This is a genomic window from Kitasatospora sp. NBC_01300, assembly GCF_041435235.1.
Classification (GTDB): domain Bacteria; phylum Actinomycetota; class Actinomycetes; order Streptomycetales; family Streptomycetaceae; genus Kitasatospora.
The window spans coordinates 335,909-451,251 of the sequence record NZ_CP108408.1 but is presented as its reverse complement, the minus strand read 5'-3'; the positions used below and the strand labels follow the sequence as shown (position 1 = coordinate 451,251).

The 115,343-nt window shown below is 73.2% G+C and carries 86 protein-coding genes (2 of these 86 running past the window's edge); 43 read left to right on the top strand and 43 right to left on the bottom strand.

Annotated features, from left to right (window positions below; genetic code table 11):
• Positions 1–1,019: the start of an AMP-binding protein gene (locus OG556_RS02080; RefSeq protein ID WP_371515556.1), read on the bottom strand. The gene continues 2,068 nt to the left of window position 1, outside the view; 1,019 of the gene's 3,087 nt are visible here — the first part of the coding sequence; it begins with the start codon at positions 1,017–1,019; its stop codon lies off the left edge, out of view.
• Positions 1,020–1,175: 156 nt separating this feature from the next.
• Here OG556_RS02080 and OG556_RS02075 point away from each other — a divergent pair, with 156 nt between their 5' ends.
• Positions 1,176–1,898, top strand: a complete 723-nt coding sequence (locus OG556_RS02075; protein WP_371515555.1) for a leucine-rich repeat domain-containing protein — start codon at positions 1,176–1,178, stop codon at positions 1,896–1,898.
• Positions 1,899–2,098: 200 nt separating this feature from the next.
• Positions 2,099–3,379: a threonine--tRNA ligase gene (gene thrS, locus OG556_RS02070; RefSeq protein WP_371515554.1), complete on the top strand. Its 1,281-nt coding sequence runs from the start codon at positions 2,099–2,101 to the stop codon at positions 3,377–3,379.
• Here thrS and OG556_RS02065 read toward each other — a convergent pair.
• A complete protein-coding gene (locus OG556_RS02065) occupies positions 3,373–3,783 on the bottom strand; it encodes a VOC family protein (protein WP_371515553.1) in 411 nt (136 codons plus the stop codon). The two genes, thrS and OG556_RS02065, sit on opposite strands and share 7 nt — an antisense overlap.
• A 95-nt stretch (positions 3,784–3,878) precedes the next feature.
• Here OG556_RS02065 and OG556_RS02060 point away from each other — a divergent pair, with 95 nt between their 5' ends.
• Positions 3,879–4,409 carry a MarR family winged helix-turn-helix transcriptional regulator gene (locus tag OG556_RS02060; protein ID WP_371515552.1) on the top strand — a complete coding sequence of 177 codons (531 nt, stop codon included), beginning with the start codon at positions 3,879–3,881 and terminating at the stop codon, positions 4,407–4,409.
• A gap of 7 nt (positions 4,410–4,416) precedes the next feature.
• On the opposite strand, the gene OG556_RS02055 is transcribed toward OG556_RS02060, so the two are convergent.
• Positions 4,417–5,055, bottom strand: coding sequence for a C40 family peptidase (locus OG556_RS02055; protein WP_371515551.1), 639 nt, complete (start codon positions 5,053–5,055; stop codon positions 4,417–4,419).
• 215 nt (positions 5,056–5,270) lie between these two features.
• On the opposite strand from OG556_RS02055, the gene OG556_RS02050 reads away from it, so the two are divergent.
• The 4 genes from OG556_RS02050 (at position 5,271) to OG556_RS02035 (ending at position 8,732) form a co-directional block, all read left to right on the top strand.
• Positions 5,271–5,675, top strand: a complete 405-nt coding sequence (locus OG556_RS02050) for a RidA family protein (protein WP_371515550.1) — start codon at positions 5,271–5,273, stop codon at positions 5,673–5,675.
• A 287-nt stretch (positions 5,676–5,962) separates the two neighbouring features.
• Complete coding sequence (locus OG556_RS02045) at positions 5,963–6,700, top strand: ScbR family autoregulator-binding transcription factor (protein ID WP_371515549.1); 738 nt, start codon at positions 5,963–5,965, stop codon at positions 6,698–6,700.
• A gap of 412 nt (positions 6,701–7,112) precedes the next feature.
• Positions 7,113–7,970 (top strand): BTAD domain-containing putative transcriptional regulator, encoded by an 858-nt coding sequence (locus tag OG556_RS02040; RefSeq protein WP_371515548.1) that lies wholly within the window; start codon positions 7,113–7,115, stop codon positions 7,968–7,970.
• Between the two features lie 84 nt (positions 7,971–8,054).
• The gene (locus OG556_RS02035; protein ID WP_371515547.1) at positions 8,055–8,732 is read left to right on the top strand and encodes a ScbR family autoregulator-binding transcription factor; all 678 of its coding nucleotides are present in this window, start codon (positions 8,055–8,057) and stop codon (positions 8,730–8,732) included.
• Between the two features lie 61 nt (positions 8,733–8,793).
• Here OG556_RS02035 and OG556_RS02030 read toward each other — a convergent pair whose 3' ends face one another.
• On the bottom strand, positions 8,794–9,576 hold the full coding sequence (locus OG556_RS02030) for an MBL fold metallo-hydrolase (protein ID WP_371515546.1): 783 nt from the start codon (positions 9,574–9,576) through the stop codon (positions 8,794–8,796).
• A gap of 81 nt (positions 9,577–9,657) precedes the next feature.
• Here OG556_RS02030 and OG556_RS02025 point away from each other — a divergent pair, with 81 nt between their 5' ends.
• The 3 genes from OG556_RS02025 to OG556_RS02015 all read left to right on the top strand — a co-directional run bounded on the left by OG556_RS02025 (position 9,658) and on the right by OG556_RS02015 (position 13,631).
• Entirely contained in the window at positions 9,658–10,275 is a 618-nt protein-coding gene (locus tag OG556_RS02025; RefSeq protein ID WP_371515545.1) for an ABATE domain-containing protein, read from the top strand.
• 168 nt (positions 10,276–10,443) lie between these two features.
• A complete protein-coding gene (ligA, locus tag OG556_RS02020; RefSeq protein ID WP_371515544.1) occupies positions 10,444–12,510 on the top strand; it encodes an NAD-dependent DNA ligase LigA in 2,067 nt (688 codons plus the stop codon).
• A 329-nt stretch (positions 12,511–12,839) separates the two neighbouring features.
• Positions 12,840–13,631, top strand: a complete 792-nt coding sequence (locus OG556_RS02015; protein ID WP_371515543.1) for a putative protein N(5)-glutamine methyltransferase — start codon at positions 12,840–12,842, stop codon at positions 13,629–13,631.
• Positions 13,632–13,704: 73 nt separating this feature from the next.
• Here the strand turns inward: OG556_RS02015 and OG556_RS02010 are convergent, their stop codons facing one another.
• The 6 genes from OG556_RS02010 to OG556_RS01985 form a co-directional block, all read right to left on the bottom strand.
• Positions 13,705–14,922, bottom strand: coding sequence for an MFS transporter (locus tag OG556_RS02010; RefSeq protein ID WP_371515542.1), 1,218 nt, complete (start codon positions 14,920–14,922; stop codon positions 13,705–13,707).
• 121 nt (positions 14,923–15,043) lie between these two features.
• Positions 15,044–16,243, bottom strand: a complete 1,200-nt coding sequence (locus OG556_RS02005; protein ID WP_371515541.1) for a cytochrome P450 — start codon at positions 16,241–16,243, stop codon at positions 15,044–15,046.
• Positions 16,244–16,273: 30 nt separating this feature from the next.
• Entirely contained in the window at positions 16,274–16,993 is a 720-nt protein-coding gene (locus OG556_RS02000; RefSeq protein WP_371515540.1) for a DUF5825 family protein, read from the bottom strand.
• Complete coding sequence (locus OG556_RS01995; RefSeq protein WP_371515539.1) at positions 16,974–18,938, bottom strand: RiPP maturation radical SAM C-methyltransferase; 1,965 nt, start codon at positions 18,936–18,938, stop codon at positions 16,974–16,976. The genes OG556_RS02000 and OG556_RS01995 overlap by 20 nt, the downstream gene beginning before the upstream one ends.
• Before the next feature lie 79 nt (positions 18,939–19,017).
• Positions 19,018–19,179, bottom strand: a complete 162-nt coding sequence (locus OG556_RS01990; protein ID WP_371515538.1) for a hypothetical protein — start codon at positions 19,177–19,179, stop codon at positions 19,018–19,020.
• Positions 19,176–21,086: an alpha/beta hydrolase family protein gene (locus OG556_RS01985; RefSeq protein ID WP_371515537.1), complete on the bottom strand. Its 1,911-nt coding sequence runs from the start codon at positions 21,084–21,086 to the stop codon at positions 19,176–19,178. Before OG556_RS01985 ends, OG556_RS01990 begins: the two co-directional genes overlap by 4 nt.
• Positions 21,087–21,676: 590 nt before the next feature.
• Between OG556_RS01985 and OG556_RS01980 the strand changes: the two genes are divergently transcribed.
• The gene (locus OG556_RS01980) at positions 21,677–23,302 is read left to right on the top strand and encodes a carbohydrate binding domain-containing protein (RefSeq protein ID WP_371515536.1); all 1,626 of its coding nucleotides are present in this window, start codon (positions 21,677–21,679) and stop codon (positions 23,300–23,302) included.
• Positions 23,303–23,439: 137 nt separating this feature from the next.
• Here the strand turns inward: OG556_RS01980 and OG556_RS01975 are convergent, their stop codons facing one another.
• From OG556_RS01975 to OG556_RS01925, 11 genes are all read right to left on the bottom strand, one after another.
• A complete protein-coding gene (locus tag OG556_RS01975; protein ID WP_371515535.1) occupies positions 23,440–24,078 on the bottom strand; it encodes a hypothetical protein in 639 nt (212 codons plus the stop codon).
• A gap of 306 nt (positions 24,079–24,384) precedes the next feature.
• On the bottom strand, positions 24,385–25,605 hold the full coding sequence (locus tag OG556_RS01970; RefSeq protein WP_371515534.1) for a hypothetical protein: 1,221 nt from the start codon (positions 25,603–25,605) through the stop codon (positions 24,385–24,387).
• A gap of 123 nt (positions 25,606–25,728) precedes the next feature.
• Positions 25,729–27,093 (bottom strand): sugar porter family MFS transporter, encoded by a 1,365-nt coding sequence (locus OG556_RS01965; RefSeq protein WP_371515533.1) that lies wholly within the window; start codon positions 27,091–27,093, stop codon positions 25,729–25,731.
• Between the two features lie 174 nt (positions 27,094–27,267).
• The gene (locus tag OG556_RS01960) at positions 27,268–28,620 is read right to left on the bottom strand and encodes a phosphomannomutase/phosphoglucomutase (RefSeq protein WP_371515532.1); all 1,353 of its coding nucleotides are present in this window, start codon (positions 28,618–28,620) and stop codon (positions 27,268–27,270) included.
• 10 nt (positions 28,621–28,630) lie between these two features.
• Positions 28,631–29,821 carry a glycosyltransferase family 4 protein gene (locus OG556_RS01955; RefSeq protein WP_371515531.1) on the bottom strand — a complete coding sequence of 397 codons (1,191 nt, stop codon included), beginning with the start codon at positions 29,819–29,821 and terminating at the stop codon, positions 28,631–28,633.
• An 8-nt stretch (positions 29,822–29,829) separates the two neighbouring features.
• Positions 29,830–30,561 carry an NDP-sugar synthase gene (locus OG556_RS01950; protein ID WP_371515530.1) on the bottom strand — a complete coding sequence of 244 codons (732 nt, stop codon included), beginning with the start codon at positions 30,559–30,561 and terminating at the stop codon, positions 29,830–29,832.
• Positions 30,562–30,572: 11 nt separating this feature from the next.
• Positions 30,573–31,556: an NAD-dependent epimerase/dehydratase family protein gene (locus OG556_RS01945; protein ID WP_371515529.1), complete on the bottom strand. Its 984-nt coding sequence runs from the start codon at positions 31,554–31,556 to the stop codon at positions 30,573–30,575.
• Between the two features lie 80 nt (positions 31,557–31,636).
• On the bottom strand, positions 31,637–31,792 hold the full coding sequence (locus OG556_RS01940; RefSeq protein WP_371515528.1) for a hypothetical protein: 156 nt from the start codon (positions 31,790–31,792) through the stop codon (positions 31,637–31,639).
• 60 nt (positions 31,793–31,852) lie between these two features.
• Positions 31,853–32,908 (bottom strand): hypothetical protein, encoded by a 1,056-nt coding sequence (locus OG556_RS01935; protein ID WP_371515527.1) that lies wholly within the window; start codon positions 32,906–32,908, stop codon positions 31,853–31,855.
• Positions 32,909–33,413: 505 nt separating this feature from the next.
• On the bottom strand, positions 33,414–34,799 hold the full coding sequence (locus tag OG556_RS01930; protein WP_371515526.1) for a hypothetical protein: 1,386 nt from the start codon (positions 34,797–34,799) through the stop codon (positions 33,414–33,416).
• 247 nt (positions 34,800–35,046) lie between these two features.
• A complete protein-coding gene (locus OG556_RS01925) occupies positions 35,047–37,302 on the bottom strand; it encodes an RICIN domain-containing protein (protein ID WP_371515525.1) in 2,256 nt (751 codons plus the stop codon).
• A 242-nt stretch (positions 37,303–37,544) separates the two neighbouring features.
• Here OG556_RS01925 and OG556_RS01920 point away from each other — a divergent pair, with 242 nt between their 5' ends.
• The 8 genes from OG556_RS01920 to OG556_RS01885 all read left to right on the top strand — a co-directional run bounded on the left by OG556_RS01920 (position 37,545) and on the right by OG556_RS01885 (position 46,857).
• The gene (locus OG556_RS01920) at positions 37,545–38,432 is read left to right on the top strand and encodes an SIS domain-containing protein (RefSeq protein WP_063345963.1); all 888 of its coding nucleotides are present in this window, start codon (positions 37,545–37,547) and stop codon (positions 38,430–38,432) included.
• Complete coding sequence (locus OG556_RS01915) at positions 38,429–39,439, top strand: ROK family protein (protein WP_371515524.1); 1,011 nt, start codon at positions 38,429–38,431, stop codon at positions 39,437–39,439. The genes OG556_RS01920 and OG556_RS01915 overlap by 4 nt, the downstream gene beginning before the upstream one ends.
• Complete coding sequence (locus tag OG556_RS01910; RefSeq protein WP_371515523.1) at positions 39,436–40,386, top strand: 1-phosphofructokinase family hexose kinase; 951 nt, start codon at positions 39,436–39,438, stop codon at positions 40,384–40,386. The genes OG556_RS01915 and OG556_RS01910 overlap by 4 nt, the downstream gene beginning before the upstream one ends.
• A gap of 25 nt (positions 40,387–40,411) precedes the next feature.
• Positions 40,412–41,272: a ketose-bisphosphate aldolase gene (locus OG556_RS01905; RefSeq protein ID WP_371515522.1), complete on the top strand. Its 861-nt coding sequence runs from the start codon at positions 40,412–40,414 to the stop codon at positions 41,270–41,272.
• Positions 41,273–41,322: 50 nt separating this feature from the next.
• Positions 41,323–43,104 carry a beta-galactosidase family protein gene (locus tag OG556_RS01900; RefSeq protein ID WP_371515521.1) on the top strand — a complete coding sequence of 594 codons (1,782 nt, stop codon included), beginning with the start codon at positions 41,323–41,325 and terminating at the stop codon, positions 43,102–43,104.
• A 422-nt stretch (positions 43,105–43,526) separates the two neighbouring features.
• Positions 43,527–44,840 carry an extracellular solute-binding protein gene (locus tag OG556_RS01895; protein WP_371515520.1) on the top strand — a complete coding sequence of 438 codons (1,314 nt, stop codon included), beginning with the start codon at positions 43,527–43,529 and terminating at the stop codon, positions 44,838–44,840.
• Between the two features lie 128 nt (positions 44,841–44,968).
• Complete coding sequence (locus OG556_RS01890) at positions 44,969–45,925, top strand: sugar ABC transporter permease (protein WP_363378430.1); 957 nt, start codon at positions 44,969–44,971, stop codon at positions 45,923–45,925.
• On the top strand, positions 45,922–46,857 hold the full coding sequence (locus OG556_RS01885) for an ABC transporter permease subunit (protein ID WP_371515519.1): 936 nt from the start codon (positions 45,922–45,924) through the stop codon (positions 46,855–46,857). Before OG556_RS01890 ends, OG556_RS01885 begins: the two co-directional genes overlap by 4 nt.
• A gap of 76 nt (positions 46,858–46,933) precedes the next feature.
• Here the strand turns inward: OG556_RS01885 and OG556_RS01880 are convergent, their stop codons facing one another.
• A complete protein-coding gene (locus OG556_RS01880) occupies positions 46,934–47,692 on the bottom strand; it encodes a DeoR/GlpR family DNA-binding transcription regulator (protein ID WP_363378426.1) in 759 nt (252 codons plus the stop codon).
• Between the two features lie 187 nt (positions 47,693–47,879).
• Here OG556_RS01880 and nagA point away from each other — a divergent pair, with 187 nt between their 5' ends.
• Positions 47,880–49,034: an N-acetylglucosamine-6-phosphate deacetylase gene (gene nagA / locus OG556_RS01875; RefSeq protein ID WP_371522524.1), complete on the top strand. Its 1,155-nt coding sequence runs from the start codon at positions 47,880–47,882 to the stop codon at positions 49,032–49,034.
• On the opposite strand, the gene OG556_RS01870 is transcribed toward nagA, so the two are convergent.
• The 5 genes from OG556_RS01870 to OG556_RS01850 are packed head-to-tail and all read right to left on the bottom strand — an operon-like array spanning position 48,976 to position 53,456.
• A complete protein-coding gene (locus OG556_RS01870; protein WP_371515518.1) occupies positions 48,976–50,793 on the bottom strand; it encodes an ABC transporter ATP-binding protein in 1,818 nt (605 codons plus the stop codon). The genes nagA and OG556_RS01870 overlap by 59 nt on opposite strands.
• Positions 50,794–50,831: 38 nt before the next feature.
• A complete protein-coding gene (locus OG556_RS01865) occupies positions 50,832–51,092 on the bottom strand; it encodes a lasso peptide biosynthesis PqqD family chaperone (RefSeq protein ID WP_371515517.1) in 261 nt (86 codons plus the stop codon).
• 38 nt (positions 51,093–51,130) lie between these two features.
• Positions 51,131–51,565, bottom strand: coding sequence for a lasso peptide biosynthesis B2 protein (locus OG556_RS01860; RefSeq protein WP_371515516.1), 435 nt, complete (start codon positions 51,563–51,565; stop codon positions 51,131–51,133).
• Positions 51,562–52,137: an asparagine synthase-related protein gene (locus OG556_RS01855; RefSeq protein WP_371515515.1), complete on the bottom strand. Its 576-nt coding sequence runs from the start codon at positions 52,135–52,137 to the stop codon at positions 51,562–51,564. Before OG556_RS01855 ends, OG556_RS01860 begins: the two co-directional genes overlap by 4 nt.
• Positions 52,083–53,456 carry an asparagine synthase-related protein gene (locus tag OG556_RS01850; RefSeq protein WP_371515514.1) on the bottom strand — a complete coding sequence of 458 codons (1,374 nt, stop codon included), beginning with the start codon at positions 53,454–53,456 and terminating at the stop codon, positions 52,083–52,085. Before OG556_RS01850 ends, OG556_RS01855 begins: the two co-directional genes overlap by 55 nt.
• A gap of 392 nt (positions 53,457–53,848) precedes the next feature.
• On the opposite strand from OG556_RS01850, the gene OG556_RS01845 reads away from it, so the two are divergent.
• On the top strand, positions 53,849–54,022 hold the full coding sequence (locus OG556_RS01845) for a hypothetical protein (RefSeq protein WP_371515513.1): 174 nt from the start codon (positions 53,849–53,851) through the stop codon (positions 54,020–54,022).
• A gap of 172 nt (positions 54,023–54,194) precedes the next feature.
• Here OG556_RS01845 and OG556_RS01840 read toward each other — a convergent pair whose 3' ends face one another.
• Positions 54,195–54,836 (bottom strand): MarR family winged helix-turn-helix transcriptional regulator, encoded by a 642-nt coding sequence (locus OG556_RS01840; protein WP_371515512.1) that lies wholly within the window; start codon positions 54,834–54,836, stop codon positions 54,195–54,197.
• A 698-nt stretch (positions 54,837–55,534) separates the two neighbouring features.
• On the opposite strand from OG556_RS01840, the gene OG556_RS01835 reads away from it, so the two are divergent.
• Genes OG556_RS01835 through OG556_RS01815 form a run of 5 tightly spaced genes read left to right on the top strand, consistent with a single transcriptional unit; the run spans position 55,535 to position 79,031 of the window.
• Complete coding sequence (locus tag OG556_RS01835; RefSeq protein ID WP_371515511.1) at positions 55,535–56,497, top strand: LysR family transcriptional regulator; 963 nt, start codon at positions 55,535–55,537, stop codon at positions 56,495–56,497.
• Between the two features lie 9 nt (positions 56,498–56,506).
• Positions 56,507–57,352 (top strand): ACP S-malonyltransferase, encoded by an 846-nt coding sequence (gene fabD, locus OG556_RS01830; protein WP_371515510.1) that lies wholly within the window; start codon positions 56,507–56,509, stop codon positions 57,350–57,352.
• 3 nt (positions 57,353–57,355) lie between these two features.
• On the top strand, positions 57,356–57,607 hold the full coding sequence (locus OG556_RS01825) for a phosphopantetheine-binding protein (RefSeq protein ID WP_350884062.1): 252 nt from the start codon (positions 57,356–57,358) through the stop codon (positions 57,605–57,607).
• Positions 57,608–57,618: 11 nt separating this feature from the next.
• Positions 57,619–59,613: an asparagine synthase (glutamine-hydrolyzing) gene (asnB, locus tag OG556_RS01820; protein ID WP_371515509.1), complete on the top strand. Its 1,995-nt coding sequence runs from the start codon at positions 57,619–57,621 to the stop codon at positions 59,611–59,613.
• Positions 59,610–79,031, top strand: coding sequence for an SDR family NAD(P)-dependent oxidoreductase (locus tag OG556_RS01815; protein WP_371515508.1), 19,422 nt, complete (start codon positions 59,610–59,612; stop codon positions 79,029–79,031). Before asnB ends, OG556_RS01815 begins: the two co-directional genes overlap by 4 nt.
• 99 nt (positions 79,032–79,130) lie before the next feature.
• On the opposite strand, the gene OG556_RS01810 is transcribed toward OG556_RS01815, so the two are convergent.
• On the bottom strand, positions 79,131–80,219 hold the full coding sequence (locus OG556_RS01810; protein ID WP_371515507.1) for an NADH:flavin oxidoreductase: 1,089 nt from the start codon (positions 80,217–80,219) through the stop codon (positions 79,131–79,133).
• A 339-nt stretch (positions 80,220–80,558) separates the two neighbouring features.
• Here OG556_RS01810 and OG556_RS01805 point away from each other — a divergent pair, with 339 nt between their 5' ends.
• The 4 genes from OG556_RS01805 (at position 80,559) to OG556_RS01790 (ending at position 86,608) form a co-directional block, all read left to right on the top strand.
• On the top strand, positions 80,559–81,350 hold the full coding sequence (locus OG556_RS01805; protein WP_371515506.1) for an SDR family oxidoreductase: 792 nt from the start codon (positions 80,559–80,561) through the stop codon (positions 81,348–81,350).
• A 30-nt stretch (positions 81,351–81,380) separates the two neighbouring features.
• Positions 81,381–82,577 carry a cytochrome P450 gene (locus OG556_RS01800; RefSeq protein ID WP_371515505.1) on the top strand — a complete coding sequence of 399 codons (1,197 nt, stop codon included), beginning with the start codon at positions 81,381–81,383 and terminating at the stop codon, positions 82,575–82,577.
• A gap of 147 nt (positions 82,578–82,724) precedes the next feature.
• A complete protein-coding gene (car, locus tag OG556_RS01795; protein ID WP_371515504.1) occupies positions 82,725–86,174 on the top strand; it encodes a carboxylic acid reductase in 3,450 nt (1,149 codons plus the stop codon).
• A 62-nt stretch (positions 86,175–86,236) separates the two neighbouring features.
• Positions 86,237–86,608 carry a nuclear transport factor 2 family protein gene (locus OG556_RS01790; RefSeq protein ID WP_371515503.1) on the top strand — a complete coding sequence of 124 codons (372 nt, stop codon included), beginning with the start codon at positions 86,237–86,239 and terminating at the stop codon, positions 86,606–86,608.
• Between the two features lie 60 nt (positions 86,609–86,668).
• On the opposite strand, the gene OG556_RS01785 is transcribed toward OG556_RS01790, so the two are convergent.
• From OG556_RS01785 to OG556_RS01755, 7 genes are all read right to left on the bottom strand, one after another.
• The gene (locus tag OG556_RS01785) at positions 86,669–87,913 is read right to left on the bottom strand and encodes a cytochrome P450 (protein ID WP_371515502.1); all 1,245 of its coding nucleotides are present in this window, start codon (positions 87,911–87,913) and stop codon (positions 86,669–86,671) included.
• Positions 87,914–88,054: 141 nt separating this feature from the next.
• Positions 88,055–88,759, bottom strand: coding sequence for a hypothetical protein (locus tag OG556_RS01780; protein ID WP_371515501.1), 705 nt, complete (start codon positions 88,757–88,759; stop codon positions 88,055–88,057).
• Positions 88,760–88,932: 173 nt separating this feature from the next.
• A complete protein-coding gene (locus tag OG556_RS01775) occupies positions 88,933–89,100 on the bottom strand; it encodes a hypothetical protein (RefSeq protein ID WP_371515500.1) in 168 nt (55 codons plus the stop codon).
• 176 nt (positions 89,101–89,276) lie between these two features.
• On the bottom strand, positions 89,277–89,873 hold the full coding sequence (locus OG556_RS01770; RefSeq protein WP_371515499.1) for an RICIN domain-containing protein: 597 nt from the start codon (positions 89,871–89,873) through the stop codon (positions 89,277–89,279).
• Positions 89,874–89,926: 53 nt separating this feature from the next.
• Positions 89,927–90,559 carry a hypothetical protein gene (locus OG556_RS01765; protein WP_371515498.1) on the bottom strand — a complete coding sequence of 211 codons (633 nt, stop codon included), beginning with the start codon at positions 90,557–90,559 and terminating at the stop codon, positions 89,927–89,929.
• A gap of 206 nt (positions 90,560–90,765) precedes the next feature.
• Positions 90,766–91,845 carry a helix-turn-helix transcriptional regulator gene (locus OG556_RS01760; RefSeq protein ID WP_371515497.1) on the bottom strand — a complete coding sequence of 360 codons (1,080 nt, stop codon included), beginning with the start codon at positions 91,843–91,845 and terminating at the stop codon, positions 90,766–90,768.
• A gap of 140 nt (positions 91,846–91,985) precedes the next feature.
• A complete protein-coding gene (locus tag OG556_RS01755; RefSeq protein ID WP_371515496.1) occupies positions 91,986–93,311 on the bottom strand; it encodes a radical SAM protein in 1,326 nt (441 codons plus the stop codon).
• Between the two features lie 268 nt (positions 93,312–93,579).
• Here OG556_RS01755 and OG556_RS01750 point away from each other — a divergent pair, with 268 nt between their 5' ends.
• Both OG556_RS01750 and OG556_RS01745 read left to right on the top strand, forming a co-directional pair.
• Entirely contained in the window at positions 93,580–94,803 is a 1,224-nt protein-coding gene (locus OG556_RS01750) for a family 2 encapsulin nanocompartment cargo protein terpene cyclase (protein WP_371522522.1), read from the top strand.
• Between the two features lie 54 nt (positions 94,804–94,857).
• Entirely contained in the window at positions 94,858–95,742 is an 885-nt protein-coding gene (locus OG556_RS01745; protein WP_371515495.1) for a geranyl diphosphate 2-C-methyltransferase, read from the top strand.
• Positions 95,743–95,839: 97 nt separating this feature from the next.
• Here OG556_RS01745 and OG556_RS01740 read toward each other — a convergent pair whose 3' ends face one another.
• Positions 95,840–96,493, bottom strand: a complete 654-nt coding sequence (locus OG556_RS01740; protein ID WP_371515494.1) for a dihydrofolate reductase family protein — start codon at positions 96,491–96,493, stop codon at positions 95,840–95,842.
• A gap of 203 nt (positions 96,494–96,696) precedes the next feature.
• On the opposite strand from OG556_RS01740, the gene OG556_RS01735 reads away from it, so the two are divergent.
• From OG556_RS01735 to OG556_RS01715, 5 genes are all read left to right on the top strand, one after another.
• Positions 96,697–97,776 carry a phosphatidylinositol-specific phospholipase C domain-containing protein gene (locus OG556_RS01735; RefSeq protein ID WP_371515493.1) on the top strand — a complete coding sequence of 360 codons (1,080 nt, stop codon included), beginning with the start codon at positions 96,697–96,699 and terminating at the stop codon, positions 97,774–97,776.
• Between the two features lie 275 nt (positions 97,777–98,051).
• On the top strand, positions 98,052–98,384 hold the full coding sequence (locus OG556_RS01730) for a ribonuclease domain-containing protein (protein WP_371522520.1): 333 nt from the start codon (positions 98,052–98,054) through the stop codon (positions 98,382–98,384).
• Positions 98,385–98,519: 135 nt separating this feature from the next.
• Complete coding sequence (locus tag OG556_RS01725) at positions 98,520–98,870, top strand: 5-carboxymethyl-2-hydroxymuconate Delta-isomerase (protein ID WP_371515492.1); 351 nt, start codon at positions 98,520–98,522, stop codon at positions 98,868–98,870.
• A gap of 73 nt (positions 98,871–98,943) precedes the next feature.
• Positions 98,944–100,302: an MFS transporter gene (locus OG556_RS01720; protein ID WP_371515491.1), complete on the top strand. Its 1,359-nt coding sequence runs from the start codon at positions 98,944–98,946 to the stop codon at positions 100,300–100,302.
• Between the two features lie 58 nt (positions 100,303–100,360).
• The gene (locus OG556_RS01715) at positions 100,361–101,209 is read left to right on the top strand and encodes an SAM-dependent methyltransferase (RefSeq protein WP_371515490.1); all 849 of its coding nucleotides are present in this window, start codon (positions 100,361–100,363) and stop codon (positions 101,207–101,209) included.
• Positions 101,210–101,222: 13 nt separating this feature from the next.
• Here the strand turns inward: OG556_RS01715 and OG556_RS01710 are convergent, their stop codons facing one another.
• The gene (locus tag OG556_RS01710; protein WP_371515489.1) at positions 101,223–102,392 is read right to left on the bottom strand and encodes a CapA family protein; all 1,170 of its coding nucleotides are present in this window, start codon (positions 102,390–102,392) and stop codon (positions 101,223–101,225) included.
• A 271-nt stretch (positions 102,393–102,663) separates the two neighbouring features.
• Here OG556_RS01710 and OG556_RS01705 point away from each other — a divergent pair, with 271 nt between their 5' ends.
• The gene (locus OG556_RS01705; RefSeq protein WP_371515488.1) at positions 102,664–103,302 is read left to right on the top strand and encodes a DUF4360 domain-containing protein; all 639 of its coding nucleotides are present in this window, start codon (positions 102,664–102,666) and stop codon (positions 103,300–103,302) included.
• A gap of 333 nt (positions 103,303–103,635) precedes the next feature.
• Complete coding sequence (locus OG556_RS01700) at positions 103,636–105,288, top strand: purple acid phosphatase family protein (RefSeq protein WP_371515487.1); 1,653 nt, start codon at positions 103,636–103,638, stop codon at positions 105,286–105,288.
• A gap of 10 nt (positions 105,289–105,298) precedes the next feature.
• Here OG556_RS01700 and OG556_RS01695 read toward each other — a convergent pair whose 3' ends face one another.
• From OG556_RS01695 to OG556_RS01675, 5 genes are all read right to left on the bottom strand, one after another.
• Positions 105,299–106,762: a cytochrome P450 gene (locus OG556_RS01695; protein ID WP_371515486.1), complete on the bottom strand. Its 1,464-nt coding sequence runs from the start codon at positions 106,760–106,762 to the stop codon at positions 105,299–105,301.
• Between the two features lie 100 nt (positions 106,763–106,862).
• On the bottom strand, positions 106,863–107,480 hold the full coding sequence (locus OG556_RS01690) for an ATP/GTP-binding protein (protein ID WP_371515485.1): 618 nt from the start codon (positions 107,478–107,480) through the stop codon (positions 106,863–106,865).
• Positions 107,461–107,823 (bottom strand): DUF742 domain-containing protein, encoded by a 363-nt coding sequence (locus OG556_RS01685; protein WP_371515484.1) that lies wholly within the window; start codon positions 107,821–107,823, stop codon positions 107,461–107,463. Before OG556_RS01685 ends, OG556_RS01690 begins: the two co-directional genes overlap by 20 nt.
• Positions 107,824–107,979: 156 nt before the next feature.
• On the bottom strand, positions 107,980–108,366 hold the full coding sequence (locus tag OG556_RS01680; RefSeq protein WP_208869028.1) for a roadblock/LC7 domain-containing protein: 387 nt from the start codon (positions 108,364–108,366) through the stop codon (positions 107,980–107,982).
• Between the two features lie 17 nt (positions 108,367–108,383).
• A complete protein-coding gene (locus OG556_RS01675) occupies positions 108,384–110,015 on the bottom strand; it encodes a sensor histidine kinase (protein WP_371515483.1) in 1,632 nt (543 codons plus the stop codon).
• 411 nt (positions 110,016–110,426) lie between these two features.
• Between OG556_RS01675 and OG556_RS01670 the strand changes: the two genes are divergently transcribed.
• From OG556_RS01670 to OG556_RS01655, 4 genes are all read left to right on the top strand, one after another.
• Positions 110,427–111,134 carry a Crp/Fnr family transcriptional regulator gene (locus tag OG556_RS01670; RefSeq protein WP_371515482.1) on the top strand — a complete coding sequence of 236 codons (708 nt, stop codon included), beginning with the start codon at positions 110,427–110,429 and terminating at the stop codon, positions 111,132–111,134.
• A gap of 159 nt (positions 111,135–111,293) precedes the next feature.
• Entirely contained in the window at positions 111,294–112,307 is a 1,014-nt protein-coding gene (locus tag OG556_RS01665) for a hypothetical protein (RefSeq protein WP_371515481.1), read from the top strand.
• Entirely contained in the window at positions 112,304–114,511 is a 2,208-nt protein-coding gene (locus OG556_RS01660) for a hypothetical protein (RefSeq protein ID WP_371515480.1), read from the top strand. The genes OG556_RS01665 and OG556_RS01660 overlap by 4 nt, the downstream gene beginning before the upstream one ends.
• On the top strand, positions 114,508–115,343 hold the 5' portion of the coding sequence (locus tag OG556_RS01655) for a hypothetical protein (protein ID WP_371515479.1). The gene runs 124 nt beyond the window's last position; only the first 836 of its 960 coding nucleotides appear in the window; its start codon is at positions 114,508–114,510; its stop codon lies beyond the right edge, outside the window. The genes OG556_RS01660 and OG556_RS01655 overlap by 4 nt, the downstream gene beginning before the upstream one ends.

The window sequence follows — 115,343 nt, the reverse complement described above, 5'->3', positions numbered from 1 at the left end:
TCGTCCAGGATCCGCAGGTCGGCCGGGTCGGTGGGGCGGCCGACCGAGCCGGGGCGGGCGGCGTCCACGATCGCGGAGATCTGGGCGGGGGAGGCCTCGGCGGAGGTGTAGGTGTTGACGACGGTCGCCTTGGGCAGGGCGGCGCAGAGCCCGGCTGCGACGGCGGGCGGGAGCGCGGCGGCGGAGGAGCTGACCAGGAGGACACTGCTCAGGTCCCGGCGCTCGGAGATCCCGGAGTTCAGCAGTTCCACCGCCATCGACGGCACCAGGAAGACGGTGCCCGCGCCGTACTCCTCGACCACCCGGCCGAACTCCTCCGCGTCGAAGCGCGGCAGGCAGATCGTGGCCGGCTGCGCGGTCAGCGCGTTCACCAGGACGACCTGGGCGGCGTTGGTCCCGATCGGGAAGGCGTGCACCGCGTAGCGCGAGTGCGCGTACGGGCGGGGGCGGGGGTTGAGGACGAGCCCGGCGGTCAGGCTGGCGTGTGCGGCCCGGACGCCCTTCGGGGTGCCGGTGGTGCCGGAGGTGCCGATGATCTGGGCGAGGTCCCCGGGAGCCGCCCGATACGGCGGTTCGGCGGCGCTGTTCTCGCTGCCACCATTGCCCTCGCCGTCACCGCTGCCCTCGCCGTCACCGCTGTTCTCCAGGTCGTCGAGGGTGAAGGCGGGCAGCGCGGTGCGCGGCCCGTTCCCGGCTATCGCCCAGCGCGCCCCGGCGGCTTCGACGAGCCGTTCGACGTCCGCCCCGGAGAGGTCCGCGCGGATCACCAGCCCCGCCGCGCCCGCGTAGTGCGCGGCCAGGAACGCCACGGCGTACGCGTCCCACTCCCGGTTGTCGAGCAGCAGCGCCACCCGGTCCCCGGGCCGTACCCCGGCCCGGGTCAGCCCGTGTGCGGCCCGCACCGCCCGTTCGCGCCACCGGCCGTAGGTGAGGCTGCCGCCGCCCGGCACCAGCAGCGCCTCCCGGTCGGGGTGCAGCGCCGCCCGGTGGTCCAGCAGGGCGGGGAGGGTGAGGGGCACGGGGACGGGCTGAGCGTTGATGACGACTCCCGGAGGGGCTGCTGACCGCTGAGTGATCCAGAACGTATCGGAGCAGTGAAGGAAGGCGCCAGATCCGTTCACATGTCGTCACGACCGCCCGTCGGCAGCGGGCGCGGGGACGGGACAATGACGGGCGTGACAGACGTGACGCTGAACCTCTGGCGCCGGCCCCTCGGCGCGGTGCCGGCCGAGGTGTGGGACCGGACCGACCTGACCGTGCTCATCCTCGCCGAGACCGGCCTGAGCGAACTGCCGCCCGAGATCGGCAGGTTGCGACGGCTTCGCACCCTCGACCTCGGACACAACCGGCTCACCGCTGTGCCCGCCGAACTGGGCGAGCTGACCGGGCTCGCCGACTTCCTCTACCTGCACGACAACGCGCTGACCGAGCTGCCGCCCGCGCTCGGCCGCCTCACCGCGCTGCGCTACCTCAACGTCGGCGACAACCGGATCGCCGAACTCCCCTCCACCGTCGGCGAGATGACCGCCCTGGTCGAGCTGCGCGCCCAGCGCAACCGGCTCACGGCGCTGCCCGACCGCCTCGGCGAACTGGCCGCCCTGCGTGAACTCTGGTTGTGCGGGAACGGCTTGACCACCCTGCCGGACACCTTCGGCGGCCTCACCGCGCTGCGCGAACTCGAACTGCGGGACAACGCGCTCGCCGAGGTCCCGCCGGTGCTCGCCGGGCTGCCGCTGCTGCGCCGGCTCGACCTGCGCGGCAACCGGATCACCGAACTGCCGCACTGGCTGGCCGAACTGCCCGCACTGGAGAAGCTGGACCTGCGGTGGAACGAGGCACGCCCCTCGCCGCGGCTGCTCGCCGCGCTCGACGCGCGCGGCTGCGCCGTCCTGTTCTGAGCGGCCACGGATAAAGATCACCACGGCGGTCGGCGCCCTGTTATCGTGGATCGCATGAAGCGCGCTGCACTCGCCACGACGACGCCGGAGAGAGTCCCGGTGCGCTGACTGCTGACCTAGTCCGAAGCCCCGGGGCGAGTGCCCCGGGGCTTCGCCGTTCTCCGGACCACTCGCCCGCCGACCCGAGTGGAGACCACCCCATGCACGACCGCCCCGCGCACGACCGCCCCGTCCACGACCACCGCAAGCTCGGCCGCGAACTCGACCTGTTCGACACCGACCCGCTGATGGGCTCCGGCCTGCCCTACTGGCTGCCCGACGGCGCCGCGATCCGGCACACCCTGGAGGAGTTCATCCGCGAGCGCGAGCGGCGGGCCGGCTACCGCCACGTGTACTCGCCGGTGCTCGGCAAGCGCGAGCTGTACGAGATCTCCGGCCACTGGGCGCACTACCGCGACGACATGTTCCCACCCATGGAACTGGGCTCGGAGGAGATGGTGCTCCGGCCGAGCCTCTGCCCGCACCACGCCCTGATCTACCGCTCCCGACCCCACAGCTACCGGGAACTCCCGCTGCGGATGGCCGAGTTGGGCGGCATGTACCGCTCCGAACTGTCCGGCGTACTGGGCGGGCTGACCAGGGTCCGGGCGATCCAGCTGAACGACGCGCACGTGTTCTGCACCCCGGAACAGGCCGCCGACGAAGCCGTCGCTGCACTGGAGCTGATCCGCGCGGCACACCGCGCGCTCGGCATCGAACCGGTCCGCTACCGGCTCTCGCTGCCCGGCGCGGGCGGCAAGTACGTGGCGGATCCGGCCCTGTGGGAACGGGCCACCGCGCTGCTCACCGACGTGCTGGAACGCTCCGGCGTGCCGTTCGAGGCGGCGGAGGGCGAGGCCGCCTTCTACGGGCCGAAGATCGACGTGCAGATCGCCGACGGCGCCGGGCGCGAGTTCACCCTCTCCACCGTGCAGATCGACTTCCACCAGCCCGAGCGCTTCGGCCTGCACTACATCGGCCCGGACGGCGCGAAACACCGGCCGGTGATGGTCCACCGCAGCGTGATCGGCAGCGTGGAACGGGTGGTCGCCCACCTCATCGAGCTGTACGGCGGCGCGTTCCCGGCCTGGCTGGCCCCGGCGCAGGTGGTGCTGCTGCCCGTCTCCGAGGGCGAACTGCCGCAGGCCGAGCGGTTCCGGCAGCGCTGCCTCGACCTCGGGTTGCGCGCCGAGGTCGCCGGGCCCGAGCACGGCAGCCTGGGCGCCCGGATCCGGGCGGCGCGCCTGGTGCCGTACCAGGCCGTGATCGGGGCCAAGGAGGTCGTGGACGACCGGGTCGCGCTGCGGCTGCGGGACGGCCGGCGGCTCGAACCGCTGCCCGCGGAGGAGGCGTGGGCCAGGATCGGCGCGCTGGTGGCGGCGTGCAGCGCCGACCTCTGGGCGGACGACCCCGCGCGCCGGGCGGGCGGGGCGGCTCAGTAGGACTGGAGCTCGATCAGGTGGCCGTCCGGGTCCCGCAGATGGGCGCTGCGCAGGTTCGGGCCCCACTGGGGCCGGTCCGTCGGGCCGACGACCGGGGTGCCGCCGTGGCGCAGGCAGAGGGCGAACGCGTCGTCCACGGAGGCCACCCGGAGGACCAGCATCGTGGCGTCCTGGGCGGGGGCGGCCGGGCGTTCGGGCAGGCCGGTGGTGCCCAGGGCGGCGGCCATCGCGGCGCGGTCGAAGAGCACCAGGACGGCCTGCCCATCGACGTCCCAGTTGGCGTAGGGGCCGTCGGGGCCGCCCTTGACCAGGGCGGCGCCGGTGAGGGGCGGCAGGACCGCCCGGTAGAACCCGAAGCACTCGGCGAAACGGGTCACGAGCAGGCGGGGGTACAGGGCGTCCACGGTCGAAGCTCCCGGGCTCGAGGATTCAGCGGGTCGGATCGGTCGGATATTAGTGGGTCGGCACCCACTATAGGGACGGACCCTAGACTGACGCCATGGCCCCCGAACCCCCGCTCCCCGAGCCCCTGCTGTCGGCCCCTTCCCTGTCCGCTCCCTCCCTGCCGCCGACGCTGCTCGACCTCAGCACCTACCTGCTCTCCCGGATCGGCCGGACGGCACGGGGCCGCCTCGCCGAGCAGCTCGCCGAACGCGGCCTCCGGCTCTGGGACATGGCCGTGCTGGCCGCGCTCGCCGACTTCGGGCCGCACGCCCAGCGGGACCTGGTCCAGCGGCTGGGCATCGACCCGAGCGACCTCGCCAAGGTCGCCGACCAGCTGGCCGCCGCCGGGTACGTCGAGCGCGTCCGCGACCCGGCGGACCGGCGGCGGGTCTCGGTGTCGGTCACCGATGCCGGGCGGGCGCTGCTCGCGGAGCTGGACGCCCGGGCGCGAGCGGTACAGGACGAGGTGCTGGCGCCGCTGGACGCGCGGGAGCGGCAGCTGCTGCACGCCCTGCTGCTGCGCGTCCACCAGGGGCAGCAGGCACAGCAGGCACAGCAGGGGCCGGGGGAGCGGCGCGGCCGCTGAGGCCCGCTCAGCCGGCCGGCCCGGGGCGGCGGGCCCCGGCGAACTCGCCGGCCCAGCGCGGGACGTCGAGGACGTGCTCGACCCGGGCGACCAGCGTCCCGGTGCGCTCGGCGTGGATCATCGCGCCGTCGCCGACGTGGATCCCGACGTGGTGCAGCGGCGCGTCCGGGCGGGAGAAGAACAGCAGGTCGCCCGGGGCGAGGGCGTCACGCTCCACCGGGGCGCTGCGGTGGAACTGGGCGACGGTGTAGTGCCCGAGCTCGACCGTGCCGTGGCTGGCCCGGTACCAGCAGTAGAGGGACAGGCCGCTGCAGTCGAAGCCGACCGTGCTCTCACCCATGCAGACGCCGTCCAGGTAGCCGTTCTCGTCGTCGCAGAAGCCGAGGCTCGCCCCCAGCCGGTCGCCGCCGCCCCAGGCGTACGGCACGCCGAGCTGGGCGGTGGCCACCTCGGCGACCCGGCGGCCCAGGGCGCCGGACGCGACCACCGGGGTATCCGACCGGGTTGTCGATGTCGCGGTCGGGGTCGGGGTCGCGGCCGCGACCGGAGCGAGGGCCGGGACGAGCCCCGCCCCGAGTGCCAGGCCCAGCATCCGGCGCCGGCGGACCCCGGAGGCCTCGTCGCGGTACGGCGGTCGGGATTCCATGGGGGACCTCCTGGTGTCGGCGCGGCGTCGGCGCGCGCGGGTGACGGCCACCAGGATTCCGGCCGGGCGGGTCGGCCCGCCATCACCCGCAACGGTGAATCGTGGACGCGACGGGCCCGTGACGGACGGGAAAGCGCTGGTAAATGGTTTGACGGTCGTTCAGGAGAGGCCAACGATGGGCGCGAACGTTCGGCCGCGACCCTTCGGAGTGCCCCTTGAACAGCGCAGTCAAGTTGATCCGCAGCTCCCGCCTCACCCCGGCCGTCGACTACGCCTACGCGGCCCTGGTCGACGCCCCGGCCCGTTCGCTCTGGCTCGCCGGCGCCTGCCCGCTCGACGCCGAGGGGCGGACGGTCGCCGTCGGCGACTACGCGGGCCAGGCGCACCAGGTGATGCGGAACCTGATAACCGCGTTGGAGGACGCCGGTGCCGGGCTGACCGACGTCGCCCGGACGACGGTGTACGTGGCCTCCGCCGACCAGGCCGACCTGGTCGCGGTGTGGAACGTGTACCGCGCCTACATGGGGGAGCACGACGCCCCCAGCACGCTGCTGGGGGTGTCGGTGCTCGGCTACCACGACCAGCTGGTGGAGGTGGAGGCGGTGGCCGTCCTGCCCTGACGCCTTCCGACCTCCCGTTCCGGCCTCTCGTTCCGACCTCCCGGCGTCCGAATTAGGAAACCGATCGTTCGGTTTTTCCCCGAATGCGTGATGTGTGGCAGCGGTGCCGCTTTCGGTCGCCCGGGGAGGGGACGGCGGCCCGCAGGCAAAATGCGGAGGATGCGGGCGGGAGGGGAGGAGCGTTTGAGGCGATTCCCCGACATCGTCTTGTCGTCCGTAGGCCACCGGTAGCTAAGATACGGGGTGTTTGGTTTTGTTTTCCGGGAGCTCTGGGTGGGGTGGTTGCGGTGGTTCGGCAGGAGCGGGCGGTCCGGACGCGTCGGCTGATCCTGGAGGCGGCGGCGTCGGTCTTCGACGAGTTCGGCTACGAGGGCGCCACCATCGGCGAGGTGGTCGCGCGGGCCGGTGTGACGCGTGGTGCGGTGTATTTCCATTTCGCCTCCAAGCGGGATCTGGCCCAGGGCGTCGTCGAGGAGCAGTTCGTCCAGGACGGTGTGCCCGAACGGGTCTGCAAACTCCAGGAGTTCGTGGACACCGGGATGGTGGTGGCGTATCTGATGCCACGTGATCCGCTGCTGAGCGCGGGGGCCCGGCTCTCGCTGGGCCAGGACGTCTTCGACGACCTCGGCGGCGGCGCGATCCCCGGCTGGATCAGCCGGCTGGAGGCGCTGCTGGTCGCGGCCGGCGAGCGGGGCGAACTGCTGCCGCACGTCGTCCCGGCCGACACCGCGTGGCTGGTCACGGCGGCGTGGACGGGTGTGCAGATCCAGTCACAGAAGCTCTCCGGGCGCGCGGACTTGGAGCGGCGGGCCGCCGGGTTGTTCCAGCACCTGATGCCGAGCATCGCGGTGCCGGGTGTGCTCGGCTCGCTGCAGATGGGCCCGGACCGCGGCGCCCAGGTGGTCGCCGAGGTGGCGGCCGCCCGTGCGGCGGCGGAGGGCGCCGGGTCGCAGGGCGGGGCACAGGGCGGGGCGCGGTCGGCGGCCCGGACGGTCGCGGTCGCGGACGAGGTCGGTGTGGGCTGACGGTCCGGCGCCGGCCGGAAGTCGCTTCGGCTGGTGTGGAGTTGACCAGGGCTCGGTGGCCCCCTGCTCGCGGGGGCGTCCGGGTGGTGGTCGGCCCGGCGGCCGGCCGACCGGCGGTGGGCGCGGAGTGCGGGCGAATTGGTGGCGGCGCGGGATCCACGGGGGTCCGACGCCGCCTTCGGTTTGCCCGCGCTCCGCTGCACGTGGTGGCCGGTTCGTGGCGGAGGGTGGCCGCCACGCCCGTCTGTCCGAGGAGGGTCGCTCATCCCAAGAAACAAACAGCACGTTCGGTTTTGTATTGACAAACCGCGCGTCCTGTTTTTGACTGGTGACAGTCGCCCTAGGGGTGTCGACCCGGGTGCCGGCCGCGGCGGATCGGCCTGCGGCGTTCCGTGTGATTGGGGTGGTCATCGTGGAAATTCGGGTGCTCGGGGCGTTGGACGTCCGGGTGTGCGGGGTGTCGGTGGTGCCATCGGCACCGAAACCGCGGCAGGTGCTGGGGCTGCTGGCGCTGCGGGCCGACCAGGTCGTGTCGGCCGGGGTGCTGGCCGAGGAGCTGTGGTCGGGCCGCCCGCCGCGCAGTGCGCGCACGACGGTGCAGACATACGTGCTGCAACTGCGCGACATGATCGACCGGGCGCTCGGGCAGGTCGCCCCGGCGGCAGGGGTCTCCTGCGCCAAGGACGTGCTGGTGACCTCGCCGGGCGGCTACATGCTGAACAGCGGCGGCGGGTTGACGGACGTCCGGGAGTTCGAGCGCCTGGCCGGCATGGGCTACCGGGCGATGGACGGCGACGACCACCCGCTGGCCGCCCGGATGCTCGGCGAGGCGCTCGGCCTGTGGCGTGGTCTGGCCTTCGCCGACGTCCCGGCGGGCGGCCAACTCGCCGTCGAGGCCAAGCGGTTGGAGGAGACCCGGCTCTGCGCGCTGGACCAGCGGATCGAGGCCGACCTGCGGCTGGGCCGCCACCGCGTCCTGCTCGCCGAACTCACCGTCCTGGTCGACCGCTACCGCACCCACGAGAGCCTGCACGGCCAGTACATGATCGCCCTGCACCGCTCCGGCCGCCGGGGCGAGGCCCTGGAGGCCTACCAGCGCCTGCGCAACACCCTGGTACGGGAGTTGGGCATGGAGCCGTCCACCGGACTGCGCCGGCTCCAGCGCTCCATCCTGCTGGCGGGCCCGGAGCGGCCCGAGCGTTCGGAGCGCGAGGCGGCCGGGACCGCTTCGCCGGAGGGGTCCGTGGCCCGGTTCACCCGGGTCGGCTGAGGACGCGCGGCAGGCCCCGCCGCTGCCGGGGCGCTGCTCGTGCGTGGTCGGAACGTGCTCGTCGTTGTGAGGGGTGTGGGTCGGGTGGTGCAGGAGAGGTCGGAACGGACGCGCGGACGGCTGGTCGAGGCGGGGGCGGTGCTGTTCGACCGCTGCGGCTACGCGGGGGCCACGCTCGGCGAGATCGCCGGCGCCGCGGGAGTGACGAAGGGTGCGCTCTACTTCCACTTCGCGTCCAAGGAGGAGCTGGCGCAGGCGGTGTTCCAGCGGGCCGAGCGCTCGCTGCGGGGTGCCTGTGGCGGTCTGCGGGCCACCTCCTCCCCCCTGCAGACGCTGATCGACGTGGGCTACTGGCTGGTCGACGCCCTGGGGTCGGACGCGGTGGTCCGGGCGGCGTTCCGCCTCGGCCGGGAGGGCGGCTGGCAGTCGAGGACCGCCGCGTTCGCGCCCGCCACGTCCGCCCCCGGCGCGTCGGTCGCGGGCGTGCGGGGCTTCCACGGCGTCTGGGCCGGTGTCGTCCGGGAGTTGCTGACCGGTGCCCGGCGCGCCGGCGAGCTGCGCGACCGCTCGGGCGATCCCGGCCCGGAGACCCTGGTGGTGGCGGCCGCCTGCGGGCTGGAGGTCGTCTTCGGCGACGGCTGCCCGGGGGAGGAGCGCGCCCGCCGGGTCGGTGCCCTGTGGGAGTGGCTGCTGCCCTGCCTCGTCCCCCCGGGCTCCTCCGGCGCCTACCGGACCAGGCCGCTGACGTCGCTGCCGGGCTGAGCAGGCGGTTCGGCGGCGGACGGGCGGGGCGCCTCGTGCGGCGCGCCCCGCCCCTGGCCGGTCACGCCGTGTGGAGGCGCTCCGCCAGGCCGGCGGCCGCGAAGGCGGCCACCAGGTCGTCGCGATCCTCGGTGAAGTGGGCCCAGCTGTCGTGGTGGACGGGGACGACCCGGCGGGCGTCGAGGATCGCGGCGGCCTCGGCGGCCTGGGCGCTGTCCAGGACGATGGGCGCTCCGTCGAAGAGGGCGGCGAAGCGGGGAGCCCCGGCGAAGAGGATCGCGGTGTCCACGGGGGCGAAGCGTTCGGCGATCTCCCCGACGACGGGGAGGGAGGCGTTGTCCCCGCTGACGTAGACGGTGGGCAGTCCGTCCCCGGTCAGGACGAAGCCGACGACCTGGCCCGTGGCGGCCTCCACCTCCTCGCGGGCCCCGGGCCCGTGGAGGGCGGGCACGCCGGTCACGGTGACGGTGCCGCCGCCGGGGCGGTCCAGTGTGACCGACTCCCAGTCGGCCAGTCCCCGGGCCGTGCCGCCGAGGCGCAGGCCGCCGCCGGGGGTGGTGAGGGTGAGCGGGACGTCGGCCAGCAGGGCCCGGCCGGAGTGGTCGAGGTTGTCGGGGTGCTCGTCGTGGGAGAGCAGGACGACGTCGACGCGGCCGGCGTCGGCGGGGCTCCCGGAGGAGGGCGCGGTCTTGGTGAGGAGCGGGCCGCCCGGCCGCTGGTAGTCGCCCGGGCCGTCGAAGGTCGGGTCGGTGAGGAAGCGCAGGCCTCCGTACTCGAAGAGGGCGGTCGGGCCGCCGAAGAGACGGACGGGGAACTGCTCGACGGTCGTGTCGGAAGAAGCCATGGTGAAGCACACCTCACGGTTGAGAGCGGTTTATCCGTGAGAAAAGCTAGCCGGTTCTCACGGATGAGCGCAAGCGCTACCATGAGACTCATGACGGACGCCGCGGACACCGCCACCGACGAGACCGCCGTGCCACCCGCGCCGGGCGAGCAGCAGTACCCCTCGCTCGCCCTGGTCAACAGCGCCGTCGCGCTGCCCGGCGGACACGTCCTCGACCGCCTCGGCACGCCGGCCGCCGCCGGCCGGTGGCTCCTGGAGCGCGGCCTCGCCCCGGCCGACGTGGGCCTTCAGGAGATGTGCACGGCGCAGGTGCGCTCGATGCGCGAACAGGTCAGGACGCTGTTCGCCGCCCGCGTCGCGGAGCTGCCCGCGCCCTCCTCCGCGCTGGCCGCCGTCAACGACGCCCTGACCCGCCTGCCCACGGCCCGGCTGCTGCGATGGGACGACGGCAGCGGCCCCTACCGCGCGGCCCCCCACCCCACCACCGAGATCGTCGACCACGCCCTGGCCACCCTCGCCGCCGACGCCGCCGACCTGCTCACCGGGCCCGAAGCCGCCCGCCTCACCGCCTGCGGCTCCACCCCGTGCACCCGGTACCTGCTCCGGCACGGCCGGCGCCACTGGTGCTCCACCCGCTGCGGCGACCGCGCCCGCGCAGCCCGCGCCTACGCCCGGCGCACCCGGCCCCAGCCCGACTGACCGGGCCGGCGGTCCCGACCGGCACCCTCACCGACGACCCTGGCCGGCGCCCTCGCCGACGGCCCTGGTCGACGCCCCTGGCCGGTGCGGGCCGCACCCCCCGGGCGCGGCCCGTGCGAGCCGCGTTCGAACGGGCCGAATGTCAGTGCGGCTCGCCATGATGGCGGTATGAAGGACGCAGCCACCCTGGCCCCTCCCGCCGCCCTGGCCTCCCCGCAGGCCTACGCCGACGCCGTCGCCGCCGCCGTACGGGCCGCCGCCGCGTACTACGCCGACGGCTCCGCCCCGCTCGGCGACGACGAGTACGACGCCCTGGTGCGGGCGATCGAGGCCTACGAGCACGAGCACCCGGACGAGGCGCTGCCCGAGTCGCCCACCGGCAAGGTGGCCGGCGGCGCGGCGGTCGGCGACGTCCCGCACAGCGCCCCGATGCTCTCCCTCGACAACGTCTTCTCGGCCGAGGAACTGGAGTCCTGGGCGGCCGGCCTGGAGCGCCGGCTCGGCCGGCCGGTCGCCGCCTGGTGCGTCGAACCGAAACTGGACGGCCTCGCCGTGGCCGCCCGCTACCGGGCCGGCCGGCTCACCCAGGTGCTGACCAGGGGCGACGGCCTGGCGGGGGAGGACATCACCGCCGCCGCCGACGCCGTGCTCGGCCTGCCCGCCCGGCTCGCCGAACCGGTCGACGTCGAGCTGCGCGGTGAGGTGCTGCTCACCCACGAGCAGTTCGAGCAGGCCAACGCCGTCCGCACCGCGCACGGCGCCACCCCGTTCGCGCACCCGCGCAGCGGCGCGGCCGGCACCCTGCGCGCCAAGGACCGCGCCTACCGCGTCGAGCTCACCTTCTTCGCCTACGACGCCCTCGGCCTGCCCGGCCTCGACCACGCCGACCTGCTCGCCCGGCTGGCCGTCCTCGGCGCCAACACCGCCGCCAGCACCGACGCCGCGCCGCACCGCTGCGCGACCCTCGCCGAGGCACAGCAGCGGATCGACGAGATCGCCGGCCTGCGCGCGGCGCTGCCCTTCGGGATCGACGGCGTGGTGGTGAAGGCGGACGCGGTGGCCGACCAGGAGGCGGCCGGCTCGGGCTCCCGCGCGCCGCGCTGGGCGGTGGCCCGCAAGCTGGCGGCGCAGCACAAGGTCACCCGGCTGCTCGGCGTCGAGTGGAACGTCGGCCGCACCGGGATCATCGCGCCCCGGGCCGTCCTCGAACCGGTGGTGATCGACGGCGTCACCGTCACCTACGCGACCCTGCACAACCCGGCCGACATCGGGCGCCGCGGGCTGATGATCGGCGACCAGGTGTTCGTCTACCGGGCCGGCGACGTGATCCCGCGGGTCGAGGCGCCTTTGGTCGACCAGCGCACCGGCGCCGAGCAGCCGATCGCCTTCCCCGAGGTCTGCCCGCGCTGCGGCGACGCCATCGACACCTCCGAGCAGCGCTGGCGCTGCGTGCGCGGCCGGGCCTGCCAGGCGGTCGCCTCGGTGATCTACGCGGCCGGGCGCGACCAGCTCGACATCGAGGGCCTCGGCGGCACCCGCGCCGTCCAGCTGGTCGAGGCCGGGCTGGTCGGTGACCTCGCCGACCTGTTCACCCTCACCCGGGAGCAGCTGCTCACCCTGGAGCGGATGGGCGACACCAGCGCCGACAACCTGCTCGCCGCCATCGGGACCGCCCGCAGCCGCCCGCTGAACCGGGTGTTCTGCGCCCTCGGCATCCGCGGCACCGGCCGGACGATGTCCCGCCGACTCGCCGCGCACTTCGGCAGCATGGCCGCGATCCGCGCCGCCGACGCCGAGGCGCTGGCCGGTGTGGACGGCATCGGGGTCGAGAAGGCCGCCGTGATCGTCGCCGAACTCGCCGATGTGGCACCGCTGTTGGACCGGCTCCTGGCGCAGGGCGTCGGCATGGCGGTGACCGCGCCGACGGCTCCCGCCGCCCGGGCCGCGGACGGCGGCGCGGCGGCCGTGGACGACACCGAGGCGGGCCCGCTGGCCGGTCAGAGCGTGGTCGTCACCGGCAGCATGACCGGGGCCCTCGCCGAGCTCTCCCGCAACGCGATGAACGAGCTGATCGAACGCGCCGGCGGCAAGGCCTCCTCCTCGGTGTCCAAGCGCACCACCCTCCTCGTCGCGGGCGAGAAGGCCGGCTCGAAGCGTGCCAAGGCGGAGGAGCTCGGAGTGCCCGTCATGACCCCGGAGGAGTTCGCCGCCCTGGTCGCCGAGCAGCTCGGCTAGGCCGGCCCAGGTCGGCCAACAGGTCGGCCAACAGGTCGGCCAACAGGTCGGCCAACAGGTCGGCCAACAGGTCGGACAGCGGGACAGGACCTGGGCCCGGAGGACCAGTTGATCGCCCGCGCCGAGGGTGCGGTAGGGTGGCCGACGCCGTGTACGACCGCGACTCAAGGAGGTGAGCCCCATTACCGGTATGTCCGAGCGGGTGCTCCCGGAGCGCGGCCGTGCGGGCGCGTCGCGCGCGTAGCGCGGACGCGTCGGTGCGGTGCCGGCCCTTGCGGGAGCCCTGACGGAGTCGTTCGTCCTCCTCCCGATTCCCCCAAGGGGTCATCTTGTCGGTTTTTGCCTCCGCAGCTCTCCGTTCCTCGGTCGTCGCCCGGCTGCGTGCCGCCGGTTGCGTGTTCGCCGAGGACGAGGCGCGGGTCCTGCTCTCCGCCGCCGCCACCCCGGCCGACCTGGCCGTGATGGTCCGGGCCCGGGCCGAGGGCCGGCCGCTGGAGCACGTCGTCGGCTGGGCCGAGTTCGCCGGGCTGCGGATCGCCGTCGACCCGGGCGTGTTCGTGCCGCGCCGCCGCAGCGAGTTCCTGGCCGCCACGGCCACCGAGCTCACCGGCCCGGGCGCCGTGGTCGTCGACCTCTGCTGCGGCAGCGGCGCCCTCGGCGCCGCCGTGGCGGCCGCCGCCGCGCACCCGGTCGAGCTCTACGCGGCCGACGTCGACCCGGTCGCCGTCCGCTGCGCCCGCCGCAACCTCACCGGGCCCGGGGCCCCGGTCTTCGAGGGCGACCTGTTCGTCGCGCTGCCCGCCGCCCTGCGCGGCCGGATCGACGTCCTGCTCGCCAACGTCCCGTACGTCCCCAGCGCCGACATCGCGCTGCTGCCGACGGAGGCCCGGCTGCACGAGGCCCGGCCGGCGCTGGACGGCGGCGCCGACGGCCTGGACGTGCTGCGCCGGGTGGTCGCCGAGGCGCCGCACTGGCTGGCCCCGGGCGGGTCGCTGCTGTTCGAGACCAGCGAACGGCAGACCCCGACGGCCCTGGCCGTCGCCCGCGCGGCCGGCCTCGACGCCGCCGACGCCTGGTGCGAGGACCTGGACGCGACGGTCGTCACCGCGACCCTGCGCTGACGACGGGCCTGCCGCCCGGGCCCGCCTCCCGCCTTCCAGCGGCGGGGGGTGGGCCCGGCGGTCGGCCGGGCGCTCACAGCTCGCGGATCTCACGCCTGGTCAGCGCGTACCCGAACGCGCCCGTCAGGCAGAGCCCGGTCGTCGCGAACACCCCCCGGCTCCCGAAGGCGTCCACCGCCGCGCCGGCCGCGATCACCGAGATCGGGAAGACCCCCAGCGCGCAGAAGGTGACGGCCGCCATGACCCGGGCCAGCAGGGCGGGCGGGGTGCTCTTCTGCACGCCGGTGACGATCAGGACGTTGGTCACCGTGCTGGCGCCACCGGCCAGGCAGAGCAGCAGCACGGCGCCGACCAGGCCGGTGAACGGCACCAGGCCGATCGCCGCACCCATCACCAGACCGGAGAGCATCGCCGTGCGGCCCCGCGAGCGCACCTCGGTGAGGCCGGCCGCGAACAGGCCGCCGACCAGCGCGCCGCCGGTGAACGCGGCCAGCAGCAGGCCCAGCCCGACGGCACCGGCGCCGAAGCCGTGGGTGGCCAGGGTCGGCAGGGCGACGCGGGTGGCGCCGCCCACCGTCAGGTTCGCGATCACCGTCACCGTCAGCACCGCGCGCAGCAACGGCGACTCCCGCAGCAGGCCTCGGAAGTTCTTCGGCACGGAGGCACGTTCGGAGATCGGGCCGGCGGGTGCGACGGGGCTGCCGCGACCGATCAGCAGCAGCGTGGCCGCCGACACGGCGAAGGTGGCCGCGTCCAGGCCCAGTGCGGCGGCCGGACTGAGCCAGACGACCAGCGGGCCGGCCAGCGCCGGACCGAGCAGACCGGCGCCGAAGGTGACCGTACTGTTCAGTGCGTTGCCCGCGTGCAGGTCCTCGGCGGGCAGCAGGGTCGGGGTGATCGCCCAGGCGGCCGGCAGGAACACCCCCGCTCCGATGCCGACCAGCAGTGCGAGCCCGCCGATCAGCCAGAAGTTCGCCGCCCCTCCGGCGGCGATCGCGCACAGTCCGGCGGTGGCGAGCAGCCGGCCGAGGTCGGCGGCCAGCATCACCCGGCGGGCGCCGAACCGGTCGGCGAGCATCCCGCCGAGCGGGGTGGCGGCCAGCCGTCCCGCGCCGTAGGCGGCGACCACCAGGCTCAGCTGGCGGGCGCCTCCGGCGAGGGAGTAGACCAGCAGCGGCAGGGCGACCACCTGGAACGCGTTGCCGAACTCCGAGGTGCCCTGCCCGATCACCAGCAGCCGGAAGCCCCGCGCGCGCAGGGGTGCGACGCTGATCCGGGGGCGGAACCGCAACAGCCCCGCCGCGCCGCCTGCTCGCGCGCCGCCCGTCCCCGCGCTGTCTGTTTCCGTGCCGCCCGTCCCCGCCCTGCCCGTCCCCGCGCCGCCCGTCCCCGTGTCGTTCGCTCCCGCGCCGCTAGCCATCGAGCGAGACCGGCAGCGACTCCAGGCCGCGCAGCATGATCGTGTTGCGCCAGGGCAGGGTCTCCTCCGCGGCGGCCAGCTCGATCCGCGCGAAGCGCTCCAGCAGGCCGGTCAGCGCGACCTCGCTCTCCAGCTTGCCGAGGAAGGAGCCGAGGCACCGGTGCAGGCCCTGCCCGAAGGCCAGGTGGCCCGGATCGCCCCGGTCCAGGATCAGCCGGTCGGGATCGGTGAAGCGGGCCGGGTCCCGGTTGGCCGCGCCGAGCGAGAGCAGCACCAGCTCGTCCGCCGGGATCTCCACGTCGTCGACCATCACGTCGGCGTTGGTGAACCGCAGGGTTGCCATGCTCACCGGAGACTCGTAGCGGAGGAACTCGTCGATCGCGACCGGCATCGCCGCCGGGTTGGCGCGCAGCCAGGCGAGCTGGTCGGGGTGGTGGAGCAGCGCCAGGGTGGCGGTGCCGAGCAGGTTGACGGTGGTCTCGTGGCCGCCGATCAACAGCAGGAAGACCATCGAGAACACCTCCCGCTCGGTGAGTTCACCGGCGTCACAGGCCTGCACCAGGTCGGTCAGGATGTCCGCGCTCGGCGACGCCCGCCGGGCCGTCATCAACTCGCGCAGGTAGTCGTTCAGTTCGGCGGTGGCCTGGTCGAAGGTCATGTCGCCGCCCTGGGTGAGGATCGCCGTCGACCAGGTGCGGAAGGCCTGCATGTCCTCCGGGGGGAAGCCCAGCAGCTCACAGATGATCATGATCGGCAGCGGGAAGGCGAAGTCCGTGACCAGGTCGGCGGTCTCCCGCCCGCGCAGCCCGTCCAACAGGCCGCCCGCGATGCGCTCGACCAGCGGTCGCATCAGGTCGACCCGCCGACGGGTGAAGACGCCCTGGATCAGCCGGCGCAGCCGGGTGTGGTCCGGCGGGTCGCTGTTGAGCATGTGGACCACCTCCGAACCGAGCGTCAGGCCGGAGCCACGCCCGCTCGCGATGGCCTGGCTGCGGCGGACGTCCTGCCCGAAGCACGGGTCCATCAGCGCGGCCCGGACGTCCTGGTAGCGCGTCACCAGGTAGACCGGCAGGCCCTCGCCGAACTCCACGACGGAGACCGCGCCGGCCTCCCGGATCCGGGCGAGCGTGGGGTAGGGGTCGCGGATGAAGGCGGACATCCGCGCGGCGGCGTCGTCGACCGCGGTGGTCATGGATCACTCCTCGGGCTCGAACTCCGGCAACTACACGGTCAGCGACGGGAAGGGCCAGCGGCGCACCCGCATGGGCAGGAACCAGGCGCGGCCGGCCTGTTCGGCGATCAGGCCGGCCGCGGCGAAGTCCCGGTGGACGGCATCCGGCAGCCGGCCGACCTCGACGCCCTCGGCCAGCGCCTCGACCTGCGTCAGGTGGTCCGGCTCGTCGATGGTGAACAGCTCCAGCGTCCCGAACCGGCGGTCGCGCACCTCGACGAAGCCGGGGCCGCGTCGGAAGACGCACTTGCTCGGGTAGTACGTGGCGCGCCAGTCGGCGACGACGTCCTGGGGACCGCCGGTCAACTGCTCGGGCGGGTACAGGTGGTGGAAGCGGCGCTGCGCCGCGCAGCCGTCCGTGCAGTCGGCCTGCCAGAGCACGGCCAGCCCCTGCCCGGTCGCCTCGCGCAGCAGCATCAGTGCCCGCGCGGAGGCCGCCGGCGCGTCCGCGCAGAGCCGCACCGGCTCGGTCAGCCGCAGGCAGCGCACCCCGGCGCGGTGCAGTTCGGTGACCTCCGCCTCCGCCGGGCCGGACAGGGTGCGGTGGCCGAGCGCGAAGCCCGGCAACTCCCGGGCGGCGGGGTCGTAGTCGAGCCAGAGCTCGACCTCCGGGCCGGCCGCGCGCCAGGAGGCGGCATCGGTCCTTCCCGCATCGGTCCTCCCCGCAACGGCCCTTCCGGCATCGGTCCGTTCAGCCGATCGTGACGGCATCGAGCACCTCCTCGGCGCGGGGGCTGGCGGCGGCGGGGCCGTGCCGGTGCTGCATCCGCATCAGCACCTGGTTGTCGGACTCGACGGCGACCTGGAGGAAACCGTCCCCGTCGTGGAACAGCAGACCCAGCGCGGTGAAGCGCTCCAGCACCGGCTCGACCGCCGCCGCGCCGCCGGGCACCTTGGCGGCCAGCGCGGCGGTCGAGCGGGGCTGGTTCAGCAGCCGGAAGGCGGCGAGCTCCACCGGATCGGTCAGCTCGACCACCCGCCAGTCGTACCCGGGGCGGGTGTTGACGAGCACGATCCGCCCGCCCGCGTCCCGGTAGCTGAGCCGGCTGTCGGGGAACCGCGCGATCCAGGTGTCCACCGCCGTGCTCAGCCGCTCCGCGAGGTCGCCGCCGATCCCGCGCGGCGGCGCGCTGAACACGTAGGCCAGTTCGGCCAGTTCGCTCTGCGGAAGGCGGTAGGTCGCGCCGTACTGGAAGGCCGGCCGGGTGATCGCGAAGCCCAGCTCGGGGCGGTCGAAGTACGGGCTGAACCGCTCGATCGCGATCCGGCCCGCTCCGGTCGGCGGGTCCAGGTGGTGCAGCACGGGCAGTTGGCGGATCACCGACTCGTAGTCGGCCGGCTGCTCGCCCGGGAAGCCGTAGAGGTAGTTCCAGCTCACCGACACTCCGGCGCTCTGCGCGTCCCGCAGCGCACGGACGTTCTGGCAGCCCGTCACCCCCTTGTCCATGATCCGCAGGACCCGGGTGCTCAGGCTCTCGATGCCGGGCTGCACCTGGGCCGCGCCCGAGTCGCCGAGCAGCTGGAACTGGTGGCGGCGCAGGTTGGCCTTGATCTCGAAGTGCAGCCGCAGATCCACCGGGAGCTCGGCGAGCGACTTGAGGACGGTGTCGAAGTAGCCCATGTCCAGGATGTTGTCGACGACGTAGACGTCCAACAGCTGGTGGCGCTCGGCGAGCGTGAGCACCTCGGCGAGGAAGTCGGTCGGCGGCTTGGAGCGGAACTCCATCGAGGAGCCGTTGAGCCCGCAGAAGGTGCAGTGGTGCTTCTCGCCCCACCAGCAGCCCCGGGAGCCTTCGACGACCAGCTTGGGATCGACCCAGCCGGCCGCGACGGAGGCGTCGAGCCGCTCGTAGAAGCCGTCGTAGCGGGGCGCCAGGATCGCCGCGGGCGGCAGCGGGCGCCTCGTCATCTCGTTGGCCGTCGACTTCCCGGAGTCGTCCCGCCAGCACAGCCCGGGGACGGCGGAGAGGTCGCCGCCTTCCAGGAGTGCCGGGAAGGCGGCCTCGCCCTCGCCGCGCACCACGTAGTCCAGGAAGGGGAAGTTGCGGTGCAGCGCGGCGCCCTGCGGGCCGTCGCAGTTCGCGCCGCCGAACACCGTGCGCACCTGCGGGCACCGCTGCTTGAGCAGCTTCGCGGCGGCGAGGCTCGCCGTGTTCTGCTGGAAGGTGGTGGTGAAGCCGACCAGGTCCGGTGGGTCGGCGGCGAGTTCGTCGACCAGTCGGGCGATGAACGCGGGGGCGATCGCGCGGGTGGCCCGGGTCAGTGCGATCTCCTGCTCGCTCGCACCGCTGGTGGCCAGGTACTCGAAGTAGGCCGCGAACTCGCCGTCGCAGTCGTCGATGTCGCTGCTGTCGCTGTCGTCGCCGTCGCCCTCGACGCCGGCGTCGATGCGGGCGGGGGCCGGGCCGTCGTCACCGTACAGCGCGCCGGCGAACGCCCAGTCGCCCGCGCCCTGGAAGTAGGACTTCTCGGAGAAGTACTGGTAGTCGTCCACGCCGAAACCCGCGGTCTCGGCGGCCCAGTCCACGAAGTCCAGGTTGGCGTACCGCACTTCGACCTGGTGGTCGGCGCGTGCGGCGGCGGTGTGCATGATCCCGAGCGCCAGCGACGGCACGTCGATCGCGCCCCAGGGCATGTGCAGCAGGACGATACGCATGGTGGCCACTTCTGTTGTTCGCCGACGGTCGATGAGGTGTCGCTCCGGGGCACCGCAGGCGCCCCGGAGCGACGGTGAATCACTTGCCCTTGGTCTCCGCCTTCGGCTTCGGCTGCCCCTTGAGGGCAGGCGCGACCACCGCGGCCTTGGTGAGGTCGAGCGCGAAGGCCTGGACCACCACGGCGCCCCGGTCACGCTCCGGGGTGCTGATCGGGTCGTTCTGAATGCTGCGTCGCTTCATGGCTGTTCACCTCCTTCCACCAGTTCGGCGGGTACCCCGGGGCGGTCGCCCCGGGGTGGCAGGGGGAGCGGTGCCGGCCAGGCGTGCTCGGCGAACCGGACCATCGAGGCCAGCACCGATCGGTGGTCGGCGGTCCGGCGGCTGTAGTGGCCGCCGTCCACCCAGAGCAGTTCGTGCGGCACCGCCAGCCGGCGCAGGTCCGCCGCGTACCGGGCGACCTGGTCGGGCGGGCACCGCTCGTCGGTCCGCGAGGCGACCAGCAGGACGGGCGAGCGGACCTGGTGCACGTACGACCGCGGGTCGGCCGCGCGGTAGCGCTCGGGGACCTCGTCCGGGGTCCCGCCGAAGAGCTGGCGATCGAGCTCGCGCAGTGCGGGGGTGGTGGTGCGGTAGGCGGCGGGGTAGTCCGCGATCGGCTGGGCGGCCATGCCGAGTGACCACAACTCCGGCTGCGCGCCCATCGCCAGCAGGGTCAGGTAGCCGCCCCACGAGAATCCGCACAGGCCGGTGCGCTCCGCGAGCGCCGTGCCGTCGGCGACCAGCTCCGCGCGGACGGCGGCCAGGTCCTCGATCTGCGCCAGCCCGACCCGGTGGCCGTACTCGTGCTGCCAGCGGGCGCCGTAGCCGGTGGAGCCGCGGTAGTTGGTGCGCACCACCGCGTAGCCACGGCCGACCAGGGCGTTCACCCGCGGGTCGTAGGAGTCGCGGTCGTGGGTGGCGGGGCCGCCGTGGACCAGGAAGAGGGTCGGCCACGGGCCCTCGCCGACCGGGGTGCTGACGAAGCTGTGGATCCGCCCGTACGGCCGGGGCGTCCAGCGCCGGCTGCGGGAGGTGTCGCCCCGGTCCGGATCGAGGACCTGTCCGGGGTGGTCCGCGGCCTCCGTGCCGGGGCGCAGCACCAGCGGGCGGGGCGGTGTCGACTCCCGGCTCCAGACGCAGTGCAAGGTGCCGTCCGGAGCGCAGGACAGGTCGTGGATCGTGCCGCCGGGCGTGCTGATCTCCCGGACGGGCGGGGCCTGTTCGGCCGGTCCTTGCCGTGCGGCCCCCAGCGGCGTCACCCGTTGCCGAGTCGCCCCCTGCCCCTCCGGCGGGTCGAGGTCGGCGAGGAGCAACCGGCTCCGCCCGGCCCGCTCGTGCTGGATCAGCACCTCGCGCGGCCCCTGGTACCAGCCGGCCGATATCTGCGAGTCGAACGACAGCCCCGGGTACCTGCGCAGTCCGGTGCCGGCCCGCCAGGTCGCGACGGTGTACCGCTCGTCCTCCTCGACCACCAGCAGCAGCTCCGGTTCGAGCACCGCGAGCGGGTTGAACTCGATCGGCCAGAGCCGCAGTCGGTGGTTCCCGGCGATCCGCAGTGGACCGTCCGCTGGATCGTCCGCCTGCGCGCCCGCCCGGGCACCCGTCGGCCACAGGACCACCGAGTCGTCCCCGTCGGGCCGCCCGCCGAGGGCGAGGAGCCGGCCGTCCGGCGAGAGGTCGGCCAGGCTCAGGTACCCCGGCGCCGAACCGATCAGCCGGGCCGCGCCCGCGGGCGGTCCGACGTAGCAGTGCGAGGCGTCGTCGACACCGACGACCACCGCGGCGAGCGCGCCCGTCCGGTCGAAGGCGACGCCATACGCCCGCCCGCGCGGCACGTCGCGCAGCGCCTCGCCGCCCGTGCCGCCGGTGAACGGCTCGCGCCACCACCGGCCCTCCCCGGCGTTGTCGGCGTCGAACCACCAGATGGCGTCGCCGTCCGGCTCGATCTCGCTCAGGTGGACGCCCCCCGGCCGGTCGGTGACCACCCGGCGCCGGCCCGTCCCCAGGTCCCAGGCCACCGCCTGCCAGCGCTCGTCGACAAGCCGCGTCTCGACCGCGCGGTCGGCCGCCAGCGCTGCGAAGCCGGGGGACTGGAACGCCTGCGTCACGGACCCGGCCCTCTCGGCTCGATGGTGGGAACAGACTGCGCTGAACGTCCCGAGGCCGGTGCACTGGTGTGAAGATCCAGTGAACTGGCGTGAAGAAAGGGCCACTTGTGGAGGATCGCCGCCACTCTAGGTGGGCGCCGTGGTTGCGAACAGACCTTTCGCACAGTTGGCCGAAATGCAGCTGAGGTGAATGCGGGCCGGCGCTGACGCCGGCCCGGCCCGGTGGCCGCCCCGTAGTGAGTCGACGGACCGTCCGGGCCGCACCCTGCAATTGGTCTGGGCCGCACCCCGCAATTGGTCCAGACCTATTGACGGGCTGCGCCGCCCCTTTTACGATCCGGTCCGGCACAGCCCCACATGTCCCCACCTCACCCACGGCCGGACGTCGCGCCCCCACGCGTCGGTCATGTCCATGACGCCCGGCGGGAAGGGAACGCAGCATGTTCCGTCGAAGGTCGCGTAATCCACGTCTGTCGGGCGAGGTCCGTCCCTGTCCGGATCCCGGCCGCCTCGAAGGCGACCGGGCCGGGAGCGAGCCGCTCCGGGCCGCCGGCCCGCAGCCGCGGGTCGGTGTGGAACGCGCAGCGCAGGTGAACCGGACCAGTCGTGCCCAGCACGGGCCTAGCGTCCTGCGGCGCTCCCTCGCCGGGGTGAGCGCCGTCGCCGTCATCGGTGCCGGCGTCGCCGTGGCCGGCTCCGTCACGGCCGGGGCCGCCACCCCCAACCTGGTGGCCAACCCCGGCTTCGAGAGCGGACTCTCCGGCTGGACCTGCTCCGGCGGCTCCGGCGAGGTCGTCAGCAGTCCGGTCCACTCCGGCGCCGCCGCGCTCAAGGCCACGCCGACCGGCCCGGACAGCGCCCAGTGCAGCCAGACCGTCAGCGTGCAGCCCAACTCCCCGTACACGCTGAGCGCCTACGTCCAGGGCAGCTACGTCTACCTGGGCGCCACCGGCACCGGCGCCGGCAGCGACCCGTCCACCTGGACGCCGAGCAGCGCGTCGTACAGCCAGCTCAGCGTCGGCTTCACCACGGGGCCGAACACCACCTCGGTGACCGTCTACCTGCACGGCTGGTACGGGCAGCCCGCGTACTACGCGGACGACGTGTCGCTCACCGGCCCCGGCGGCACCACGCCGACCACCCCGCCGCCCACGACTCCGCCGCCGACCACGCCACCTCCGACCACTCCGCCTCCGACCACGCCTCCGCCCACGACTCCTCCGCCCACCACCCCGCCGCCGACCACCCCGGCGCCGGGTGACACGTGCCCCACGAAGCCCAAGCCGTCGGGCAAGGTCCTCCAGGGGTACTGGGAGAACTGGGACGGCGCCTCGAACGGCGTCCACCCCGGCATGGGCTGGGTCCCCATCACGGACAGCCGGATCGCCGCACACGGCTACAACGTCATCAACGCCGCCTTCCCGGTGATCCTCTCGGACGGCACCGTCCAGTGGCAGGACGGCATGGACACCAACGTCAAGGTCTCGACCCCCGCCGAGATGTGCCAGGCCAAGGCGGCCGGGGCGACGATCCTGATGTCGATCGGCGGTGCCGCCGCCGGCATCGACCTGAGCTCCAGCACCGTCGCCGACCGGTTCGTGGCGACCGTCGTCCCGATCCTCAAGAAGTACAACTTCGACGGGATCGACATCGACATCGAGACCGGCCTGTCCGGAAGCGGCAGCATCGGCACGCTGTCCGCCTCCCAGGCCAACCTGATGCGCATCATCGACGGCGTGCTGGCGCAGATGCCCGCGGGCTTCGGCCTGACGATGGCCCCCGAAACCGCGTACGTGACCGGCGGGAGCGTCACCTACGGCTCGATCTGGGGCGCCTACCTGCCGATCATCAAGAAGTACGCCGACAACGGGCAACTGTGGTGGCTGAACATGCAGTACTACAACGGCAGCATGTACGGCTGCTCCGGTGACTCGTACCAGGCCGGCACCGTGCAGGGCTTCACCGCGCAGACCACCTGCCTGAACAACGGCCTGACCATCCAGGGCACCACCGTCAAGGTCCCCTACGACAAGCAGGTGCCCGGTCTGCCGGCCCAGCCCGGTGCGGGCGGCGGCTACATGGACCCGGGCCTGGTCGGCCAGTCGTGGAACGCGTTCGGCGGTGCGCTGAAGGGGCTCATGACCTGGTCGCTCAACTGGGACGGCTCGAAGGGTTGGAGCTTCGGCGACAACGTGAAGTCCCTCCAGCGGCGTTGATCACCCGCTGACGTCCTGCCGACGTCCTGCTGACGTCCCGCCGGCCTCCCGTGCTCCGTTGCACGCGAGGCCGGCGGGACGTCGGGCGTTGCCCGGTCGGGGTGCGCCCGGTAGCGCCGGGCTCAGTACCGCTGGGCTCAGTAGCGCTGGGCCTTCACCACGACCGGGACCAGGGCCAGGTCGGCCGGCTGGCGGCTGAAGGCGATCGGACTGGCCTTCCCACCCGGGGCCAGGTTCTCGGCGCCGACGATCGCCGAGTCGACGGCGCGGCCCGACTCGTCGGTGAAGTCCACCTGGACCGCGTAGGACGCGGCCTCGCGGGTGCTGTTGACGATGGTCACGACGGCGGCGTGGAGGCCGCCGGTGGTGGATCGCGGCACGCCGGTCAGGGTGATGTCGGAGGTGGCGTTGCCGGGGCCCTCCACGGTCTTGAGCACCTCGGTCGCCTTCGCCCGGTTCTGCGCGGCCTGCGCGTCCGCCGATGCCTCGAACGCCGAGGCGGCGGCCGCCGCCGAGGCCGAGCGCGCGGCTACCGAGGCCGAGGCCGACTCCAGCGCGGAGGCGAAGGCGGAGGGCGGCTCCCCGGAGAAGCTCGACGGGTTGGGTGCCTCCGACAGCGTCGCCCCCGCCGCGTTCGTCGGCGTCGCGGGCCCGGACGAGCTCCCGGATGAGCACGACGCCACGAGGAGGACGGCCATTCCTGCCGCCGCGGCCAGGGCGGCCACTCTTCGCGGCAGCCGGGGGCCGCCGCCCTGGCTGGTGTACAGCGTACGCATCACGCACAACCCTCCGGTCATCCCGTCATCCGCTCGGCCGTCGGTGGGCACGTGCAAGCCCGCGGCCGCCCGGTTCGTGCTCTCCATGCTTTGTTCTGCACGCCCGGACCACGACCGGTGCTGGGCCGTCCGGACGGCACGGAGCACTTTCGGCGGGCGGTGGCGTCCGGGCGACCCGCCGGGCCGGCGCCCGCCGACACCGGCAGCAGCCGTCCGGGGAGGCCGGCGCGAGGGCTGGGGGGCGGCGGAGTCGGCCGTACGGCTCGGGCGGTCGCCCGCCGTCCCCGTCGGAGCGGGGAGGTGCGGTCAGAGGAGCCGGTCGCGGTGGCGGGCGGCGGTTTCGCGGACGAGGCGGGCGAAGTTCTCGCGGCTTTGGTGCCGGTGCTGTTCGGCCCGTTCGTCGTTCAGGTGCGCGTCGTCCAGGTCAGCGCCATCCGGGTCCGCGTCGTCCGGGCCGGCGTCGGCCGAGTCTGCGTCGTCGGCGCCGAGGTGCTCCTCGTCGAGGTCGTCGTACTCGGTGTGGAGGACCCAGCAGCCGTGGATGCCGGCGAGGAGGTCCTCGAGGAGGTCGCGGGCGGGGCGCCTGGGGTCGAGGGGGGTGAGGCGCAGGCCGGTGTCCTCCGGGTCGGTCTCCTCGTCGTCGGCGTAGTCGTCGCTGTAGTCGTCGAGGGCCCCGTCGAGGTCTTCGAGTTGTTCGCGCAGGCCGGCGGGGTCGGGGAGGAGGCCGTCGGCGATGTGGAGGGCGTGGCGGACGAGGCCGGTGACGGCGTCGTGGGGGGTGTGGCCGGCGTCGAGGAGTTCGAGGACGAGGGTGGGGGTCTGGTGCGGGAGGTCCTCGATGCTGTCGGCTTCGAGCAGGACGGCGGTGGCGTCGTGGCCGGAGGCGTCGGCGGCGACCTCGGCCGCGGCGGCGAGCCAGTGCGCGGCCGCGACGGCGGCGGCGGTCGGGTCGACGTCGGAGAAGAGGGCGAGGGAGCCGAAGGGGTTCTGCTCCAGCAGGTGGTCGGCGGCGGCGACCTGGACGGGGGAGGCGTCCTCGCGGCTGAGCAGGACGGCCTGCTGGGCGCGGCCGGTGAGGTCGCCGAGTTCGGCGCTCTCGACGGCGGTGAGTTCGGTGACGGTCTCGGCGAGCACGGCCTTCGTCAACTCGGGTTCGTCGAGGGCGTGCAGGGCGCGGCCGGCCTGGTGGGCGGATTCCAGCAGGGGGCTGTAGGAGACGGTGAGCAGGCCGCCGTGGGGCAGGTTCGGCGCGGCCACGGCCTCGGCGACCTCGCTGAAGGTGTCGCGTTCCTGTTCGCGGCGCCAGCCTTCGGTGTCGGGTTCGAGGGAGCCGGCGGCGCTGGCGGGGTGGGTGTAGGTGCGCCAGGCCGCCTCCGACAGGCGGGTCAGCGCGCCGGCCAGGCGCAGGAGCGTGGCGCCGGCCGCGTCGGCCGGGAGGGCGGTGATCCGGGTGGCGAGGTCGCCTTCGCCGGTTCCCCAGGTGGCGATGAGCTCGTGCCGGTTCGGGTCGACGCTGTAGCGGGTCATGATGCCTACCTTCGGGGACGCGCGGCTGATTGCTCGGCTGACGGCAATTCTGGCGCATCGTCAGGTGGCGGCGGGCGAAGCCCAGCCCGGGCGCGAGCACAGGAGCCTCGCGCCCGGTCCCGTTCACAGCAGCAGACGACCACGGGTCTCGGGCATCCAGCGGGCCAGGGCCAGGGCGGACGCCGCGCTGATCGCCGCGTACACACCGAACGCCCCGCCGAGCGACAGCTCCTGCACGAGGGGGAGGAACGTGGTCGCCACGACGAAGTCGGTTCCCCAGTGGGCCGCGGTGGCCAGACTCATCAGGACTCCGCGGGCACCCGCCGGGTAGATCTCGGCGATGTAGACCCAGAAGACGGCGGCGGGGCCCACCGCTCCCGCCATGATGAAGACGCACAGCAGCGCCGCGGTCGGCGCCCCCGTGTGCCCGAGCGGCTGCGCCACCGCGATGCCGACGGCCGCGACCGCCATGACCAGCAGTCCTCCGATCATCGTCTTCCGGCGGCCGACCCGGTCGAGCAGGGCGATGGTGACGACGGTGGCGGCCACGTTGCACAGCCCGACCAGGACGGCTCCCCGGATGCCTCCGGCAGCGGTCATGCCGCTTCCGCCCAGGATGGTCGGCACGTAGTAGATCGCGGTGTTCAGGCCGGTCAGGTGGACCAGGACGGCGATCGCCAGTCCCAGCGCGACCCAGCGGGGACCGGCCAGCGCGCAGGCCTGCCGGAGGGTCGCGGCGGGGGCGGCGGTGGGCCGTGCGACGGTCGCGGTCGCGGGGCCGGCGGTGGGCCGGGCGGCGGTCGCCGTCGCGGGGCGGCCACCGGGTCGGACGGCTGCGCCGCCCGGGTCCGGCGGGGACAGGCGCCGCGCGGCGCTCGCCGCCCGGGCGGTGTCTCCCCTGGAGTGCAGCCAGTCCGGCGATTCGGGCACCAGGCACATGCCGGCCAGCAGCACGCACGCGGGCAGGAGCCCGAGGGCGAGCATCCAGCGCCAGGCCCCCGCGGGTTCCAGGAGATAGGCCACCACGTAGGACAGCAGGAGCCCGATCGTGATCATGAGTTGGTTCAGTGTGACGAGCGCGCCGCGTCGGGCGGGCGGAGAGATCTCGGAGATGTACAGCGGGACCGCGAACGAGACGGCCCCCAGGGCGAGTCCGACGAGGAACCGCCCGGCGAGGAGCGTGGTGGAGCCCGAGGCCGCCGCCGAGACCGCCGTTCCGAGGGCGTACACGGCGGCGGCGGCGCCGATGACCGGCCGGCGCCCGAACCTGTCCGCCAGCCGCCCGCTGGTGAGGGCGGTGAGCGCCGCGCCGAGGAGGGCGGCCGACACGACCGCCCCCTGCTGCCACGACGACAGGGCGAAGGTGGTGGCGACCAGCCGCAGGACTCCGGCGATCACCCCGATTCCGTAGCCGAACAGCAGTCCTCCGACGGAGGCGACGCCCACGGTCAACAGCCGCGCGGCGCCCGGGGGGACGGGCGCCGTCACGGCGAGACCCCTGCGCCGCCGTCGACATGGTCACAGGACGGGGCCAAGCCCATGGGATGCCCTTCTTCGAAGTGCCGTAGGCAGGGGTGGCAGACTACCGGCGTCACCGGCCGACCGGCCGCAACCCGAGCGCGCCCCGACGCACCGTCAGAAATGTCTTGACGTCTTGACGTCCTACGGTCGGATCAACGCGAGGACCTCGTCCCGGAGGTGCTCCATGGTCTCCTGGTCGTGCGCCTCCACGTTGATCCGGAGGACCGGTTCGGTGTTCGAGGGGCGCAGGTTGAACCGGGTTCCGCCCGGCAGGCCGACCGTCAGACCGTCGAGCCGGTCCGTGGTCACCCCGGCCCGGTGCCGGTAGCGCTCCTCCACCTCCCGGATCGTGGCCGCGACGTCGGCGACGGCGCAGTTGAGTTCACCGGACAGCGCGAAGCGGCTGTGCGCGGCGATCACGGCGGACAGCGGCCGGTCCTGTCCGCCGAGGGCGGCCAACACGTGGAGCGCGGCGAGCATGCCGCTGTCGGCACGCCAGAAGTCCCGGAAGAAGTAGTGCCCGGAGTGCTCTCCGCCGAACACCGCGTTGTGCTCCGCCATGAGCGCCTTGACGTGGGAGTGCCCCACGCGGGACCGGAAGGGGCGTCCGCCGTGGCGGCGGATGCTCCGCACCGTGGCCTCCGCGGTGATCAGGTTGTACACGATGGCCGAGCCGGGGTGCCGTGCCAGCTCCCGGCCCGCGATCAGGCTGATGACGGCGGACGGTGAGACCGGCTGACCGCCTTCGTCGACGAAGAAGCAGCGGTCGGCGTCACCGTCGAAGGCGAGTCCGATGTCGGCCCCCTGCCTGCGGACCTCGGCCTGGAGGTCGACGAGGTTCCTGGGGTCGATGGGGTTGGCCTCGTGGTGGGGGAACGTGCCGTCGAGTTCGAAGTAGAGCGGGACGAGGTCGACGGGCAGGCCCGCGAAGACCTCCGGGGCGGTCAGGCCGGCCATGCCGTTGCCCGCGTCGGCGACGACCTTGAGGGGCCGGATCCCGGTGAGGTCGACGAGTTGCCGCAGGTGGGCCGCGTACTCCTTGAGGAGTGGCCTTTCCGTGCGGGTGCCGGGGTCCGCGGCGGGTGCGGCGCGTTCCCCCGCCACGAGCCAGTCGCGGATCCGGCCGAGGCCCGTGTTCTCCCCCAGGGGCGCCGCGCCGCTCAGGCACAGCTTGATGCCGTTGTCCTTCGCGGGGTTGTGGCTGGCGGTGATCATGGCGCCGGGAAGTCCGAGCGATCCACTGGCGTAGTAGAGGTAGTCGGTGGAGCCGAGCCCGGCGTCGATGACGTCGGCACCGGCCCGGCGGGCGCCGTCGCCGAACGCCCGCACCAGCATGGCCGAGGAAGGGCGCATGTCCCTGGCCACCACCACCTGCGGGGCGTCGGTGAACCGGATGAACAGGCCGCCGATGCGTTCCGCGACCTCGCCGTCGAGTTCGGTGGGGACTTCCCCGCGGATGTCGTAGGCCTTGACCAGTCGCGCGTAGTCGGACACGGTCACCCCTTCACGAGGTCGGGGCCGCGGACGCCGACTGCCGGCGACGCGCCATGGCCGCCCGGTAGCCGTCCAGGGTGTCCGCGACCATCCTGCGGCTGCTGAACTTCCGTTCCGCCGTGGTGTACGCGTTGGCCGCCAGCTCGGCGGCCGACGCCTCGTCGGTGAGCACCCGCAGGATCCCCTCGGCCAGGGCGGGCGGGTCGGCCGCCGGTACGAGCAGGCCGTCGACGCCGTCGGTGATGACGTCGCTGATGCCGATGACGCGGGTGCCGACGACGGGCTTGCCGGCGCGCATCGCCTCGACCACGCTGAACGGAAGTCCCTCGGCCAGGGAGGGTTGGACCACCAGGTCCGCCGCAGCGTAGACGGCGGGCATCGTCTCGGCCCCGAAGTCCTGGCGGAGCGTGACCAGTTCCGCCACACCGCCGCGTTCGAGCCGGTCCCACACGCTCTTCTCGTACGCGTAGTCCGAGACCCTCCCCGACAGGAGCACCCGCACCTCGGGCAGCTCCGCCGCGACCAGGGGCAGCGCCGCGGCCAGGTCGAGCTGCGCCTTGCGGGCGGACATCCGGCCCGGGAGGACGACCAGCCGCTGGTCGGGGTCGACGGCGAGTTCGGCGCGCAGCGCGGCGCGCAGGTTCCGGGCCACGTCGTCCGGCGGCGCGTCGGGAACGCCGTTGTGGACGAGCCTGATGCGGTCGGCGGGGGCGCCGAACCGGGCGGCGCGCTCGGCGAAGAAGCGGCTGGGGACGAAGTGCATGTCGACGGGGAGGGTCTGGTACGACAGGCGGCACCGGCCACGGCCGAACCGCTCCAGGTCGGGGCTCTGCTCGTGCAGCGAGCACACCAGTGCGGCGTCCGTTTCGAGCGCCACGATGCTCGCGAGGATCAGCGCCTCATGGCTGTTGGCGTGGACGACGTCGAAGCTCTCGCCCTGGAGCACGGCCCCCAGTTCGTCGAGGACGGAGTACTGCATCTGCCGCCATCGCACCTTGTCCCGCGCGTCCACGTGGTCCGCGAAGTCGCGCAGCCGCACGACCCGCCCCGCGTCCTCCTCGCGCTCCCCGGGCAGGTGGTCCAGCCACGACCCGTCGGTCGCGATGACGACCTCGTGGCCCTCGGCCACCAGCCCTTCGCACAGCAGCCGCGCATAGGTCTCGGCCCCGCCGTGCAGGGGTTCGTAACTGGAGGTCAGCATCAGGACTTTCATCGCTCCACCCTTTCGGTGAGCCAGGGGATCAGCCCACGGCCGGCGTCCTCGCCGGCCTCGCGCAGCGAGTCGGGGGTGCCCACGTCCCGCCAGTAGCCGGTGAGCCGGTGCGCCCCCACGCGTTCGCCGGCGGCCATCAGCGCGGGGGCGAGTTCGCTGGCGTAGTCGTAGACGACGCCTTCGGGGATGTGCGCGATGACGCGGGGGTCCAGGCAGTAGACCCCGGCGCTGATCCAGTGCGTCTCGTCGTCGGGGACGTCGGGCTTCTCCCTGGAGCCGAGGATCCGGCCATCGGGGTCGATGTCCAGCACGCCGTAGCGGCGGGCCTGCCGGATCCTCGTACAGGCGAACGTCAGGGCGTACCCGCCGCGCGTGTGCGCGTCGACGAGCCGTTGGAGCGGCTCGCCCATGAGGACGTCGCAGGACGTGACGAGCACGGCGTCGAAGGCGGCCAGTTCCTCGTGGAACAGCCGCAGCGCCCCGGCGGGCCCGGTGAGGCGGGGCTCGGTCCGGGCGTGGACGGGCACCTTCACCGTGGTGCCGTCGAGGAAGTGAAGGACCTGCTCGGCCTGGTAGTGCAGATTGAGGTAGACGTCGGTGACGTCGGTCTCGGCACACCGGTCCAGCAGGTGTCCCAGCAGCGGCTTGCCCGCCAGGGGCAGGAGCGGCTTGGGCGTCCGGGCGGTGAGTGCTCCCATCCGGCTGCCGCGCCCGGCTGCCAGGATCATCCCCGCCAGCCTCATCCCGTCTGCCCCGCCCCGTCGGAGTCCTTCGCCTGGAGGGGGCGTGCGGTCAGCCAGGACACGACGGAGTCGACCCCGTCCTCCAGCGTCGTCCCGGGGGTCCAGCCCAGCTGGGCCTGGGCGCGGGAGGGGTCCAGACACCCCCGGCGCACCTCTCCCGCCAGCGCCGGCCCGAAGCGGGGCGGCAGCGAACGGCCGGTCCGCTTCTCGACCGCCTGATGGATGTCCAGGACCGAAGTCTCCTGTCCCTTACCGATGTTGATCAGACCGTGCCCCTGGTCCATGGCCCGCACGAACGCATCGGCCACGTCGCTCACGTGCACGTAGTCGCGGGTCTGCAGGCCGTCCCCGTTGATGACGCAGGTCTGCCCGGAGAGCATGCGCTGCGCGAAGATGGAGACGACTCCCGCCTCACCGAACGGGGTTTGGCGGGGGCCGAAGACATTGCCGAGGGCGAGCGCGACGTAGTCCAGGCCGAAGGTCTCGTGGTAGAGGCGCAGATAGTCGACGGCGACGGACTTGGTCAGCCCGTAGAACGAGCTGGGCACCCGGCCCGTGGACTCCTTGATGGGCACCCCGTCCTCACCGGCGGGCCCGTAGATCGTCCCGCCGCTGGAGGCGAACACGACCTTGCGGCTCCGGCTGCGCCGTGCCGCTTCGAGCATCCGGACCAGGCCGATGACGTTGACCTGGGCGTCCAGCAGGGGATCGCGCATCGACACCTTCACGCTGAACTGTGCGGCCAGGAGCAGCAGCACCTCGGGCGCGAAGTCCTCCACCGCGGCCGCGGTGGACTCGTCGACCACGTCGGCCGTGAGAACGCTCAACTCGGGCCAACGGGCCTCGCTCTCGGCGAGATTGGCCCGATCGCCGGTGGAGAAGTCGTCCACCACCAGGACGCGGTGTCCCTGTGCGCACAACCGGTCGACGATGTGCGAGCCGATGAACCCGCCGCCGCCCGTGACGACAACCTTGCTCATGCCTTGGTCCCCTCTCGTGGTTCGCCAATGTGGTTCGCCGATGTGGTTCACATCCGGATCCGCCGGATCACGCCGCCGGATCACGCCGGCGGATCCGCGTGGCCGCGCCGCAGCCGGACGTCGTCCTGGAGGATGCGCGGGCCGGCGGCTGCCGGGGACACGACCGCGAGCGCCGCGGTGGCGGCGGCCGTGTCCCCGGCCCGCACGACACGGTCGAGGAAGTGGCCGGGGCGCAACGCCCGGGTGGCCGTGAGTTCCTCTCCCGATGTCTTCGTGATTTTCGGCCCTGCAGGCCCTTACGCGGCGCCCTTCTTGATGCGGTATCCGATCGCCGTCACGGGGTTGTCGACGAACATGCGGTGAACCGCCGCGTCGTCGAATCCGATGGAGAGAATGTTCTGTCGCTGCTGCTCATAACCGCTCGACCCCGCCGCCACGGCGCCGTCGTCACGCAGCCACAGCGGATTGTGGTCACTCCGGGAAAGCGGCTCCTGAGCCATCGTGGCGACCTCGGTGTGGTCGGTCAGCGCGATGAGGCGGTCCACGCCCAGGTATTCGACGGTGCGCCGACAGATTTCGAGGTCGACGTGGTACCCGTCGAAGTTGATGCACGGGTACAGGAGGGACTCGCGTGCGGAGCGCAGCATTTCTGCCGGAACGGGGCCGAGCAGTTCCCGGAGGTCGGTCTCGTTCCAGTCGGGATCGAGCACCCGCCGGAGTTCGACGTCGCGGTGGACCCGCTCCTGCGGCGTGCGCCAGGAATGTGTGAAGTTCCGCGGGGTGTCGTTGTACAGATGGTCGGTCAGGACCAGGTACGGGGAGGATTCGTAGCGGCTGTGCAGGAATTCGAGCACTTCCCGCAGCCGCACGGCACTGCGTTCGGGCGCCTCCCGGTGGAAGTGCCCCACGGCGATCCTGAGCCCCTGCTCGTAGAAGCTGGTGAGCAGGTCGGCGAAGGTGGGGCCGGCGTCGATGCGCTCGTCCAGGGCCATGGCGTCGGGCGCCATCACGATGTAGCGCAGGCCGAGCGGGCCGAGGGACGCGATGACGTCCCACTCCTTCGCCGACGGGAACCACCGTCCGGCCCGGGGTATTCCGCCCTGCGGTCCCAGCAGCGGGCCCTCGATCGCGAAACCGGCGATGTTGGGAACCGCGTCCGCCTGTTCGAGCCGGTGGTACTCCTGGAGGACCTCCACCAGGCGGGGGAGGTTCTCCCGCCGCAGGTAGACGGTCGGCAGAATTCCGTACTCACGGGATTCCGCGGCCTTCTGGACCTCGGGGAGGTCCTCGGGCGAAATGGTCGAGAAATCGAAGTCATCGATTCCGTGGAAGTGGTAGAGAAGGGCCTTCACTTTTACCCTCGTTCCGTCTCGGACTATTCCTTGGACGGTTGATTCGGGTGCCGTCTCCACAGCTACGGCTGTTGAATTCCTGAGGCTTTTCTCATTGTCACGATCGACCTCACGAGTCGTCGCCGGGAGCAGCACGTCCTGCTGCACGCTCCGTGGACTGGCCTGCGGACAACACGGCAGTGCCAAAAGAACGGAGACTGTACGTACAAGCATCCGTCGCCCGAGGGGTGATGAAAACAGTATCCCCGACAGTGTCCTGAAGTCACTGCGGCCTGGCGCACCTTGGTGCCTTGACAGTGGCCTTACAATTCGGGGTAAGAATGTGGTGATTATGTGCTGGCGGCGCCGGGCGGCACGCTTTTCGCCCGGGTGCTGTTACGGGTGTTGCCGTTGTTTCCTCCCCGCCGGATCGCGCTTCTCGTGGCCGGGACGACCGGTGATCCCGCCCTTCACCGGCAGATGACGGAAACCGCCTGGTCAGCACCCGCAACAGCCCCGTCCGCCGTCAGTGCGCGAGGAGCCGGCGGAGGAAGACGTCCGGGACGTGGTTGGTGTCACCGGGGACGAGGGTGCCGTCCTCGGAGGTGAACAGCACGGCGCTGCCGGAGGCGTCGGTGTACGGGTTGTCCGAGGTGCCGGTGCTCGCCGTGCCGTCCTCGGCCGCTCCGGCGAGCTCGACGGCTCCGGTGGCGAGGTCGCGGCGGAACACGTTCTGCTGCCCGCCGTCGACGCCGGGGACGAGGTTGCCGGCGTCGGAGACGAAGTAGACCCAGCGGTCGTCGTAGGACATGGTGCCGCGGCCGGCGGAGCCGACCGTCGTGGTGCCGGGCAGCGGGGTGGTCACCCTGGTCACGGTGCCGGTGCGCAGGTCACGGGCGTAGAGCTCCTGGTGGCGGTTGAGGATCGGCCCGCCGGGCGCGTCGAGGGTGTAGACGGCGTACCGCCCGTCGGGGCTGAGGGTGGCGTCCAGGCCGGTGTTGGCGAGTTGCCCGGCGGGGTCGGTGCTCGCGCCGCTGATCACCCCGGTGTGCTGGTCGAACACGTAGAGGGGGTAGGAGGCGTGCCCGAGGATCGCGGGGGAGTCGCCGTGGTCTTCGGGAGCCGCGGGAGTCTGCGCGGGAGCTGGGAGAAGGTTGTACGCGCGGGACTTGAAACCGATGACGCGGCCGTCGGCGCTGATCGAGGGCAGGTAGGAGTCGCCGTTGCCCGGTTTGCCGTCCACCCCGAGGGTGACCAGGCGGGTGGTGCCCTCCCGGCGGTCGGTGACGTAGATGTTCTCCTTGCTGAACTTGCCGACCGGCGCGAGGTCGGTCCGGGAGGAGGAGAAGGCCACGAACCGGCCGTCCCAACTGACCACCCCGTCACGGGATTTGCGGCCGTCCTGGTCGGTGGCGGCCGGATCGCCGGCGGTGATCAGCTCGGTGACGCCGTCCCGGAGGTCGCGGAGGTAGACCTCCCCGCCGCTGTTGGCCTTGTGGCTGGGCAGCACGTTGGTGGCCTTGGTGGTGAACGTGACGAAGCGGCCGTCGCCGCTGATCGATGCCTGGGTGGTGGGGGCGTCGAGCTGGGCGCCGTCCGCGCCGACGCTGACGCGTTGGGTGCGGCCGGTGTACAGGTCCCGGACGAAGACGTCCGTCGCCCCGTTGGTGTCGCCGGGCACCAGGTTGGTCGCGTCCGAGGAGAACAGCGCGTAGCGGCCGTCGGCGCTCAGCCCGAGGGCGGCGGACGCGCCGTCCGGCTGGGCGCCGTCGAGGCCGACGCTCACCCGGATGATCCCGCCCGTGCGCGGGTGCGCTTCGGCGGCGGCCGGTGCGGCGAGGCCGGCCAGTACGGCGGCGAGCAGGGCGCAGCCGCCGCGCAGCAGCCCGCGCCGGGTTCGTGTGGTGGTCATGAGGTGGGGTCCTCCCCTTGGTGACGACGGCGCGGGCGGTGCCACCCTGGTGGGTGGCACCGCCCGCGCAACTGGTTGGGGAGAGCCAAACGCCCAGCGGCCCGGAGGTCAACGGGCGCGCCTCCGCACTGGCCGATTCTCGCCAACTGACGGAGGGGGAAGGGATGTTGGGTGCTTCCGGGCGGTATCGGAAGGTGCGGGGCCGCTTGCCCGGCCCCGGCTCCCGGCCGGGCTTACGGGCGGGTGGTCAGTTGACGGTCCAGACCTGGAGGGGCGATCCGGTGTCGGGCTGCTGGGTGGTCCGGGCGCCGTCGGCGGTGGACGCGGTGGTGAGCAGCAGACCGCTCTTCTGGGAGGTGATCCGGTAGCCGCCGGCGGCCGGGGTGAGCTGCCAGCGCTGGTTGCCGCCGCCGGTGCAGGCCCACTGGATCACCTTGGCGCCGACGGAGGTCGATCCGCCGTCGACGTCCATGCACAGGTGCGACTCGCCGTTGGCGATCTGGTAGCTGCCGTCCGCCTGCCGGGTGAGCACCCAGGTCTGGTTCGGGCCGCCGTTGGGGGCCCAGGTGACCAACTGGGTGCCCTGGGCGGTGGAGTGGCCGGGGTTGTCGAGGGCCTTGCCGGCGGCGGTCAGGGTGTGGGTGCCGTCCAGCGGGGGGTTGGGCGCGGTGCCGGTGGCGGTCAGGGTGAGGGTCTGCTCGCCGGGGCCGCGGGTGCCGCCGACGGGGTTGCCGGTGGTGTCGGCCCAACTGCGGGTGGGCGTGGTCTCGGTGGACCGACTGCTGGTGGAGGAGAGGCCGAGGACGAGTCCGCTGTAGCGGTTGACGAGCTTGAACGTGCCGGTGGCGGTTCCGTCGGCGGACTTCCCGGGGATGACGAACCACTGCTGGCCGACGGTGGGCCCGCCCGGGCCGGCGGCGGTGGCGGTGGGGCGGGCGCCCCAGGCACGGCCGGCGGTGGCGGTGGAGTCGACGCCGAGCAGGCGGCCGGTGGCGGCGTTGGTGATCCGGTAGGAGCCGTCGCCGTTGCCGGCGAAGCTCCAGGCCTCCAGGTCGGAGCCGGTGCCGGCGGCCAGCGAGGTGGTGGCCGGGCCGCCGGCGACCTGGGCGAGGACCCGGCCGTCGGCGTTGCCGATCCGGTAGGTCTTGCCGGGGTCGACGGGGGGAGCGGCGGGCGCGGAGCCGTTGATCGTCACGTCCACGTACTCGCCGGACGCGCCGTTGGAGCAGCCGAAGGCGCAGTACGAGCGGAAGGTCTTGCCGACGACGGTGCTGTTGGTGCGGTTGGCGCTGTCGAGGAACCAGCGGTACCAGGACGCGGTGTGGTAGCCGCCGGTGTCGCCGATCGGCACCCACTTCTGGCTGGCGAGGTCGGCGGTGGCGTAGTACTGCTGGGGCGCCGATCCGCTCTGGTCGACGGCCTGCGGCTCGGCGATGTACAGGCCGAGGTAGGCGTTGTAGGTGATGTCCATGACGAACAGCGGTGAGGTGGGCGGCATCGTGCCGGCCGCGACCTGCTGGGCCACGGTGCCGGTGTTCGCCGGGTCGTACTCGTCGGCGACCGGGGTGTAGCCGGTGGGGTGCGCGGAGTCGGCGGGCACCAGGTTGCTCTCCTGGCCGCCCGTGCCGGGCTGCGACCACGCGCCGTCGTACCACTTCTGCCACGAGCCGGGTGCCATCTTGGCGGCGATCGGGGCCCGGGCCACGTGTTCGTGGAAGGCCTTCCAGCTGCCGCCCTTGTCGACGATCCGCGAGCCGTAGAAGACGTAGAAGTAGCCCGAGGCGGTGTCGACGAAGAGGCGCTGGTCGCCGTCCCCGTAGTCGAAGGTCTGGTTCGGGAAGGCCGCGGTGTCGCCCCGCCGGGTGCTGTAGGGCGAGGTGATGGCGTGGTCCTTGATGGTCCACGTCCGGCCCTGGTCGCTGGAGACGGCGTAGTCGATGGCGTCGAAGTGGAGGCCGTCGCCGAAGGGTTGCGGGGTGAACTCGTTGTGCACCAGCCCGTACCAGTCGCCGGTGTCCGGGTCGACCCAGATGCCGGAGAGGTCGCAGTAGTTCTTCTGGGCGTAGCCCGACCCGGCGGGCGCGGAGGTCGAGGTCAGGCCGGTGGGGCTGTTGTTGCAGCGCCAGGTGGTGTCGTTGTTGCGGTCCTGGGGGTTGGCGGGGTTGACGGCGTTGCTGAGCGCGCTCGACCGGGTGGCGGAGTCGAAGTCCGTGCCGGTGAAGAAGTCCCAGTACCGGGGGTCGTTCGCGCCGTAGAGCGCGGCGGACTGCTGGAAGTAGAAGGTGCCGTCCTTGTCGGTGTACGGGACGGCGGGGGTGTCGGTGGGGTGGCCGTAGCCGACCGGCTTGCCGACGCTCACGGTGTACGGGGCGGTCGACGGGGCGCCGGCCGGGGCGGCTGACGGTTCGGGGGCGGCCGACGCGGCCGGGGCGAGGCCCGCGCTCAGCGCCAGGAGCGCGGGGGCGAGGACGGCGGCGAGTGCTCTGCGGGGTGGGGCGGACACGAGGTCTCCTTCGGTGCTGCACCGTCGGGTCGGGGGTGGGCGGTGCTTCGCGGGCCTGTCGGTCGTCGTTGGGGGCGCGACCGCCGAGGTCGGCGATGGCATGCAGTATCCGGCCCTGTTGCGCGCAACTGTCAACACCTCTGAGCAACAAATTGCGCAGACGGGTTCCATGGAGTGCTTGAAGATGCTTGAATCTGGCCAGAAAGAAGCAGGTATCAGCAACTATCAAATGGAGGTGGCCGATGGCGACCCATGTCGAGGCCGAGATCGCCAGCCAGCCGGACTGCTGGCGCCGTGCCGCGGAAGTCGCCGCGGCGGAGTGCACGGCGCTGCCGGAGGCCGGTGAACGGGTCGCGGTGATCGGCTGCGGGACCTCGCTGTTCATGGGCCAGGCGTACGCCGCCATGCGGGAGTCGAGCGGACAGGGCGTCACGGACGCCTTCGCCGCCTCCGAGTTCCCGGGCGTCCGCTCGTACGACCGCGTGATCGCGCTGACCCGCTCCGGCACCACGACCGAGGTCCTGGCCCTGCTGGAGCGGGTGCGCGGAAAGGTCCGCACCGCGGCCGTCACCGCCGACCCTCGGACGCCGGTGATGACCGCGGCCGACGACATCGCCGTGCTGGACTTCGCCGACGAGCGGTCCGTGGTGCAGACCAGGTTCGCCACCACGGCGCTCACCCTGCTGCGGGCCCACCTGGGCCTGCACACCGAGGCGGTGGAGGCCGACGGCCGGGCGGCCCTGGCGGAGCCGCTGCCCGAAGGCCTGGTGGACTGCACCCAGTTCACCTTCCTCGGCACCGGCTGGACGGTCGGGCTGGCGAACGAGGCCGGCCTCAAACTGCGCGAGGCCGCGCTCGCCTGGAGCGAGGCGTACCCGGCGATGGAGTACCGGCACGGCCCGATCAGCATCGCCGCGCCGTCCACCGCCACCTGGATGCTGGGCGCCGCACCGGTGGGCCTGGCCGAGCAGGTCCGGGGCACCGGCGCCCGCTGGATCGAGGGCCGGCTCGACCCGCTCGCGGAACTGGTGCGCGTCCACCGGCTGGCCGCCGCGCTGGCCGCCGCGAAGGGCCTGGACCCGGACCAGCCGCGCAACCTGACCCGGTCCGTGGTGCTCGCCGACTCATGACCGACCAGCCTCGGCCCACGACCGGCCGGCGTCAGCCCGTGCCCGACCGGCGTCAGCCCATCACCGGGCAGCACCTGGTCGTCGCCGTGGACGTCGGCGGCACCGGCATCAAGGCCGCCCTGCTGGACCGGGAGGCCGCCGTCCGCCACCAGGTGCGGCGCGCCACCGGGCGCGAACGGGGACCGGAGGCCGTCGTGGCCACCGTCGTCGACCTGGTCGCGGACGTACGGCGGGAGGCCGCGCGGCAGGGCGCGCAGGTCGACGCCGTCGGCCTGGCCGTCCCCGGCATCGTCGACGAGGCCACGGGGACGGGCGTCTACTCCGCCACGATCGGCTGGCGGGACGTCCCGTTCCGGGAGCTCGTCGCCGAGCGCACCGGCCTGCCCGTGGCCGTCACCCACGACGTGCGCGCCGGCGGCGTGGCCGAGGCCCGGCTCGGAGCCGGGCGCGGCGAGGAGCGCTTCCTGTTCGTCCCGGTCGGCACGAGCATCGCCGCCGCCGTCATGACCGGCGGCCGCGCCCTGCCCGGCGCGCACCACCGGGCCGGGGAGATCGGCCACCTCGTGGTGCGCCCGGGCGGGGAAGCGTGCGCCTGCGGGGCCCGGGGCTGCGCCGAGACCTACGCCTCGGCCGCCGCCGTGGCGCGGCGCTACACCGAGGCCACCGGCCGGCCCGCCCTCGCACCGGAGGTGGCGCGGCTGGCCGCCGAGGGGGACGGGGCGGCCGGCGCCGTCTGGCAGGAGGCGGTCGACGCCCTGGCCGACGCCCTGCTGACGGCCGTCCTGGTGCTGGACCCGCCGCTGGTCGTCCTGGGCGGGGGCCTCGCCGAGTCCGGCGACCTGCTGCTCGCCCCGCTGGCCGCCGCGCTGGCCGCCCGCGCCCGGATCCAGGTCGCGCCGCGCCTGGTACCCGCCGCGCTCGGCGACCGGGCCGGCTGCCTGGGCGCCGGACTGCGCGCCCTGGACGCGGCGGCCGGCCGCACGGCGGAAGGGAGCCCGGCGCCGTGATCGTCACCGTGACCCCGAACCCCGCCCTGGACATCACCTACGGCGTGTCGGCACTGCACCCGCACACCAGCCACCGGGTGGCCTCCGTCCACGAACAGGCCGGCGGCAAGGGCGTGAACGTGGCCCGGGTGCTGCACGGCCTCGGCCGGCGCACCACCGCCGTCCTGCCGCTCGGCGGGCCCACCGGCGCGGTGCTGCGGGCCGACCTCGACCGGGCCGGCATCGCCTGCCTGGGCGTCCCGCTCGCCGCCGGCACGTCGACCCGGCGCACCGTCACCGTGGTCGACGCCGTCGACGCCACCGTGCTGAACGAGCCCGGACCAGAACTCTCCGCCGAGGACTGGACGGCCCTGCGCACCGCCGTCCGCGGCCTGCTCCCCACCGCCCGGGCCCTGGTGCTGTCCGGGAGCCTGCCGCCGGGCCTGCCGGACGACGCCTACGCGGACCTGGTCCGCCTCGCCCACGCGCAGGGCGTGCCGGTCGTCCTGGACGCCGACGGCGCCGCGCTCACCGGGGCACTGGCGGCCGGGCCCACGGCCGTCAAGCCGAACGCGGTCGAACTGCGCCGCGCCACCGGCATCGCCGACCCGCTCCGCGCGGCACACGCCCTCGTCGACGCCGGCGCCCGGGCGGTGGTCGCCTCGCTCGGGCCCGACGGACTCCTCGCCGTCACCCCGGACGGCAGCTGGCGGGCCCGCCTGCCCCCGGACGCCGACGTGCGGGGGAACCCGACCGGCGCGGGGGACGCGGCGGTCGCGGCGCTGGCCGCGGCCCTCGCCGACCGCACGCCGTGGCCGGCGGCGCTGGCCCACGCGGTGGCCCTGTCGGCCGCCGCCGTCCAGGCCCCCTACGCCGGCCGGTTCGACCCGCAGGCCTACCGCGACCACCTCCCCGTGGTCCGGGTCACCCCGGCCGCGCCCTGCGCAGGCTCAGCTCCTTCCGACTGAACCGCCCCACCCGACAGGAGAGTTCATGCCCCTGGCAGCCACCGGCGGCCTCGTCGCCCGGGCCGCGGCCCGGCACGGCGCCGTCGCCGCCTTCAACGTCATCACCCTGGAGCACGTCGAGGCCGTCGTCTCCGCCGCCGAGACCGCCGGCACCGCGGTGATCCTCCAGGTGAGCGAGAACGCGGTGCGGTTCCACGGCGGGCGGCTGGCCCCGCTCGCCGCGGCCGCCGTGCGCTGCGCCGAGCCGAGCACCGTCCCGGTCGCGCTGCACCTGGACCACGTGAAGACCGGCGTCCTGCTCCGCCAGGCCGCCGAATGCGGGTTCAGCTCGGTGATGTACGACGCCGCGCACCTGCCCTACGCGGAGAACGTCGCCGCCACCCGCGAGGCCGCCGTCTGGGCGCACGGCGCCGGGCTCTGGCTGGAGGCCGAACTCGGCGAGGTCGGCGGCAAGGACGGCCGGGGGCCGCTGGACGCCCACGCACCGGGAGCCCGCACCGACCCCGGAGAGGCGCGGCGCTTCGTCGAGGAGACCGGCGTCGACGCCCTCGCCGTCGCCGTCGGCAGCTCCCACGCGATGACCTCCCGCGACGCCAGGCTCGACCACGACCTGCTCGCCGCCCTGTACGCGGCCCTCGACGTCCCGCTCGTCCTGCACGGCTCCTCCGGGGTCCCCGACGACGAACTGCGCCGCGCCGTCCACGGCGGCATAGCCAAGGTCAACATCGGCACCGCCCTGAGCATCGCCATGACGACCGCCGTCCGGTCCCACCTGGCGGCGGACGAGCGGGGCGTCGACCCCCGCGCGTACCTGGCCGCGGGCCGCGGGGCGATCACCGAGGCCGTCGGCCGGCTCCTGCCCGTCGTCGCCGGGACCGCCGGATGACCGCGCCCCGGCCCACACCGTCCCCCGAACCACCCCCACGAGGACCACTCATGCTCCAGACCGACCGGACCGGGTTCACGCTCGACGGGCGCCCCCTGCGCCTGCTCTCCGGCGCCCTGCACTACTTCCGCAGCCTGCCCGGGCAGTGGCCGAGCCACCTGCGGATGCTGCGGGCGATGGGGCTCAACACCGTGGAGACGTACGTCCCCTGGAACCTGCACGAGCCCCGCCCCGGCGCGTACGACTTCACCGGCATCGCCGACCTGGAGGCCTTCCTGCGGGCCGCCGCGGACGCCGGACTGCACGCGATCGTCCGCCCGAGCCCCTACATCTGCGCCGAATGGGAGAACGGCGGCCTGCCCTGGTGGCTCCTGGCCGAACCGGGCACGGCGGGCCGCGGCCTGCCGCTGCGCACCAGCGACCCGCGCTTCCTGGCCCACGTCGACCGCTGGTACGACACGCTGATCCCGATCCTGGCGGCGCACCAGACCACCCGCGGCGGCAACGTCCTGATGGTCCAGATCGAGAACGAGTACGGCTCCTACGGCACCGACCGGGCCTACCTCGCCCACCTCGCCGACGGCCTGCGCGCCCGCGGCATCGACGTCCCGCTCTGCACCTCCGACGGGCCGGAGGACTTCTTCCTCACCGGCGGCGCCCTCCCCGGCCACCTCGCCACCGTCAACTTCGGCAGCCGCGCCACCGAGGCCTTCGCCGAACTGCGCCGCCACCGCCCCCAGGACCCGCCGATGTGCATGGAGTTCTGGAACGGCTGGTTCGACCACTGGGGCGAGCCGCACACCACCCGCCCGGCCGAGGACGCCGCCGAGGCCCTGCGCGAGATCCTGGCGGCCGGGGCCTCCGTCAACCTCTACATGGCCCACGGCGGCACCAACTTCGGCACCTGGGCCGGCGCCAACACCGCCGACCCGCGCACCGGCCGGGGCTACCAGCCGACCGTCACCTCCTACGACTACGACGCCCCGCTGGACGAACGGGGCGCCCCCACGGCCAAGTTCCGGGCCTTCCGCGAGGTCCTGGCGGCGTACGCGGACGGCCCGGTGCCGGAGCCCGAGGAGCTCCCGGCCACGCTGCCGGCGGGCCGGGTGGAGCTCGACAGGGCCCTGCCGCTCGCGGACGTGGTGGACCACCTGTCCACCGGCGAGGTCCGCTCCGCCGTCCCGCTCTCCTTCGAGGAACTCGGCCTCCCGCACGGCCTCGTCCGCTACCGGACGACCATCCCCGGCCCGCGCACGGCGTACCCGCTGACCGTCGAGGGGCTCGCCGACCGGGCCCACGTCAGCGTCGACGGCACCCACCTCGCCACCCTGGAACGCGACGTCGAGCACGAGCCCCTGCTCGTCCCGGTGCCCGGCGCGGGTGCCCGGCTGGAGCTGCTGGTCGAGTCGATGGGCCGGGTCAACTACGGCGCCGGGATCGGCGACCGCAAGGGGATCGCCGGGGCCCTGCACACCCAGCAGTACCTGCACGGGTGGACGGCCGACCCGATGCCGCTGGCCGACGGGACACCGGACCGGCTCCCCTGGGACGCGGCCGTCGCTCCGGCGGCCGGCCCCGGAGCGGCCTTCCACCGCGGCGCCTTCGAGGTCGGGGAGCCCGCCGACGGCTACCTGGCGCTGCCGGGCTGGGGCAAGGGCTACGTCTGGGTCAACGGCTTCCTGCTGGGCCGCTACTGGGACCGCGGGCCGCAGTGCACGCTCTACCTGCCCTGGCCGGTTCTGCGCAGCGGGACGAACGAGATCACCGTCCTCGAACTCGACCGCTCCGGCGAACCCGCCGTGCACCTGGTGGCCCGGCCCGACCTGGGCTGACACCCCGTGCACCCGGCCCGTCGCCCGGCTCGCCACCCGGCTCTCCGCGCGACGGGCCGTGTCGAAACCGAGACCGCTTCGTGCTCCGAAGCTCTAGGAACCTGCTCGATATTGAGCAATACTCATCCGAACTGCGCACCATAGAGCAGGAGGTGGTCCGATGGGCACGCGACCACCGACGCCCGGACCGGGTCCGGACCAGGAACCGGACCCGGCCCGGTGAGGAGGCCGCCGACGCGCGGCGGCACCCCCGGCCGGCCCCGGAACCCCCGGAACCCGGGCACCCCTGCCGACCCCCACCGCACCCCCACCCCCACCCCCACCGCACCCTCACCGCACCGCACCCGCTCGCGCCAGCCGCCGTCCACCCGACGCCGTGCCGCGATGGCCGAGGGCCAGTACACGTAAAGGACGAGATCCTCATGGCGAAGACACGAATCCGCACCCGCCTGCTGGCCGCCGCCGCCACGCTGCCGCTGCTCGCCGGCATCGCGGCCTGCGGATCGGGCGGTGACGGCGCCTCGGGCGGCGCAGGCTCCGCCGAGGTCACGTTCTGGGGCTGGGCGCCGGGCTACGAGGAGGCGGTGGCCCAGTACAACGCGGCCCACCCGGACGCCAAGGTCAAGTTCGAGAAGATCGTGTCGGGCAGCAAGGGCGGCTACGCCAAGATCTTCGCGGCCGTCAAGGCCGGCAACGCCCCCTGCCTGGCCCAGGTCGGCTACGAGTCGCTGCCCAGCTTCGTCGTGGAGGGTGCCGTCCAGGACGTCAGCGCCGAGGCCGGGCAGTACCAGTCGCAGTACGGGGACGGCGCCTGGAACGCGGTGAAGGTCGGCGGCCAGGTGTACGGCATCCCGGTCGACGTGGGCCCGATGGCGCTCTACTACCGCACCGACCTGTACGCCCAGTACGGCCTGAAGCCGCAGGCCACCTGGGAGGAGTTCGCCGCCGACGCCGCCAAGGTGCACGCCGCCAACCCCAACGGGTACCTGAGCGTGTTCAACCCGGACGACCCGTGGTGGTTCGCCGGCATGTCCGCCCAGGCCGGCGGCAGTTGGTTCGGCACCGACAGCAAGGGCTGGAAGGTCTCGCTCGCGGGCGACCCGGCCACCGCCAAGGTCGCGAAGTACTGGCAGGGCCTGATCGACCAGGGCCAGGTCAAGTCCGAGCAGGGCTTCAGCCCCGACCTCTACAAGGACCTCCAGGACGGCACGCTCGCCGCCTACCCCGGCCCGGTCTGGTTCTCCTCCATCCTCGAACAGAACGCGGCGCAGGCGTCCGGCAAGTGGGCGGTCGCCCCGATGCCGCAGTGGCAGGACGGCGCCAAGTCGGTCGGCAACGACGGCGGTTCGTCCACCGCGGTGGTCAAGGGCTGCAAGAACACCGCCGCCGCGCTGAGCTTCGCCAACTGGATGAGCACGGACGCCGCCGCCGTCGGCACCCTCGTGGACAAGGCCGGCATCTACCCCGCCTCCACCAGCGGCACGTCGGTGCCGGCGCTGGCGAAGCCGAGCGCCTACTTCGGCAACCAGCCGATCTTCGACGTCTTCAAGCAGGCGACGGCGCAGGCCCCCAAGTGGAGCTGGGGCCCGACCATGACCCAGACCTCCAGCGACCTCACCGACGCCTTCGGCGCGGCCGTCGCCGCCCACGGCGACCTGACGGCGGCGCTGGGCACGGTGCAGAACAAGACCGTCGACGCGATGAAGTCCAAGGGGCTGACGGTCACCGCCGGCTGACCGGCTGACCGGCTGACCGGCGGACCCGCGCGGTCCGCCGGCCCGGGCGCGTCCGACCCGTCCGACACGTCCCACGCGTCCGACGCGCCCGAGGGACCGACCACCGCCCGCACGAGAGAGAACCCCAGATGAGCGCAGCAACCCCGGCGGCGCCGGGCCGCACCGCCCCGAAAGCCGCCACCGCACGACGGACGCCGTCCCGCAACCGCGCGGCCCTCGGCTTCCTGGCCCCCTTCGGCCTGCTGTTCACCGTCCTGTTCCTGCTGCCCATCGGGTACGCGCTCTGGCAGAGCCTGTACCGCGTGGAGCGCTCCGGCCTCGGCTTCGGCCCGGCCAGAACGGTCTTCGCGGGGCTCGACAACTACACCGCGGCCCTGGGCGACGGCTCGTTCCTCGCGGGCGTCGGCCGGGTGCTGCTCTTCGGCGTGGTCCAGGTCCCGGTGATGCTCGGCCTGGCCCTCGGCCTCGCCCTGCTGATCGACGCCAAGGGCACCCGGCTGCGGAAGTTCTTCCGGCTCGCCTACTTCCTCCCGTACGCGATCCCGGGCGTCGTGGCCACCATCCTCTGGGCGTTCCTCTACCTGCCCGGCACCAGCCCGCTCGTCGCCGGGCTGCGGGACATCGGCATCGACGCCGACTTCCTCTCCTCCGGCACCGTCCTGTGGTCGATGGCCAACATCGTCACCTGGACCTGGACCGGCTACAACATGCTGGTCATCCTCTCCGCCCTGCAGGCCATCCCCAGCGAGCTCTACGAGGCCGCCGACCTCGACGGCGCCGGCCCCTGGCGGACCGCCTGGCACATCAAGATCCCGCTGGTGGCCCCCGCCCTGGTGCTGACCGGGATCTTCTCCATCATCGGCACCCTCCAGCTCTTCACCGAGCCGATGGTTCTGCACTCGCTGGCCTCGACCGTCTCCGCCGACTACACGCCCAACATGGCGGCGTACAACGCGGCGTTCGGCACCAACGACTACGGCAAGGCGGCGGCCATCGCCGTCCTGCTGGCCCTGGCCACCTGCGTCCTGTCCTTCACCTTCCTGCGCCTCTCGGTGCGCATCACCGGAAACCGGGTGACCGCATGAGCACCGCCGACCTCCGCCCCCGCCCCGGGACCGCCGGCCCCGGGACCGCCCGCCCGGCGCGCCGCCGCCCCGCCGGGCCCGCCCGACCGGGCGCCCCCGGGCGCAGGCCGCGCCCCAACGTCCTCGGCACGGCCGTCCTGTTCGTGCTCTCGGCCTACTTCCTGCTGCCCGCCTGGTGGCTGCTGGTGGCCTCCACCAAGAGCAGCAGCGACCTGTTCGGCAGCGGCGGCTTCTGGTTCTCCACCCTCCACCTCGGCGACAACCTGCACGACCTGGCCACCGCCAACAACGGGCTCTACTTCCGCTGGCTCCTCAACACCGTGCTGTACGCGGGCGTCGGCGCCGCGGCCGCCACCCTGCTCGCGGCGATGGCCGGCTACGCGCTCACCAAGTACCGGTTCCGGGGCCGGGAGGCGGTGTTCAACACGATCCTCGCCGCGGTGCTCGTCCCCGCGCCGCTCCTCGCCCTGCCGGTCTACCTGCTGCTGTCCAAGGCCCATCTGGTCAACACCGTCTGGGCGGTGCTGCTGCCCAGCATGGTCAGCCCGTTCGGCGTCTACCTCAGCCGGATCTACGCCGCCGCGTCCGTCCCGGACGAGATCCTGGAGGCCGCCCGGATGGACGGCGCGGGGGAGTTCCGGATCTTCTTCACGGTGGTCCTGCGGATCTTCTCGCCGGCGCTGGTGACCATCTTCCTGTTCCAGTTCACCACCATCTGGAACAACTTCTTCCTGCCGCTGGTCACGCTCTCCGACCAGAAGCTCTGGCCGGTCAACCTCGGCCTCTACTACTGGAACGGCCTGCGGGACCACACCCCGTACAACCTGGTCGTCACCGGCTCGCTGGTCTCGGTCGTCCCGCTGGTCGTGGCCTTCCTGCTGTTGCAGCGGTTCTGGCGCACCGACCTGACGGCGGGCGGCGTCAAGGCCTGAACCGGGGCCGCCGGGCCCGAACCGGGCCCCGGGGCGTGGCCGGTGGATCAGGCCGCGCCCCGGGGCCCGTCGGCGGTCAGGCCCGCCGGACCCGGACGCCGCAGCCGGTGACGGCCCGCTGCTGCGCGTCCGTCAGGCCGTCGTCCGTCACCAGGTCGTGGACGTCGGAGAGCGGGCAGATCCGGGCGAAGGTGACCTTGCCGACCTTGGTGCTGTCGGCCAGCACGACCGAGCGCGCGCTGCTGCGCAGGAACGCCCGGTCGGTCTGGGCCTCCATCTCGTCGTGCGTGGTGCAGCCCTCCTGCGCCGTCAGGCCGTCGACCCCGATGAAGGAGATGTCCAGGTGGTACTGCGAGAGCATCCGGTCGGCGGCCGGACCGACCAGTTCGTAGCTGGCCGTGCGGGCGATGCCGCCGATCACCACGAGACGCACCTCGGGGCGGACGATCAGGTCGGCGGCGATGTTCACCGCGTTGGTGACGACGGTGATGCCGGTGCGCTCGGCGAGCACCCGGGCGAGCTCGCTGGTGGTGGTGCCGCCGCTGAGGCCCACCACCGCTCCCTCCGGCACGAGTTCGGCCGCGGCCAGGGCGATCCGGCGCTTCTCCTCCCGCTGCTTCTCGCCGCGGTGGCGCAGCGGCAGTTCGAGGTTGACCGAGCCGGTCACCGCGCCGCCCCGGGTGCGGTGCAGCAGCCCCTGCTCGTGGAGCTCCTGGAGATCGCGGCGCACGGTCGCGGTCGAGACGTCCAGGAGTTCGGCGAGCGCGTGCACATCGGCGCTCCCCGCTTCGGTGACGTGCGAGAGGATCCGGGTGGCGCGATCAGCTTTGAGCATGACGCGATTCTAGCCCGGTCCGGAGCCAAACCCCCGGGTGGCGCCGGGTCGGACTGATTCCGGCGAGCAGGTCGCAGGTCTGGTCGTCCGCTCGAATCTGACTATCATGGCGATGAAACAAGCAACTTCACTCAGTTCTACGGCTGCCCGGAGCAGCGCCGGAGGTGACCGCGTGAGAGCGGACCGCATGTCCCTGGCCGGTGCCCGGCTGGTCCTGCCCGGCGGCGTCGTCGAGGGCGGCCGCCTGGCCGTCGAGGGCGACCGGATCGCCGGCCTCGGAGGCGGGAGCGAGCCGGGCGACCTCGACCTGACCGGGTACACCGTCGTCCCCGGCTTCGTCGACCTGCACGTGCACGGCGGCGGCGGCGCCTCCTACGCCTCCGGCATCGCGGAGGAGGCCCTGCTCGCCGCCCGGACGCACCTGGAGCACGGCACCACCACCACGGTCGCGTCCACCGTCACCGGGGAGATCGACGAGGTCGCCCGCCAGGCGTCCGTGCTGTCCGAGCTGGTCGAGGACGGCGTGCTGGCCGGCATCCACTTCGAGGGCCCGTTCATCTCCCACAACCGCTGCGGCGCCCACCGCCCCGACCTGCTGCGCGATCCGGACCCTGCGCTGGTGCGCAAGCTGGTCGACGCGGCCCGCGGCCACGCGAAGATGGTCACCCTGGCCCCCGAACTGCCCGGCGGCCTGGACTCGGTGCGGATGCTCGCCGACCTCGGCGTGATCGCCGCCGTCGGCCACACCGACTCCGACTACGCCACCACGCTGGAGGCGATCGACGCCGGCGCGAGCGTCGCCACCCACCTCTTCAACGCGATGCCCGGCATCGCCCACCGCGCCCCGGGCCCGATCGTGGCGCTGCTGGAGGACGAGCGGGTCACCGTCGAGCTGATCAACGACGGTGTGCACCTGCACCCGTCCGTGCTCGACCTCGCCTACGGCACCGCCGGGGCGTCCCGGGTCGCCCTGATCACCGACGCGATGGGCGCGGCCGGCATGGGCGACGGCCTCTACCCGCTCGGCCCGCTCCAGGTCGAGGTCAAGGACGGCGTCGCGATGCTCCCGGACGGCAGCTCCATCGCAGGCTCCACGCTCACCCTGGACGTCGCGTTCAAGCGCTCGCTCACCGTCAACGGCCTGACGCTGAACCAGGCCGTCGAGTCGCTGTCCGCCACCCCGGCCCGCCTGCTGGGCCTGGCCGACTCGATCGGCTCGCTGGAGACGGGCAAGCAGGCCGACCTGGTCGTGCTCGACTCCGAGGGCTACGACCTGGTCGCCGTCATGCGCCGCGGCCGCTGGGTCCTCGGCGGCGAGCGCTTGCCGCCCCGGGCCGGCTGACCGGCGGGGTGGCGGAGCCGCGGTCCGCGGTCCGCCGGTGTCCGCAGAGCTGCTGGAATCCCGGGTCGGTGCGGAGGAGCTCGGCGTACGTGCCGGTGGCGGCGGCCGTGCCGTCGGAGAGCATCACGACGGTGTCCGCCGCTTCGATGGTGGACATCCGGTGGGCGATCACGAGCAGGGCGCACTCCTTGCGGAGGCTGTTCAGGTTGACCGTCAGGGCGGCTTCGTTGGCGGGGTCGAGGTGGGCGGTCGGTTCGTCCATCAGCAGCAGGCGGGGGCGGGCCAGCACCGCGCGGGCGATGGCGATCCGCTGGCGTTCGCCGCTGGACAGGCGCACCCCGCGTTCCCCGACCTCGGTGTCGAGGCCCGCTGTCAGGCCGTGCACCTTCCCGGTGAGGTTGACGAGGTCGAGGACCTCCCAGAGCCGGTCGTCGGTGGCGTCCGGGGCGGCGTAGCAGAGGTTGTCCCGCAGGGTGCCGTGCAGGATCGGGCAGTCCTGTTCGACCCAGCCGAGGTGTGAGCGCCATTCCCCGAGGCCGAGGTCCGTGGCGGGCCGCCCGTCGATGCGGATGCTGCCGCTCCACGGCTCGTAGAAGCGGTTGATCAGGGCGAAGGCAGTCGACTTTCCGGCCCCGGACGGGCCGACCAGGGCCACCAGCGCGTGCGCGGGAACGGTGAGCGACAACCCCCGGAGGACCGGTGCGTCGGGGCTGTAGCCGAACCGCAGGTCGCGGATCTCCAGCGAGGGCGCCGACGGCGGGCCCTGGTCCGGTTGCGGTCGGGAGGCGCTGCGGACGGCCGCCGTCGCGCCGGTGCCGTCCTCGGTGGGGAGCGCGTAGACCTCCCGGATGCGTTCGTCGGAACCCTTGGCCCTGTTCACCGAGGCGATGCCCGCCATCAGTTCGGTGACGGGCCCGGTGAGCTGGGTGGCGTACAGCAGCATCGCCACGAGGGCGCCGAGCGAGAGGGCCCCCTGGTCGATGCGGGCCGCACCGACCAGCAGGACCAGCACGAAGGCGGCGTTGATGGCCAGTTGGGCGGTGGGGGCGATCACGGCGGTGAGCCGGGCGCCGCGCAGCGCGGCGTCGTAGGCGCGGTGGGCCAGCGTGTCGAGGTGGTCGATCTCCCGTTGTTCGGCGCGGTTGGCCCGGACGGTCCGTAGCGCCGAGAGGGCTCGTTCCAGTCCGGCCGAGATCGCGCCGACGGCGGTCTGCAACTCCGTCGACGAGCGGCCGACCTCCGCCGACAGCCGGTCGATCACGATGCCGCACCCGAGGAGCACGCCGAGGACGAGCAGCATCAGGACCGGATCGAGCACGAACATGGCGACGACGCTCCCCAGCGCGACGCACAGGTTGGTGGCGATCTGGACGGAGACGTGCGTCAGCGCCTCGCGCAGGACGACCACGTCCGTCGAGGCGCGTGCCATGAGGTCGCCGACGCGCAGGCGGTCGAAGGCGTGCAGCCGGACCCGCAGCAGGTGCGAGCTCAGCCGGGTGCGCATGCCCAGGACGAACCGCTCGCCCGTGCGCTCCAGCAGGAAGACGGCGACGGCACCGATCGACGCCTGGGCCAGCAGCAGCACGACGAGGACGGTGACGGGGCGGAGGAGGGGCCGGTGCCCGGTGAGCGCGTCGACCACTCCCTTGGCGGCCAGGGGCTGCGCGACGCCCACGGTGGCTGCGATCAGGGTGAGGAGCAGGGCGACGCCCAGGGGGCGCCGCTGCCCCCGGGTCAGGGTCCACAGCTGTCGGAGCATCGTGTGTGCGGCTCCGTCTCGTCCCCGTCGCCCGGGGGTCAGCCGGCCTCGACCAGCCCGGACGACCGGAGTTGTCCGGTCATCGCCGTGAGGTCCTGCTGGGCCTGGGCCGGTTCGATGCCGAAGTGGGCCGCGAACTCCTCGGCCACGTGGTCCAGGGTGGAGCCGTCCAGGAGGCGTTGCAGCGCGTAGGCGCCGGTCTGGTTGAGCTGCCAGTAGTGCCCGGTGCGCTGGTTCAGCAGCACGGCGCCGTCGTCCGTGTCGGTGGACACCGTGTGGGCGGTCAGGCGGAGCGTCATGGGGCCCTCCGGGCGGGGTCGTGGTGTCGGTTCGGGGCTCAGGCCGTACGCGCGGGCTGCTTGGGGGCGACGGTGACCAGGGGCCGGAAGTAGCCGTCGGGGTACGGTTCGTCGATCACCCGGCCCTCGGCCTCGACCCAGGCGTGCGCGGCGAACGGCGTGGTGCGCACACCGGCCTGCCAGGTGGGCCACACGCCCTTGAACCGGCACAGCACGGCGGTGGCGATGGAGCGTTGCAGGCAGTTGTGGACGGCGCAGCGCAGGCTGACCGCGACGACCGCGGTGCGGGCCGCGGACGCCTGGGCCGCGGTGCCCGCACGGGCCCCGGTGCTCAGCGCCCCGAGGACGGCGCGCAGGTGCCGGGGCGGCAGTTTGGCCAGCGGCCGGGCCACGGCCACGGCCGTCAGGGGCAGCAGGCGCCGGTGCAGGGGCAGCCGGGTGCGGGGCTGGAGCGCGCAGGGCGGGCTGGTCACGGCGTCTCCTCGGACTCGGGTGTGCGGCGCGACCGGCCGACGCGGCCGGGGGCGGGTCCGGCGAGGGCTGCCGGGACGGTGGGGCGGGCCGCGATCTCGCGCAGCCACAGTTCGGCGCCGATCGTCGCCTCCAGTTGGGCGGACCAGACGTCCCCGGTGCGCGGCGGGGTGATCAGGGTGGTCCGCATCCGGTCGACGTCGATCAGGCCGCGGCGGGCGAGCAGCGAGTCCGCGAACAGGTCCAGCAGGTCGGGTACGTGCTCTCGCAGGGCGCGGTCGACGGGCTCCTCGCAGTCGCCCTTGGTGGTCCGGTTCAGGATCACCTCGGGCACCAGGCCGTCCATGGCGGCGGCCAGCACCGGCTTGTAGCGCCAGGGGTCGTAGCGCTCGTGGGGGAGGATCTCCAGCACCGCCTCGACCACCCGGTCGTCCAGGTAGGGCAGTTCGAGGGGGAGCCCCTCGGCGGTGTACTCGCGGCAGAGCAGCCGGAGCACGGGGCCCGCGCTGCGCAGGGCGGTCAGGGCCTCGTGCTGTCCGCGGTCCGGTGCCAGCGGCGCGACCTGGTCCGCCACGGCGCGGAAGACCGCCCGGGTGGTCCGGACCGCGCCCGGGTGGCCCAGGGCGTCGCCGGGATCCGCTCGCCCCAGCCGAGGGAGGGAGTCCGGGGCAGGGGTGCGGTGCGGGCGAGGTCGTCGGCGCACTGCCGCCACCAGGTGCCGAGGTCGCCGCCGTGCAGGAGTCCGGCCAGGCTGGGCAGCAGCGGCCAGCAGTGCAGCGCCCGGTGGGCGCGCAACTGCCGCCAGGCGGTCACCGGGTGGCGGCGGAAGAGCGTGTGCAGGTAGGCGGCGCCCCCGGTGAACAGCTCGTCCGCGCCGTGCCCGGCCAGGTGCCGGGTGGCGCCGTGCTCGACCAGGTGCCGGATCCCGAACCGGATCGCGTTCATCCCCCGGGTGGCGGCCCGCGGGGCCTCCGTGTCGACCGCCCAGTACGGCGGGGAGAACACCGGTGGGGCGTCGGTGTCCGGCACGGTCAGGTGTTCGGCGCGGGTCAGCAGGCGTGCGGCCCGGCCGGCGTACAGCGGGTCGTCGTTGATCGCGCTGCCGCCGGTCCAGCAGAAGGTCAGCAGGTCGGGGCTGTGCTCGGCGGCGAGGAAGCAGAGCGAGGTGGAATCCATGCCGCCCGACAGGTCGGCCGAGAGCCTGCCCTGCTGCGGTTGCCGCTGGGCCACCGCCTCCCGCAGCCGCGCGCGCACCCCGGCGGCGCCCTGGGACAGGGGGAGGTGCGGCTCCGGCGGTTGCCACCAGCGCACCGATCGGGCGGCGCCGTCGGCGGGCAGCACGAGGCAGGAGTCCGCGGCCACCTGGTGCACGCCGCGCCACCAACTGCGCTCGCTCAGCGGGGCGAAGAGCATCCCGTAGGTGACGCTCGTGGCGAGCAGGTCCTCGTCCGGCTCCGCACCGGTCGCGGCGGCCAGCACGTCGGCCCGGTCGGCGGCGATCGGGACGTCGCCGAGGCGGGCGGTGAAGACGCAGCGGGTCCCGGTGACGGTGCCCTGGAACCGCACCTGTCCGTCGACCGAGGCCACCACATGGGTGTTGCCGGGCAGGGCGCGGACCAGCGCGTCCAGGTCGGGCAGGGCGCGCACGGAGGAGACCAGCGACCCGAGCCGGTCCGGCGTGACCGGGCTGGGGCCGAACACCGCCACGCGTACCGGGCCCGCCGCCGACACCACCAGGTCCTCGGGTGCCCACGAGCCGGCCAGCCAGGGCCGCCCGGAGGCGTGGGCCACCAGCTGGGGTGCTTCGCTGCCGATCTGACGGTGGGCCCGGGCACCGCCCGGGGAATCCGGAAAGACCACAAGGTGGTCGTTGAGCGACTGCACCTGCTCCACCCCCAGGAATCACGGCGGCATCCGCACCGCCGGTGTTTCGACCACGCCGCACCACGCGCCGCTCCCGGCGCCGTGCTTCACCCCAGAACCGTGGAGGACGGGGGAGGACCGCACAACCGGTCGGCGCCGGATCTCTTCGGATCACGCCATGTCGGTGGCGGTATGATCAGGTCACATCCACCGTGATGATATGGAGAGTTCGGGGGCGTCTCACCCGAGTTCGACCACTCCTGATCGGACTTCCTTCGGCCGTGACCGATGTCCACCCGACCCCGCCGAACAACATTTCGCCTGCGATGCGTCCGTGTGGATACCAAGTCGGCGCGTAATCACCGGAGTCGGTTTATCCCAGTGGACGCCCCGGACGGGAACCGGCTCAATGGTGTGACGCCATGCCAGGCTTCGACCTCGATGCATTGGAGAGCACCATGATCAAGAACCAGCAGCTGCCCAAGCGCTACACGCCGCCGGCGGCCGCCAAGGTCGGCTCCTTCACCAAGGACACGGACGGCACCATCTACACCCTGAAGGACGCGACGACGCTGGGCTTCAAGAAGCCGCGCTAGCCTCGGCCCTGCGCGACAGCGATCCTGTCCGACAGCCCGCCAGCTCTGCTGGCGGGCTGTTCCGCATGAGTCGGGCGCCGCCGGGCGCCGCTTCGGCGTCGGGAGCCGCGATCACCGCCGGGCCCGAAGTTCAAGTCTTGTCGGCCGAGTCGAGTCGGCGCCGCCGCGCCGCTCACAGCTCCGTCGGGTAGCCGCTCCGGGGATGCTTGGCGTTGGCGAGCTGTCGCCGGGGCGCCCGTGGGGGGCGGGACGGGGACTCGCGCGACGGCGAACGCGGCGGACTCCAGGCCGGGGTGGCGGTGCTCTCCGGGCCGGCGGGCGGGCTGCGCAGGGCCTGGGCCTCGATGGCTTCGGCGAGACGCTGCAGGGCGATCCGGACCTGTGTGCTCTGTCCGTCGCTGAGTGCCCCGAGGACCTGTTGCTCGATGGCCAGGCGCTTGGGCATGACGTCGTCGACGGCGGCCGCGCCCGCGTCGGTGATGAAGACCAGTGCCGCGCGCCGGTCCGCGGGATTGACCGTCCGGACGACGAGGGCGCGCCGTTCCAGCTTGGCCAGCGCCTTGCTCAGCGCGGCCGGCGACCGCCCCATCGAGGCGGCGAGGCGGCGCGCGATCGTCGGCTCGGTCGAGTGGCGGAGGTGGTAGAGCACGTCGAACTCCGATGAGCTGACGGCCGCCGCTTCGAACACCGGTTCAAGGAGGAACTCCAGCATCGCGTGGGCGTGTCGGAGGCCGCCGATGATCTCCATCGACGAAAGGTCGAGGTCAGGACGGCTCTGTACCCACAGCTGCCATACCGCCTGCGTTTCATCCATTCGTGCACATGCTCCAACTTGTTAACCGGTAACCTTTCAGTTACCGTATGACACGTGGCCCGCTTCGAGCTGGGCGACCTGGGCACGCTCATCGGAGACTTGTCCGGTTTTGTGCTCTCTGTGTAGTTGATCTGCTCATGTCATATGAGCCTGGACCGCGACATCCCGCCCGATAGCTTCTCGTCTGTGACCGGAGCTGAGGAAAGTGTCACCATGGTCATCGCACATGTCCCCGTCATCCCGTTCCCTGGAACGATTCCGGGATTGGGCTACCTCCGGCAGATAGTACTGGACCGGAATAGCTCGGTGTCCAGCCATTTGCGCGCGTCGGTGTCAAGCAGATCGGACCGGCAGCTTGCCGGGCCCGCATCGCCCAGCAGCGCGCCGAGAAAGTCGAGTTGACGCTGCGGCGGGTATGAACTCGCCGTACTGCTCGAACACTTCGAACGGCCCGAAGCGGAACGCGCCGGCGTGACCGGCTCCGCGCGGGCGGCCCGCCGCGGTCGCCACGGGTCGTCGTCTCCCTGTGCGCCGAGGCCGGTCACCGTGCCCCGGTGCGCTGTTCACGGATCCGCCGCGGGCTGACCGCCCGTGGTTCGTCATCGAATTCAGAATGTCTCCGGCGGTCGCACCGCCGACCCCGAAAATCCGCATGGCCAGATTCCGGAAAAAGGATTCCGCGCGCTATGAACGATCGCTTGGGATTCAGTCTCACTCAATTGCGCTACTTCGTCGTCTCCGCCGAGATCGGCAACATCTCGGAGGCGGCGGAGAAGCTGTGCGCCTCGCAGTCGACGGTCTCGTCGGCGATCATGCGGCTGGAACGTCAGCTCGGTGTTCAGCTGTTGCTCCGTCACCACGCCCGCGGGGTCTCCCTCACGCCGAGCGGTCGCCACCTGCTGCGGGAGGCGCGCGCGCTGCTCGGGCAGGCCAGGAGCCTCAAGGCGCAGGGCGACGCCCTGGCGGGCGACACCGCCGGCCGGCTCGACGTCGGGTTCTTCTTCCCGATCGCCCCGTTCCTGCTGCCGCTGGTCCACCGGCTGGCCGGGGAGCGGCACGGGGCGCTGGAGCTGAACCTCCACGAGGCGTCCGCCGACCGGTTGCTGGAGTTCCTCCGGGACGGCCGGTGCGAACTGGCCGTGACGTACGACTTCCTGGCGGGCGACGCCAGGTTCCACCCGCTGGTCGATCTGCCGGTGCACGCCCTGCTGGCGGATGACGACCCGTCAGGTCTGGCCGGCCCGCTCACTCTGGACGAGCTGGCCGGTCGACCGCTGGTCGCCCTGAACGTCCCGAGCGTGCTCCGCCACGCCGAGCGGATGTTCTCCCGCGCGGGCGTCCGCATGCCGCGGGTGGTGACGACGGCGAGCATCGAGACGCTGCGCGGCCTGGTGGCCGCCGGCGCCGGGTTCGCCCTGATGTATCAACCCGCCCGAACCGCAGCGACGTTGGACGGGGGCCGGGTCCGCGAGGTCGAGCTGGTCGGAGACCTGCCGCCCGTGGCCCTGGGCGCGGCCGTGATGCCCGAGCTGGCCATGAGCAGCCGCGGCAGGGCGTTCCTGGACGTGCTCAGATCCGCGGTCGCGGTCGGGGCGGGCCGGGGGCAGGTCGGGGCCGGTCGGGCGCAGGTCAGTGCAGGTCAGCAGGTAGTCATGGGTTGAGGGAGCGTCGTGCTGGCAGTCATCTTCGCTGGTCAGGGAAGTCAGGAAAAGGGAATGGGGGCAGAGGTCTTCGAACGGTACCCGGGGCTGGTCCAGTACGCCTCGGACGTGCTGGGGTACGACCTGGTCTCCTTGTGCACGGAGGATCCGGACGGCCTGCTGGGCCGCACGGAGTACACCCAGCCGGCGCTGTTCGTCGTCAACGCGCTGCGGACCTTCGAGCGGGTCCACCACGGGGACCGGGCGGCGGACGTCTACCTCGGGCACAGCCTGGGCGAGTACAACGCGCTGCTCGCGGCCGGGTCCTTCACCTTCGAGACGGGGCTGCGGCTGGTCGCCAAACGCGGCGAGCTGATGGCGGCGGCCTCCGGGGGCGGCATGACCGCCGTCATGAACACACCGCCCGCGCAACTGCTGGAGATCCTCGCGGAGGACGGCGTCGACGGCGTCGACATCGCGGGCCTCAACACCGGCTCGCAGGTGGTCATCGCGGGCACCCGGCCGGTCCTGGACGCGGCGCACGCCTGCCTGGAGAAGCGGGAGATCCGCTTCGTACGGCTCAAGGTGAGCGCGCCCTTCCACTCCCGGTACATGGAGCCGGCCAGGGTGCGGTTCGCCGAGTTCCTGACGGAGTTCGAGTTCGCCGATCCCGACACCCCCGTCATCGCCAACGTCACGGGCCGGCCGTACGAGCCGGGACAGGTGACGCACATGCTCACGGAGCAGCTGGTCGCCCCGGTGCGCTGGACCGACAGCGTCCGCGGGCTGCTCGACGGCGACGCCGAGCTGGAATTCACCGAAATCGGGGGCCTGGCCCTCACTCACATGGTGTTCAAAATCAGGGCTGGAGTCTGACACATGGCAACCACGACGGACACGATCCGGCTGTACCTGGAAGACCGTTTCCTCTTCGAGTTCGACGACGTGATCACCCCGGACACCGACCTGTTCAAGGCGGGGGTCATCGACTCGTTCGGCTACGTCAGGATGATGAAGTTCCTGGAGTCCGAGTTCTCCGTCGAGATCTCCCCGGAGGACATCCTCGTGAACGTCTTCGTCTCGCTCACCGCGATCGACGAATTCGTCACCAAGAAGATCTCCGCGAAGTAGAAGGACGGATCATGTGCGGGCTGGCTGGTTTCCTCTCGACCTCGCTGCACCCCGGTGCCACCGCCGAGGTCATCACCTCGATGCTGTCGAACATCCACCACCGCGGGCCGGACGAGGCGGGCTACTACCTCGACGACGGCATGGCCATGGGGGCGGTGCGGCTGGCCATCGTCGACCTCGCCGGTGGCTCGCAACCCATGTCCGACCCCTCCGGGCGCTACTGGATCTGCTTCAACGGCGAGATCTACAACCACATCGAACTCCGCGCGGAACTGGAGCGCCTCGGCCGCCCGTTCCGCACCGACCACTCCGACACCGAGGTCGTGCTCCAGGCCTGGATCCAGTGGGGGTCGGACTGCTTCACCCGGTTCAACGGCGCCTTCGCGGTCGCCATCAGGGACGCGGCGACCGGTGACCTGGTGCTGGCCCGCGACCGCTACGGCAAGCGCCCGCTGTTCTACGCCGACGCGGGCGGGGACTTCCTGTTCGCGTCCGAGATGAAGGCGTTCCGCGCCTTCCCCGGCTTCCGCTTCGAGTTCGACCCGAGGGAGCTGGCCACCACCTACGCCACGTGGACGCCGCTGCCCGACCGCACGCCGTTCCGGGGCGTGCGCCAGCTGCCGATGGGCTCCGTGCTGACCATCAGTGCGGGCCGCCGCTCGCTGTGCCCCTACGAGGACCTCGACTTCGACGTGCCCGGCTTCGACGGCACCGAGGACGAGGCGATCGACATGCTCCGGCAGACCCTGCGCACCAGCGTGGAGCTGCGGCTGCGCTCCGACGTCGAGGTCGGCGTCTACCTCAGCGGCGGCCTGGACTCCTCGATCGTGACGAGGCTGGCCACCCAGCTCTCCCCGTACGACGTCCGCACCTTCTCGGTGGCGTTCCAGGACAAGTCCTTCGACGAGTCCGACAGCCAGCGCCTGGTCGCCGAGCACCTGGGGACCCTGCACACCGCCGTCCCGATCACCAGCGAGGACATCAGCGAGCACTTCCCGACCGCCGTGTACCACGCGGAGGTTCCGACCTTCCGCACCTCGTTCGTGCCGATGTTCCTGCTGTCCCGGCACGTCCGCGACGCCGGGATCAAGACCATCCTCAGCGGCGAGGGCGCCGACGAGGCCTTCCTCGGCTACTCGCTGTTCCGCGAGACCCTGCTGCGCGCGCGGTGGAACGAGCTGACCGACGGCGAGCGCCGCACCCGGCTGGCCGGCCTGCACCCGGAGCTGGAACACTTCGGCTCCGCCCACCAGGCCCATCTGCTCGGCCTGTACCAGCAGTTCTCGGTGGAGCGGCTGCCGGGCCTGTTCTCCCACGAGATGCGGTACCAGAACGGGAGGTTCGCGGCCCGGCTGCTCGCCGACCGGATCGACCCGTTCGCCGACCTGCTGGACCTCGTCGCCGGGACATCCGGCTACCCGGACATGCCCGCGATGCACAAGGCGCAGTGGCTGGAGTACAAGACGCTGCTGCCCGGATTCCTGCTGTCCACCCAGGGGGAGCGGGCCGCGCTGGCGCACAGCGTGGAGAACCGCTGCCCGTTCCTCGACCCGGCGGTGGTGCGCGCGGCCGCCTCGGTGAACCTGCGCTACGACGACGGCCAGGTCGAGAAGGCCATCCTGAAGAAGGCGTTCCGCGCCGAGCTCCCGGAGTGGACCACCAGCCGCCCCAAGCAGCCCTACCGCGCGCCGGGCAGTGCCGCCTTCAAGGACAGCCGCCCGGACTACCTGGAACTGCTGCTGTCCGACCGCGAGTTGGCCGGGATCGGCTGCCTGGACGCCAAGTTCGCCCGGCGCCTGGTCGACAAGGTCATGACCTCGCCGGTGGAGGAGGTCAGCACCAAGGAGGACCAGACCTTCCTCTACCTGCTGACGACCGCCGTGCTCCACCAGCAGTTCGTGCGGGGCGGCGGTACGGCGCCGACCGGAGCGTCGAGCGCCGCGCTGAACCTGCGGACGACCGTGGACAACCGTCGTGCCGTGCAGCGAGTGGGGGAGAGCCGATGAACACCGACGACATCGCGATCATCGGGCTGGCCCTGCGGTTCCCCGGCTCCGACACCCTGGTCGAGCTGTTCGACCACCTCGCGGCCGGGCGCTCGCTGATCACCGAGGTGCCCGCCGAACGCTGGTCCAAGGAACGCTACTTCGGCGATCCGCGCAGCGGCGAGGAGAAGACGTACAGCGTCTGGGCCGGGTTCGTCGAGGACGCCGACCGCTTCGACGCCGCCTTCTTCAACATCTCCCCGCGCGAGGCGGAGACGATGGACCCGCAGCAGCGGTTCGCGCTGGAACTGGCCTGGAAGGCCATCGAGGACGCGGGCTACCGGGCGGGCGAACTCGCGGGCAGCCGCACGGGCGTCTTCATGGGCCTGTGCCACGGCGACTACGCCGAGCTGATCGAACGCGACGACGTGCCGACCGACGCCTACTTCCCGACCGGCACGGCCTACTCGATCGTCGCCAACCGGCTGTCCTACTACTTCGACTTCCACGGCCCCAGCATCGCCAACGACACCGCCTGCTCCAGCTCCCTGGTCTCGCTCTACGAGGCCGTCTCCGCCCTGCACAACGGCGACTGCGACCTGGCGCTGGCCGGCGGCGTGAACCTGTGCTGGTCGCCGAAGCTGTTCGTGGCGTTCAGCAAGGCGAGCATGCTCTCGCCCACCGGCCGCTCGCACGCCTTCGACCAGGACGCGGACGGCTTCGTCCGGGGCGAGGGCGGCGCCGTCCTGCTGCTCAAGCCGCTGGCCAGGGCGCTGGCGGACGGCGACCCGGTGCACGCGGTGATCAAGGGCGTCGGCACCAACCACGGCGGCAAGACCAACTCGCTGACCGTCACCAACCCGGCCGCCCAGGCCGCGCTGATCGAGGACGTCTACACCCGCGCCGGTGTGACGCCCGAGACGGTGAGCTACATCGAGGCCCACGGGCCCGGCACGCCGGTCGGCGACCCGATCGAGATCGTCGGCCTCAAGCGCGCCTTCCAGAGCCTGCACGACGCTCACGGGACGTCACCGCGGCCGGACAGCACCGGCATCGGCTCCATCAAGACCAACATCGGCCACCTGGAGTCGGCCGCTGGCGTGGCCGGCGTGGTCAAGGTGATCGGCGCGATGGCCGCCGGGACCCTCCCGGCGACGGTCAACTTCCGGACCAGGAACCAGCTGATCGACCTGGACGGCAGCCCGTTCTACATCGTCGGCGACACCCGGCCGTGGCCGGACCGCGACGGGGCGCCGCGCCGGGCCGGCGTCAGCTCGTTCGGGTTCGGCGGGACCAACGCCCACGTGCTGCTGGAGGAGCACGTCGGCGGGCCGGCCGACCGCACCGCCGAGCCCGCGGGGCCGTACGCCGTCCCGCTGTCGGCGAAGAACCTGGAGCGGCTGCGGGTGCTCGCGAGCGGCCTGCGGGACCACCTGCTGGCACCGGAGACCGCGCTGCGGCCGCGCCAGACGCTGGCCGACATCGCCCACACGCTCCAGGTCGGCCGCGAAGCGATGCGGGTCAGGACCGTGCTCCTGGTCTCGGACCGGGAGCAGCTCGCGGCCGCGCTGGAGTCCGTCGCGGACGGCGAGGTGCGCAACCCCGCCGGAGCAGGGACCGAACTGGTCGCGGCGGCGCAGGACTGGGCGAACGGGGGCGGCGCCGACTGGCCCGGGCATCCCGGGGCGCGTCGCGTCCGGCTGCCGACCTACCCGTTCGCCCGGGACCGGCACTGGTACGTCACACCGCCCGCCGAGGCGCCGGGCGCCGCGCTGCTGCACCCGCTCGTCCACCGCAACACCTCCGACCTGGCGCAGCAGCGCTACACCTCCACGTTCACCGGCGCCGAGCCCTTCCTGGCCTCGCACCTGGTCCGCGGCCGGCGGGTGCTGCCCGCGGTCGCGTACCTGGAGATGGCGCGGGCCGCGGTGGAGCGCGCGGCGGCCCGGGAGGGCGCCGTCCGGCTGCGCGACCTCGTGTGGCTGCGGCCGGTCGTCGTCGGCGAACCGGTCGACGTCGACCTCGCGCTGACGCCGCGCGGGGACGCGATCGCGTTCGAGTTCCGCCAGGGCGAGACGGTCCACAGCACCGGCACCGCCGAACTGGTCACCCTGCCGGACCCGTCACCGCTGGACCTGGACGCCCTGCGCGCCGCCTGCCGCACCACCCGTGGCACCGACGAGGTCTACGCCGCCTTCCGCGCGCAGGGCCTGGAGTACGGCCCGGCCATGCGCGCGCTGCGCGGGCTCCGGCTGGGCCGCGACGAGGCGATCGCCCGCATCCGGAGCACCGGCGCCGAGGGCTGCGTGCTGCCGCCGAGCGTCCTGGACGCGGCCTTCCAGACCTCCGTGGTCCTGACGGGCGCCGCCGCCGGCCCGACCCTGCCCTTCACCCTCGACGAACTCCAGGTGTACCGGCCCTGCCCGGCCGAGACCTGGGCCTGGGTACGGCGCAGCGCCGGCTCCGGGTCGCTCACCACCTTCGACATCGACCTGTGCGACGGCGACGGCGTGATCAGCGCCAGCCTGCGGGGGCTCACCCAGCGCACCACCGACGCGGGCCCGCGCGTCGTCACGGCGACCACCCGGTGGACCGACCGGCCGCTGGACGCGGACGGCGGCGCCACCCGCACCGCGCACCTCCTGACCCTGCCGGAGATCACCCGGGCGAGCCCGGCCGACGGCGTCGACGCCGCGACCGAGCAGGTGTTCGCCGAGGTCCAGCAGGTGCTCGCGTCCTCTCCCAAGACCGGGCACCGCTTCGTGGCCCTGGTCGACGCCCGGGTGCCGGCCCACTTCCACGCACCGCTGGCGGGCCTGTTCCGCACCGTCGCCCTGGAGAACCCGCTCGTCTCGGGCCGGGTCGTCCGGGTCGCCGGCCTGGACGCGGCCTCCGCCGAGCAGCTCGCGCGGATCGTGCGGGAGGAGTGCGCCGACGACTCCGCCGACACCGAGGTCCGCTACACCGCCGACGGCACCCGGCAGGTGCTGGAGCCCGTCGAGACGCGACTGGACGCCGGACCGCAGGCGCCCGCGCTGCGGGCCGGCGGCGTCTACTGGGTCACCGGCGGCCTCGGCGGCATCGGCCGCCACCTCGCCCGCTACCTGGGCCGCGCGGGGGCGACGGTCGTCCTGAGCGGACGCTCCCCGGCGGGCTCGGTGGACGCCCTGCGCGCCGAAGGGGTCGACGCGCACTACCTGCCGGTCGACGTCGCCGACGCCGCGGGCGTGCGCGCCGCGGTCGACACGATCGTGCGCGAGCACGGATCGCTCGACGGCGTCGTGCACGCGGCCGGCCTGCTGCGCGACCAGTACCTGCTGCGCAAGGACCTCGCCGACGTCCGCCTGGTGACGGCGCCGAAGGTCCGCGGCACGCTCAACCTCGACGCCGCCACCCGCCACCTCGACCTGGAGTTCTTCGCGCTCTTCTCCTCGGTCGCCGGCGTCTACGGCAGCCCGGGGCAGTCCGACTACTCGGCGGCCAACGCCTTCCTGGACGCCTTCGCCCGGCACCGCCGGACGCTGGTCGACGCGGGCGAGCGCAGCGGCCGGACGGTCGCGATCAGCTGGCCGCTGTGGGCCGACGGCGGCATGACGCTGGACGAGGTCACCCGCGACTCCCTGCGCCGCGAGCGCGGCTGGGAGGACCTGCCCACCGAGGACGGGCTGCGCGCCTTCGGCCGGGCCCTGCTCGCCGACGCCCCCGCGCACCTCGTCGTCGCCTACGGCGCCAAGGCCACCCTGGCCGCGCAACGCCGGGCGGCCCCGGCCCCCGCGGCCCCGGCCGCCGCCTCGTCCGCCGCCTCGTCCGCCACCGCTGCGCCGTCAGGCGGCGCGGACGAGGGCGACCTGCTGCGGCGCACCGAGGAACTGCTCAGGGGAGTCGTCGCCGAGGTCCTGCGGCACGACCCGGAGCACATCGAGTCGACCACCAACCTCATCGAGTACGGCATCGACTCGCTGAGCATCCTCGGGGTGACCGCCCAGCTGGAGAAGGTGTTCGGGCCGCTGTCCAAGACGATCTTCTTCGAGTACCTGAACATCGCCGAGGTGGCCGCGCACTTCGTGGAGACCCGGCGGGCGCAACTGGAGGCGGTGCTGGGGGAGACCGAGCAGGCCGAAACCCCGGAAGCCCCAAAAGCCTTGGAGCCATCGGAAGCCCCGGTCGTCCAGCCCGAGGCCCCGGCGCTCCGACCCGAGGCCCCGGCCACGCGGTTCGAGGCCCCGGCCGCCGTCACCGAGGTCCGCGAGCCCGCGCGCGACGACCGGCACGACATCGCGATCATCGGAGTGTCCGGCCGCTACCCCGGCGCCGACACGATGGACGAGCTGTGGGAGCTGCTGGAGAACGGCCGGCACACCTTCGAGGAAGTGCCCGCAGAGCGCTGGGGCCACGAGGCCATCCACGACAGCGACCGCTCCGTCCGCGGCAAGAGCGTGATCCGGACCGGGACCTTCCTGCGCGACCTCGACAAGTTCGACCCCCGCTACTTCCGCATCTCCAAGCGCGAGGCCGAGCAGATGTCCCCGGAGGTGCGGCTGTTCCTCCAGTCGGGCGTGGAGGCCCTGGAGGACGCCGGCTACTCGCGGCAGACCATCCAGCGCCGCTACCAGGGCGACGTCGGCGTGCTCGTGGGCACCATGAGCAACCACTACAACCTGTACGGCTTCCAGAACAGCCTGACCAGGGGCGCGCCGCAGAGCGGCAGCTACACCGGGACGCTGCCCAACATGCTGTCCTACTTCTACGGCCTGACCGGGCCGTCGATCTTCCTGGACACCATGTGCTCCGCCTCGTCGACGTGCGTGCACCAGGCCGTGCAGATGCTGCGGGCCGGCGAGTGCCGGATGGTCGTCGCGGGCGGCGTCAACCTGATGCTGCACCCGTACAACCTGATCACCTCCTCGGAGGAGCACTTCACCACCGGCACCTCCGACGTGATCCGCAGCTTCGGCCACGGCGTGGACGGCACCATCCTCGGCGAGGGCGTCGGCGCGGTCGTGCTCAAGCCGCTGGTCGACGCCGAGCGCGACGGCGACCACGTGTACGCCGTGATCAAGGGCACCGCCCTGTCCAACGCCGGGACGCGCAACGGCTTCACCGTGCCGAACCCGGGCATGCAGGCGCACGCGATCCAGAAGGCGATCGAGGACGCCGGCGTCGACCCGAGGACGATCGGCTACGTCGAGGGCCACGGCTCGGGCACCGCACTGGGCGACCCGATCGAGGTCCGCGCCCTGACGTCGGCGTTCCGCAAGTACACCGAGGACCGCCAGTTCTGCGCCCTCGGCTCCGTCAAGGCCAACATGGGGCACCTGCTCGCGGCGGCCGGCATGATCGGCCTCGCCAAGGTGCTGCTCCAACTGCAACACCGCAAGCTGGCGCCGTCCCTGCACAGCACGGAGCTCAACCCGGACATCGACTTCGCCGACACGCCCTTCCAGGTGCAGCAGAAGCTCGCCGACTGGCAGCCGATGGTCACCGAGGTGGACGGCCGCCAGGTCACCCACCCCCGGCGGGCCGGCATCACCTCGATCGGCGCCGGCGGCATGAACTCGCACATCATCCTTGAGGAGTACCCGGAACGGCCGGCGCGCCAAGAGCCCTTCGGCGAGCAGCTGTTCGTGTTCTCGGCGATGAACGAGGCCGCGCTCGGGCGCTACCTGGCCGTCTTCCGCGACCACCTCGCCGGGGTGCGGGAGGCCGACCTCCCCGACATCGCGTACACCCTGCGGGTCGGAAAGAACGAACTGCCGCACCGCTGGGCGTTCGTGGCGGGGGACCGGCGGTCCGCGCTGGCGGCCGTCGACGGCTACCTGGCCGGGCAGCGGGAGCTGCCCGCGCACGAACTCGCCGTCACCTGGGCCGGCGGCAAGACCGTCGACTGGGACCGACTGCCGACGGCACGCCGGGTGTCGCTGCCCGCCTACCCGTTCGAGAAGGTGCGCTGCTGGATCGAGCAGACCGACGGCGCACCGTCCGTGCTGGCCCCGCTGGCGCTGCGCGAGCGGCTGCACCCCTTCCTGGGGCGCAACGAATCCGACGTCCGGGGCCTGCGCTACGCCCTGGACGTCCACCTCACCGACCTGCTCGACTACGGCTACCGGCAGGCCAAGGCGCCGACCATCGTGCCCACCTTCGTGGTGGACCTCGCGCTGGCCGCCGCGAAGGTCAGCGGGTTCGCCGCCGAGGCGTCGGTCCACGACCTGCGCGTCCTGCGGCCGGTCGACTGGTCCACGACCACGCGGCTCGTCACGGAGTTCGCCGACGGCCACGGCACCGTCCGGACCGGGGACGGGACGGCGGCGGTCGAGTTCACCGTGCGGGGGGCGGCCACGGCGCCGTCCGGCCGGGTCGAGCCGACCGGACTGCGGGAGGTCCTCACCCGGGAGCAGTTCCTCGCCGAACTGGCCGAGGGCGGGCTGGACTACAAGCCGGCCTCGTGCGCGGTCGAGGGCGTGTTCCGCACGCCGGACGGCCGGACGGTGCTGACCATCGGCCGTCCCGCGTTCCAGCAGGACCACGTCCGGCGCAACATCACCGTCGAGCCGTTCGTGCTCGCGGCGATCGCCCAGGGCGTGCAGTGGGAGGCCAAACGCGCCGGGGCGCCGGACTGGACCCTGGTCGCGCTCAACCGGATCGCGGAGATCCGGGTGCGGGCCGGTTCGCCGGTCACGCACGTGGTCCTCGGTGAGGACCGGATCCTGCTGCTCGGGGGCGCGGGCGAGGTCGTCGGGGAGCTGGCCGGGGTGCGGCGCGGTACCGGAGGGGTGGCGCCGGGCGACCGTCCGGCGCCGCAGGCCCGCCCGGTGCGAGAGCGGGAGCCGGTCGTACCGGCCGAGCAGGAGGTGCCAGTGGTGTCGGCAGTACCAGTGGTGTCGGCGGTGTCGGGTGTCGTGGACGTCCTGCGCTCCATCGCCGCCGAGATCCTCAAGTTCGAGCCGGAGGAGCTAGACCCGGGTACCGGACTGGACGCGTTCGGCTTCGACTCCATCTCGCTGGTGACCTTCGCGAAGGAGATCCACGAGCGGTTCGGGGTCGTGGTCAGCCCGGCGGTGTTCTTCGACGTCAGCACCCTGGAGGCGCTGGGCGCCCACCTGGTCGACGAGCACGGTGCCACGGCGAAGGCCGAGGCCAAGATCAGCGCCGAGGTCGAGGCCGAGGCCGAGGTCAGGGTCGAACCCCAGCCCGAGCCCCAAGCCCAGCCCCAGCCCCAGCCGGAGCCGGTCCGCACCGGGCCCGACCCGCGCCGGCCGATCGCCGTCATCGGCGCGGCCGGGCGCTTCCCGGGCGCCCGCGACCTGGACGAGTACTGGGCGAACCTGCTGGCGGGCAAGGACTCCGTCACCGCGTTCCCGCTGCACCGCTACGACGAGGAGCAGCGCAAGGCCATCGAGGCCCAGGACTTCCCCCAGCGGATCGGAGCCCTGGACGACGTCGACGCCTTCGACGCCGGCTTCTTCCGCATCCTGCCGCGTGAAGCCGAACTGATGGACCCGCAGCACCGCCTCGTCCTGGAGACGGTCTGGCAGGCGCTGGAGGACAGCGCGTACCGGCCCGCCGACCTGCCGACCAACACGGGCGTGTTCATCGGCGTCACCGGCAACGACTACGCGACGCTGCTCGCCACGCTCGGCGTGCGACCGGACGCCTTCACCTCGACCGGCACCACGCACTCGATCCTGGCCAACCGCATCTCGTACCTGCTCGACGTGCGCGGCCCGAGCGAACCGATCGACACGGCCTGCTCCAGCTCGCTGGTGGCGGTGCACCGCGCGATCGAGGCGATCCGCTCCGGCACCTGCGACCTGGCCGTCGCGGGCGGGGTCAACGTGCTGCTCAGCACGGACACCTTCGTCAGCGCGCACCGCGCGGGCATGCTCAGCCCGGACGGCCTCTGCAAGACCTTCGACGCGGGCGCGAACGGCTACGTCCGGGGCGAGGGCGTCGGGGTGGTGGTGCTCAAGTCGCTGGCGGCGGCGGAGCGCGACGGTGACGCGATCCTCGGGGTGATCCGGGGCAGCGCGTACAACCACGGCGGCCGGGCCAACTCGCTGACCGCGCCGAACGCCGACGCCCAGGCCGAACTGGTGACGGCCGCCGTCGGCGACCTCGACCCGGACACCATCGGCTACATCGAGACCCACGGCACCGGCACCGCCCTCGGCGATCCGGTGGAGGTCCGGGCGCTGCGCACCGCGTTCCGCCGACTGGGCCGCAGCGACGACGGGGCGTGCGGCCTCGGCTCGGTCAAGACCAACATCGGCCACCTGGAGTCGGCCGCGGGCATCGCCGGGCTGCTGAAGGTGCTGCTCGCGCTCAAGCACGGCGTGCTGCCCGCGACTCAGCACCTCCAGGAGGTCAACCCGTACATCGAACTGGCCGGCGGCCCGTTCCACATCGTGCGGGACAACGAGGCCTGGCCGCGCCCCCGCAGCGGTGCCGGCGGCCCCGCGCCGCGGCGTGCCGGGGTGAGCAGCTTCGGGTTCGGCGGCGTCAACGCCCATGTGGTCGTCGAGGAGTACGTGCGCGGCGACCGGGACGGGGAGGGCGACGGCGGGCCGGTCGCGGTGCCGCTGTCGGCCCGCACCGCCCGGCAGCTGACCGACCGGGCCCGGGGCCTGCTCGCCTACCTGGAGTCCCCGGAGTCGGAGCAGGTGTCGCTGCAGTCCGTCGCCTGGAGCCTCCAGGTGGGCCGCGAGGAGATGGCGGAACGGGCCGGCTGGGTCGTCTCGTCCCGTGCCGAACTCGTGGACGCGCTCCGGGCGTTCGTCACCACCGGCGAGCGCGGAGCCGAGCCGGAGCCGATCGGGCGGTGGGTCGGCGGGGGCGCCGTCGACTGGCGTTCGCTGCTCGGCGACGGCACGCCCCGGCGCGCGCACCTGCCCGGATACCCGTTCGCCCGGGACCGCTTCTGGGCCCCCGGCACCCGGCAGGAGGTCGGCACGACCCTGCTGACCGCCCGCTGGACGCCGACGCCCGCCGCCGCGACCGGCCGGTACGACCGGCGCGTCGTCGTGCTGTGCGGGGTCGACGGTGAGGTGCCCGAGGCGATCCGCCTCGACTCGGCCAAGCAGCGGCCGGAGAGCCGGTTCCGCGACCTGTCGTGGCAACTGCTGGAGACCGTCCGCGGCCTCGACGCCCGGGACGGCAGCACGCTCGTCCAGGTCGTCACGGCGGACCTCGCGCTCGCGGGCCTGCTGCGGACCGCCACCAAGGAGAACCCGCGGATCGTCGGCCAGGTCATCGGCATCGAAGGCGTCCACGGCACCGACCTGGCCGCCGTCGTCGCGGAGAACGCCCGCGCCGCCGACGACCTGGTGCTCTACCGCGACGGCGTCCGGCACACCCGCAGCTGGGCCCCGGCCGAACTCCCGGGTACGGGTGCGGGTACGGCCTCCGGCAAGCCCTGGCGGGACGGCGGCGTCTACCTGATCACCGGCGGGGCCGGCGGGATCGGCGCCTCGACGGCCCGGCGCATCGCCGCCGACGTCCGGCGGCCGACCGTCGTGCTGGCCGGCCGCTCGCCGCAGGACGGCCGGATCGACCGCCTGCTCGCCGAGTTGCGGCAGGCCGGCGCGGACGCGAGGTACGTGCGCGCCGACGTCTCCCGCTGGGAGGAGGTGCGGCACCTGGTCGCCGAGGCGGGCGCCGTCACCGGCATCGTGCACGCCGCCGGCGTGGTGCGGGACGCGCTGCTCGCGGACAAGACCGCCGAGCAGTGGGACGAGGTCCTCGCGACCAAGGCGGACGCTCTCGTGCACCTCGACCGGGCCACCGGGCACTGCCCGCTGGAGTTCGTGCTGACCTTCTCCTCGGGCGCCGCGATCACCGGCAATCCGGGGCAGTCCGACTACGCGACCGCCAACGCCTTCCTCGACGAGTTCGCCACCACGCGCAACGCGCGGGTCGCCGAGGGGCTGCGCCGCGGGCGCACCCTGTCCATCGCCTGGCCGCTGTGGGAGGACGGCGGCATGCAGGTCGGCGAGCGGACCCGGGCCTACCTGTGGGAGGACCGGGGGCTGGCGCCGATGCCCACGGAAGCCGGGCTCACGGCGCTGGTCGACGCCTGGAACACAGGGGCGGACCAGGTGTGGGTGCACCACGGCGACCCGACGCGGGTGCCGACCGGAACGCCGGCCCCGGCCGCCGCACCGGCTCCCGTGCCGACAACTCCCGCGCTGACAACTCCCGTGCCGACGGCTCCCGTCCGTGGCGCCGACCCGAACGTCCTCGCCCACCTCCTCGCGCTGTTCGCCGAGGTCAGCGGGCTCGCCCCGGGCGCGGTCGACCCCGACCGTTCGCTGGTCGACATCGGCCTGGACTCGGTGATGGTCATCCAGCTCAACCGGGAGCTGGTGCGGACCTACCCCGAGGTCTCCTCGACGATCTTCTACGAGCACCCGACCCTGCGGGCCGTGGCCGGTCAACTCGCCGGCCTCCGGCGGGAACCGGCGCACCAGCGGCCGGTCACGGGCGACCGGCCGGTGGCGGGCGACCGGCCGGCGGCGGCAGCCGAACAGCGGGCCACCGTCGCGCAGCCGGCCGCCGTCCCCGACCAGCCGGCGCCCGGCGCCGACTACCCGATCGCGGTGATCGGGCTGAGCGGCCGCTACCCGGGCGCAGCCGACCTGGACGAGTTCTGGGAGAACCTGACGGCGGGCCGCGACTGCGTCCGCGAGGTGGACCGCTGGCCGCTGGACGGCTTCTTCGAGCCGGACCGCAACACGGCGGTGGCCACCGGCCGCAGCTACAGCAAGTGGGGCGGCTTCCTGGACGACTTCGCCGCGTTCGACCCCCGGTTCTTCGGCATCGCCCCGCGCGACGCCTACGCCATGGACCCGCAGGAGCGGCTGTTCGTGCAGGCGGCGTGGGAGGTGCTGGAGGACGCCGGGTACACGAGGGCGCGCCTCGCCGAGCGCCACGCCCACGGGGTCGGGGTGTTCGCGGGCGTCACCAAGGTCGGCCACGCCCGGCACGAGGTGGGCCGGCTGCCCTCGGGCGAACTCGTCGTGCCCGGCCTGTCGTTCGCCTCGCTGAGCGCCCGCGCCTCCTACCTGCTCGACCTGCGCGGGCCGAGCCTGACGATCGACACCATGTGCTCGGCGTCGCTGACCGCGATCCACGAGGCCTGCGAGCAACTCCGGCGCGGCGCCTGCGAGGTGGCGATCGCCGGTGGCGTGAACCTCTACGCGCACCCGCTGGACTACGTCGAGCTGTGCCGCTCCGGGATGCTCTCGCCCGACGAGCACTGCCGCAGCTTCGGCACCGGCGGCCACGGGTTCGTGCCCGGCGAGGGCGTCGGGTGCGTGCTGCTCAAGCCGCTGTCCCGCGCGGTGGCCGACGGGGACCGCGTGCTCGCGGTGATCCGGGGCTCGGGCGTCAACCACGGCGGCCGTTCCACCGGTTACACCGTGCCGAGCCCGGTCGCCCAGGCCGACGTCGTCCGGCGGGCGCTGGACCAGGCCGGGATCTCCGCCCGGCAGGTCGGCTACGTCGAGGCGCACGGCACCGGCACCGAGCTGGGCGACCCGATCGAGATCACGGGCCTGACCAAGGCCTTCGAACAGGACACCGCGGAGCGGCAGTTCTGCGCGATCGGCTCGGTGAAGTCCGGCATCGGCCACCTGGAGGCCGCGGCCGGGGTGGCCGGCCTGACGAAGGTCCTGCTCCAGCTCAAGCACCGGCAACTCGTCCCGAGTCTGCACGCCGAACAGCTCAACCCGAACATCAGCTTCGAACGGACCCCGTTCCGGGTCCAGCGCGAACTGAGCCCGTGGCACTCCGACGGCCCGCGGATCGCGGCGGTGTCGTCCTTCGGTGCCGGGGGCTCGAACGCGCACGTGATCGTCGAGGAGTATTCCGTGCAGCCCACCGACGGCGCGATCAACGGCGCCGAACAAGCCCGACAACCCCAACAGGCCGAGCAGGCCGAACACGTCGTCGTCCTCTCCGCGAGGACTCCCGACCAGCTCACCGCGTCCGTCGACCGGCTGGCCGGGTTCCTCGACCGCAACCCGGACACCGCCCTCGCCGACCTGGCCTTCACGCTCCAGGTCGGGCGGGAGGCGATGGCCGAGCGGTACGCGGTCGCCGTCTCGTCGACGGCGGAGCTGAGGGCCGCCCTGCGGGCCGGCCAGGGGCACCGGGGCACCGCCGGGGCGTCCGGCGGACTGCTCGCCGAGATCGCCGGTGACGACGACCTCCAGGAACTGCTGGTCCGGCAGTGGATCGCGGCCGGCAAGCTGTCCAAGCTCGCGGCGCTGTGGGCGGCCGGTACCGAGGTGGACTGGGAGCGCCTGCACCAGGGCGCGCCGCGCCGGGTGGTGTCGCTGCCGACGTACCCGTTCGCCAAGGAGCGGTTCTGGATCGGCGACCTGACCCGGCAGGCGCCGGCACCCGCACTCGCGGCCGCACCCGAGCCCGTGCCGACGCCCGCGCCGGTCGCGATGCCGGCCGTGGCGCCGATCGCGGCACCGGTCGTCCAACCCGCCGTCACGCACAGGGGATTGGACGAGATCGTGCCCGCCGTGGTGCGGGAGAAGATCGCCCGCGCGCTGGCCATGGAGGTCGAGGAGGTCGAGGGCGGGCTGGCGTTCGCCGACTACGGCCTGGACTCGATCCTGGCGATCCGCGTGGTGGACCAGCTCAACGGCGCGCTGACGCTGGACCTGCCGACGAGCGTGGTCTTCGACTTCAGCACGGCCGACCGGCTGGCCGAGCACCTGCTCGCCGAGTACCGGGACGTCATCGTCCACACGGAGGGCGCGCCGGAGCCGGCCGACGCACGGGAGAGCGCCCCGCCACCGGTCGCGCAGCCCGTACGGCCCGTGGCGGCCGGGCAGCCGCACAGCGGCACCGGGAGCGCGGAGCGCGGGCCGATCGCGGTGATCGGCATGAGCGGCCGCTTCGCCGGCGCCGACTCGCTGGACGAACTCTGGACGCACCTGGCCGACGGCGACGACCTGGTCACCGGGACGACCCGGTTCGACCTCGACGGCCTGAGCGCCTGCACCCGGGGCGGCTTCCTCGACCGCATCGACGAGTTCGACGCGATGTTCTTCAACATCTCCGGCACCGAGGCCGCGGTGATGGACCCGCAGCAGCGGCTGCTGCTCGAAGAGTCCTGGAAGGCCCTGGAGGACGCCGGCTACGCGGGCCGGATGGGCCGGGCGCGCTGCGGCGTCTACGTCGGGGCGTGGGCCGGCGACTACCAGGGGCTGCTGGATCCGGAGGCGCCGGCGCAGACCCTGTGGGGCAACATGACCTCGGTCATCCCGAGCCGGGTGTCGTACTTCCTCGACCTCAAGGGCCAGGCGATCGCCGTCGACACGTCGTGCTCCAGCTCGCTGGTGGCGATCGACCTGGCGTGCAAGGACCTGTGGTCCGGCGAGACCTCGATGGCGCTGGCGGGCGGGGTTTTCCTCCAGTCCACGCCGCGGCTGTACCGGCTCGCGGGCCGCGCCGGGATGCTGTCGCCGACCGGCCGCTGCCACACCTTCGACCACCGCGCCGACGGGTTCGTGCCCGGCGAGGGCGTCGGGGTCGTGGTCCTCAAGCGGCTCGCGGACGCGCTGGCCGACGGCGACCACATCCACGGTGTGATCAAGGCCAGCGGCGTCAACCAGGACGGCGCCACCAACGGGATCACCGCGCCGAGTTCGGTGTCCCAGGAGAGCCTGCTCGGCGAGGTGTACGAGCGGTTCGGCGTCGACGTGGAGCGGATCGGACTCGTCGAGGCGCACGGCACCGGCACCAAGCTCGGCGACCCGATCGAGTTCCAGGCGCTGAACCGGGCGTTCCGCGCCCGCACCGACCGGACGGAGTACTGCGCGGTCGGCTCGCTGAAGACCAACATCGGCCACACCCAGTTCGCGGCGGGCATCGCGGGCGTACTGAAGGTGCTGCTGGCGATCAAGCACCGGAAGATCCCTGCCTCGCTGCACTTCGAGACCGCCAACGAGGCGATCCCGCTGGCGGGAAGCCCGTTCTACCTGAGCACCCGCACCCACGACTGGGAGAGCCCCGCCGGGGTGCCGCGCTGCGGGGTGGTGAGCTCCTTCGGCGCCAGCGGCACCAATGCGCACCTGGTGATCGAGGAGGCCCCGGCCGTCGCCGACGCCGCCGTGCGCACCGCCGCCGCGCCGCGGACGGACCACGTGGTGGTCCTCTCGGCGCGGACGGAGGAGCAACTCCTCGAACAGCGGCGCCGGTTGGCGCTCCACCTCCGCGCCCACGCGTCGATCGACCTCGGCGACCTCGCCTACACCCTGGCCGTCGGCCGGGAGCGCTTCGCCCACCGCTTCGTCTGCGTGGTCCGCGACCGCGACGAGCTGATCCGGGTGCTGGACGGCGCCGTCCCGGCCCGGCTGCCCGACGACGACCGGGCGCCGGCCGAGGGCCGACGCATACCGCTGCCGACCTACCCGTTCGCCCGCGACCGCCACTGGGCCCCGACCGGCGACGGCAACGGCAGCAGTGACAGTGGCGCCAGTGCCAGTGCCAGTGCCAGTGCCAGCGGCAACGGCAACGGCGACAACGTCACGCTGACCCGCACGGACGCCCTGCTGCGCGACCACGTGGTGCAGGGCCGTCACCTCCTGCCCGCGGTCGCCTACCTCGAACTCGCTCGCAAGGCGCTGGGCGCCACCCGGGTGCGGATGCGCAACGTCACGTGGGTGCAGCCGCTGGAGGTCGCGGACACCCCGGTCGACGTCCGGGTCGACGTCCGCGCGAGCGAGCAGGGCGGGCACCGGTTCGAGATCGGCACCGGCTCCACCGTGTGCTGCGAGGGCGCCATCGCACCGTCCGACGCCCCGCGCCCGGCACCGGTCGACCTCGCCGCGCTGCGCGCGGACTGCCGGGAGACCGTGTCCGGCGAGCGGATCCACGAGGCCCTGGTGGCGATGGGCATCGACCACGGCCCGAGCCTGCGGGCGATCCGGCAGGCGCACGTCGGCTCCGGCCTCGTCCTCGCCGAACTCGCCCTGCCCGACTCGGCCGAGACCGGACCGCTGGCGCCCGCGATGCTGGACTCGGCGATCCAGGCGGCCGTCGCACCCCACCTCACCGGCATGCGGGACACCGCCGTGCCGTTCGCCCTGGACCGGCTCGACCTGTTCGCCCCGTGCCGGGCGGCGATGTGGGCCGTGGTGCGCGGCGGCGCGGCCGGGCCGCTCGACAAGCTCGACATCGACCTGGTCGACGCCGACGGCGCGGTCTGCGTGCGGCTGACCGGCTACACCTCGCGCCGCACCGTCCGGAGCGAGCCCGCGCTGTACGCGCCCGTCTGGGACTCGATCACCGCGAACGACGCGCCCGTGCCCGCCCGCACCGACCGGGTCCTGGTCGTCGGCGGACCGGCACCGCTCGACGGCGCCCTGACCTGGCCGCTGCCGCCGTCCGCCTCCGTCGAGGAGGTGACCGCCGCACTGCGCGACCTCGGACCGGTCGACCACCTGGTCTGGACGGCGCCCGAGCCCAAGCTCGACCCCGTCGACGCCGCCGGGTACACGGCCGCCCAGAACGACGGCGTCGTCGCCGCGTTCCGCCTGATCAAGGCACTGATCGGAGCCGGGTACGACGCCCGGCCGCTGGGGATCACGCTGGTCACCACCCGCGCGCTCGCCACCCACGCCGACGACCCCGTCCAGCCGGCGCACGCCGGGCTGCACGGCCTGTTCGGCTCCCTGGGGCGCGAGTACGAGCAGTGGACCGTCCGGCGCGTCGACCTCGACGGCCCCGACTGGCCCGCCGACCTCACCGCCCTGCCCGCCCGCTCCTCCGAGGACGCCTGGGTCCGACGGGCCGGCCAGTGGCTGGCCCGGCACTGGGCGCCGTGCGAGGCGCCCGCGAAACCGGTCTACCGCGAGGGCGGCGTCTACGTGGTGATCGGCGGCGCCGGCGGCCTGGGCACCGCCTGGACCCAGCACGTGGTGCGGCAGTACGGCGCGCACGTCACCTGGATCGGCCGCAGCGCACCCGACGCGGCCATCGAGGAACGGCTCCGCTCCGTCCAGGGGCGCGGCACCGTCCGCTACCTCAGCGCCGACGCCGGGAACCCGGCCGCGCTGCGCCGGGCCGTCGACGAGGTCAAGGAGCGCCACCCGCGGATCGACGGGGTCGTGCAGGCCGCGCTCGTCCTGCGGGACAGCACCTTCGCCCGGATGGACGAGGCCACCCTGCGCGCGGGGCTGGCGGCCAAGGTCGACGTCACGACGGCGATGGCCGAGGTCCTCGACGGCGAGCACCTGGACTTCGCCGTGCTGCTGTCGTCGATGCAGTCCTTCACGACGGCGGCCGGCCAGGGCAACTACGCGGCCGGCTGCACCTTCAGCGACGCCTACGCGCACGCGCTCGGACAGCACTGGGACACCCCCGTCAGGGTCATGAACTGGGGCTGGTGGGGCAACCTCGGGAGCGTCACCTCCGAGTTCTACCGGGAGCGGCTGAGCCGGGTCGGCCTGGTGTCGATCGAGCCGCGCGAGGGGCTCGCCGCCCTGGACGCCCTGCTCGGCGGGGACCAGCGGCAGCTGGCCTTCGTGAAGACCAACCAGCACAACACCCTGGCGAACTTCGACCGCGCCACCCAGGTCACCGTGCACGGCCGGACGCCCTCCCGGGTGCGCGGCGAGCTGCTGCTCGCGCCGGAGAGCGTGGACGGCCTGATGGACGAGGTCGTGCGGTGGCGCCGCACCGAGCGGGACCCGTGGCTGGCGAAGGTCCTGGCGGCCCAGCTGGCGACCGTCGACCACACCGCGATCCTGCCGGTGTACGCCGACTGGCTGGAGCACGCCCGGCGGGCCACCGTCCAGGCCGGGCCGGCGGAGGGCGTGCTCGCGGAGACCGTGCTCGCGCAGTGGGACCGGCAGTGCGAGTCCTGGTCGGCCGACGCCGACCGCAAGGCCGAACTGCGGCTGGCCTCCGCGATGCTCCGGGCGCTCCCGGACATCGTGACCGGCCGGACCAGGCCCACCGACGTCATGTTCCCGCGCGGTTCGGTGGAACTGGTGGAGGGCTGCTACCGCAACAACCACGTCGCGGACGTGTTCAACCGCGCCATGTCCGGCGCCGCCGTCGCCGTCGTGTCGGAGCGGCTGCGCCGTGAACCGGGCGCGCGGCTGCGGATCCTGGAGATCGGCGCCGGCACCGGCGGCACCAGCGCCGGGATGTTCGCCGCGCTCAAGCCGTACCAGGAGAGCATCGAGACGTACGTCTACACGGACCTCTCCAAGGCCTTCCTCAACCACGCCCGCGCCACCTACGGGCCGGGCGTGCCCTACCTGGACTGCCGACTGCTCAACATCGAACGGCCGCTGGCCGGGCAGGACGTCGGCGAGGGCGGGTTCGACCTGGTGATCGCCGCCAACGTGCTGCACGCGACCAAGGACACCCGCAACACCCTGCGCAACGCCAAGGCCGCGATGCGGGCCGGCGGGTGGCTGCTGCTGAACGAGCTGTCGGCCTTCGACCTGTTCAGCCACGTCACCTTCGGGCTGCTGGAAGGCTGGTGGCTGTTCGACGACCGCTCGCTGCGGATCCCGGGCTCGCCGGCGCTGTCGCCGGAGAACTGGCGGGACGTGCTGGCGGGGGAGGGCTTCGGGACGGTCGTGTTCCCGCTGCCGCAGGCGCTGCCGCTGGGGCAGCAGATCATCGCGGCGGAGAGCGACGGGGTGGCCCGGCAGGCGGTCGGGACCAGGCCGAAGGGCGTCACCCGGCCGGTGCCGGCTGCGGCGCCTGCCGCGGCAACTGTCGCGGCGCCTGTTGCCGTGTCTGCCGTGGTACCTGATGCGGCACCTGCCGTGGTGCCGACGCCCCGGCCGGAGCCCGTGCCCGCCCCGGCGGCCGCGAGCCCCGCGCCCGCGCCCGCTCCCACGCCCGCGCCCGCTCCCGCCGCCGCACCGGCGTCGCGCTCCGACCTGCCGGCGCTCATCCTCGACAAGGCCGCGGCCGTGCTCGGCATCCCGGCCGAGCGGATCGACACCGCGGCCCCGCTCACCCAGTACGGCCTGGACTCGATCCTGGTCCTCCAGCTCACCAACGCCCTGCGCGAGGAGTTCGGCGACGACGTCTCGGCCACCCTGCTCTTCGACGTCGAGACCGTCGACGGCCTGTGCGACCACTTCGCCGGTGCCGGGGCCGCCGCGACGGCCACGGCGGATGCCCAGGCCGGCCCGGCGGGCGAGCGGTGGAACCTCTCGTGCGGCCAGCTGACCATGTACCGCGACCAGCAGGGCTCGCCGGAGTCGACCGCCTACAACCTCCCGCTCCTCTTCGAGATCCACGGCGAGCTGGACGAAGCCGCCCTGGAGCGGGCGATCCGTGCCCAGAGCGGCATCCACCCGGTGCTGAGCGCCGTCTTCGGCGAGCGGGACGGCGTGCCGTTCATGGACATCGACCCGGGCCGGGCGCCGTCCTTCGAGCGGGTCGACCTCACGGCCACCAAGCGCGCCGCCCAACTGGCCGGGCTGCGGGACTTGGTGAACCTCCCGTTCGACCTGGCGACGGGCCCGCTGGTCCGCGCGCACCTGGTCTCCCTCGCCGGGGGGCGGCGCCTGCTGCTGATCACCGCGCACCACATCCTGCTGGACGGCACGTCCACGGCGGTCCTGATCCGCACGCTCAAGGAGGCCTACCAGGGCCGGGGGAGCCTGAGCCGCACGAGCTACGGCGACTTCGTCGCCTGGGAGGAGGCGCTGCTCGCCGGCCCGCGGGCACGGCAGCACCGGGACTACTGGCTGCGGGAGCTGGCCGGTCATCGACCGGCGCTCGCGCTGCCCTACGACCGGCCGTACGACCCCAAGCGGATGCCCCGGGTGGACGTGGCGACGGTCAAGCTGCCGCCGCCGCTGGCCGCCGCCCTGGCCGACGCGGCGCGCGAGCACCGGGTCAGCGTCGCCACCGTGCTGTTCGCGACGTACGTGCGGTTCCTGCACCGGCTGACCGGGCAGGACGACCTGGTCCTCGGCATGACGGCGGTCGCCCGCTACGAGGAGCGGTTCCAGGACGTCGTCGGCCAGTTCGCGAACTGCCTGCCGATCCGCTGCACGGCCGTCGGCGGCTTCCCCGAGCTGCTGAAGTCCCTGCAGCGCAAGGTGGTCGGCGGCATCGAGCACGGCGGCTACCCGCTGCTGGAGATCGCCCGGGCCGTGGGCGCGGACGACGAACCGCTGGTGCTGACCAACTTCCTCTTCCAGAACTTCGACGGCGCCGACCTGCTGACCAACGCGGCCCCGGCCGCGTCCGGCGAGTTGGACCTGCGGCTGTTCGACGACCTGCCCTACGCCGGGGAGTACGTCCTCGCCGCCGAGTCCTACCGGGACGGCGAGGGGTTCAAGGTCTTCCTCAAGTACGACGCGAACGTCTTCGACGAGGCCACCGCGCGGCGCATGACGGAGGAGTGGTACGCGGTCATCCGCAAGGAGCTGGGCCTGCGGTAGGCCGTTCCGCGGACCGCCCCCGAAGCCTGAAACCCGGAAGCCGGGCCGCGACCGAGGTCGCGGCCCGGCTTCCGGGCGCCCGTTCGTCGAACGGCGCTGTCAGGACAGGCTGGTGAGCACCGCCGGGTCGTACGGGACGGTCCGGGAGAGGTCGCCGCGCAGCGCCCTGGCGGCCCAGTCCGGGTTGGCCAGCAGGGTGCGGCCGACGGCGACGAGGTCGAACTCGTCGCGCTTGAGGCGGGCCAGCAGTTCGTCGATGCCGGTCACGCCGGACCGGCTGGTGTAGCCCTGGGCGAACTCGCCCTCGCCGTACTGCTGGTCCAGGCCGACCGAGCCGACCGTCACGGCGGCCTTGCCGGTGAGCTTGCGCGCCCAGCCGGCCAGGTTGAGGTCGCTGCCGTCGAACTCGGGCTGCCAGTAGCGCCGGGTGGAGCCGTGGAACGCGTCGACCCCGGCATCGGCCAGCGGCGTCAGCAGCTGCTCCAGCTCGGCCGGACTCTCCGCGATGCGGGCCCCGTAGTTGCCGACCTTCCACTGGGAGAACCGGAAGAAGACCGGGAAGCCCGGGCTGACGACCGCGCGGACGGCCTGCACGATCTCGGCGCCGAAGCGGGCGCGGGAGGCCGGGTCGCCGCCGTAGCGGTCGGTGCGCCGGTTGGTGCCGCTCCACAGGAAGTCGTCGATCAGGTAGCCGTGCGCGCCGTGCAGTTCGACGCCGTCGAACCCGAGCCGCTCGGCGGTCGCCGCGGCCTCGGCGAAGGCGGCGACCGTGTCGTCGACGTCCCGCTGGGTCATCGCCCGCCCGGCCGGGGCGCCGTCCAGGCCGATCCCGGACGGGCCTTCGGCGGGCGGCTCCGCCCCGGTGCGCACGACCCCGGTGTGCCACAGCTGCGGGATGATCCGGCCGCCGGCCTCGTGCACCCGCCGCACCACGCGGGCCCAGCCGGCCAGCGCCTGCTCGCCGTGGAAGTCGGGGACGTGGTCGTACGCGCGGGCGGCGGCGCGGTCGACGTAGGTGCCCTCGGTGATGATCAGTCCGACCTGGTGGGCGGCCCGGCGGGCGTAGTACTCGGCGACCTCCTCGCCCGGCACGCCGCCGGGGGACTGCATCCTGGTCATCGGGGCCATCACGATGCGGTTGGGGACCGTCAGATCACCCACGACGAACGGCTCGTCCAAGCTGGACATGCTTTCTCCCGAGTTCTCGGCACTCATGGTGTGAACATTCCGTGTGCGCCTTCTCCGCCGCTCCGGCGAATCGCCGCCGGACCGTGCGGAAAATGGTGTGGTCGGCCGCACATAGGTAACGCACGATTATCTGCCCTGTTGATCGCGGCGTCCAGCGGGTGTTCCTGTCCGTGCTGCATTGCCTCAGGCGATCCACCGCATCGACACAATCATGTTGACCGTGTCCGGGAGATCACGGATAGTGGTGCAGGTGGTTCCGCGTCGCCTTCTGGGTCGCAACTGGAGAATTGATTCCCTTGCCGACCAGTGCCGCGGAAAGGAATTTCCCAGGAACGAAAGGTGGCGGAACCCAGGGTGAGCGAGAGTCGCCTTACCGCGCATATTTCCCACGACTTGGACGGCAAACGGGCCGTCGTCACCGGCGGCAGCCGGGGCATCGGCGCCGCGATCGTGCAGCACCTGCTCGACGCCGGCGCCACCGTCGTCACCTCCGCCCGCAACCCCACCGAACACACCCCGTCCGCAGCCAAGTTCATCCGGGCCGACCTCAGCTCGAAGGACGGGGTACGGGCGTTCGCCGACGCCGCGCTGGACTCCCTCGGCGGGGTGGACATCGTGGTCAACAACGCGGGCGGCTGCCGGGCCTTCCAGACCGCGCTGGAAATCGAGAACGACTGGCAGTACACGGTCGACATCAATTTCCTGGCCGCCGTCCGGCTCAATGCCGCACTCGTGCCGGCCATGCGCGCGGCCGGCGGCGGGGTCATCGTGCACCTCTCCTCCATCGCGACCATTTCCTCCTACCCGATGATCCTGCACTACGCCGCCGCGAAATCCGCGCTGGAGGTGTACAGCAAGGGCCTCGCGGTCGAGTTGGCACCGGACGGAATCCGGGTCGTCGCGATCTCCCCGGGAAACGTGATGACTCCTGGGGCGGATGAGGCGCGCGACAAGATCGTCGACTATCTCGGCATGGAATCCGAGGGGGACTGGGCCGACGAGGTCCCGCTCGGGCGGATCGGTCAGACCGAGGACATCGCCGAGGCGGTCGGCTTCCTGGTCTCCCGGCGCGCCTCGTGGATCACCGGCAGCAACCTCGTCATCGACGGCGGCAAGAGCGCGTCCCTGTGACCGCCCGCCAGGACTGGAAGGACTGACACGATGACCGCGACAGAAGAAGGGCCGCGGGCCTATCCGTTCGGTCCGGCCGAGCAGCTCGACGTGGACCCGAAGCTGGCCGAGGCCTGCAGCGCGCAGCCGGTGCTGCGGGTGAGCCTGCCCTACGGCGGCGACGCCTGGCTGGTCAGCCGCCACGCCGACGTCAGGACGGTGCTGGCCGACCCCCGGTTCAGCCGGGCCGCCGCCGCCGGCGAGGACGTGCCCCGGATCGTCTCGGCCGGCCTGCCCCGCACCTCGATGCTGAGCATGGACCCGCCGGAGCACAGCCGGCTGCGGCGCAGGGTCGCCAACCCCTTCACCGTGCGCCGGGTCGAGGCGATGCGCCCGCGCGCCCAGCAGATCGTCGACGAACTGCTCGACACCATGATCGCCACGGGCTCGCCCGCCGACCTGACCCAGATGCTGACCTGGCCGCTGCCGATCACGATGATCTGCGAACTGCTCGGCGTGCCCGTCGAGGACCGCGACCGGTTCAACGCCTGGGTGGACGGCCTGCTCATGCTCTCCGACCCGGCCCGCTCCGCGCGGGACCGCGGGCACCTCAACGACTACCTCGCCGGCCTGGTCGCCGAGCGCCGCGTCGAGCCCACCAGCGACCTGCTCGGCGAACTGGTCGCCGTGGAGGACGAGGAGAACCGGCTCACCGAGGAGGAGTTGGTCAGCCTCGGGGTCAGCCTGCTGTCCGCCGGCCAGGAGGCCACCGCCAACCAGATCGGCAACTTCGTCTACACGCTGCTGACCAGGCCCGACCTCTGGCAGGAGCTCGTCGCCGATCCCGGCCTGATCCCCGACGCGGTCGAGGAGCTCTCCCGGATCATCCCGATCAGCGCCACCGCCGGCTTCACCCGGATCGCCACCGAGGACGTGGAGCTGGGCGGGCAGACCGTCCGCGCCGGCGACGCGGTGGTCACCGAGTTCTCCCTGGCCAACCGGGATCCGGAGGTGTTCGACCGCCCCGAGGAGATCGACTTCCACCGGGGTATCGTCCCGCACGTCACCTTCGGGCACGGCATCCACCACTGCCTCGGCGCGGCGCTGGCCAGGATGGAACTGCGCGTCGTCCTGGACTCCCTGGTGCGCCGCCTGCCCGGTCTGCACCTCGCCGTGCCGGCCGACCAGGTCACCTGGCGGACGGAACGCCTCATCCGCGGAGCGGACGCGCTGCCGGTCGCCTGGTGAGACGCCCGCCGGCCGGAACGACCGCCCGGGCCCGACGGGCCGGCGGTCGCTTCGGCCGGCCCGCCCCAGTTCACACGTCGACATCAGCCGGACGCCGGACATCAACCGGATGCCGGACACCAGCCGGACGCTACGGGAGGGCTCAGCATGGCCGAACCACTGGAGGCGATCACCGCGGCCGTGCGTGATCCGGACAAGGGACTCGCCGAGGCCATGGCGGCCATCATGGAGGGCTACGGCGACCGGCCCGCCCTCGGCGAACGCGCCCGGGAGCCCGTGACCGGGCGCCTGCTGCCCCGCTTCGAGACCGTCAGCTACCGCGAACTGTGGGCCCGGGTACGTGCCGTCGCCACCGAGTGGCACCACCACCCGGACCACCCGCTGAGCGCCGGTGACCGGCTCTGCATCCTGGGCTTCACCAGCACCGACTACGCCACGCTCGACCTCGCGTGCCTCCACTCGGGCGTGGTGGTCGTGCCGTTGCAGTCCAGCGCGCCGCTGTCCCAGCTGGCGCCGATCGTCGCGGAGACCGAACCGCGCGCCCTCGCGGCGAGCATCGAGCGGCTGGACACCGCCGTCGAGGCCGTCCTCGGGGAGCCCTCGATCCGGCGCCTGATCGTGTTCGACTACCGCCCCGACGTCGCCGAGCAGCGCGAAGCCCTCGCATCCGCCCGGCGGCGCCTGGCCGGGGCCGGCCGCCCGGTGGCCGTCGACCCGCTGGCCGCCGTGGTCGACGCCGGTGCCGGCCTGCCGCCCGCGCCCCTGTTCGTCGCCGCCCCGGGTGAGGACCCGTTGGCGCTGCTCATCTACACCTCCGGCAGCACCGGGACCCCGAAGGGTGCGGTGTACCCCCAGCGGCTGGTCCGCACCGCGTGGAACGGCTTCAGCTACGGCGCGGAGGACGCACCCCCGGTCAGCGTCCACTACATGCCGCAGAGCCACCTCGCCGGCCACTGGGCACTGATGGGCTCGCTCTCCCGGGGCGGCGTCGGCCACTTCACCGCCAGGAGCGACCTGTCCACCCTGCTCGACGACATCGCCCTGGTCCGCCCCACCGAGCTGACCATGGTCCCGCGCATCTGCGACCTGCTCTTCCAGCGGTACCGCAGCGAACTGGACCGGCGCTCCGGCGAACCCGGCGACGTCGACACGGCGGTCAAGACCGACCTGCGGGAGAACGTCCTGGGCGGTCGCGTCACCAAGGCCTTCTGCGGCACCGCCCCGCTCTCCGCCGAGGTGGCGGCCTTCGTCGAGTCCTGCCTGGGCTTCCACCTGTACACCGGCTACGGCTCCACCGAGGCCGGCGGGGTGCTGCTCGACTCGGTGGTGCAGCGCCCGCCGGTCATCGACTACAAGCTGGTCGACGTCCCGGAACTCGGATACTTCCGGACCGACTCACCGCACCCGCGCGGGGAACTGCTGCTCAAGACCGCCACCGCCATCCCCGGCTACTACAAGCGGCCCGAACTCAACGCCGAGATCTTCGACGCGGACGGCTACTACCGGACCGGCGACATCATGGCCGAGACCGGGCCGGACCGGCTGGTCTACGTCGGCCGCACCAAGGACGTCCTGAAGCTCTCCCAGGGCGAGTTCGTGGCCGTCTCCCGCCTGGAGACCGCCTTCGTCGCCAGCCCGCTGATCCGGCAGATCTTCGTGTACGGCAACAGCGAGCGCGCCTACCCGCTCGCCGTGGTCGTCCCCGCCCCGGAGGCGCTGGCCAGGGCCGGCGGGGACGCCGAGTCGCTCAAACCGCTGCTCGTCGAGTCGCTCCAGCGGATCGCCAAGGAGGCCGAGCTCAACTCCTACGAGATCCCGCGCGACGTCCTGATCGAGACCGAACCCTTCAGCGCCGCGAACGGCCTGCTCGCCGACAGCCACAAACCGCTGCGTCCCCGGCTCCGGGAGCGCTACGGCGAGGCCCTGGAACGGCTCTACGCCGAACTCGCCGACGGGCAGGAGCAGCGGCTGCGCGAGCTGCGCCGGGCCGGGCCGGGCCGGCCGGTCCTGGAGACGGTCGGCCGGGCCGCCCAGGCGCTGCTGGGCTGCGCGGGCGCCGAGCTGAGCGCCGACGCGCACTTCACCGACCTGGGCGGGGACTCGCTGTCCGCGCTGTCCTTCGCCGCCCTCATGACGGAGATCTTCCGGGTCGAGGTCCCGGTCGGGGTGGTGATCAGCCCGGCCAACGACCTGGCACGGGTGGCGGGTTACATCGAGGAGCGGCGCAGCTCCGGCGCCGCGCGGCCCACCGCCGCCTCCGTCCACGGCGAGCACGCCACCGAGGCCCGGGCCGGCGACCTCACCCTGGACAGGTTCCTCGACGCGGCGACGCTCGCCGCCGCCCCGACGCTGCCCCGCCCCGACGGCGCCGTCCGCACCGTCCTGCTCACCGGGGCCACCGGCTACCTCGGCCGCTTCCTGTGCCTGGAGTGGCTGGAACGCCTGGCGCCCGCGGGCGGTCGGCTGGTCTGCGTCGTCCGCGGCGCCGACGCCGCCGTCGCGGCGAAGCGGCTGGAGGCCGCCTTCGACAGTGGTGACGCCGAACTGCTCCGGCGGTACCGGGAGTTGGCCGACGGGACGCTGGAGGTGCTGGCGGGCGACATCGGCGAGCAGCGGCTCGGCCTGGCCGAGGACACCTGGCAGCGGCTGGCCGACACCGTGGACCTGATCGTCCACCCGGCCGCCCTGGTCAACCACGTGCTGCCCTACGACCAGCTGTTCGGGCCCAACGTCGTCGGCACGGCCGAACTGATCCGGCTGGCGCTCACCACCCGGCTCAAGCCCGTCACCTACGTGTCCACCGTCGCCGTGGTGGCCGGTGCCGCGGCCGAGGCCCTCGACGAGGACGGCGACATCCGCGTCACCAGCCCGGTGCGCCACCTCGCCCGGGGCACCGCCGGCGGCGCGCACGACGACGCGCACGGGTACGACGGGTACGCGCAGGGGTACGCGACCAGCAAGTGGGCCGGCGAGGTGCTGCTCCGCGAGGCCCACGACCTGTGCGGACTGCCGGTCGTCACCCTGCGGTCGGACATGATCCTCGCGCACGGCAGGTACCGGGGGCAGCTGAACGTGCCCGACGTGTTCACCCGCCTGCTGCTCAGCCTGCTCGCCACCGGCATCGCCCCGGGCTCCTTCTACCGGGGCGGCGGGCGTGCCCACTACGACGGCCTGCCGGTCGACTTCACCGCCGAGGCCGTCACCGCGCTGGGCGCGCGGGCCACCGAGGGCTACCGGACCTTCAACGCGCTGAACCCGCACGACGACGGCGTCAGCCTGGACACCTTCGTCGACTGGCTCATCGAGGACGGCCACCCGATCCGGCGGATCGACGACTACGACGACTGGCTCGCCCGGATCACCACCGCGCTGCGCGCCCTGCCGGAGAAGCAGCGCCAGCACTCGCTGCTGCCCCTGCTGCGCGCCTTCGCGCGGCCCGGGGAGGGCGTCCCCGGGTCGGCGATCCCCGCCGCCGGGTTCCGGTCCGCCGTGCGGGCCGCCAAGGTCGGCGCCGACCAGGACATCCCGCACCTGTCGGCGGCCCTCGTCCGCAAGTACGTCACCGACCTGCGCCACCTCGGCCTGCTTCCCCACTGACCGCAGCACCGCACCACCGCACCACCACCCCGCATTCGACCCGACGGACACAGGAGTTCGGCATGGCACAGAGCATCGGCGAGACGGTCATCTCGGGTCTGCGGCTGCTGGAGGCGAACGACTTCGCCGGCTTCCGGGCGCTGTGCACCGAGAAGGCCACGGTCTGGCAGAACGACGGCAAGGACGAGCAGGCGATCGACGAGCGGCTCGTGCACTTCGAGGCCTTCGCCGCCGGCGTCGAGTCCCTGCGGTTCGAGGTCCTCCGCCAGTTCGAGAAGCCGGACGAGGTGCTCCAGCAGCACGTCATCCACCTGCTGTCGGCCGACGGGATCGTCCAGGAGGTCCCGACCGTCGTGTACTTCCGGTTCGAGGGCGGCCTGATCGACCGGATCGAGGAGTGCCTCTACACCGTGCCGAAGGGCAGCACGGCCTGACGGACCGACCGGCCCGCGCGGGCCCGGCGAACAGCCGCCGGCCGCCGGGGCGGCCCCCGCTCAGCCGTCGGCACGCCCGGCGGTGAGCAGGACGGGGAGCGACCGGTGGCCGTTGGAGATCAGCGACGCGACCGGGCCCAGCTCGGCGCCCGGGGCGAGCGAGAGGTCGGGGAAGCGCTCGAAGAGCTTGCGCAGCGCCGTCCCGGCCTCCATCCGGGCCAGCGGCGCGCCCAGGCAGAAGTGCGGGCCGTGCCCGAAGGCGAGGTGGTCCTTCACGGGCCGGGTGACGTCGAAGACGTCGCCGGTGGTGCCGTACCGGCAGGGGTGGCGCCCGGCGGCCGCGTACGAGGGGAGGATGACCTCTCCCCGGCGGATCGTCACCTCGTCCGACAGCCGGATGTCCTCGACGGCGAAGCGCAGCGGCAGGTGCGCCAGCGGGGCGTCGCGGCGCAGCGCCTCCTCCACGACGTCGCTCCACTGCGCCCGGCCCGCCCGGACCGCGGCGAGCTGTTCGGGGTGGGTGAGCAGCAGTGCGATGCCGTTGTCGATCAGGTTCACCGTCGTCTCGTAGCCGGCCGAGACCACCAGCAACAGGGTGTCGCGGAGCTCCTCCTCGGTCAGCGCGGCGCCGTCGCCCTCGGTGTCGCGGGCGGCGATCAGCAGGGACGTCATGTCGTCGCCCGGGTGCCGGCGCTTCGCGGCGATCAGCCCTTCGAGCATGGCGAAGAACGCCGCCGCGTTGGCCTCGGACTCCTCGGGCGTGAGGGTGGTGGAGAAGACCCGGTCGACGATGTGCCGGAACCCCTCCTGGACGTCCTCCGGCAGGCCCAGGAGCCGGCTGATCACCTGGATCGGCAGCGGGTAGGCCAGCCGCTCGCGGAGGTCGACCGGCACGCCCGGCGGCGTCGCGGCCAGGTCGTCGAGCAGCGCGTCGGTCAGCTGCTCGATGCGCTCGGCGAGGGCGCCGATCTGACGGGCCGTGAAGGCCGACCCGACGAGCCGGCGCAGCCGGCGGTGGTCGCCGCCGTGCGCGTTGAACATGTTCCGGACGGTGATCCACAGGGCCAGTGGCCAGGTGGGGACGACCTCGGCGAAGTCCGGCCAGTGCTGGTGGCCGTCCTTGGAGACCCGGGGGTCCTTGAGGAGCTCTTCGAGCAGGACGGGGTCGGCCACGGCCCAGGCCTCGACGCCGAGGATGTCGACGGGCGTCGCCGGGCCGCGGGCGCACAGTTCGGCGGTCTCGGCGTCACGGTCGCGGCCGGTGGGGTCCAGGACGAGGCGGGGGCGGTCCAGCGGGCGGTCCATGGGGCTCCTTCGCTCGGGTCGGGGCGGGCGGGAGGCGCCGGAACAGCGCACCGGATCGAGGATGCGGCCGCGACCCCGCCGCAGTCGAGAGGGCGTCCCGGCCCGGAGTGGCGGACGTGCGGCAGGAGCGGTGCCCGACCGTCAGGCGGGCGCTGCGGCGCGGGACTCCCGGAGGCTGCGGCGGGCGGCGGCGGTGACGAGCAGGATCCAGAGCAGGCTGAGGCCGCCCAGGGCGTAGACGCCGCCACGGAGGAAGGAGAAGTCCAGGTCGGTGCCGGCCGGCGGGGCCCAGCCGTCGGGGTCGACGAGGACGGTGGTGGTGGTGCCGGCGGAGGACGACCCGGAGCAGCCCGAGCCCTGGAACCTGGGGTGCGGCAGCGGCTTGCCGTCCGTGCGGCGGATCGCGCAGGACCAGCTGATCCGGCCGCTGCGGTCCTTCGAGCTGTGGGCCTCGGTGACGACCACCTCGGTCCGCTCCCCGCGGTGCGCGAGCACCTCCGCCCGGATGGTGGTGGGCGGCAGGGCCAGCAGCAGGACGCCCAGCAGGACGCCGGGCCAGAGCACCCAGCCCGCCGTCCGGACCACCATCAGTCCGCCCAGCGCGGCGATGAGCACCAGCACGGCGAGGATCGTGAACAGGGCGGAGTGGTCCGGGTCCACGGCGAGTGCCATCAGGCCGACGAGCAGCAGCGGGGCGAGCACCGCGACCAGGACGGCCGCCCGGCGGATGGTGCGGGGCGCGAGCGGCTTGTCCTTCCGGGGCTTCCGCTTGGCGCTCTTCGGCCGCTGGGCGGCGGCGGCCGCCGCGCTCAGTGGTCTCTTCTGCTTCTTCCTGCCCTGTGCCACGTGGCCCCCGTTCGGTGCTGCGTCGGACTGCTCGCGACAGTCTGACCTGCGGCGCGGGGGCGCGGAAGAGCGGGGGAGGGGCGCCGGGCCGGCCCGGCGCGCCGGTCGACGGACCGGTGCCCCCTCGGGTGCGCCCGCAGCCGGGTCCGCAGCCGGGGCCGCAGCCGGGGCCGTCAGCGGCGCCCGAACAGCCTCGCCAGGAAGCCGCCGCCCTTGCCCTTCGTCCGGTCGCAGGCGCAGCGGCCGGACTTGGGCACCCCGGCGAGCACCTGCTCGACGTGCATGCCGCACCCCGCGTAGCCGGCCTTGCCGCAGGTCCGGCAGGTGGTTCGTCGACACATCGCGCTGCTCCTCACGTCGCACCCCCGGATGGGGTGGCCAGTCCTGCCAGGATACCCCACCCGGTATTTTTGGACGCGTACCCCGGGGCCGGCGCCCCGGAACCCGTCGTGCCCGGCCGGGGCTGTCCGGCCGGGCACGACGGGCGTTCCTCGCGGTGCGCCGTGCGGTCGGACGGTCAGACGGCCTGCAGGTAGAACAGGTCCGGTCGGCTGTCCTGGACGATCTGGTAGCCCAGGCCGTCGCTGTGGTCCTGGGCGGCGACCCACTTGCCGGAGTTCACGTTCTGGAGGGCGAAGCGGTTGCTGCCCGGAACCTTCGCCATCCAGAACGCCTGGTTCTCGGGGACGACGTCACCGCAGCCGACCGTGATGATCCAGTTGCCGTTGTCCTTTCCCCAGCGGTCGACGACCATGCACCAGCCGCGCCAGCTGTCGCGGAAGTACACCAGCTCGCGGCCGTCGGAGGTGTGCTTGCGGCAGACCTGCCACTTCTGGTTCGACTCGTCACCCCAGAAGTACTGGATGACCGAGCCGTGGTTCCCGGACGAGAGAGCGACGGTCAGCGGCCGGTCGGCCCCGGCGGTGTTGATGCGGTAGAGGCCGGGGTCGCAGGGGTATTCGCTCTCCGGGTCGGCGGCGAGTGCGGTGGCCGACGCGGGGGTGGCCAGGGCGGTGGGGGCGGCGGTGAACAGCAGGGCGCCGACGGCGGCCGCCGTACCGAGGACGTTCAGCGGGCGTCGGGCCCGGGAGCGTCGAGGGTGCGGTTCGGGCATGGTGGACTCGCTTTCGCAGCAGGTGGGTTGGGTGATTTCCGCGATCCTGGGCATTAGCAGACGAGTCGCGCCCGGGCGGCCGCGCGCAGGGTGCCGGCCGGCTCCGGGTAGGCGCAGGAGACGGTGCCCTGCTCCGGGACGTCGAAGGTGGTGAAGGTGCCGGGGCCGTTCGGGCTGGTGTTGATCCAGTAGCCCGTGTTCCCGCTGCGGGCGCAGATGTAGCGGACCCACTCGCCGGTGACCTTCCGGGTGCCGCGGTAGAGGCCGTAGTAGCCGGGGCTGTTGAAGTTCACGGTGTCGGTGACGGTGGTGGTGCGGGTGGTCGCCTTGGTGGTGGCCACGGAGAATCCGACCTTGACGCTCACCTTGGCGAAGATCGCCTTGAATTCGGCGCTCACCTCGGTGCTGGTGTTGATCGTGGTGCTCACCGAGTCGACCTCGCTGAGGGTCTTGGTGTAACTGCCGGTGGTGCCGGGGGTGATCGCGACCGCGAGGAAGTCGGTGACGGTCGGTTCGACCCGGGCGGAGGCGATGTCCTCCCACAGGTAGTCGCGGGCGGGGTCGCAGGTGGCGGTCGGTGGTGCGGTGTCGGCGTGTGCGGGCGCGGCGCCGAGGCCGAGCCCGGTCACCGCGACCAGTGCGGCGACTCCTGAGGTGAAGGCGGTGCGCCTGGTGCGCGAGCTCATGCGGGTGCTCCTCCGGTGGACGATGAAGGCACTGCGATCCACGTCATGTCATGTGCATGACGTGAATCCCCCGTGGGGAAATCTTCACGTTCGCGGTGGGGCCCCGGCCATCCCAGATTCCTGGGGGCGTGCGGCGGGGCGCGCGTCAGGGGTGCGGGGCGGGGGCTCGGGGCAGGGCGCGCGCCAGGCGTGCGCGGGGCCCCGGGTCAGCAGCGCCCCCCGCCGAGCATGATCCGCGCGATCAGCTCCTGCCGGCTGCCCACCCCGGTCTTGGTGAACACCGACTTCAGGTGGTCCTGCACCGTGTACGGCGTCATCGCGAGCAGCCGGGCCACGTCCCGGGTGTCGCTGCCGCGCACCAGCAGCAGCGCCACCTCCTGCTCGCGGGCGGTCAGCCCGTACGCGGCCAGGTAGAGCGGCATCACCTCGGCCGGCGAGGCGGGCGCGGCCACCACCGTCACCTCGTCCGCCGCCGCGTCGCCGCGCAGCGCCGACCCGTGCAGCAGGTACCAGCGGTCGTCCCGGGTGCGGACCCGTACCGGCGTCTGCGGCGCGGCCAGGCCGTGCGCCGCCCGGCGGGCGTGCTCGGCGGCCATCGCCACGGAGGTCGGGATGCTGAGCGAGGTGGGGGTGGGGTCGGCCAGCCGGTCGAGCAGGTCCTCGGCCGGGCCGGACATCGCCCGCAGCCGGTTGCGCCGGTCGAGCATCAGGACCGCGGGCCCCGCGTCCTCCTGGTCCGGCGCGCCGGCCGGAATGTGGCACGCCCGCAGCGCGTTGCCCAGGTGGCGGGCGGCGGCGCCGGCGAGCTCGCGCTGGCGTCCCAGGTAGGGGCCGCGGTCCGGGGCCCGCATGAACGCCGCGCACCCCCACATCCCGCCCGTCGCGTCGAACACCGCCCGCAGCTCGTCCCCGAACCCGGCCGGCGCTATCTGCTCCCGGAACCGCACGCTCTCCTGCGGGCGCCCCTTGGTCGCCCGGCTCAGCGTCTCCGCCTGCGCCCCGCTGTGCCGGATCTTCGGGAAGGTCGCCAGGTCGTCCTCCCAGACCTCCAGCCTGACGGCGTGCTCGTACGCCGTCAGGCTGAGGTCCTCGCTCTGCACCGAGTTCACCAGACCGGTCGCCGGATCCGCGGTGTGCCAGCACACCGCGTCGAACTCCAGGACCGGGCGCAGCAGTTCGTCCGCCCGCCGGAACACCTCCGGCGCCGTCAATCCCTCCCCGGCGAGCTCCCGCATCCCCTCGATCGCCGACCGCGCCGCCACCCCACGAGCCCCACGTGATCCCATGGCGGGAAGCTAACACGCTGTTCGTACCCCCACCTACGCGCCGATCGGCGGGGTCCGCCTCCTCCTCGCGGTGGGCCGACGGCCCCCGGCGTCATCCTGACGTCCTGTCATGTCGGCCGGGGGCGGCGCGCGCCGGGCGCTCAGCCGGGCAGCGAGTCCATGAAGGAGCTGACCGAGAAGACGGCCTTGCCGGGGCCGGCCGGGCCGTAGCCGGGCGGGGAGGAGAGGCCGAACTCCTCCAGGGTGGCGCGGTAGGCCTGGAGCAGACGGATGTGGTACTCCAGCGGGGCGCCCTGGGGGTTGGCCTTGCCGAGCGGGGTGGTGGGTTCGGGGCACCAGGTGGTGAAGCGGGGCACCACGCCGTGGGACATGAAGAAGCGCAGGCCCTCCCGGGTGGAGGCGATGGCCTCGTCGACGGTGGTGAAGCCGAAGGGCTGCGCCATCTCGACCCCGGCGACGAAGTTGGGGATCACGTTCTCCGGGCCGAACACCTCGGTGGAGTCGAGGATGCGCCGGTGCCACTCGTCGCGGCCGACGTAGCGCTCCTTGCCGGGGCAGTACAGCTCGAACAGGCGCTTGTCCCAGACCTCGAAGTTGGGGTGGTAGATCCGCACGCCGTAGTCGTGGAAGCGCTGGACGTCCTCGCGCGGCAGGGCCTGCGCGACGACCTTGCCGATCCAACGCCCGGGGAAGCGCTCCTCGATGGCCTTGGCGTACTGGCCGTAGAAGTCGGCCTCGTCCCGGCCGCCGACCTGCGAGGTGATGGCGCCGCCGGTGAGGGTGTACGCCTGGGAGGCGCGGGCGGTGTCGTGGCGGTCGATGAGCTCCAGCGCCTCCAGCACCTCCTCGACCGGCTTGACCCCGGTGTAGGGGCGGCCCGCGGCCTTGTGCTGGCGCCAGTTGTGGTTGATGTCGCAGTACTGGCACTCCTCCTTGGCGCCGAAGTACTGGCAGACCCGGAAGACCGTCAGGTAGATCAGGTAGCCCCACTGGATGGTCGGGGCGACCTCCATCACCGACTTCCCGTTGGCCAGGGTGTGCCGGTAGTAGTCCGGCATCGGGGGCAGGCCCACGTCGGCGATCCGCGTGCCGTCGAGGTACAGGCCGAGCGTGCCGTCCTCCCCGGCGCCGACCCGGTACGGCGAGTCCGGGTTGACGCGCACCGACACCACGGTGCGGCGCAGCCCGTACGGGCCGCCGGTGAGCACGACCTCCTCCGGCGGGCGGTTGAGCGCGGCCGCGCCGAGCTCGGGCAGGGTGCGGTGGTCGAAGGAGAAGATGAAGTACGACTTCGGCTTGACCTCGCCGCTCCCGTCGGCGCCGGTGCTGCCGCTGAGGGCGGACTCGTCGAAGGCCATGCCGCCGCGCAGCAGGTCCTCCTTGATCACGGCCTCCCGGGGCACGTCGGGGAAGCGCTCCATGAGGTCCTCGACCAGTGCGGTGCGGCTGCGGCCCTGGGTCTCCATGTGCTGGTACGTCCTTCCTGGCCCCGTTCCGTCACGGGGTCGTGGCCATTCTTCTCCCCCTTACGCCGGCGGGCGCGGCGGACCGATGCATGAGGAGGCGGCGTTTCAAACGCCATACGGGCCTACGTTCACCTGATCGGGTGTAGAAGATCGTCCGGAACGTTTCCGAACCGGTCCCCGCGCCTACGGTTGTGAACCGAGCGAGACGGGGGCGCGTTCGAAGACCGCCCACGCCGTCGGCTCAGGTGACGAACCGTCACGTCCTGCGATCCTTCATCAGAGTCAGAGGAGGCTCCATGCCCCTGTGCACCAGAGCGGGGACACCCTTCGAGCGCACTGCCGCCGTGGCGGTGGGGTCATGAGCTCCTCGGCGATCGAGCGGATCCTTCGCGGGCCGAGCGGCCTGGGCACCGCGGGCCTGAACCTGGCACCGAGTCCCCCCGCGCCCAACACCCCCGCGCCCGGCGTCCCCGCGTCCGACAGCCCCGCGCCGGGCGGTGCCAAGCCGAAGCCCGGCGACGCCATCCCGGGCCTCTACCACCACCCGGTGGCCGAGCCCGACCCGGTGCGGGTGGAGGAGCTGAGCCTCAAGATCAAGGCCTGGGCGCTGGAAGAGGTCGAGCTGTACCCGCCGGACTGGGAGAAGCAGTTCGACGGCTTCTCGACCGGCCGCTACATGGTGGCCTGCCACCCGGACGCGCCCAGCGTCGACCACCTGATGCTCGCCGCCCGCCTGATGGTCGCCGAGAACGCGGTCGACGACTGCTACTGCGAGGAGCACGGCGGCTCACCGGTCGGCCTCGGTGGGCGCCTGCTGCTGGCGCACACCGCGCTCGACCCGCTGCACACCACTCCGGAGTACCACCCGGAGTGGGAGGCCTCGCTGTACGAGGACGCGCCCCGCCGGGCGTACCGCTCCGCGATGGAGTACTTCACCCGGGCCTCCACGCCCTCCCAGGCGGACCGGTTCCGGCACGACATGGCCCGGCTGCACCTCGGGTACCTCGCCGAGGCGTCGTGGGCCGAGACCGAGCACGTCCCGCAGGTCTGGGAGTACCTGGCGATGCGGCAGTTCAACAACTTCCGCCCCTGCCCGACGATCACGGACAGCGTCGGCGGCTACGAGCTGCCGGCCGAACTGCACGCGCTACCCGCCATGCAGCGCGTGATCGCCCTGGCCGGCAACGCGACCACCATCGTCAACGACCTGTACTCGTACACCAAGGAGCTGTCCATCCCCGGACTGCACCTGAACCTGCCCGTGGTGATCGCCGAACGCGAGGACTGCTCGCACCGGGACGGCTACCTCAAGGCGGTCGAGGTCCACAACGACCTGATGCACGCCTTCGAGGCCGAGGCGGCCGCGCTGGCCGCGGCCTGCCCCGTCCCGACCCTCGTACGGTTCCTGCGCGGTGTGTCCGCGTGGGTCGACGGCAACCACTTCTGGCACCGGACCAATTCCTTCCGCTACACCCTGCCCGACTTCTGGTGACCACCGTTTCCGGCAGCCATCCCCTTCCGTTGATCACCCGCTAGGAGCTGACGCATGTCCCTGACCGACGACATCACCACCCCCGCCGACAACGCCGCCATCCCCGGGCCGGCGACTCCCTACCAGGGCGACATCGCACGTTACTGGGACCACGAGGCACGGCCGGTCAACCTTCGCCTCGGCGACGTGGACGGCCTCTACCACCACCACTACGGCATCGGCGACGTCGACCAGGCCGCCATCGGCGACCCGGCCGACAGTGAGCGCGAGAAGAAGGTGATCACCGAGCTGCACCGCCTGGAGTCCGCGCAGGCCGAGCTGCTCCTCGACCACCTGGGCGCGGTTTCGGCCGACGCCACCCTGGTGGACGCGGGCTGCGGCCGCGGCGGCTCGATGGTGATGGCCCACCAGCGCTTCGGCTGCCGGGTCCAGGGCGTCACGCTCTCCGCCAAGCAGGCCGAGTTCGGCAACAACCGGGCCCGCGAGCTGGGCATCGGCGACTTCGTCCGCTCGCAGGTCTGCAACATGCTCGACATGCCGTTCGAGACCGGCCAGGTGGCGGGCTCGTGGAACAACGAGTCCAGCATGTACGTCGACCTGCACGACCTGTTCGCCGAGCACTCCCGGATCCTCGCCGTCGGCGGGCGGTACGTGACCGTCACCGGCTGCTGGAACCCCGCCTACGGGCAGCCGTCCAAGTGGGTCTCGCAGATCAACGCGCACTTCGAGTGCAACATCCACTCCCGCCGGGAGTACCTGCGGGCCATGGCCGACAACCGGCTGGTGCCGCAGGCCGTCATCGACCTGACCCCCGCCACCCTGCCCTACTGGGAGCTGCGCGCCACCTCCTCGCTGGTCACCGGCATCGAGGAGGCGTTCATCAACTCCTACAAGGACGGCTCCTTCCAGTACGTCCTGATCGCGGCCGACCGGGTCTGACCGGGGTCCGGCCGGGTTCTGACCAGGCCTGACAGGTCTGACGGTCCGAGTGCGACGGTGGCCTCCCCGCGGGTGCGGGGAGGCCACCGTTCTTCGGCTACCGCCGGGTGAAGGTGAGGTGGGTGACGCCGCTCGGGCTGGTCACCGCCTCGGTGCGGAAGCGCTGCTCCAGGCCTTCGAGCCCGTCCCAGAGCCGCTCGCCGCGGCCGAGGACGATCGGCACCACCACCACGTGCAGGTGGTCGATCAGGTCCGCCGCCAGGAAGGCCCGGACGATGCTCGGGCCGCCGCCGATCCGGACGTCCTTCCCGTCGGCCGCCGCCTTGGCCTGGCGCAGTGCCTCCTCGGGCGTGGCGTCGAGGAAGTGGAAGGTCGTCCCGCCCGCCATCTCCAGCGTGGGGCGCGGGTGGTGGGTGAGGACGAAGACCGGGGTGCGGAACACCGGCTCCGGCCCCCACCAGCCCTTCCACTCGTGGTCCTGCCACGGGCCGCGCTGCGGGCCGAACTTGTTGCGCCCCATGATCTCCGCACCGATGCCGTCGCTCCAGGTGCGGGCCATCGCGTCGTCGACTCCGGTGTCGCCGCCGGAGTCGCCCGCCCGGCCGTGCATCTGCCGGAAGGTCCGGGTCTGGAAGAACCAGCCGTGCAGCCGGTCGCCGGCGTGGCCGAACGGCGAGTCGAGGCTCTGCCCCTCGCCCGTTCCGTAGCCGTCGAGCGAGATCGAGAAGTTGTGGACGCGGACCAGGGACACGGGAGTTCCTCCGGTGCTCGGTGCTCCGGCGCGGACCGGGCCGCGCCTGCTGGACGGCCCACGCTAACCCGGGCGGGAGCGGTACAGCCGTCACGCTATTGTCGTGTCTTCTTCACCCGAAGCTCGCCCTGGTGGGCGATGCTTCGTCCGACCGTCCGGGAGGGGCGGCCGGAGGCACATCCGCACCTGGGGGGACAGTACCTGTGACCGTACGCCGCACCGCCGCCGCCATCCTGGCGGCCGGCCTGCTCGCCGCCGCCGCGGCCCTGGTTCCGACGACCGCCGACGCGGCGCAGGACGCGGCCGCGAGCGGCCCGGCGGACCTGCCGTTCGGCTCGGCCACCACCGTCGGCCTGCACAACACCTACGACCCGGCCGCCTACCCGTACCTCGCCCAGGGGCTCGACACCGGCACCGGGATGATCGAGCTGGACATCTGGACGGACGTCGTCACCAAGGAGTGGAAGGTCAGCCACTCCAACCCGCTCGGCAACTCCAACAACTGCACCGCCGCCAGCACCCCGGCGCAGCTCTACAGCGGCGGCGCCAACAAGAACCTGGAGAACTGCCTCGACGACGTCCGGGTCTGGCTCGGCGCCCACCCCGGCGCCGGCCCGCTGGTGGTCAAGCTGGAGCTGAAGGCGGGCTTCTCCGCCAACCTCGGCATGGGGCCGAAGGAACTGGACGCGCTGATCGCCGCCCACCTGGGTTCGGCCGTGCTGCGCCCCGCCGACCTGCTCGCCAAGCCGGGCGGCGGCTCGTACGCCGGCGTCGACGAGGCGGTGCGGGCCGGCAACTGGCCGAGCCGCGCGGCGCTGGCCGGAAAGGTCCTGCTGTACGCGATCCCGGGGACGGTCGAGGAGAGCAACCCCTTCGACACCCTGCACACCGACGTCGAGTACGGCCGCCACCTGCGCGACCTCGCCGCCGCCGGCCGGATCGGTGACGCCCAGCTGTTCCCCGCCGTGCACGGTGCCAAGACCGGCGACCCGCGGGCCGCGTACACGGGCGCGGACGCCGGGATCCGGCCCTGGTTCGTGGTCTTCGACGGCGACGCCGCCACGTACCTCAACGGCGTCGACACCGCGTGGTACGACCGCTCGCACTACCTGCTGGTCATGACGGACGCGCACAACGTGGCGCCCGCCATCAGTGCCACCGACCCGACGGCGGACCAGGCCCGCGCCCGCACCGAGCAGCTGGCCCGGGCGCACGCCAGCATCGTCTCCAGCGACTGGCGCAAGCTGCCGGCCGTCCAGTCCCTGGCCCTGCCCCGGGGCTGACGCCGGGACGCCGGACGCGCCACCGAGGCGGTGAACGCCCCGGTGGCGCAGTCGTGTCCGGCCTCGGCTCGGCTCGGCTCGGCTCGGCTTCGCGCGGGGCGGGCCCGGCCGACTGCTGTCCAGGTCAAGTCCGTTGCGGGTACGTCGAGTTGACCAGAGATGAAGAGTTGGATCAGGGCTTTCGGCGGGCCGGGCCGGTCGCCATGCTGGTTGTCATGACCCGAACTCTACGCGCGTGGAAGTCTCGCGCCGCCGCCGTCACCACCGTCGCCCTGATGACCCTCGCGCCCGTCGCGGTCGCCACCGAGGCGCACGCCGCGGTGAGCGGCTCGGTGTGCCTGTCCGCCCTGCCGTCGCAGGCGCGCACCACGCTCAACCTGATCGCCTCCGGCGGGCCGTTCCCGTACAGCCAGGACGGCGTGGTGTTCCAGAACAAGGAGCACGTGCTGCCGAGCCAGCCCTCCGGCTACTACCACGAGTACACCGTGGTGACGCCCGGCTCGCCGACCCGTGGCACCCGCCGGATCGTCACCGGCCAGCGCACCCGCGAGGACTACTACACCGGCGACCACTACGTGACCTTCCGTCTGATCAACTTCGGCTGCTGACCGGCTCCTCACGCTCCCGGGCTCCCGGTGCCCCCGGCGCAACAGGGGGCCCGGGAGCGCCGCGAGGCCGCACACGGTAGCGTCGCGGCACTGTCCGAGGAGCCCCGCGAGGGCTCCGTCTCCTGGGAGGTCTCCGTGCCGCAGATCCTGGTCGACCACTCCGCCGGCCTCGACCTCGACGAGGTGGGCTTCGCCGAGGAGGTCCACCGGCTGATCGCCGAGGTGATCGACACCACCGTGGCGGACTGCAAGACGCTGTTCCGCCCGGCCGGGCGCCACCTGGTCGGCGACGGAACGGGCGGGCGCGCGGTCGTGCTGGTGGAGGTCAAGATCCTGGCCGGCCGCAGCACCGCGCAGCGCGCCGAGCTGACGGCCCGGGTGCTCGCCGCGTTGGAGGCCCGCCTCGCCGTGCCCGCCGCGATCGGCGTGGAGGTCACCGAACTGGACCGCGAGACCTACCGCTTCGTCCACCACCCCGGCCGGTAGCACCGGGCCGCCGGGGCCGCGGACCTCGCCGCGTCCGATACCGCGCCACCCCGATCGGTGCCATGCTGAGGCCATGACAGATCGGACCGGAACCACCCCGCCGCGCGAGGAACCGCAAGCAGGCCGGCGGCGACGGGAGTTGGCCGCCGCCACGGTGGGCTCGGTGGTCGAGTCCTTCGACTGGAACATCTACGCCGTCCTCGCCCCGTACTTCGCGGCGGACCTCTTCGGGCACGGCAAGGGCGGGGTCAGCGGCCTGCTCGGGGCGTACGCGACCTTCGCGGTCGGGTTCGTCGCCCGGCCGGTCGGCTCGTACCTGATCGGGCGGCTCAGCGACACCCGGGGGCGGCGCTTCGCCCTGACCCTCGGCATGTCCGTGATCGCCGCCGCCAGCCTCGGCATCGCCGTGCTGCCGGACCAGCGGACGATCGGCGCCTGGGCGGCGGTCCTGGCCGTCGCCGCGCGGGTGGTGCAGGGGCTGGCCTTCGGCGGCGAGGCGCCCAGCGTCGCCGCGTACGTGACCGAGACGGCTCCGCCCCGGCACCGCTTCGCGTTCAGCTCGGTCTCCTACGGCGGGATCATCGTCGGCTCGCTGCTCTCCTACGGGGTGCTCGCGCTGCTGCTGCACACCCTCGGCAAGTCCGGTGTGACCAACGGCGGTTGGCGCCGGGCCTTCGTGGTCGCGGCGCTGCTCGGGCTGGCCGCCGTCTGGGTGCGCCGGGCGGCCCCGGAGAGTGCGGAGTTCCGCCGCGCCCGGGCGGAGTCGACGGGCGCCCGCCCGCCGTTCCTGCGGGTGCTACGCGAGCACCGCTGGGCGGTGCTCACCGTCTTCCTCAACACCCTGGGCGGGACGGTCGGTTACTACTTCGCCCTGGTCTACCTGCCGCAGTACGCCGCCGCCTACGGGGTGGTCGACCGGGAGCAGGCGACCTCCTTCATGACCGTGGTGCTCGCGGTGGTGCTGGTCACCATGCTGCTCAGCGGCGCCGCCGCCGACCGCTTCGGCCTGCTGCCGGTGGCCCGGGCCGGGTTCGCGCTGCCGGTGCTGCTGGTCCCGGTGCTGCTGATCGGGCTGCGGCAGGGCTGGCTGCCGTTCCAGCTCGTCGCCGTGCTGCTGGGGATGCTGGTGGCGACGGTGCTCGGGACGCTCAACGTCTTCACCGGCCTGCTGTTCCCGACGGAGGTCCGCGCCCTCGGTCTGGGCGTGGTCAACGCGGCCACCATCGCCGTGTTCGGCGGCTCCTTCCCGCTGCTCGCCGAGTGGCTGCACGACCACCACCGCCTCGGCCTGATCCCCGGCTACGTCACCCTCTGCACGCTGGGCCCGGCGCTCGGCCTCGTCACCGCCCTGCGGGTGCCGTCCTTCGCCGCCGCCGTGGGCGCTCCGGCCGTCAGGGCGCGCAGCGGTCGGGTACCGTCCCAAAGTGGCTGACGTTCGATCATGTCCTGTGGTTGAGTGGGACGGGAACGAACGTGCGGAAGGGCAAGACATGGAGAACAGCGGTCCGGACGGCTGGCTGACCGGGGTCCGGTTCGAGGAGGCGCCGCAGGTGGACCTGCGCACCGACCGCGCGCACCCGGCCCGGGTCTACGACTACCTGCTCGGCGGCAAGACCAACTTCCCGGTGGACCGCGAGGTCGGCGACCGCATCCTCGGGGAGTGGCCCGGCTCGCGCACCGCCACCCTCGCGGCCCGCGCGGTGATGCACCGGATGGTCCGCCGGCTGGTCGAGGTGCACGGCGTCCGCCAGTTCCTGGACGTCGGCACCGGCATCCCCACCACGCCCAACCTGCACGAGGTCGTCCAGGCCGTCGACCCGTCCTGCCGGGTGGTGTACGTCGACAACGACCCGATCGTGCTCGCCCACTCGCGCGCGCTGCTCACCAGCACCCCCGAGGGCCGCACCGCCTACGTCGAGGGCGACCTGCGCGAGCCGGGAAGGTTCCTCGCCGATCCCGCGGTGGCCGCCACCCTGGACCTCGACCGGCCGATCGCGCTGACGCTGATCAACATCGTGCACTTCCTCTCCGACGAGGCCGCGCACCCGCCGGTCCGCAAGCTGGTCGACGCCCTGCCCTCCGGCAGCTTCCTCGCGCTGACCGCCGGCACCGCCGACTCGATTCCCGACCTGGTCGCGATCGGCTCCCGCCGCTACTCGGAGGCCGGCATCGAGAACCACCTGCGCCCCCGCGCGGGCGTCGAGCGCTTCTTCGCCGGGCTGGAACTGGACGACCCGGGCGTGGTGCTGATCAACCGCTGGCACCCGGAGCTGGACGAGGGCCCGGTGCTCGGCGACGACGAGGTGGCGGCCTACGCGGGGCTGGGCCGCAAGCCGTAACGTCTTCTTCGCTCTACGGCGCCATGGTGAGCCCCGCCGCGCCCGCGCCCCGGCTGAGCACCGCCGAGCGGATGTGCTCCAGGGCGCGGGCGTAGTCGGCGCGGCCGGGGTTGCGGCGGACGGCCTCGCGCAGGTCGAGCACCCGGTAGGGCGGACCGAGGTCGGTGATCTGCGGGACGAACTCGGCGCGGCTCACCGTCCAGCGCAGCCCCGGAGCGGCGGGCGGGCTGACGGTGAAACGGGCGAGGGAGCTCCAGTTGCCGCGCGGGTCCTCGGCGCCGTCGTAGGTGAACATGTGCCCGGCGAGCTGGTCGCCGAGGCCGTAGACCGTCCAGGTGTCGCCGATCTTCTCGTAGGCCTGCGGGATGTGGGCGTGGGTGCCGAGGATCAGGTCGATGTCGGGCTGTCCGGGAGCCGGTTCGACGGCCAGCTCGCGGGCGAGGGTGAGCTGTTGCTCGTCCGGCGCGTCCTGCCACTCGGTGCCCCAGTGGACGCTGACCACCACGAGGTCCGCGCCGTCCGCCCGGGCGGCGCGCGCGTCGGCGAGGATCCGGTCCCGGTCGAGCAGGTTGACCGCCCAGGGCCGGCCCTCGGGCAGCGGGATGTCATTGGTCCCGTAGGTATAGGCGAGGTGGGCGACGGTGGCGCCGCCGGCCCGGAGCAGGGCGGGCCGGCCGGCCTCGTCGGCTGTCCGGGCGGAGCCGGTGTGGGCGAGGCCGACGGCGTCCATGGCGTCGAGGGTGCGTCGGATTCCGGCGGGGCCGTCGTCGAGGGTGTGGTTGGAGGCGGTGTCGCAGGCGGTGTAGCCCGTGTCCTTGAGGGCCCGGGCGACCTGCGGCGGGGACTTGAAGGTCGGGTAGCCGGTGTACGGTCCGCCGTCGGCGCCGTAGACCGTCTCCATGTGGCAGATGGCCAGGTCGGCGTCGCTGACCAGGGGTTTGATGCCGGCGAGCATGGCGGTGAAGTCGTAGCCGCTCCCGCTGGCGTCCTCCTGGGCCTGCTGGATGATCTCGGTGTGCGGCAGGACGTCTCCGGTGGCGACCAGGGTGAACGGTCGCGGCCCGGTCGCGGTGGGCGCCGTCGTGGCGGGGGGCGGCGGGGCGGTGTCCGGGGCGCCGCAGCCCGGGAGGGCGAGAAACAGGGCGAGGGCCGCGGTGGCGGTCCGGCGGTGGGGCAGCAACATCGTCGGCTCGTCTCACGATCGGAAGGTGTGACTGGCCATCCGACTATGCGAGGCCCCGTCGACGGACCGCCGGACCCACGCCCGCAGGTCACCCGGGAGGCGCGTCACCCCCTGTACGCGGACACCCCGAGTGTGGTGACATATCCATGCCAACTTCGGGGCCGCGCTCGAAGTGTCAAGGCGCTCGAAGCGTCATGGTGCTCGGAACGCCATCGCGCTCGAAGCGCCACCGCGCCGGCCCTGGCTCCGTGGACGATCGAAGGGGAAGCCCATGCTGCTCCGTGTACTGGCCACGACCGGAATCGCCGCCACCCTGTTCGCCTCGCCGACCCTCGGCACCGGCGCGCTCCCGACGCCGCCGGATCGGATCGTCATCGACGTCGCGACCGTCAACGGCTCCGGCTGCCCGGCGGGTACGGCCGCCGTGGCCGTCTCCCCGGACAACACCGCCTTCACCGTGACCTACAGCAGCTACCTCGCCCAGGTGGGGGTCGGCTCGAAGCCGACCGACTTCCGGAAGAACTGTCAGCTCAACCTGCGGGTGCACGTCCCGCAGGGCTTCACCTACGCGATCGCCTCCGCCGACTACCGCGGCTTCGCCCACCTGGAGAAGGGGGCGACCGGCACCCAGCAGGCCAGCTACTACTTCCAGGGCGACCCGGCGACCGGCCAGCTGAGCCACCACTTCAACGGCCCCAAGGACGACAACTGGCAGGCGACCGACACCGTCGACGTCGCCGCCCTGGTCTTCGCCCCCTGTGGCGAGGAGCGCAACTTCAACATCAACACCGAACTGCGGGTCGGCGCCGGCAGCTCGGACCCGAACAGCACCACCAGCTTCATGACCATGGACTCGACGGACGGCAGCATCAACACCGTCTACCACCTCGCCTGGAAGCAGTGCCCCTGATCCCCGGCGCCTGATCCCCGGCGCTTGACCCCCGGCGCTTGACCCCCGGCGCCTGATCCCCGGCGCTTGACCCCCGGCGCTTGACCCCCGGCGCCTGATCCCCGGCGCCTGCCCCCCGGCGCCTGCCCCCCGGGCCCTGCGCCCGACTCGCTGTGCCGGACTCCCTGTGTCCGACTCCCTGCGCCCGGCCCCGGCGGAGCCCCCGACCCCCGCCGGGGTCGACGCATGCCCTCCGTCGTACCGGTGGTGACCGTCCGTCATATCGATCGTCTCTGCATGCACATGTCTGTACAGTGCTCCGGGTCGACACCCCCACTCGGCAGGCGGAGCTCCATGACGATCGCACGCAGGTCCATCCTCAAGGGCACATCCGCGGCCGGCGCCGCGCTGGTCGCGGGCGCCGCGGCCGCCCAGCCGGCCGCAGCGGCAAGCCCGGAGCCCGGCCCGGAGGCAGGCCGGGAGGTGGGGCCCGCCGCGGGCCCGCTGCTGCATTCCACCCCGCACCGGACCGGGGCGCCCAGCGTGAGCGGGCTGCACCTGCAGTTCGGCACCGACCCGTCCGCCGAGATGACGGTCTCCTGGATCACCCCGCAGTCCGTGCGCCGCCCGCAGGTCCGCCTCGGCTCGCCGGACGGCGGCCTCGGCCGGGTCGTCGAAGCGCAGACCCGCACCTACCGGGACGCCCTCGGCAAGGAGGAGGTGTACGTCCACCACGCCCGCCTCACCGGCCTGCGCCCCGCCACCACCTACCTCTACACCGCCGGCCACGACGGCGCGAGCCCCGAGCCGGGCTCCTTCACCACCGCCCCGCGCGGCCGCGCGCCCTTCACCTTCACCAGCTTCGGGGACCAGGCCACCCCCAACCTCCGCCGCCAGGTGGTCTTCCCCGACGGCATGCCGTCACCGCTCGGCAAGTACCCGGTGTTCACCAGCAGCCAGGTCGGCACCCCGCACTCCGCCGACATCGTCGCCGCCGTCGAACGCGTCGGCCCGCTGTTCAACCTGGTCAACGGCGACCTCTGCTACGCCTCCTACAGCGGCCGGCACGGCCAGAGCCGCACCCTGACCTGGGCCGACTGGTTCATCAACAACAGCCGCTCGGCCCGCTTGCGCCCCTGGATGCCCTGCGCAGGCAACGGCGAGAACGAGGCCGGCAACGGCCCGATCGGCGCCCTCGGCTACCAGACCTACTTCGAACTGCCCGACTCCGCGGCCGCCGACGACGCGGAGACCCGGGGCATGTGGTACGCCTTCACGGTCGGCTCGGTGCGCTTCATCAGCCTGGCCAACGACGACGTGGCCATCCAGGACAGCGGGGACCACTATCTGCGCGGCTACTCCGGCGGGGCCCAGCAGCGCTGGCTGGAGCGCGAGTTGCGGTCGGCGCGGAGCAGCCGGGCGATCGACTGGATCGTGGTCTGCATGCACCACCCGATGATCTCCAGCTCGCAGCACGGCGCCGGCAGCGACCTCGGCATCCGCGAGGCCTGGGGCCCGCTGTTCGACGCCTACGGGGTCGACCTGGTGGTCGGCGGCCACGAGCACTACTACGAGCGCTCCCACCCCGTCCGCGGGACCCTGCCCAACGACACCCGCACCCCGGTGCCGTCCGACACCGACCTCCACACGGTCGACACCAGTCGCGGCACCGTCCACATGGTCATCGGCGCCGGCGGCAACGCCGCCACCACCCAGGACGACCTGTTCGGCGAGCCCAAGGGCCGGGTGGTCGTCGCCCTGGAGGACGCGCCGCGCCCGCCGGCGCCGTACCGGCAGTCCGTGTGGCTGACCGAGGACGCCCCGTGGGCCGCCGTCCAGGACCGGCAGCACACCCACGGCTTCGCGGCCTTCGACGTCGACCCCGGCGACCGGCGCGGCGGCCTGACCAGGATGCGGGTGACGTACTACACCTTCGACGGCCCGCACGGGGACCTCACCCCGGTCGACACCTTCACCCTGCAGCGGCCCCGCACCGACCGTCGTTAGGGACGGGCCGTCAGCGCCGGAACAGGCCGGTCAACGTCCGCCACCAGCTGCGGCGTTGCGCCGGGATCCGGACGGCGGCCGGTGCCTCCGCCTCCTTCACCGCCTCCGCCACCGCCGGCGTGGGTGCGGGTTCGGGCGCGGTGACGGCCCCCGGCTCCGGGGCGTCGACCGGCTTGGAGTCGGGGTGCGGCTCGATCTCGCGCGGGGTGAACTCCACCGGCAGCTCCACCAGGTGCCGGGAGATCCAGGCGGAGGTCCAGGTCAGCTCCTCCTCCGGCACGGCGAGCCGGAGGTCCGGCAGGAGGGTCAGCAGGATGTCGATCCCGGCCTCGGCGACGGAGCGCCCGATGTCCTGGCCGGGGCACTCGTGCGGGCCGGCGCCGAAGGAGAGGTGGGAGCGGTTGCCGTACAGCGGGGTGGCCAGGTCGGGCCGGACGACCGGGTCGACGTTGCCGGCCGCGAGTCCGAGCAGCAGCAGGTCACCCGCCCTGATCTGCTGTCCGCCCAGCTCGGTGTCGACGGTCGCCCAGCGGCCGGCCACCAGCGACATCGGCGGGGAGTCCCACAGCACCTGGTCCAGCGCCTCGCCCAGGGTCATCTGACCGCCGGACAGGTGGGCGCGGAACCGGGGGTCGGTGAGCACCATCTTCAGGGTGTCCGCGATCAGGTTGACGGTGGTCTCGTTCGCGGCGAGCAGCACCACCCGCAGGTGCTCCATCACCTCGTCGTCCGTCAGCCCGGCCGGGTGCTCCATCAGCCAGGTGACCAGGTCGCCGCCCGGGTCCTCGCGCTTGGCGGCCATCGTCCGGCGCAGGCTCGCCACCACGTACTCGTTGCTGGCGATGGCCGTCTCGGTGCCCTTCATGAGGTCCCGGGCGGCGTTCACCAGCTGCGGTCCGTACTCGTCGGGCATGCCGAGCAGCTGGGTCATGACGAGCATCGGCAGGTGCTCGGCGAACTGGGTGACCAGCTCGGCCCGGCCGGTCTGCCCGACCACCTGGACCAGCTCGGTGGTGAACCGCCGGACGTGCCGGCGCACGCCGCGCCGGTCGAAGCGGTTCAGGCCGTCCAGCACGGCGCCGCGCAGCCGCCGGTGCTCCTCGCCGTCTGCGAACACGCACAGCGGCTGCCAGGCGATCACCGGCATCAGCGGGGAGTCCATCGGGACGTCGCCGTCGCGGAACGCCGACCAGAGGCGGGAGTCGCGGGAGAACAGGGACGGCGAGCGCATCGCGGTGATGTTCGCGCCGTGGCCGAGGATCAGCCAGGCCGGGAGGTCCCCGTGCAGCAGGACCGGGGCCACCTCGCCGTGTTCGGCGCGCAGCTTCTCGTACAGGCCCGCGGGGTCGGCCTCGGCCTCCGGCCCGTACAGGCGCCGGACGCCGCCGGGGCCGAACGGTTCGAGGGCGCGCCCGTGGGCCGGGCAGCCGGGCGGCGGGGTGGGGGCGGCGTCATCGGGGAACGGGGTGCTCACGGGCTCTCCGGGGTCGGGTGGGGTCGGCGGGGCGGACGGGGGGTTCGGCCGGCGGTGCGCGCGGGCGGGCCCGGGCGGGCGGTCGGTGGCGGGTGGCCGGTCAGCGGGTGGGCGGGGCCGCGAGCTCGTACAGGTACCGCATCAGGGTCATCAGGGTGTCCCGGCTGGACTCGCGGCTGCGCGCGTCGCAGGCCACGATCGGCACCTCGGGCGGTAGGTCGAGGGCGGCCCGCAGCTCGTCGACCGGGTGCTCCGGCGCCTCCGGGAAGTCGTTGACGGCCACCACGAAGGGCACGCCGCGGTCCTCCAGCCGCCCGATCACCTCGAAGCTGACCTCCAGCCGACGGGTGTCCACCAGCACCACCGCGCCCAGGGCGCCTTCGAACAGGCCGTTCCAGAGGAACCAGAACCGCTCCTGCCCGGGGGTGCCGAACACGTACAGCACGAGCTGGTCGCTGATGCTGATCCGGCCGAAGTCCATCGCCACCGTGGTGGAGGTCTTGCGTTCGACCCCGGTGGGGTCGTCCACGCCGACCCCGGCCTGGGTCATGGTCTCCTCGGTGGTCAGCGGCCGGATCTCGCTGACCGAGCCGACCAGCGTCGTCTTGCCGACGCCGAAGCCGCCCACGATCACCACCTTGACCGCCATCGCGACCGAGTCCGGCAGCAGCTCCGAGGCGGCCGGTCCGACCACCGTGTCAGAGCCTTTGAAGTCCATGGATCACCGCCTCCAACAGGGCGCGTTCGGGAAGTTCCGCCTTGGGGACGGCGGCGCGGGCCTCGATCCGCCCGTCGTCGAGCAGGTCCGCCAGCAGCACGGTGACGACGCTGGTGGGCAGTTCGAGGTAGGCGGAGACCTCCGCCACCGAGAGCGGCGCGCGGCACAGCCGCAGGATGGCCGCGTGCTCGGGCTGCATGGTGGGCGTCGGCTCCGCGCGGGAGACGATCAGGGTGACCAGGTCGAAGACGCCCGGTCCGGCCGGGCCGCTGCGGCCGCGGGTGATCACGTACAGGCGGGCGGGGTCGGGGCCGTCCCACCCGTCCTGGTCGGCCGTCGTCATGTGCCCGCCTCGCTGTGCTCGTTCATGTGCCCGCTCCGCGGTGCCGGGTCAGGCGGTCGCGGTCGTGGTCGTGGTCCCGGCCCCTGTCGCGGTCCCTTGCGCGGTCGGGACCGGGACGGCGCACCGGCCCCCGCTGCGCCCGCCGCTCCGGCCGGTTCACGCGACCACCTCGGGGTTGCGCGGGGGAGTGGCCAGGTGCTCGCCGATCCGGGCGACGAGGTCGCGCATCTGCTGGCCCACCAGTCCGGCGTCGACCCCCTCGTCGGCGAGCACCGCGAGGTACGCGCGGGAGGCGGCCGCCATCAGATAGAAGAAGCCGCCGTCCACCTCGATCACCACCAGCCGCATCGAGCCGTCGCCGTGCGGGAACTCCTGCCCCACCGCCGCGGCCAGGCTCTGCAGCCCGGCGCAGGCGGCGGCGAGCCGGTCGGCGGTGTCCGGATCGGTGCCGTGCTGGGCGATCCGGAGGCCGTCGCCGGAGAGCACGACGATGTGGCGGATGTACGGCACGCTGTCTGCGAGGTCCTTGAGGATCCAGTCCATGTTGCTGCGGTGCGGAATCACTGCTCGCCTTTCCCTGCCGTCTCTTCATTGGTCTGACCGGCCGAACTCGCGGCCGGCCCATGGCCGTTGATCCCCTCGGTGAACGCCTCCAGCCAGAGGCCGGGCTGCACCGGCTCCTTGGCGTGACGCCCTCCCGTCCCCGGGGCGGGGCCCGCGGCGGGCCCCGAGGCCGGGTTGCCGTACTGTCCGGCGGTCCGGGCCGATCCGGGGTAGCCCGCCCGGGGGGTGGGCGGGCGGCGCCGCCGTTGCGGCAGGCCGTTCGCGGTGCGCTCGGTCACCACCACCTCGTCGTCCCCCGGGCCCGGCCCGCTCGGCGCCCACGGACCGGACGCCCCGAAGGACGGCCCGACGGACGGCCCCGCCACACCGGTCGCCGCCGCCCGCGCCCCCCACGGCCGCGACGGGGCCGCCGACTTGGGCGGGTTCGCCGGGAGCGGCCGGGGGCCGGAGAACGCGCCGATCCCGTGCGCCCGCCCGGTCGGGGGCGCGGTGGTGACCAACTCCTGCGGCACCACCAGCACGACCCGGACGCCGCCGTAGGCGGAGCGGCGCAGCGAGATCTGGAAGCCGTACGCCTGGCACAGCCGGCCGACCACCGCGAAGCCCAGCCGGGGCGACTCGGTGAGGTCGTCCAGGTCCTTGGAGACCTGGGCCTCGCGCAGGCTGCGCTCGGCACGGATCCGGGCCTCGTCGGTCAGACCGAGGCCGCCGTCCTCGATCTCGATCGCTATGCCGCTCTGCACCTCGGCGGCGCTCAGGTGCACGTGGGTGTGCGGCGGCGAGTAGCGGGTGGCGTTGTCGAGCAGTTCGGAGACGGCGTGGATCAGCGGCTCGACGGCCGGCCCGATCACCGACACCTGGGCCACCGGGTGCAGGTCCACCCGCTGGTACTCCAGGATGCGCGACATGCCGCCGCGCAGCACGCTGTAGAGCGCCACCGGCCTGGTCCACTGACGGCCGGGGCGGGCGCCGGACAGGACGGCGATGCTGTCGGCGAGGCGGCCGGTCAGCGCGTTGCCGTGGTCCAGGCGCAGCAGGTCGTCGAAGACCGCAGGGTCGTTGCCGTGCCGGTCCTCCATCTCGCGCAGGTCCTTGGCCTGCCGGTGGATGATCGCCTGCACCCGGCGGGCGATGTTGACGAAGGCCCGCTCGGCGGAGTCGCGCCGGTTCACCTCGTCGTCGACGGCGACGATGATCCCGCGCACCACCGACTCCAGCGCGCCCCGGAACTTCGGCGCGGCCAGCGGATCGCGCACCTGGTACGACCGGGCCAGGCTGTCCATCGACGCGCCGTAGCGGGCCCGGGCCACCAGCCTCGGCAGTTCCTCCTTGGCCAGCCGCACCGCCTCGGCCTCCTGGCCGGCCAGCCGCCGCTGCAACTCGCCCACCTGCCGGGCGTGCTGCTCCCGCAACGCGGCCAGCGCACGTCCCCGGCGGGCCGACTCGGCGGCCACCACGGCCACCAGCACCGTGCCCGTCGCCCCGCACCAGAGCACCTCCGCGCGGACCCCGGCGGACACCACCGCCGCGGCGGCCGCCACGGCCGCCGCCATCACGGCGGTGGGCAGCAGCCACCCGAGCAGGGGCGCAGGTGGCCGTCGGGCGGGCGATGATCCAGCTCGAAGCATTCTCGGCATCCTCAAACGATCGGAACAGTACGGGGACGGGCGACGGCCGGCGCCGGAGGCATGGTGATGCAGCATAGCCAAGTTCAGGACAATCCTGACGGAAGTTCAAGAATCCAGCTGTACAGCCGACTTGTCCTGCCGTGCCGGACATGCCGGACATCTCGCACACCAGTCTCGGCCACGGCTGGCCGCCGTCCCGCCACCAGGCTTCTCGCCCCGCCCCGCGCGCGCCGCCAACCCGCCCCGGATTCGCTCATGCGAAGGGTTTCTTCGCCAATTCCTCACTCTGCAAGATGAGTTCGTGCTATGGCGCGCCCCCTGCGCCATTCCCGACCGGACCGTCCAAGGGAAATTCCGGTGGGAGACCGCATCCGTCTGCGCACCCGGCGTGGCGCCTCCTAAGGTCGGCGCATGAACGATCACGGCCGAACGGCGGACCCCCTGGGCCAGACCCTGTGCCGACTGATGGGTGAAGCGACCTGGAAGAGCATGCTGGCGGAGGCCTTCGAGCGCCGGCATCCGATCGGCGCCACCCTGCTGCGCCAGGCGGAGCCCGGAACGCACGTGCTCGCCCTGCTGAGCGGGGTGGCGAAGGTGACCCGACGGGAGCGCACCGGAGACGTCAGGCTGCTGGCGTTCCGCGGCCCCGGTGAACTGCTCGGCGAGGTGGCCGTGCTGGACGACGGGGCCCGTTCGGCGAGCGTCCAGGCGATCTCGGACTGTACGGTCGCGGTCCTCGCCAAGGCCGCGTTCCTGCGGTTCGTCACGGACCGGGACCTGTTCCCGGTGATGGTGCGCTACGCCATCGGCAGGCTGCGGGAGTCGGACCTCGCCCGCGGCGGCGGCGACATCGTGGCCCGGCTGGCGGGCGCCCTGGCCACCCTGGCCGACGTCTCCGTAGGCCCGGCAAACCCGGCAGGCCCGGCCGGCCCGGCGGGGCGACGCGCGGAACTCGCCCTGACCCGCGACGAACTGGCCCAGCACCTCGGGGTGTCCCGGAACACCGTCACCGCGGGCCTGGCCGAACTCGGCCCCCACCAGGTCCACGCCGGGCGGAAGTCCATCGTCATCGGCGACCTGTCCGCGCTCCGGCGGGTGGCCGACGGGGCGCGCGACTGACGCGGCGCCGGATCGGCCGGAGAGCCTGCCGCCCGGCTGATGCCACGTCAGTTCGTGTGACGGGCGTCACCAGGTTTCCGCACTGAGCGAGCACACGGCACGGCGCGCGCTCGCGAAGCTTGGGGCACACGGTCCGCACCGGAACCACAAGGAGCACAGATGTCGCAGTCCGACCAGCCGATGCCCGAGGCCAGCGCCCTGCCCTACAGCCGGAGCCGCCAGCTGCCGCCGTACCGGGGCATCGTGGCCGTCGATGCCAAGGACTTCACCGGCTACCCGGCCATCGAGCACGGCGTGATCAGCGAGGCCGTCCCGAAGGTCCTCCAGTGGTCCTTCGAGCGCGCCGGGCTCGCCGAGGTCTGGCACGGCCGCCGGTTCCCCGCCTCCACCGGCGACGGCTACGTCTTCGGCTTCGACCCGGCCTGGATGCCGTTCCTGATCCACCCGTGGCTGCACACCCTTCAGGAGGTGCTCACCGAGTTCAACGTGCACTCGGTCGGGACGGTACGGATCCGGCTGCGGGTCAGCCTCCACATCGGGCCGCTGCCCGACTCCGGCGGCGAGTTCGACGGCAACGGCACGCCCCGCAACGACACTCACCGCCTGCTCGACTCCCGCCCGGTGAAGGCCATGCTGGCCGCCTCCAACGAGAGCATCACCCAGGTCGCCGCCATCCTGTCCGACCGCTGCTACGACGACGCGGTGGCGGGCGGATACACCGGCCGCCACCCCGACCACTTCATCGAGGTGCCGGCCACCGTCGAGGGCAAGCGGTTCGACCAGCGGGCCTGGCTGTACGTGCCCGTGCCCTCGGGCAACCTCTACGACCGCCGCATCCTGGGCGACGCCGTGGTCGGGGAGCACGAGCGGGCACAGGCCGCGGCGGCGGAGCCGGCGGCCGGGCAGGCGGACGGCGACCGGACGGGAGGCGGGCCGGTGAGCTACCAGGCCGACCGGGGAAACCTCAACCTGGGTACGGTGCGCGGCAACCAGCACGTCAGCAATGTGGAGGGCGACCAGCAGGTCACCAAGGTGCGCGGCGACTACGCCGGGCGCGACTTCGTGCGCGGCGACTCCTTCGGGGGCGACTACGTGGCGGGTCACAAGGCCGGCACGGTCAACGGCAACCAGGGCGACACCTTCCACGGTGACAAGAAGGAGCGCCGCCGGTGAGCGCCGAGGACCAGCCCTCCGCCGATGGCGCGTCCGGTAGCGGCGGCCCGTCCGGCAGCGGCACCGACGGCCCGGTGCCCGACCGGGACGAGACCGCGTCCGGATACCCGGACCCGGACGACGCCGACGACTTGGCCGACCTCGACCGGGACTTCCCCGGCCGGCGCTATGTCATCTACGCCCCGAACGGCAACATCAACACCGGCGCGGTGCACGGGGGTCAGCGCGTCGAGAACGCCGGCGCGGCGTCCGCCCCGGGCGGCCCGCACGTGGAGGCGCACGAAGGCCCGATCTCCGCACTGGAGATCCTGGACGCGCGGGCCGGCTTCGCCCAGCCCGAGTGGTTCCCGTCGGCGCTGCGGCAGTTGGACACCGGCCTGCTGTTCCTGGCGGGCGAGCCCGGCACCGGGCGCCGCACCGCGGCCCTCAACCTGCTGTTCCAGCACAGCGGGCACAGCACGAAGCTGCGCGCGCTCGACAGCGACGAGGACCTGTCCACCTGGCGCCCCCGCGACGCGGAGGCCCGCGGGTACCTGGTGCACGGCCTGCTGCCCACCCTCCAGCTCGGCCCGGCGGTGGTCGCCAACCTCCGCCGCCTGCTGGCGGACGCGAAGGCACGCATGGTGGTCATGCTGCCGCACGACCCGGACCTGCTCCGCAGCCTCGCCCGCGACCTGGACCTCACCCCGGTGCGCTGCGTGCCCCCGCCGCCCGGCGCGGTCTTCGAGGCCCGGCTGGAGGCCGCCGTCCCCGACCCCGACCGGCGCCGGCGCCTGCTGGAGCGGCTGCGGCCAGGGCTGGACGACCTCCTGGCATCGGAACTGATGCCCGCCCAGGTCGCCGAACTGGTCGCCGAGGTGGCCAGGGCCGGCGATGACGGCCCCGACCTCGCCGATCTCCGCAGGCGGCTCAGCTTCCTCGCCGAGAAGGAAGTCCCCGACCTGCTGAAGAAGCTGCGCGACGACCCGGACGGACTCGCCTTCCTGCTGGCGACCAGCGTCTTCGAAGGACTCGACCACCGGATCGTCCGGGACGAGGCCGACCGGCTGCTCAAGCTGGCCGACGGCCGTCTCGCCGCCGTCCTGCCGGCGGGCGGTGACGACGGCCAGAGCGGCGCGGTGAGCCGGGAGGCTCCCCGCCCGAACCCGCGCTTCGTCTTCCGGCGGTCGCTGGACGAACTCCTGGCCACCGTCCGGGCCGAGTGCGCGCCCGGCGAGATCCGCGCGACCTCCCGCTACACCTACACGGTGGAACCGGTGCGCTTCACCCGGCACCGCCAGGCCGAGACGGTGCTGCGGCACGTCTGGCGGCAGTACGGCGAACTGTCCGGGCTGCTGACCGAGTGGATGGACGCCGTCCCGGGTACGGACCCCGAACTGGCCGCGCCCCTGGGCCGGGTGATGGGGCTGGCGGCCGGCTGGGGCGGCGGCCGGCGCGCCCTGCGCGACATCCTCGAACTGGCCCGGTCCGACCGTCAACGCAGCCGCCGTACCGCCGCGTTCGCGCTGGGCATCGCGGCGCAGGACCCGGTCCTGGCCGGAGAGGTCAAGTACCGCCTGAGGAACTGGAGCCACGAGGCCGGCTGGCAGGTGCGGTCCACGGTCGCCTTCGCCTGCGGCGAGGAATTCGGGACGTCCCGCCCGGAGCTCGCGCTGTCGCTGCTGCGGGGCTGCTACCGGGGGCGGGAGGGGGACGAGAGGGCGGTCGCCACAGCCGTCGACGCGGCGTTGTGGGAGCTCTTCGCCTCAGGTAACCAGCCGGTCGTCCTGCGCGAACTGATGGACTGGACGGACCGCCCGGGGCGCGGGGCCGAACTCGCGCTCCGGACCTTCCCCCGACTGCTGTGGGACCGCGCCTGGTTCCAGGCCCAGTTGACCACCGTCGGCGAGTTCACCGACACCGTGATCACCTTCATCCGGCTCTCGCTCAACGACGACGACCTCTTCGACGAGACCCGCAGGGCTCTGCTCTCCTGGTGCGCCTCGGCGGTCTGGAACGAACCGCTGCGCGTCGCCGTGGAGACGCTGCTGACCGCGCTCGCCCAGGAGATGAGCCTCGGTGAAATGCGCCTGTTCGTCGAGATCGACGGCGACGACAACCCCGACCTGGTCGGCCGCCACATCGCCCAGCACGCCCTGGACACCTGGCGCCGGGGCGGACCGCAGCCGTACCGGCCCGCCCCTGCCGATGGAGGAGCCCGATGACCGCCGACAGCGACCCGCCCGTCTACGCCCGCGCCACCCAGGCGCCGTGGCGGGAGATCCTGCGCCACCGCTGGTCCGGGCGGCGCGACCGCGCGCTCGTCCTGCTGGACCGGGACGGGCTCTACCACCAGGTGGGGCACCGCCGCCGCGCCCGCGCCGACGAGGACCCGGACCTGGAGGGCCCGGTGGCCGTCCGGGCGGGCCTGCGCGGATTCGACGAGGCGTACCTGGTCGAGCTGGACGAGCGGCCCGGGACCCGGGCGGTCGGCCTGTCGACCCCGTACGGCACGAAGTCGGTGGACGTCCACGTGCTGTGGTGGGTGCACGACGCCGTGAACGTCGTGCGGGCGCGGACGGTGCGGGGCTGGCTGCCGGTCCGCAAGGATCTCGAACAGCGTCTGCGCCAGCTCAAGGAGCAGTTCGCCACCGCCGGGCACGGGCTGACCGGGGCCGAGCTGATGCACTACCTCGCGACGCCCCACCTCCTGCCGCACTGCGGCCTCGGCTACCGCGTCACGGACGTGTCCGCCCGGGAGCACGAGGCCGAACTGCGGCTCGGGGAGCCGGACGGGGCCGACGTGCCCTACAACTGGATGGACAAGAGCGAGGACGAGTACGCGTTCTGCCGCCGGGCCGTCCAGGAGGGCCCGGTGTCGCTCGCGGCGCTCTGGCTGGCCAGACACCCGGACCAGGTCCGGGAGGTCCTGGACTGGGCGGTCGGCCACGCCGAACTGCTCCGGGGTGAGACCACCTGGCAGGACCAACTGGCCTTGATGTTGGGCAAGTTGAGCGAGCAGGAGAGGCAGGAGCTGTCCCGGATGCTGCGCGACCG

Excerpts from the sequence above, each read along its gene's own strand:
- thrS (WP_371515554.1), top strand. The coding sequence starts at position 2,099 with ATGCACGACCGCCCCGCGCACGACCGCCCCGTCCACGACCACCGCAAG.
- OG556_RS02060 (WP_371515552.1), top strand. The coding sequence starts at position 3,879 with ATGGCCCCCGAACCCCCGCTCCCCGAGCCCCTGCTGTCGGCCCCTTCC.
- OG556_RS02055 (WP_371515551.1), bottom strand. The coding sequence starts at position 5,055 with ATGGAATCCCGACCGCCGTACCGCGACGAGGCCTCCGGGGTCCGCCGG.
- OG556_RS02030 (WP_371515546.1), bottom strand. The coding sequence starts at position 9,576 with ATGGCTTCTTCCGACACGACCGTCGAGCAGTTCCCCGTCCGTCTCTTC.
- OG556_RS02025 (WP_371515545.1), top strand. The coding sequence starts at position 9,658 with ATGAGACTCATGACGGACGCCGCGGACACCGCCACCGACGAGACCGCC.
- ligA (WP_371515544.1), top strand. The coding sequence starts at position 10,444 with ATGAAGGACGCAGCCACCCTGGCCCCTCCCGCCGCCCTGGCCTCCCCG.
- OG556_RS02005 (WP_371515541.1), bottom strand. The coding sequence starts at position 16,243 with ATGACCACCGCGGTCGACGACGCCGCCGCGCGGATGTCCGCCTTCATC.
- OG556_RS02000 (WP_371515540.1), bottom strand. The coding sequence starts at position 16,993 with ATGCCGTCACGATCGGCTGAACGGACCGATGCCGGAAGGGCCGTTGCG.
- OG556_RS01995 (WP_371515539.1), bottom strand. The coding sequence starts at position 18,938 with ATGCGTATCGTCCTGCTGCACATGCCCTGGGGCGCGATCGACGTGCCG.
- OG556_RS01990 (WP_371515538.1), bottom strand. The coding sequence starts at position 19,179 with ATGAAGCGACGCAGCATTCAGAACGACCCGATCAGCACCCCGGAGCGT.
- OG556_RS01975 (WP_371515535.1), bottom strand. The coding sequence starts at position 24,078 with ATGCGTACGCTGTACACCAGCCAGGGCGGCGGCCCCCGGCTGCCGCGA.
- OG556_RS01970 (WP_371515534.1), bottom strand. The coding sequence starts at position 25,605 with ATGACCCGCTACAGCGTCGACCCGAACCGGCACGAGCTCATCGCCACC.
- OG556_RS01955 (WP_371515531.1), bottom strand. The coding sequence starts at position 29,821 with ATGCTGACCTCCAGTTACGAACCCCTGCACGGCGGGGCCGAGACCTAT.
- OG556_RS01950 (WP_371515530.1), bottom strand. The coding sequence starts at position 30,561 with ATGATCCTGGCAGCCGGGCGCGGCAGCCGGATGGGAGCACTCACCGCC.
- OG556_RS01945 (WP_371515529.1), bottom strand. The coding sequence starts at position 31,556 with ATGAGCAAGGTTGTCGTCACGGGCGGCGGCGGGTTCATCGGCTCGCAC.
- OG556_RS01930 (WP_371515526.1), bottom strand. The coding sequence starts at position 34,799 with ATGACCACCACACGAACCCGGCGCGGGCTGCTGCGCGGCGGCTGCGCC.
- OG556_RS01920 (WP_063345963.1), top strand. The coding sequence starts at position 37,545 with ATGGCGACCCATGTCGAGGCCGAGATCGCCAGCCAGCCGGACTGCTGG.
- OG556_RS01915 (WP_371515524.1), top strand. The coding sequence starts at position 38,429 with ATGACCGACCAGCCTCGGCCCACGACCGGCCGGCGTCAGCCCGTGCCC.
- OG556_RS01905 (WP_371515522.1), top strand. The coding sequence starts at position 40,412 with ATGCCCCTGGCAGCCACCGGCGGCCTCGTCGCCCGGGCCGCGGCCCGG.
- OG556_RS01900 (WP_371515521.1), top strand. The coding sequence starts at position 41,323 with ATGCTCCAGACCGACCGGACCGGGTTCACGCTCGACGGGCGCCCCCTG.
- OG556_RS01895 (WP_371515520.1), top strand. The coding sequence starts at position 43,527 with ATGGCGAAGACACGAATCCGCACCCGCCTGCTGGCCGCCGCCGCCACG.
- OG556_RS01890 (WP_363378430.1), top strand. The coding sequence starts at position 44,969 with ATGAGCGCAGCAACCCCGGCGGCGCCGGGCCGCACCGCCCCGAAAGCC.
- OG556_RS01885 (WP_371515519.1), top strand. The coding sequence starts at position 45,922 with ATGAGCACCGCCGACCTCCGCCCCCGCCCCGGGACCGCCGGCCCCGGG.
- OG556_RS01880 (WP_363378426.1), bottom strand. The coding sequence starts at position 47,692 with ATGCTCAAAGCTGATCGCGCCACCCGGATCCTCTCGCACGTCACCGAA.
- nagA (WP_371522524.1), top strand. The coding sequence starts at position 47,880 with ATGTCCCTGGCCGGTGCCCGGCTGGTCCTGCCCGGCGGCGTCGTCGAG.
- OG556_RS01870 (WP_371515518.1), bottom strand. The coding sequence starts at position 50,793 with ATGCTCCGACAGCTGTGGACCCTGACCCGGGGGCAGCGGCGCCCCCTG.
- OG556_RS01865 (WP_371515517.1), bottom strand. The coding sequence starts at position 51,092 with ATGACGCTCCGCCTGACCGCCCACACGGTGTCCACCGACACGGACGAC.
- OG556_RS01845 (WP_371515513.1), top strand. The coding sequence starts at position 53,849 with ATGCCAGGCTTCGACCTCGATGCATTGGAGAGCACCATGATCAAGAAC.
- OG556_RS01840 (WP_371515512.1), bottom strand. The coding sequence starts at position 54,836 with ATGGATGAAACGCAGGCGGTATGGCAGCTGTGGGTACAGAGCCGTCCT.
- OG556_RS01825 (WP_350884062.1), top strand. The coding sequence starts at position 57,356 with ATGGCAACCACGACGGACACGATCCGGCTGTACCTGGAAGACCGTTTC.
- asnB (WP_371515509.1), top strand. The coding sequence starts at position 57,619 with ATGTGCGGGCTGGCTGGTTTCCTCTCGACCTCGCTGCACCCCGGTGCC.
- OG556_RS01815 (WP_371515508.1), top strand. The coding sequence starts at position 59,610 with ATGAACACCGACGACATCGCGATCATCGGGCTGGCCCTGCGGTTCCCC.
- OG556_RS01810 (WP_371515507.1), bottom strand. The coding sequence starts at position 80,219 with ATGTCCAGCTTGGACGAGCCGTTCGTCGTGGGTGATCTGACGGTCCCC.
- OG556_RS01800 (WP_371515505.1), top strand. The coding sequence starts at position 81,381 with ATGACCGCGACAGAAGAAGGGCCGCGGGCCTATCCGTTCGGTCCGGCC.
- car (WP_371515504.1), top strand. The coding sequence starts at position 82,725 with ATGGCCGAACCACTGGAGGCGATCACCGCGGCCGTGCGTGATCCGGAC.
- OG556_RS01790 (WP_371515503.1), top strand. The coding sequence starts at position 86,237 with ATGGCACAGAGCATCGGCGAGACGGTCATCTCGGGTCTGCGGCTGCTG.
- OG556_RS01785 (WP_371515502.1), bottom strand. The coding sequence starts at position 87,913 with ATGGACCGCCCGCTGGACCGCCCCCGCCTCGTCCTGGACCCCACCGGC.
- OG556_RS01775 (WP_371515500.1), bottom strand. The coding sequence starts at position 89,100 with ATGTGTCGACGAACCACCTGCCGGACCTGCGGCAAGGCCGGCTACGCG.
- OG556_RS01770 (WP_371515499.1), bottom strand. The coding sequence starts at position 89,873 with ATGCCCGAACCGCACCCTCGACGCTCCCGGGCCCGACGCCCGCTGAAC.
- OG556_RS01765 (WP_371515498.1), bottom strand. The coding sequence starts at position 90,559 with ATGAGCTCGCGCACCAGGCGCACCGCCTTCACCTCAGGAGTCGCCGCA.
- OG556_RS01760 (WP_371515497.1), bottom strand. The coding sequence starts at position 91,845 with ATGGGATCACGTGGGGCTCGTGGGGTGGCGGCGCGGTCGGCGATCGAG.
- OG556_RS01755 (WP_371515496.1), bottom strand. The coding sequence starts at position 93,311 with ATGGAGACCCAGGGCCGCAGCCGCACCGCACTGGTCGAGGACCTCATG.
- OG556_RS01745 (WP_371515495.1), top strand. The coding sequence starts at position 94,858 with ATGTCCCTGACCGACGACATCACCACCCCCGCCGACAACGCCGCCATC.
- OG556_RS01730 (WP_371522520.1), top strand. The coding sequence starts at position 98,052 with ATGACCCTCGCGCCCGTCGCGGTCGCCACCGAGGCGCACGCCGCGGTG.
- OG556_RS01720 (WP_371515491.1), top strand. The coding sequence starts at position 98,944 with ATGACAGATCGGACCGGAACCACCCCGCCGCGCGAGGAACCGCAAGCA.
- OG556_RS01715 (WP_371515490.1), top strand. The coding sequence starts at position 100,361 with ATGGAGAACAGCGGTCCGGACGGCTGGCTGACCGGGGTCCGGTTCGAG.
- OG556_RS01710 (WP_371515489.1), bottom strand. The coding sequence starts at position 102,392 with ATGTTGCTGCCCCACCGCCGGACCGCCACCGCGGCCCTCGCCCTGTTT.
- OG556_RS01705 (WP_371515488.1), top strand. The coding sequence starts at position 102,664 with ATGCTGCTCCGTGTACTGGCCACGACCGGAATCGCCGCCACCCTGTTC.
- OG556_RS01700 (WP_371515487.1), top strand. The coding sequence starts at position 103,636 with ATGACGATCGCACGCAGGTCCATCCTCAAGGGCACATCCGCGGCCGGC.
- OG556_RS01690 (WP_371515485.1), bottom strand. The coding sequence starts at position 107,480 with ATGGACTTCAAAGGCTCTGACACGGTGGTCGGACCGGCCGCCTCGGAG.
- OG556_RS01685 (WP_371515484.1), bottom strand. The coding sequence starts at position 107,823 with ATGACGACGGCCGACCAGGACGGGTGGGACGGCCCCGACCCCGCCCGC.
- OG556_RS01680 (WP_208869028.1), bottom strand. The coding sequence starts at position 108,366 with ATGGACTGGATCCTCAAGGACCTCGCAGACAGCGTGCCGTACATCCGC.
- OG556_RS01675 (WP_371515483.1), bottom strand. The coding sequence starts at position 110,015 with ATGCTTCGAGCTGGATCATCGCCCGCCCGACGGCCACCTGCGCCCCTG.
- OG556_RS01670 (WP_371515482.1), top strand. The coding sequence starts at position 110,427 with ATGAACGATCACGGCCGAACGGCGGACCCCCTGGGCCAGACCCTGTGC.
- OG556_RS01665 (WP_371515481.1), top strand. The coding sequence starts at position 111,294 with ATGTCGCAGTCCGACCAGCCGATGCCCGAGGCCAGCGCCCTGCCCTAC.